The organism is Marinimicrobium sp. (genome assembly GCF_002695945.1).
Taxonomy (GTDB): Bacteria; Pseudomonadota; Gammaproteobacteria; order Pseudomonadales; family Cellvibrionaceae; genus Marinimicrobium; species Marinimicrobium koreense.
Genome location: NZ_NZQP01000022.1, coordinates 1 through 115,343, shown reverse-complemented (window position 1 = coordinate 115,343; position 115,343 = coordinate 1). Strand labels below are relative to the sequence as shown.

General features: G+C 56.4%; 94 protein-coding genes, 1 tRNA gene, 1 other RNA gene and 2 pseudogenes (1 of these 98 running past the window's edge). 57 read left to right on the top strand and 41 right to left on the bottom strand.

From position 1 onward, the window contains the following. From CMG77_RS05795 to CMG77_RS05775, 6 genes and pseudogenes are all read left to right on the top strand, one after another. A protein-coding gene (locus CMG77_RS05795; RefSeq protein WP_286903750.1) for a GGDEF domain-containing protein crosses the window boundary here: on the top strand, window positions 1–203 show its 3' portion. 1,375 nt of this gene lie to the left of the window's left edge; only the last 203 of its 1,578 coding nucleotides appear in the window; its start codon lies off the left edge, out of view; the stop codon is at window positions 201–203. A 63-nt stretch (window positions 204–266) separates the two neighbouring features. Further along, a complete protein-coding gene (locus CMG77_RS05790) occupies window positions 267–914 on the top strand; it encodes a methylamine utilization protein (protein WP_286804197.1) in 648 nt (215 codons plus the stop codon). 17 nt (window positions 915–931) lie between these two features. After that, window positions 932–3,253 carry a putative bifunctional diguanylate cyclase/phosphodiesterase gene (locus CMG77_RS05785; protein ID WP_286903749.1) on the top strand — a complete coding sequence of 774 codons (2,322 nt, stop codon included), beginning with the start codon at window positions 932–934 and terminating at the stop codon, window positions 3,251–3,253. After that, window positions 3,250–4,110: pseudogene (locus CMG77_RS05780) on the top strand (DUF3034 family protein). Before CMG77_RS05785 ends, CMG77_RS05780 begins: the two are co-directional and overlap by 4 nt. Next, window positions 4,110–4,526, top strand: a pseudogene (locus CMG77_RS15805) (group I truncated hemoglobin). The pseudogenes CMG77_RS05780 and CMG77_RS15805 overlap by 1 nt, the downstream one beginning before the upstream one ends. An 84-nt stretch (window positions 4,527–4,610) precedes the next feature. Beyond that, complete coding sequence (locus CMG77_RS05775; protein WP_286903748.1) at window positions 4,611–5,606, top strand: CobW family GTP-binding protein; 996 nt, start codon at window positions 4,611–4,613, stop codon at window positions 5,604–5,606. 147 nt (window positions 5,607–5,753) lie between these two features. Here CMG77_RS05775 and CMG77_RS05770 read toward each other — a convergent pair whose 3' ends face one another. After that, window positions 5,754–6,374 carry a DUF3299 domain-containing protein gene (locus tag CMG77_RS05770; protein WP_286804202.1) on the bottom strand — a complete coding sequence of 207 codons (621 nt, stop codon included), beginning with the start codon at window positions 6,372–6,374 and terminating at the stop codon, window positions 5,754–5,756. A 33-nt stretch (window positions 6,375–6,407) separates the two neighbouring features. On the opposite strand from CMG77_RS05770, the gene CMG77_RS05765 reads away from it, so the two are divergent. From CMG77_RS05765 to CMG77_RS05755, 3 genes are all read left to right on the top strand, one after another. Then, window positions 6,408–7,145: an ABC transporter ATP-binding protein gene (locus CMG77_RS05765; protein WP_286804203.1), complete on the top strand. Its 738-nt coding sequence runs from the start codon at window positions 6,408–6,410 to the stop codon at window positions 7,143–7,145. 1 nt (window position 7,146) lies between these two features. Further along, complete coding sequence (locus CMG77_RS05760) at window positions 7,147–8,520, top strand: ABC transporter permease (RefSeq protein ID WP_286875586.1); 1,374 nt, start codon at window positions 7,147–7,149, stop codon at window positions 8,518–8,520. Window positions 8,521–8,631: 111 nt separating this feature from the next. Continuing rightward, window positions 8,632–11,046: an acyl-CoA dehydrogenase gene (locus CMG77_RS05755; protein WP_286903747.1), complete on the top strand. Its 2,415-nt coding sequence runs from the start codon at window positions 8,632–8,634 to the stop codon at window positions 11,044–11,046. Window positions 11,047–11,374: 328 nt separating this feature from the next. Here CMG77_RS05755 and CMG77_RS05750 read toward each other — a convergent pair. From CMG77_RS05750 to tviB, 4 genes are all read right to left on the bottom strand, one after another. Continuing rightward, window positions 11,375–11,451: transfer RNA gene (locus CMG77_RS05750), tRNA-Arg, on the bottom strand. Window positions 11,452–11,583: 132 nt separating this feature from the next. Continuing rightward, window positions 11,584–12,495, bottom strand: coding sequence for an XrtA system polysaccharide deacetylase (locus CMG77_RS05745; RefSeq protein ID WP_286804207.1), 912 nt, complete (start codon window positions 12,493–12,495; stop codon window positions 11,584–11,586). 129 nt (window positions 12,496–12,624) lie between these two features. After that, a complete protein-coding gene (locus CMG77_RS05740) occupies window positions 12,625–13,632 on the bottom strand; it encodes an NAD-dependent epimerase (RefSeq protein ID WP_286804208.1) in 1,008 nt (335 codons plus the stop codon). 27 nt (window positions 13,633–13,659) lie between these two features. Further along, window positions 13,660–14,934: a Vi polysaccharide biosynthesis UDP-N-acetylglucosamine C-6 dehydrogenase TviB gene (tviB, locus tag CMG77_RS05735; RefSeq protein ID WP_286804209.1), complete on the bottom strand. Its 1,275-nt coding sequence runs from the start codon at window positions 14,932–14,934 to the stop codon at window positions 13,660–13,662. Window positions 14,935–15,174: 240 nt separating this feature from the next. Between tviB and CMG77_RS05730 the strand changes: the two genes are divergently transcribed. From CMG77_RS05730 to CMG77_RS05645, 18 genes are all read left to right on the top strand, one after another. Continuing rightward, a complete protein-coding gene (locus CMG77_RS05730; protein WP_286804210.1) occupies window positions 15,175–16,593 on the top strand; it encodes a TIGR03013 family XrtA/PEP-CTERM system glycosyltransferase in 1,419 nt (472 codons plus the stop codon). Between the two features lie 70 nt (window positions 16,594–16,663). Beyond that, the gene (locus CMG77_RS05725; RefSeq protein ID WP_286804239.1) at window positions 16,664–17,278 is read left to right on the top strand and encodes an XrtA/PEP-CTERM system exopolysaccharide export protein; all 615 of its coding nucleotides are present in this window, start codon (window positions 16,664–16,666) and stop codon (window positions 17,276–17,278) included. Between the two features lie 14 nt (window positions 17,279–17,292). Continuing rightward, entirely contained in the window at window positions 17,293–18,807 is a 1,515-nt protein-coding gene (locus CMG77_RS05720) for an XrtA system polysaccharide chain length determinant (RefSeq protein ID WP_286804211.1), read from the top strand. Window positions 18,808–18,820: 13 nt separating this feature from the next. Then, window positions 18,821–19,618 carry a tyrosine-protein kinase family protein gene (locus CMG77_RS05715; protein ID WP_286804212.1) on the top strand — a complete coding sequence of 266 codons (798 nt, stop codon included), beginning with the start codon at window positions 18,821–18,823 and terminating at the stop codon, window positions 19,616–19,618. Between the two features lie 126 nt (window positions 19,619–19,744). Next, complete coding sequence (locus CMG77_RS05710; RefSeq protein WP_286804213.1) at window positions 19,745–20,998, top strand: porin family protein; 1,254 nt, start codon at window positions 19,745–19,747, stop codon at window positions 20,996–20,998. A gap of 374 nt (window positions 20,999–21,372) precedes the next feature. Beyond that, window positions 21,373–22,047, top strand: a complete 675-nt coding sequence (locus tag CMG77_RS05705) for a fibronectin type III domain-containing protein (protein WP_286804214.1) — start codon at window positions 21,373–21,375, stop codon at window positions 22,045–22,047. A 145-nt stretch (window positions 22,048–22,192) separates the two neighbouring features. Then, entirely contained in the window at window positions 22,193–24,811 is a 2,619-nt protein-coding gene (locus CMG77_RS05700) for a tetratricopeptide repeat protein (RefSeq protein WP_286804215.1), read from the top strand. Between the two features lie 265 nt (window positions 24,812–25,076). Further along, a complete protein-coding gene (locus CMG77_RS05695; protein ID WP_286804216.1) occupies window positions 25,077–25,862 on the top strand; it encodes a PEP-CTERM sorting domain-containing protein in 786 nt (261 codons plus the stop codon). Window positions 25,863–26,005: 143 nt separating this feature from the next. Beyond that, entirely contained in the window at window positions 26,006–27,478 is a 1,473-nt protein-coding gene (gene xrt, locus CMG77_RS05690; RefSeq protein WP_286903746.1) for an exosortase, read from the top strand. Window positions 27,479–27,481: 3 nt separating this feature from the next. Next, window positions 27,482–28,621 carry a glycosyltransferase family 2 protein gene (locus tag CMG77_RS05685; protein ID WP_286804219.1) on the top strand — a complete coding sequence of 380 codons (1,140 nt, stop codon included), beginning with the start codon at window positions 27,482–27,484 and terminating at the stop codon, window positions 28,619–28,621. A 55-nt stretch (window positions 28,622–28,676) separates the two neighbouring features. Next, on the top strand, window positions 28,677–29,816 hold the full coding sequence (locus CMG77_RS05680; RefSeq protein WP_286804220.1) for a glycosyltransferase: 1,140 nt from the start codon (window positions 28,677–28,679) through the stop codon (window positions 29,814–29,816). Further along, window positions 29,800–31,149 carry a phenylacetate--CoA ligase family protein gene (locus CMG77_RS05675; RefSeq protein ID WP_286804221.1) on the top strand — a complete coding sequence of 450 codons (1,350 nt, stop codon included), beginning with the start codon at window positions 29,800–29,802 and terminating at the stop codon, window positions 31,147–31,149. The genes CMG77_RS05680 and CMG77_RS05675 overlap by 17 nt, the downstream gene beginning before the upstream one ends. 40 nt (window positions 31,150–31,189) lie before the next feature. Beyond that, window positions 31,190–32,176: a polysaccharide deacetylase family protein gene (locus CMG77_RS05670; RefSeq protein ID WP_286804222.1), complete on the top strand. Its 987-nt coding sequence runs from the start codon at window positions 31,190–31,192 to the stop codon at window positions 32,174–32,176. Continuing rightward, on the top strand, window positions 32,173–33,306 hold the full coding sequence (locus tag CMG77_RS05665; RefSeq protein ID WP_286903745.1) for a glycosyltransferase: 1,134 nt from the start codon (window positions 32,173–32,175) through the stop codon (window positions 33,304–33,306). The genes CMG77_RS05670 and CMG77_RS05665 overlap by 4 nt, the downstream gene beginning before the upstream one ends. 43 nt (window positions 33,307–33,349) lie before the next feature. Then, window positions 33,350–34,255: a glycosyltransferase gene (locus tag CMG77_RS05660; RefSeq protein WP_286804224.1), complete on the top strand. Its 906-nt coding sequence runs from the start codon at window positions 33,350–33,352 to the stop codon at window positions 34,253–34,255. Window positions 34,256–34,306: 51 nt separating this feature from the next. Further along, the gene (locus CMG77_RS05655; RefSeq protein WP_286804225.1) at window positions 34,307–35,206 is read left to right on the top strand and encodes a glycosyltransferase family 2 protein; all 900 of its coding nucleotides are present in this window, start codon (window positions 34,307–34,309) and stop codon (window positions 35,204–35,206) included. Between the two features lie 316 nt (window positions 35,207–35,522). Continuing rightward, window positions 35,523–36,587: a glycosyltransferase gene (locus CMG77_RS05650; RefSeq protein WP_286903744.1), complete on the top strand. Its 1,065-nt coding sequence runs from the start codon at window positions 35,523–35,525 to the stop codon at window positions 36,585–36,587. Window positions 36,588–36,730: 143 nt separating this feature from the next. After that, entirely contained in the window at window positions 36,731–37,465 is a 735-nt protein-coding gene (locus tag CMG77_RS05645; RefSeq protein WP_286804227.1) for an aspartyl/asparaginyl beta-hydroxylase domain-containing protein, read from the top strand. A gap of 84 nt (window positions 37,466–37,549) precedes the next feature. On the opposite strand, the gene CMG77_RS05640 is transcribed toward CMG77_RS05645, so the two are convergent. Then, complete coding sequence (locus CMG77_RS05640; RefSeq protein WP_286804228.1) at window positions 37,550–38,803, bottom strand: O-antigen ligase family protein; 1,254 nt, start codon at window positions 38,801–38,803, stop codon at window positions 37,550–37,552. Window positions 38,804–39,202: 399 nt separating this feature from the next. Here CMG77_RS05640 and CMG77_RS05635 point away from each other — a divergent pair, with 399 nt between their 5' ends. After that, the gene (locus CMG77_RS05635; RefSeq protein ID WP_286804229.1) at window positions 39,203–40,072 is read left to right on the top strand and encodes a hypothetical protein; all 870 of its coding nucleotides are present in this window, start codon (window positions 39,203–39,205) and stop codon (window positions 40,070–40,072) included. A 233-nt stretch (window positions 40,073–40,305) separates the two neighbouring features. Here CMG77_RS05635 and CMG77_RS15800 read toward each other — a convergent pair whose 3' ends face one another. From CMG77_RS15800 to prsK, 8 genes are all read right to left on the bottom strand, one after another. Then, the gene (locus CMG77_RS15800) at window positions 40,306–41,403 is read right to left on the bottom strand and encodes an acyltransferase family protein (RefSeq protein WP_353743458.1); all 1,098 of its coding nucleotides are present in this window, start codon (window positions 41,401–41,403) and stop codon (window positions 40,306–40,308) included. Window positions 41,404–41,595: 192 nt separating this feature from the next. Continuing rightward, on the bottom strand, window positions 41,596–42,453 hold the full coding sequence (locus CMG77_RS05630) for a hypothetical protein (RefSeq protein ID WP_286804230.1): 858 nt from the start codon (window positions 42,451–42,453) through the stop codon (window positions 41,596–41,598). A 32-nt stretch (window positions 42,454–42,485) separates the two neighbouring features. Beyond that, window positions 42,486–43,433, bottom strand: a complete 948-nt coding sequence (locus tag CMG77_RS05625) for a glycosyltransferase family 2 protein (RefSeq protein ID WP_286804231.1) — start codon at window positions 43,431–43,433, stop codon at window positions 42,486–42,488. Further along, complete coding sequence (locus CMG77_RS05620; RefSeq protein WP_286903766.1) at window positions 43,426–44,886, bottom strand: oligosaccharide flippase family protein; 1,461 nt, start codon at window positions 44,884–44,886, stop codon at window positions 43,426–43,428. The genes CMG77_RS05625 and CMG77_RS05620 overlap by 8 nt, the downstream gene beginning before the upstream one ends. Before the next feature lie 83 nt (window positions 44,887–44,969). Then, window positions 44,970–45,806: a GNAT family N-acetyltransferase gene (locus tag CMG77_RS05615; RefSeq protein ID WP_286804233.1), complete on the bottom strand. Its 837-nt coding sequence runs from the start codon at window positions 45,804–45,806 to the stop codon at window positions 44,970–44,972. Window positions 45,807–46,193: 387 nt separating this feature from the next. Further along, complete coding sequence (locus tag CMG77_RS15795) at window positions 46,194–47,234, bottom strand: acyltransferase family protein (RefSeq protein ID WP_353743457.1); 1,041 nt, start codon at window positions 47,232–47,234, stop codon at window positions 46,194–46,196. Between the two features lie 70 nt (window positions 47,235–47,304). After that, window positions 47,305–48,687, bottom strand: coding sequence for a PEP-CTERM-box response regulator transcription factor (gene prsR / locus CMG77_RS05610; RefSeq protein ID WP_286804234.1), 1,383 nt, complete (start codon window positions 48,685–48,687; stop codon window positions 47,305–47,307). An 81-nt stretch (window positions 48,688–48,768) separates the two neighbouring features. Beyond that, entirely contained in the window at window positions 48,769–50,814 is a 2,046-nt protein-coding gene (gene prsK / locus CMG77_RS05605) for an XrtA/PEP-CTERM system histidine kinase PrsK (RefSeq protein WP_286804235.1), read from the bottom strand. 312 nt (window positions 50,815–51,126) lie between these two features. Between prsK and CMG77_RS05600 the strand changes: the two genes are divergently transcribed. Then, window positions 51,127–52,392, top strand: a complete 1,266-nt coding sequence (locus CMG77_RS05600; protein WP_286903743.1) for an ammonium transporter AmtB — start codon at window positions 51,127–51,129, stop codon at window positions 52,390–52,392. Window positions 52,393–52,541: 149 nt separating this feature from the next. Then, window positions 52,542–52,880 (top strand): P-II family nitrogen regulator, encoded by a 339-nt coding sequence (locus CMG77_RS05595; RefSeq protein WP_024461944.1) that lies wholly within the window; start codon window positions 52,542–52,544, stop codon window positions 52,878–52,880. Between the two features lie 72 nt (window positions 52,881–52,952). Here the strand turns inward: CMG77_RS05595 and CMG77_RS05590 are convergent, their stop codons facing one another. Further along, complete coding sequence (locus CMG77_RS05590; protein ID WP_286804236.1) at window positions 52,953–53,288, bottom strand: hypothetical protein; 336 nt, start codon at window positions 53,286–53,288, stop codon at window positions 52,953–52,955. A 303-nt stretch (window positions 53,289–53,591) separates the two neighbouring features. Between CMG77_RS05590 and CMG77_RS05585 the strand changes: the two genes are divergently transcribed. After that, window positions 53,592–53,882, top strand: coding sequence for a hypothetical protein (locus CMG77_RS05585; RefSeq protein WP_123639369.1), 291 nt, complete (start codon window positions 53,592–53,594; stop codon window positions 53,880–53,882). A gap of 147 nt (window positions 53,883–54,029) precedes the next feature. On the opposite strand, the gene CMG77_RS05580 is transcribed toward CMG77_RS05585, so the two are convergent. The 10 genes from CMG77_RS05580 to CMG77_RS05535 form a co-directional block, all read right to left on the bottom strand. After that, window positions 54,030–54,323, bottom strand: a complete 294-nt coding sequence (locus CMG77_RS05580; RefSeq protein ID WP_286903742.1) for a hypothetical protein — start codon at window positions 54,321–54,323, stop codon at window positions 54,030–54,032. A 41-nt stretch (window positions 54,324–54,364) separates the two neighbouring features. Further along, window positions 54,365–55,903, bottom strand: a complete 1,539-nt coding sequence (locus tag CMG77_RS05575) for a methyl-accepting chemotaxis protein (protein WP_286903741.1) — start codon at window positions 55,901–55,903, stop codon at window positions 54,365–54,367. A gap of 247 nt (window positions 55,904–56,150) precedes the next feature. Beyond that, window positions 56,151–59,213 (bottom strand): S8 family serine peptidase, encoded by a 3,063-nt coding sequence (locus CMG77_RS05570; RefSeq protein ID WP_286806763.1) that lies wholly within the window; start codon window positions 59,211–59,213, stop codon window positions 56,151–56,153. Between the two features lie 369 nt (window positions 59,214–59,582). After that, complete coding sequence (locus tag CMG77_RS05565) at window positions 59,583–60,359, bottom strand: ThuA domain-containing protein (RefSeq protein WP_123639366.1); 777 nt, start codon at window positions 60,357–60,359, stop codon at window positions 59,583–59,585. A gap of 282 nt (window positions 60,360–60,641) precedes the next feature. Further along, window positions 60,642–61,859: a M61 metallopeptidase family protein gene (locus CMG77_RS05560; RefSeq protein ID WP_286903740.1), complete on the bottom strand. Its 1,218-nt coding sequence runs from the start codon at window positions 61,857–61,859 to the stop codon at window positions 60,642–60,644. A gap of 101 nt (window positions 61,860–61,960) precedes the next feature. Continuing rightward, on the bottom strand, window positions 61,961–63,430 hold the full coding sequence (gene ubiD, locus CMG77_RS05555; RefSeq protein WP_286804106.1) for a 4-hydroxy-3-polyprenylbenzoate decarboxylase: 1,470 nt from the start codon (window positions 63,428–63,430) through the stop codon (window positions 61,961–61,963). A gap of 159 nt (window positions 63,431–63,589) precedes the next feature. Next, window positions 63,590–64,849: a transcription termination factor Rho gene (gene rho, locus CMG77_RS05550; RefSeq protein ID WP_024461953.1), complete on the bottom strand. Its 1,260-nt coding sequence runs from the start codon at window positions 64,847–64,849 to the stop codon at window positions 63,590–63,592. A gap of 390 nt (window positions 64,850–65,239) precedes the next feature. Then, entirely contained in the window at window positions 65,240–65,569 is a 330-nt protein-coding gene (gene trxA / locus CMG77_RS05545; protein WP_286804987.1) for a thioredoxin TrxA, read from the bottom strand. Between the two features lie 226 nt (window positions 65,570–65,795). Then, window positions 65,796–67,487, bottom strand: a complete 1,692-nt coding sequence (locus CMG77_RS05540; protein WP_286804988.1) for a sensor histidine kinase — start codon at window positions 67,485–67,487, stop codon at window positions 65,796–65,798. 11 nt (window positions 67,488–67,498) lie between these two features. Next, the gene (locus CMG77_RS05535; RefSeq protein ID WP_286804990.1) at window positions 67,499–68,281 is read right to left on the bottom strand and encodes a response regulator transcription factor; all 783 of its coding nucleotides are present in this window, start codon (window positions 68,279–68,281) and stop codon (window positions 67,499–67,501) included. A 186-nt stretch (window positions 68,282–68,467) separates the two neighbouring features. Between CMG77_RS05535 and CMG77_RS05530 the strand changes: the two genes are divergently transcribed. After that, a complete protein-coding gene (locus CMG77_RS05530) occupies window positions 68,468–69,940 on the top strand; it encodes a hypothetical protein (protein WP_286804991.1) in 1,473 nt (490 codons plus the stop codon). A gap of 44 nt (window positions 69,941–69,984) precedes the next feature. After that, window positions 69,985–70,668: a vWA domain-containing protein gene (locus CMG77_RS05525; RefSeq protein ID WP_286804993.1), complete on the top strand. Its 684-nt coding sequence runs from the start codon at window positions 69,985–69,987 to the stop codon at window positions 70,666–70,668. Window positions 70,669–70,818: 150 nt separating this feature from the next. On the opposite strand, the gene CMG77_RS05520 is transcribed toward CMG77_RS05525, so the two are convergent. Further along, window positions 70,819–72,444, bottom strand: coding sequence for a methyl-accepting chemotaxis protein (locus tag CMG77_RS05520; RefSeq protein WP_286804995.1), 1,626 nt, complete (start codon window positions 72,442–72,444; stop codon window positions 70,819–70,821). Between the two features lie 582 nt (window positions 72,445–73,026). Continuing rightward, window positions 73,027–73,704 (bottom strand): ribose-5-phosphate isomerase RpiA, encoded by a 678-nt coding sequence (rpiA, locus tag CMG77_RS05515; protein WP_286804996.1) that lies wholly within the window; start codon window positions 73,702–73,704, stop codon window positions 73,027–73,029. Between rpiA and ilvA the strand changes: the two genes are divergently transcribed. After that, window positions 73,703–75,331: a threonine ammonia-lyase, biosynthetic gene (gene ilvA / locus CMG77_RS05510; protein ID WP_339619392.1), complete on the top strand. Its 1,629-nt coding sequence runs from the start codon at window positions 73,703–73,705 to the stop codon at window positions 75,329–75,331. The genes rpiA and ilvA overlap by 2 nt on opposite strands. Window positions 75,332–75,761: 430 nt before the next feature. Beyond that, window positions 75,762–75,902: a hypothetical protein gene (locus CMG77_RS05505; protein ID WP_170162958.1), complete on the top strand. Its 141-nt coding sequence runs from the start codon at window positions 75,762–75,764 to the stop codon at window positions 75,900–75,902. Between the two features lie 27 nt (window positions 75,903–75,929). Here CMG77_RS05505 and CMG77_RS05500 read toward each other — a convergent pair whose 3' ends face one another. The 4 genes from CMG77_RS05500 to CMG77_RS05485 form a co-directional block, all read right to left on the bottom strand. After that, a complete protein-coding gene (locus tag CMG77_RS05500; RefSeq protein ID WP_286804998.1) occupies window positions 75,930–76,544 on the bottom strand; it encodes a 5-formyltetrahydrofolate cyclo-ligase in 615 nt (204 codons plus the stop codon). A gap of 69 nt (window positions 76,545–76,613) precedes the next feature. Next, window positions 76,614–76,791, bottom strand: a non-coding RNA gene (gene ssrS, locus CMG77_RS05495) — 6S RNA. 66 nt (window positions 76,792–76,857) lie between these two features. Beyond that, the gene (locus CMG77_RS05490; RefSeq protein WP_286903739.1) at window positions 76,858–77,163 is read right to left on the bottom strand and encodes a cell division protein ZapA; all 306 of its coding nucleotides are present in this window, start codon (window positions 77,161–77,163) and stop codon (window positions 76,858–76,860) included. Next, the gene (locus CMG77_RS05485) at window positions 77,160–77,369 is read right to left on the bottom strand and encodes a TIGR02449 family protein (RefSeq protein ID WP_024461964.1); all 210 of its coding nucleotides are present in this window, start codon (window positions 77,367–77,369) and stop codon (window positions 77,160–77,162) included. The genes CMG77_RS05490 and CMG77_RS05485 overlap by 4 nt, the downstream gene beginning before the upstream one ends. A gap of 278 nt (window positions 77,370–77,647) precedes the next feature. Here CMG77_RS05485 and CMG77_RS05480 point away from each other — a divergent pair, with 278 nt between their 5' ends. From CMG77_RS05480 to CMG77_RS05440, 9 genes are all read left to right on the top strand, one after another. Beyond that, window positions 77,648–78,274, top strand: a complete 627-nt coding sequence (locus CMG77_RS05480; RefSeq protein ID WP_123639359.1) for a UPF0149 family protein — start codon at window positions 77,648–77,650, stop codon at window positions 78,272–78,274. A 52-nt stretch (window positions 78,275–78,326) separates the two neighbouring features. Further along, window positions 78,327–79,655: a Xaa-Pro aminopeptidase gene (pepP, locus tag CMG77_RS05475; RefSeq protein ID WP_286903738.1), complete on the top strand. Its 1,329-nt coding sequence runs from the start codon at window positions 78,327–78,329 to the stop codon at window positions 79,653–79,655. Window positions 79,656–79,687: 32 nt separating this feature from the next. Further along, window positions 79,688–80,971, top strand: coding sequence for a 2-octaprenyl-6-methoxyphenyl hydroxylase (gene ubiH / locus CMG77_RS05470; RefSeq protein WP_286903737.1), 1,284 nt, complete (start codon window positions 79,688–79,690; stop codon window positions 80,969–80,971). After that, the gene (locus CMG77_RS05465) at window positions 80,968–82,209 is read left to right on the top strand and encodes a UbiH/UbiF/VisC/COQ6 family ubiquinone biosynthesis hydroxylase (protein WP_286903736.1); all 1,242 of its coding nucleotides are present in this window, start codon (window positions 80,968–80,970) and stop codon (window positions 82,207–82,209) included. The genes ubiH and CMG77_RS05465 overlap by 4 nt, the downstream gene beginning before the upstream one ends. 6 nt (window positions 82,210–82,215) lie before the next feature. Then, window positions 82,216–82,968, top strand: a complete 753-nt coding sequence (locus tag CMG77_RS05460; RefSeq protein ID WP_123639356.1) for an AAC(3) family N-acetyltransferase — start codon at window positions 82,216–82,218, stop codon at window positions 82,966–82,968. Window positions 82,969–82,976: 8 nt separating this feature from the next. Next, complete coding sequence (locus tag CMG77_RS05455) at window positions 82,977–83,306, top strand: hypothetical protein (RefSeq protein ID WP_123639355.1); 330 nt, start codon at window positions 82,977–82,979, stop codon at window positions 83,304–83,306. Window positions 83,307–83,637: 331 nt separating this feature from the next. Next, window positions 83,638–83,850 (top strand): cold-shock protein, encoded by a 213-nt coding sequence (locus CMG77_RS05450; RefSeq protein WP_024461971.1) that lies wholly within the window; start codon window positions 83,638–83,640, stop codon window positions 83,848–83,850. Window positions 83,851–84,049: 199 nt separating this feature from the next. After that, a complete protein-coding gene (locus CMG77_RS05445) occupies window positions 84,050–84,367 on the top strand; it encodes a DUF3301 domain-containing protein (protein WP_286903735.1) in 318 nt (105 codons plus the stop codon). Window positions 84,368–84,374: 7 nt separating this feature from the next. Continuing rightward, on the top strand, window positions 84,375–84,941 hold the full coding sequence (locus tag CMG77_RS05440; RefSeq protein WP_502691759.1) for an NUDIX domain-containing protein: 567 nt from the start codon (window positions 84,375–84,377) through the stop codon (window positions 84,939–84,941). Between the two features lie 119 nt (window positions 84,942–85,060). On the opposite strand, the gene CMG77_RS05435 is transcribed toward CMG77_RS05440, so the two are convergent. The 6 genes from CMG77_RS05435 to CMG77_RS05410 all read right to left on the bottom strand — a co-directional run bounded on the left by CMG77_RS05435 (window position 85,061) and on the right by CMG77_RS05410 (window position 94,964). Then, a complete protein-coding gene (locus CMG77_RS05435) occupies window positions 85,061–86,482 on the bottom strand; it encodes a sugar porter family MFS transporter (RefSeq protein ID WP_286903733.1) in 1,422 nt (473 codons plus the stop codon). Window positions 86,483–86,662: 180 nt separating this feature from the next. Next, on the bottom strand, window positions 86,663–88,306 hold the full coding sequence (locus tag CMG77_RS05430; RefSeq protein ID WP_286903732.1) for a family 43 glycosylhydrolase: 1,644 nt from the start codon (window positions 88,304–88,306) through the stop codon (window positions 86,663–86,665). 294 nt (window positions 88,307–88,600) lie between these two features. Further along, entirely contained in the window at window positions 88,601–89,932 is a 1,332-nt protein-coding gene (gene xylA, locus CMG77_RS05425; protein WP_123639351.1) for a xylose isomerase, read from the bottom strand. A gap of 72 nt (window positions 89,933–90,004) precedes the next feature. Beyond that, entirely contained in the window at window positions 90,005–91,504 is a 1,500-nt protein-coding gene (locus CMG77_RS05420) for a xylulokinase (RefSeq protein ID WP_286876034.1), read from the bottom strand. Between the two features lie 102 nt (window positions 91,505–91,606). Then, complete coding sequence (locus CMG77_RS05415) at window positions 91,607–92,665, bottom strand: LacI family DNA-binding transcriptional regulator (RefSeq protein WP_286805744.1); 1,059 nt, start codon at window positions 92,663–92,665, stop codon at window positions 91,607–91,609. Between the two features lie 334 nt (window positions 92,666–92,999). Continuing rightward, window positions 93,000–94,964, bottom strand: a complete 1,965-nt coding sequence (locus CMG77_RS05410; protein ID WP_286805746.1) for a hypothetical protein — start codon at window positions 94,962–94,964, stop codon at window positions 93,000–93,002. Window positions 94,965–95,283: 319 nt separating this feature from the next. Here CMG77_RS05410 and CMG77_RS05405 point away from each other — a divergent pair, with 319 nt between their 5' ends. Further along, window positions 95,284–95,613: a hypothetical protein gene (locus tag CMG77_RS05405; RefSeq protein WP_286805748.1), complete on the top strand. Its 330-nt coding sequence runs from the start codon at window positions 95,284–95,286 to the stop codon at window positions 95,611–95,613. A 74-nt stretch (window positions 95,614–95,687) separates the two neighbouring features. Beyond that, entirely contained in the window at window positions 95,688–97,268 is a 1,581-nt protein-coding gene (gshA, locus tag CMG77_RS05400) for a glutamate--cysteine ligase (RefSeq protein ID WP_286805777.1), read from the top strand. On the opposite strand, the gene CMG77_RS05395 is transcribed toward gshA, so the two are convergent. Further along, window positions 97,265–97,708 (bottom strand): flagellar basal body-associated FliL family protein, encoded by a 444-nt coding sequence (locus CMG77_RS05395; protein WP_286805749.1) that lies wholly within the window; start codon window positions 97,706–97,708, stop codon window positions 97,265–97,267. The genes gshA and CMG77_RS05395 overlap by 4 nt on opposite strands. Window positions 97,709–97,840: 132 nt before the next feature. Here CMG77_RS05395 and CMG77_RS05390 point away from each other — a divergent pair, with 132 nt between their 5' ends. Genes CMG77_RS05390 through CMG77_RS15790 form a run of 3 tightly spaced genes read left to right on the top strand, consistent with a single transcriptional unit; the run spans window position 97,841 to window position 99,871 of the window. Further along, a complete protein-coding gene (locus CMG77_RS05390) occupies window positions 97,841–98,329 on the top strand; it encodes a disulfide bond formation protein B (protein WP_286903731.1) in 489 nt (162 codons plus the stop codon). A gap of 37 nt (window positions 98,330–98,366) precedes the next feature. Continuing rightward, window positions 98,367–98,834, top strand: coding sequence for a sigma D regulator (gene rsd / locus CMG77_RS05385; RefSeq protein ID WP_123639344.1), 468 nt, complete (start codon window positions 98,367–98,369; stop codon window positions 98,832–98,834). A 32-nt stretch (window positions 98,835–98,866) separates the two neighbouring features. Beyond that, window positions 98,867–99,871: a WD40 repeat domain-containing protein gene (locus CMG77_RS15790; RefSeq protein WP_353743456.1), complete on the top strand. Its 1,005-nt coding sequence runs from the start codon at window positions 98,867–98,869 to the stop codon at window positions 99,869–99,871. Window positions 99,872–99,949: 78 nt separating this feature from the next. Here CMG77_RS15790 and bamJ read toward each other — a convergent pair whose 3' ends face one another. Beyond that, a complete protein-coding gene (gene bamJ, locus CMG77_RS05380) occupies window positions 99,950–100,639 on the bottom strand; it encodes a BamJ family beta-barrel-assembly machinery protein (RefSeq protein WP_502691763.1) in 690 nt (229 codons plus the stop codon). Window positions 100,640–102,201: 1,562 nt separating this feature from the next. Continuing rightward, entirely contained in the window at window positions 102,202–102,693 is a 492-nt protein-coding gene (locus tag CMG77_RS05375; protein ID WP_286903729.1) for a TIGR02444 family protein, read from the bottom strand. Window positions 102,694–102,757: 64 nt separating this feature from the next. On the opposite strand from CMG77_RS05375, the gene CMG77_RS05370 reads away from it, so the two are divergent. Together CMG77_RS05370 and CMG77_RS05365 are read left to right on the top strand one after the other, a co-directional pair. After that, window positions 102,758–104,641 carry an ATP-binding cassette domain-containing protein gene (locus CMG77_RS05370; RefSeq protein WP_286903728.1) on the top strand — a complete coding sequence of 628 codons (1,884 nt, stop codon included), beginning with the start codon at window positions 102,758–102,760 and terminating at the stop codon, window positions 104,639–104,641. A gap of 9 nt (window positions 104,642–104,650) precedes the next feature. Further along, window positions 104,651–106,156 (top strand): Ppx/GppA phosphatase family protein, encoded by a 1,506-nt coding sequence (locus CMG77_RS05365; protein ID WP_286805761.1) that lies wholly within the window; start codon window positions 104,651–104,653, stop codon window positions 106,154–106,156. 42 nt (window positions 106,157–106,198) lie between these two features. Here CMG77_RS05365 and ppk1 read toward each other — a convergent pair whose 3' ends face one another. Continuing rightward, window positions 106,199–108,289 (bottom strand): polyphosphate kinase 1, encoded by a 2,091-nt coding sequence (ppk1, locus tag CMG77_RS05360; protein WP_286805763.1) that lies wholly within the window; start codon window positions 108,287–108,289, stop codon window positions 106,199–106,201. Window positions 108,290–108,542: 253 nt separating this feature from the next. Between ppk1 and CMG77_RS05355 the strand changes: the two genes are divergently transcribed. The 6 genes from CMG77_RS05355 (at window position 108,543) to CMG77_RS05330 (ending at window position 114,995) form a co-directional block, all read left to right on the top strand. Beyond that, window positions 108,543–109,943, top strand: coding sequence for a sulfatase family protein (locus CMG77_RS05355; protein WP_286805766.1), 1,401 nt, complete (start codon window positions 108,543–108,545; stop codon window positions 109,941–109,943). Window positions 109,944–110,069: 126 nt separating this feature from the next. Further along, window positions 110,070–110,627 (top strand): RNA polymerase sigma factor, encoded by a 558-nt coding sequence (locus CMG77_RS05350; RefSeq protein ID WP_123639336.1) that lies wholly within the window; start codon window positions 110,070–110,072, stop codon window positions 110,625–110,627. Then, window positions 110,627–111,703: a FecR domain-containing protein gene (locus CMG77_RS05345; protein ID WP_123639335.1), complete on the top strand. Its 1,077-nt coding sequence runs from the start codon at window positions 110,627–110,629 to the stop codon at window positions 111,701–111,703. The genes CMG77_RS05350 and CMG77_RS05345 overlap by 1 nt, the downstream gene beginning before the upstream one ends. A 62-nt stretch (window positions 111,704–111,765) precedes the next feature. Next, on the top strand, window positions 111,766–112,734 hold the full coding sequence (locus tag CMG77_RS05340; protein WP_286805770.1) for a sugar phosphate isomerase/epimerase family protein: 969 nt from the start codon (window positions 111,766–111,768) through the stop codon (window positions 112,732–112,734). A gap of 12 nt (window positions 112,735–112,746) precedes the next feature. After that, window positions 112,747–114,432 (top strand): GMC oxidoreductase, encoded by a 1,686-nt coding sequence (locus tag CMG77_RS05335; RefSeq protein ID WP_286805772.1) that lies wholly within the window; start codon window positions 112,747–112,749, stop codon window positions 114,430–114,432. Then, the gene (locus tag CMG77_RS05330) at window positions 114,432–114,995 is read left to right on the top strand and encodes a gluconate 2-dehydrogenase subunit 3 family protein (protein ID WP_286805775.1); all 564 of its coding nucleotides are present in this window, start codon (window positions 114,432–114,434) and stop codon (window positions 114,993–114,995) included. Before CMG77_RS05335 ends, CMG77_RS05330 begins: the two co-directional genes overlap by 1 nt. Window positions 114,996–115,343 lie beyond the last annotated feature (348 nt).

Sequence of the window (115,343 nt, the reverse complement as noted above, 5' to 3'; positions counted from 1 at the left end):
ACGCCCTGCAGGTGTTGGATGATGTGCGCGGGGCACTGGCGGATACGGCGTTCAACTATCGCAAAGAGCCCTTGCAGATCACCATCTCCCTGGGTATCTCCGAGTTCAGGGAGGGCGATACCGCCGACCAGGTGTTCGGTCGGGCCGATCAGGCGCTCTACGCGGCCAAGGCCGCGGGTCGCAATCAGTGTCAGATAGGCTAGAATGACGGATTCTGTGCCAGCCGGTTTCCGGTTGGTTATCGGCTTTTGGCCAATGAGGATGTTATGACCCTAATTGCACGGGTAGTGGTGGCGCTTGTGGCCTGGTTACCGGCGGCCGTCATCGCCTCGTCGCTCACCATCACAGTGACCGATGACGGGGGACAGCCACTGGCGGATGCGGTGGTCACCCTCTACGCCGATGACGACCGCTCGAGTACTGAGACGGCCCCCGAGGCGGTCATGGATCAGCGTGATCGCCAGTTCGTCCCCCAGGTACTGGCGGTGCGCACCGGTACCCTGGTGCGCTTTCCCAACAGTGACAACATTCGTCATCATGTGTACTCCTTTTCCCCGGCCAAGCGCTTTGAGCTCAGGCTGTACCACGGCACCACCGCTGAGCCGGTACAGTTTGATCAGCCGGGCAAGGTGGCGCTGGGCTGCAATATTCACGACGCCATGCTCGGCTACATCTATGTGGTGGACAGCGATCGGTTTGGGGTCACGGGCCCCGATGGGAAATGGACTTTCGACGCGCTGCCGGAGGGCGACCTGGAGGTGCAGATTCAACACCCGCGCCTTGCCGAGCCGTTGACCAGGACTCTCACGATCACTGGAGCGTCCCGGAGCGAGACGATTGCGCTGGATGGGTTACAACCCGACCCCCGTCAGCAAGCGCCACAAACCGATCTCGAGCGGTTGTTTGACCGTTAAGGCCAGGGGCTGATCTGATGCGCACTAGCTACCTCGCCAAAGTCCTGTTACTGCTGCTCGGTCTGGTCCTACTGGTCGAGCTGTCCTCCTATACCGCCACCCGACTGGTGGTACGCGACACCGTGACCGACAATGCCCGCCGCGAGTTGCAGCGTGGTGGCGAAGTGTTCGCCGAGTTGATCCAGGCCCGGGCGGAACAGTTGTCCCTGTCGGCGGAGGTGCTCACCGACGACTTCGGCTTCAAGGAGGCAGTGGCGGTGGCCGATGCCCCCACCCTGGTGTCCGCCCTGGAGAACCACGCCGCCCGGATCAATGCCGATATCGCTCTGGTAGCCGATCAGCAGGGCGACCTGGTGGCCAGCACCCAGCCTTTATCCGAGGCCAGTTGGAGCTATCTGCGGCGGTACACCCAGGTACAGGAAGCTCGGACCCAACAGCGCTCACTGATGATTGATGGCCGCCCTTACCAGTTTGTCATCTCCGATGTACGCGCCCCCTTACCCCTGGGTGTGGCGGGCCTGGGCTTTGAAATCGACAACCGGCTGACGGAAACCCTCAAGCGCCTGACCGGTCTGGAAATCTCCTTTGTCAGCCTGGAGGAGGACGGGGCCCGCTATCTGAGCGGCACACTGCCTGGCTCGCAGCGACAGGCATTGCTGGGCTGGTTGAGTGAAAGCTCACCGGCGACCGAAACGGTCATTGCCACCGAGCAACACATGACCCTCATGCTGCCAGTGGCGGAGCAACCCACGCCCTTGGCGGCGGTGCTGCAGGTACCACTGGAACAGGTCATGGCGCCCTTTGCCCGGCTCAACGGCCAACTGCTGTGGATCGCCCTGGGCTTCTCCATCATTGCCGCGCTGCTGGCGGTATTGCTTGCGCGCAGCGTCACCCAGCCGGTGAGCGCGCTGGCCAACGTGGCCCGCCGTATCGCGGGGGGTTACTACGACACGCCGGTGCCGGTGCGCTCCCGGGATGAGCTCGGGGAGCTGGCCCAGGGATTCACCCGGATGCAGAGCGCCATCGCCGAACGCGAGCAACAGATTCTGTATCAGGCCCGGCACGATCAGCTCACCGGCCTGATCAATCGCAGTCAGCTGTTTCCGGAGCTGGAGTCCGCGATAGAAAAAGCCACCTGGTCCGAACAGCGCTTTACCCTGATGGTGCTGGATATTGACAACTTCACCCGGGTGAACGATGCCCTGAGCCCGGAAATGGGCGACCGGGTATTGGCCGAAGTGGGGCGGCGCCTGCTCGATCAGGCCGGCCCGGACGATCGGGTCGCACGCCTGGGCAGCGATGAATTCGCCCTGATGTTCTGGCAGGTCGGCGAGGACGAGGTGCAGACTCGGGCGGAGGCGTTGCTGGAAGGCTTTGCCGACAATATCCAGTTGGACGACCTGCATCTGGGAGTCGACATCAACCTCGGGGTGGTGCTCTATCCGGACGATGGTGACCAGCCTGAGACGCTCCTGCGCCGAGCCAACCTGGCCCTCAATCAGGGCCGCCTGGAACAACAGCGCATTACCCGATATGAAACGGGCTGGGACGAATCCCATCTGCGCCGGTTGGCGCTGTTTGGTGAATTCCGCCAGGCGTTGGAAGACTCGCAGTTGGACGTCTATTACCAACCCAAACTCTGGCTGGACGACAGCGGCACTCTGGGCGCCGAGGCCCTAGTGCGTTGGCGGCACCCGGAGATGGGCATGATCAACCCGGAGGAGTTTGTTGCGGTGGCCGAAAGCACCGGACAGATTGGCCTGCTCACCCGCTGGGTACTGCGCCGGGCCATCACCCAGGCCGCCAACTGGTCGGTGCCGGCGCACCTGTCGGTCAACCTCTCGGCACTGGATCTGCTCGATGATGACCTGCCCGACATTGTCGGCGGCCTGCTGAGCGAGACCGAATTGTCTCCCGAGCGCTTGTGTCTGGAAATTACCGAGAGTGCCATCATGCGCGAGGCCGACAAGAGCCTGCACAACCTGGAGCGGTTGCGGGCCCAGGGCATCAGCCTGTCGATTGATGACTTCGGCACCGGCTATTCCTCCCTATCGCAGTTGAAAAAGCTGCCGGTCTCGGAGCTGAAAATCGACAAATCCTTTATTCTCAACCTGGACCAGAGTGAGGATGACCAGTTGATTGTCCGCTCCACCATCGACCTTGGTCACACCCTGGGCCTGACCGTCACCGCCGAAGGGGTGGAGAACCAGGCGATCGAGAAGCTACTGGTAGCTTTGGGCTGCGACCGGGTTCAGGGTTTTTATTACAGCAAACCGCTGCCTCACCGGGACTTCCTCGACTGGTTGTCCGGTGCCGAGCGTCTGGAGGTCAACGCGTGAGAGTTCGCTACTGTGTACTGCTACTGATCGCCCTGTGCGGAACCGCCGGCGCGGACAGCCAGCGTAGCCAGCTGTTGGCCACCGGTGGCGCCACCACCCTGGAAGGAGCCGCCGGCGGCGGGATTGTACCCATGGCGGTGCTCTCCGGNTANGGCACNCGGGAAGAGCAGGGCGGNACNNTAACNGCCAGTNACGTCAGNACCGGCGANTANTCGNTNTCGGTNNTNGGGGCGAGCTGGAGCTGGCGNAANCGGNTNGAGNTNTCNCTNGCCGAGCANCGNCTGAGCCACCAGCCNCTGTCNGANCGNNTGGGGGTNGNGCCCTCNAGNATNCGCCAGCGNGTNNTNGGNGCCAANGTNCGNCTNNNNGGNGACCTGATTTANACNNNNTGGCCCCANGTNAGNCTCGGNGTNCAACACAANNANAACCNGGACTTTTTTGTNCCCTCNGCNGCNGGNGCCCNNGATGANTCNGGCACCGATGTNTACCTGAGCGCGACCAAACTGTTGCTCGGCGGNCTGGCCGGTCGCAACCTGCTGCTCAATGCCACCGCCCGGCACAGCAAGGCNAACCAACTGGGGTTGGTGGGCTTTGGCGGCGACCGCAANAACGACGCCGAGTGGCTGGCCGAAGCCTCCGCCGGGGTNTTNNTNAACCGCCATTGGNTGNTNGGCGCCGAGTANCGGCAAAAGCCCGACAACCTNTCNTTNATCCGNGAAGACGACTGGCAGACCGCCTTTGTCGGCTGGTTTCCCAACAANCAGNTCNCGGTNGTGGGNGCCTACGTCGATCTNGGTGANGTGGCCAGCTTTCCCGACCAGACNGGCTGGTATCTGTCCGTNCAGGGGAGTTTCTGATGCGANTGTCTTTATTAGCGCTGGTGNTTTTCCTNAGCGCCTGCACCTCAACCGGCGGNGACCGNACNCTCTACCAGGCCCTCGGTGGCGCTGAAGGCGTGGATGCCATTGTNTANGACCTGATCGTGCGCATCGCCGACGANGAGCGGGTGGTGGACCGTTTTCACAACGTGGATATCAATCGCTTCAAGACNGGNNTGGAAACCTANATCTGCAGCGTCNCCGANGGCCCCTGNGACTACACCGGCGANTCCATGCGGGTGGTNCACGCCGGCCANCAGTACACCGANACCGANTTCAATACCATCGTCGAGNTGNTGATCGAGGCNATGGAAGCGCAGGGNGTGGCGACGCCGACCCAGAACCGCCTGNTGGCCCGCCTGGCCCAGGACTACGAAGACGTGGTCTATCACTGACGGCGGCCGAACCGGCGATTGCGCTCCGGCCAGNAAGTGTTATAACGTAACATTTTCACGAATGAGCAGGAGCGCGATCACGCCATGACCACCGCCGTGCCCACCAATATCATCACCGGCTTTCTGGGGGTGGGTAAAACCACCGCTATTCAGCACCTGTTGCGCCACAAACCGACCGGGGAAACCTGGGCGGTGNTGGTCAATGAGTTTGGNGAAGTNGGNATTGANGGTGCCCTGCTNCGCGACGGCGGCGCNNGNGTGCGGGANGTGCCCGGCGGTTGCATCTGCTGCGTGGCGGGACTGCCCATGACCGTGGCGCTCAATCAACTGTTAGGGCGGGAGCGCCCGGACCGGCTGTTGATAGAACCCACTGGTCTGGGACATCCGGCGCAGATCATGTCGACACTGACCGGCCCCTTTTACCAGCAGGTACTGGACGTACGGGCGACGGTGACGCTGGTGGACCCGCGTAAGCTGGCCGACAGCCGCTACACCGACAACGAACACTTTCAGGATCAGATCGCCATCGCCGATGTACTGATCGCCAACAAACAGGATCTGTGCGCGCAGTCCGATTGGACGCGATGGGAGGCACTGGCGGCTGGGGCGTCACCGCCCAAGGCCTTGGTCGAGCGGGTGGGTCAGGGCGCCATTGATCCCGCCTGGTTGGACTGCCCGCGTTCGGGGCGGCCGTTACACCACCCGCACCTTCACCAGAACAACCCTCTGAAGGCGCCCACCGCGCCAGTGGAAACCCTGGCCTTTTTACCGGACGGCGAAGTCATGGCCCGGCGAGTCAATCAGGGCCAAGGGCACTTCAGCGTAGGCTGGGTGTTCACCCCGGACTGGGAATTCGACTATGACCGCCTGTTCAGTTGGCTCAATGGCTTGAGCGTTGCGCGGGTCAAAGCGGTGATGATTACCGGGGACGGTATATTCAGTTTCAACGGTCAGGACGACGTGGTCAGCGTCAGCGAACTGGACGAAACCCCGGACAGCCGCATTGAGTTGATTGATGATAANCCGATNGATGCGGATGACGTTGAGCGTATTCTCTTAGAATTGGTTGTGGCTGCTTAAGCTTGGGCAACGGCGGGTGCGCTTCGCTTACCGCGCCCTACGCGACCTGTCATGGGTTGCGTAGGGCGGATAAGGGCGAAGCCCGCATCCGCCGTAACCCAAGCCGCCCGCACCCGCCGTAACCCAAACGCTCAACGCGCACACCAACTACTCGGTGTACTCCACAATCTCCGCCGCGTCCATCGAATACACCGACAGCGCCATATCATTCTCGGTGCGCTCAAGCTTCAGGGTCCCGGACACCCAAAAAGGCGTGTACAGTGCATCGAGCTGGAAACCCTCCGGGTAGCTCACGAAAATGATCTGATTGGGCGGTGGGGGCGGCACATGAATGCAGGCGCCGTAATACGGCACCAGAAAGAACTCGCGGATGTTCATCTCGTCGTCGAACTCCAGCGGCACGATAAACCCAGGCAGGCGGATCTCGGTGTTGTCGAATTCCGGGCGGGTGTTGGTGGACACCAGAGCGTCTTCCCAGGTGCGGCCACCCTCACTGGCGGTGTCGCCCATGGCCTGGGCGATGGCATTTTCGACCTCGCCGGCCAGATCCCGATCCTGTGGGCGAAGCGACTGGTTGGCGGGGTCTTCCGCCAGCTCCTCATCGCTCAGGTCGCCGTGATCGACGGTGGGCATGGTTTCGAGCAGGCGCAGATCCTCCTCCGGCATCAAGTCGGTCCACTCGATGGTTTTCGGGGAATCCGCGAACGAATTGAGAGTCCATAGGACACCGAATATCAATGCCGCGCTCAGGTACCGGGGACGACGCATCTTCTAACAACTCCAACAACAGCTTTCAGGATTATGGACACTGACCACAAAAACACCCCAATGACTCCGGCCATCGCCCTGCGTGATGTGCAATTTGCCTGGCCCGGACAAAACACGCCCGTACTGGATATTCCGGACTTCAGTCTGGCGCCCGGTGAGCGCCTGTTTCTGTACGGTCCCTCGGGCGCGGGAAAAACCAGCCTGCTCAACCTGCTGGCGGGCATTGTCCTGCCACAGCGGGGCGAGGTAACCCTGCTCGGGCAGTCGATGGCCGCCCTCAGCGGTCGCCAGCGGGACCGGTTCCGGGCCCGACACATCGGGGTGGTGTTTCAACAGTTTAACCTGATTCCCTACCTGACCGTGTTGGCCAATGTGTGTCTGGCCGCGCATTTCGCCCGCCGCACACCGGAGGACGGCACCCCGGCGACCCCATCGGACGTCCGTAATCACGCCCGGGAACTGCTTTGTGCCCTGGGTTTACCCCCGGAAATCGCGGAACAGCCGGCCAGCACCCTGAGTGTCGGACAACAGCAGCGGGTGGCGGTGGCTCGGGCCCTGATTACCCGTCCGGAGATTCTGCTTGCCGACGAACCCAGCTCGGCTCTGGACAGTGACCACCGGGACGCCTTTATGGAGGTGATGCTCCGCCAGGTGGCCGACACCGGCAGCACCCTGATATTTGTCAGCCACGATCGCTCCCTGGCGACCGCGTTCGACCACCAGCAGGATCTGCGCGAGCTGTCCCGGGTATCCATCGGGGAGGAGCTTTGAGATGTTGACTCAGATTGCCCGCGCCAGTCTCTGGAACCGTCGTACCACCGTGGCATTGACGCTATTGGCCCTGAGTATCGGTGTCGCGCTGCTTCTGGGGATCGATCATTTGCGCCATCAGGCCAAGGACAGCTTCCGGCAGACCCTCTCCGGTACCGATCTGATTGTGGGGCCACGAGGAGGCCAGACCAACCTGCTGCTCTATTCGGTGTTTCAAATGGGGCAACCCGGCACCAGCTTGAGCCCGGACGCGTTTGAGCGCCTGGCGCACCACCCGATGGTGGACTGGGCGGTGCCGATCGCTCTGGGCGACGCGGTCCAGGGCTTCCCGGTGTTTGCGACTCACTGGTCCTACTTTGAGCGTTACCGCTATGGCCAGGACCAGCCTCTGGTGTTTGCCGAGGGCCGGCCTTTTGCCGCCCACAGCGATGATCAAGTGGTCCTGGGCGCCGCGGCCGCCCGCGAGCTGGGTTACTGGCTAGGGGATTCGCTGGTGGTGGCCCACGGCAGTGCCGGGGTGAGCTTCACCCACCACGATGATCATCCCATGACCGTAGTGGGCATTCTTGAACCCACCGGTACGCCCGCAGATCGGCGGGTGCATATGACGCTGTTGGCCATGGAGAGCCTGCATGGGGGTGAAGTTCACGACGCCCACCATAATCACGCTGACCATGGCGCTGAAAGCCATGAAGAGCCGCATGATGACGGTCATTCTGGTCAGAATCACCACGACCACGACCACGACCACGACCACGACCACGACCACGGTGATCATGAGCATCACAGCGCCGGCCATGGTGGGGCGCTTGAGCCGGCGCCGGGCAATATCAATGCGGTGCTTCTGGGCCTGAAAAGCCGGCCCATGGTCTTCGCCCTTCAGCGGGAACTGAACACCACCCGGAATGAACCCATGACCGCGATCCTCCCCGGCGTGGCGCTGACGGAGCTCTGGCAACTGCTGGCGGTGGCGGAGAACCTGCTGTATCTGATCAGCTTCCTGGTGTTGCTGGCGACGCTGGCGGGGATGATGACCATGCTGCTGGCGTCCATGGGGGAGCGACGAAGGGAGCTGGCGATACTGCGCACGGTCGGTGCCAGCGGCCTGACGCTGGTGCTGCTGATCGAGCTGGAGGTTGCTCTGATCACTCTGCTCAGTCTGGTGCTTGGAACCCTGTTGTTGATGGCGGGATTGGCGATCGCCCAGCCCTGGCTGGCCAGTGAGTTCGGCTTGTTTATCGCGATTAATCCGATGAGCGCACAGACCGCGTATCTAATGCTGGGCATACTGGGGCTGGCCCTGGTGATGGGGCTGGTGCCGGCGCTGGCCGCTTATCGGCGCGCCCTGGCGGCGGGGTTGAACCCCCGCCAGTAAGCCCGCCCGGCCAGGTACAAAATTGTCCCCAAGGGGATCGCAAATTACGCTATTGTTAGGACTGTGTGGGCCGGAGTTCGAGCCCGACGTTGGAGAATAAGGGAGAAGGTTATGGTTTTGCTGTCCATTGTAGTGCTGTTGGTGGTTATCGGTGTGGTCATCTACCGGCGCATTCCGCTGCCGTTGGGCTCCGCTGCGGTGGCCCTGACCTGGTATCTGTTGGGGTATCTGACTCCGGCCTTCTGGTCTCTGTGGCTGGTGGTACCACTGGCGGCGGTTCTCCTGATTCTCAACGTTCCGGCTCTGCGCCGCCCCGTGTTGTCCAAGCCGGTGTTCCAGGTGCTGGGCAAAGCCATGCCGAGCATGAGCACCACCGAGCGTGAAGCGCTGGAGGCGGGCACCACCTGGTGGGAAAAAGACCTGTTCAGCGGCCGGCCCGACTGGCACGAATTCGCGCAGATCGGTTTGCCCCAACTGACCCAGGAAGAGCAAAGCTTCCTCGATAATGAAGTGGAAGAGCTCTGCGCCATGCTCGATGAGTTCGACATCCACCATCATCGGAAGGATCTGCCCGAAGAGGCCTGGCAGTTCCTGAAAGACAAGGGCTTCCTGGGCCTGATCATCCCCAAGGAGTTTGGTGGTAGAGACTTTGGGCCCTACGCCCAGAGCCGGATCATGAGCAAGATCGCCAGCCGCTCCGGCACCACCGCCGTGACCGCCATGGTGCCCAACTCTCTGGGCCCCGGTGAGCTGTTGATGAAATACGGCACCGACGAACAGAAACAGCGCTGGCTCCCCGGGCTGGCCAACGGGACCGAAATCCCCTGCTTTGGCCTGACCGGGCCGGAAGCGGGCTCCGATGCCGGCTCCATTCCTGATGTGGGGATCGTCTGCAAAGGCGAGTTTGAAGGCCAGGAAGTGCTGGGTCTCAAGCTGACTTTCAGCAAGCGCTGGATCACCCTTGCGCCGGTGGCCACCGTGGTGGGCCTGGCGTTCAAACTGCACGACCCAGACGGCCTGCTGGGTGACTCCAGCAAATCCGACTACGGCATTACCTGTGCCCTGTTACCCGCCAACCATCCGGGTGTGGAAATCGGCAAACGCCACCATCCCGGCTCGCCCTTTATGAACGGCCCGATCAAGGGTCAGGACGTGTTCATTCCCGTGGACTGGATCATTGGTGGTGCGCCCATGGCCGGCAAGGGTTGGCGGATGCTGATTGAGTGTCTCGGTGCCGGGCGCGGCATCTCGCTGCCGGCGCTGGCCACCGCCAGCGGGGAAATGCTCTATCGCACGGTGGGGGCCTACGCCCGCATCCGTCGCCAGTTCAATACCGAAGTGGGCAAGTTTGAAGGGGTGCAGGAAGCGACGGCGGACATTGCCAGTTGCGCCTACACCATGGAAGCCTTCCGCCAGATGGTCACCAAAGGGCTGGAAACCGGTTCGCCCTCGGTGATGACCGCCATGGCCAAGTACCATGCCACCGAAATGATGCGCCGGGTGGTCAATCACAGCATGGACGTCGTGGGTGGTCGCGCCATCCAGCACGGCCCGCGCAACTTCCTGGCGTTGCCCTATCAGAGTGTGCCGGTGGCCATCACCGTGGAGGGGGCAAACATTCTGACCCGCTCGCTGATGATCTTCGGCCAGGGCGCCATGCGCTGTCACCCTTACCTGTTCGATGAGCTTCAGGCCATTCAGGCTCCGGATCAGGAGCAGGGGCTGAAAGATTTCGACAAGCTTTTTATCCGGCACATGGGGCACCTGTTCAGCAACCTGTTGCGGGTCAAACTGTTTGGCATTACCCGCGCCCGATTCAGCGGGGTGCCGGAAAACGCCAACGAGTTCAGTCGCCGCTGGTACCAGCGCATCAATCTGTTGAGTGCCGGCCTCGCGGTCACCTCGGATATGGCTCTGGGCATTCTCGGTGGCGACCTGAAGCGCCGCGAGCTGCTGTCTGCCCGACTGGGTGATGTGCACAGCCAGCTGTTTATCGCCTGTGCCATTCTGAAGTTCCACTCCGCCCATGCCCGCACTGATGAGGAAGATGCGCACGCGGAGTACGCACTGCGTCACGCCCTCTACACCGCTCAGGAAGCGCTGTACGATTTCTATCGCAACTTCCCGAAGCGCACCATGGCCTGCGCCCTCAAGTGGATGGTATTCCCCCTCGGCCGGGTGCTCACCAAGCCCGACGACAACGCCATCCGCACGCTCGGCGGCTTGATCCTGGAAGACAACCCGGTGCGCAAAGCCTTCCGCCCGTTTGTGTACGAAAACGATAAGGCCGACGACCCCATTGGCCGGGTGGAAACCACCTACCAGATGTTGCTCTCACTGGAGCCCACCTGGAGCACCTTTGTTCGCGCCCAGGCGAAAGGGGAGCTGACCGGGGAAACTCTGGATGAGCGCCTGGAGGACGCCGCCACGAAAGGCCTGATCCGCAACGAGGATATCGCCCGGCTCAAAGAGTACGATGCAAAACGCTACGATTGCCTGCTCACCGACGCGTTCGATAAGCTTTAGGAACTCGAAGCAGGTTTCGTGGATTACATGCGGCGGATGCGCTTCGCTCCGATGCATCGGACCGATCCGCCCTACGGGGAGGCTCGCAAGGTTTGCGTAGGGCGGATAAGGGCGAAGCCCGCATCCGCCGTAAATGACGTTCCCCAAAACAAAAAAGCCCGAGCGCTAGCTCGGGCTTCTCTAATATGGCGCACCTGGCAGGGTGAGGCCGGGCGTTTGCAAAGCACTGCTTTGCGCCCGAGCCGAACGGCACCGGGTTATGCCCGGTGACCGGCAATCCGCCAGTGCCTAAAAAAAAGCCCGAGCGCTAGCTCGGGCCTCTTAAATATGGCGCACCTGGCAGGATTTGAACCTGCGACCAACGGCTTCGGAAACCGCTACTCTATCCAACTGAGCTACAGGTGCGTACTTTCAGCTTAGGGCGTGGTCTGCGTAGGGCGGATAAGCGCTAGCGCATCCGCCGTTGCCCTCTTTCGGCACGGCCCAACACCCGAAGAGGGGCGGATTTTACATAAGCCGGCGGCGTTCGTCTATCCATCAGGCCGTGGTTGGCGCTTTTTCGCCTTCCAGATCCCGTAAATCCAGCGTCTTGGCCAGCTTCACCGTTCCCAGACTCTCACTCATGGTCCCGAACGGAAAGTCCGTCAGCATCCGCTCCAGTCGCGGCAGGCAGCGATGCAGGTTGGTGTAGTGACGAAACCGCGAGAACCAGCGGGCGTTGGGGATCCGGGGTTGCTCCGGGTCGATCTCCCAGGGGTGGAGGTAAAAGATCTGCGGCTTTTGGCCGCCGTTGCTGGCCTTGCGGAACAGCCAGCGGGATAGGGCATAGGGATATTGGCGGAAATAACCCCCACCGGCCGCGGGTACCGCCTGACCCAGCACTTTGGCGGTGGTCAGCGGAAACTCGGTCAATTCGGCACCGCTGGAGGTAATAATGCGGTAGGGCTCCTCCGGACTGCCTGGGATACCGTAGTTATCATGCCGGGTCGGAAAAATACTGGAATCCCAGGTGAAGCCCAGCTCTGCCAGGATATCCAGCGCCCAGAGCGATTGACGGGTGATGGAATAGCTCGCCGCCCGATAGCCGGTCACCGGCTGACCGGACAGGTCCTCCAGAATACGCTTGGAGCGGGTAGTTTCCTCCCGGAACAGTTCGGGAGTCTGGGTGTAAATCAGCCTATGACTGTAGCCGTGGGAGGCGATTTCATGGCCCTGGGCGTGAATCCGCTTGACCAGCTCCGGGTGCCGTTCGGCCACCCAGCCGAGAATGAAAAAGGTGATCTTGATACCTGCCTCGTCGAACAGCTGGAGGAGCCGATCGGTATTGGCTTCAACCCGCGACGGCCAGTGCTCCCAGTCCTCGGGTTTGACCACATCAAAGAAGGCCGCGACCTGGTAGTAGTCTTCGACGTCGACGGTCATGGCGTGGGTGACGGTTGATCGTTCCATGTAGCACCTTATCAACAAAGCGGAAAACGTGGGTTACGGCGGATGCGCTTCGCTTATCCGCCCTACGCCTACCTCCATAGGTCGTGTAGGGCGGATAAGGCCAACGGCCGCATCCGCCGTCACCAAACACTAAACCCGGTAATAATCCCGATACCAGCGAACAAAATTCTCAATACCCACCTCCACCGGCGTGCTGGGCTTGTAATCCACATCCTCAATCAGCGCGTCCACATCGGCGTAGGTATCCGGCACATCCCCGAGCTGCAGCGGCAACAGGTTCTTCTCCGCCTTCTTGCCCAGGCAGTCCTCCAGCACCTCAATATACCGCAGCAGCTCCACCGGGCTGTTACTGCCGATATTGTACAGGCGGTAGGGCGCCTTGGACGTGGCGGGGTCCGGCTGATCACCGCTCCAGTCCGGGTTGGCTGGCGCCACATGGTCCAGGGTGCGGATTACGCCCTCGACGATATCGTCAATGTAGGTGAAATCCCGACGGTGGTGGCCGTAATTGAACACGTCGATCGGCTCGCCGGCCAGAATCTTGCGGGTGAAAATGAACAGCGCCATATCCGGGCGTCCCCACGGGCCGTACACGGTGAAGAAGCGCAGCCCGGTGGTGGGAATGCCGAACAGGTGGCTGTAGGTATGGGCCATCAGCTCGTTGGACTTTTTGCTGGCGGCGTAAAGGCTCACCGGGTGGTCCACGTTGTTGTGCACCGAGAAGGGCATCGCCGTATTGGCGCCGTAGACCGAGCTGCTGGAGGCATACACCAGGTGCTCGGTGCCGAAGTGGCGACAGGCCTCCAGGATATTGATGAACCCGGTAATGTTACTGTCGATGTAGGCTTGGGGGTTCTCCAGAGAGTAACGAACTCCCGCCTGGGCCGCCAGATTGACCACCCGGTCGGGCTTGTGATCCTTGAACACCTGATCAATAGCGGTCTTGTCCTGCAGATCCGCCCGGATATCGGTAAAACCCTTATGGGGGGTAACCCGCGCCAGGCGGGCTTTCTTGATGTTCACATCGTAATAGTCATTGAGGTTATCCACCCCAATCACCTCGTCGCCGCGCTCCAGCAGCCGTAAGGCCAGATGGTTGCCAATAAAGCCGGCGGTGCCGGTAACCAGTACTTTCATAACGTAATCCCGTTGTTTTTGCCGGCGCTACAGGCGTCCGTCCACCTGCTCTTTGGGCAGAATATGCTTCACATCATAAAGCACATGCTGAGCTTTCCCCAGTTTCCGGATGGCGTCGTGGCCCATAGCGCGGAACTCCTGGTGCCCGACGCATAAAACGATGGCGTCGTAGTGCCCCTGACGGGGCTCGGAAACCAGTTTGAGGCCATATTCCAACTCCGCCTCCTCGGGATCCGCCCAGGGGTCGTAAATGTCAACGTTGGAGTGATATTCCTGGAACTCTTCAATGATATCCACCACCCGGGTGTTGCGAAGATCCGGGCAGTTCTCCTTGAAGGCCAGCCCCATGATCAGCACGTTGGCGTCCACCAGGTGCAGCTTCCGCTGGGTCATCATCTTGACCACCGAGGCGGCGATAAAGTGGCCCATCCCATCGTTGATGCGCCGCCCGGCCAAAATCACCTCTGGATTGTACCCGACCTGCTGCGCCTTGTGGGTCAGGTAGTAAGGGTCCACACTGATACAGTGCCCGCCGACCAGGCCTGGCCGAAACGGCAGAAAGTTCCATTTGGTTCCGGCTGCCTCCAGTACCTCGAGGGTGTCGATGCCCAGCCGGCTGAAAATCAGGGAGAGCTCGTTCACCAGGGCGATATTGATATCCCGCTGGGTGTTCTCAATGACCTTGGCGGCTTCAGCCACTTTGATGCTACTGGCTTTGTGGGTGCCCACGGTCACTACGCGCCGGTACAGCGTATCGATATAGTCCGCTGCCTCCGGCGTGGAACCGGAGGTCACTTTGACGATGTTGTGCACCCGGTGCTCTTTATCGCCGGGGTTGATTCGTTCCGGGCTGTAACCGGCAAAGAAGTCCCGGTTGAACGTCAGGCCGGAGCCTTGCTCGATGATGGGCACACACACTTCTTCGGTGCAGCCCGGGTAAACGGTGGACTCGAAAACCACCAGGCTGTTTTTGCCGATCACCCTCCCAAGCAGTTCGGAGGCTTTTTCCAGAGGGGTCAGGTCGGGTTGTTTGCTGTCGTTGATCGGGGTGGGGACGGTCACGATGTACACATCGCAACCTTTGATGTCGGCTGGATCAGAGGTAAAGCTCAAACGCTCGGACGCCTGCAGCTCGGCCGGACTGACTTCCCGGGTGTGATCCTGCCCGTTTTTAAGCTCGGCAATCCGCTTGGGGTTGATGTCGAACCCGCAGGTCTGAATCTGTTTTCCAAACTCGGCCGCCAAAGGCAGACCGACATAACCCAGGCCAATTATGCAAAGGGTGGGTTCACTGGCGAACATAGGGCAATTTCCTTGAGCTGACGGGTAGATCCTGCTGATTTTCATCGTACGTTTATCGCGATAATCTACCATATTAACAGGGGCAAAAGCGAAATAGTGAGGCCCCCTCCGGTGGTGTCGGAAATCTTGTCACCTATAAGGTCAAAAAGCCGACGCGAGCGGTCGAGAAACCCCTTGAAAACCCGCTATAATGCGGTGCCTTCAGAGCTGAAACTCACACCCCATAAAAGGACGCGGGTCTTGTCTTACATTCGGTTGAATAAGCACTATATTCATTTGCCCTACCTGTTTCTCGGCATCGTTGAGCTGGGCTTGCTGCTTGTTGCAGCGTGGGGCGCCGAGCGCTGGCATCTGTCGCTGTCTGAATCCGCCGAAGTGTTTTCCCGGGCACCGGACAATTGGTGGCCTCTTGTGCTTTTTGCCGTTGTACTCAGCTGCTGCACCCTGTCCATGGGGGTGTATACCGCCCTGGTGCGCGAGGGTTACTCGAGCATGGTGTTGCGTACCCTGGTGAGCTTCTTCCTGCTGGGGAGCCTTGCACTCTTTGTTCTCAACGTCATTTTCGCCGGCGCCTTGATCCCCCGAGGCTTGATCTTCTGGGGCGTCCTATTTGCGACGGCGCTGGTTTTGGTGGCCAGGGCGCTGTTTCTGAAGCTAGTCGATACCGCCAACCTGAAGCGGCGAGTGGTGATTTTCGGCGCGGGTGCCCGTGCCCAGAAGCTTTTGGAAAATCTGGAGCCGGAGCGGGATGTTATCGGCGTTCAGGTGGTGGGCTGCGTTCCCAGCGCTAATGAAGAGACCATGGTGGATGAGGCCCTGTTGCTGCCTTACCCGCAGGACTGGGTGCGTTTTGTGAAGGCGCAACAGATCTCGGAGATTGTCGTCTCCCCGGATGAGCGGCGTCAGCGGGACGGCGGCGTCTTTCCGCTCAATGAGCTGATCGACTGCAAACTGGCCGGCGTTCCCACCAGCGAGGGCCTGGGCTTTTGCGAGCGGGAGCTGGGGAAAATTGACATCAGCATTCTGCGGCCCAGCTGGATGCTCTTTTCCGACGGTTTCAAATACTCCAAGCGCCGAGCCGTTGCCAAGCGACTGTTCGATGTCGGGTTGGCCGGCCTGTTCGTCCTGATTCTGTGGCCCTTCATGCTGCTGACGGCCCTGGCGGTCATGCTGGAGAGCGGGCGCCCGGTGCTTTACTTTCAGGAGCGGGTAGGCCTAAATGGCAAAACCTTCCGCATTTACAAGTTTCGCAGCATGCGCCAGGACGCGGAAAAAGGCGGCAAGGCGGTCTGGGCCCAGAAGAACGATGCCCGCGTCACCCGGGTAGGGGCCTTTATCCGCAATGCCCGGCTGGATGAACTTCCCCAGTTATACAATGTACTAAAGGGAGAAATGAGCTTTGTGGGGCCCCGACCAGAGCGGCCCGAGTTCGTTGAGGAGCTCTCCGAGAAAATTCCCTTTTACGATACCCGGCACAAAGTGAAGCCGGGCCTGATGGGCTGGGCGCAGTTGAAATACCCCTACGGCGCCTCCGTAGAAGATGCCAAGAACAAGTTGCAATATGATTTGTATTACACCAAGAATCACAGCTTTCTGATGGATATGCTGATCATGATCCAAACGGTCGAAATCGTGTTGTTGGGCAAAGGCGTGCACTGAGTGCAGTCGCACTCCGGCTTCCTACTCGCTGCACCCGACGACAACCAGAGTTTTAAGGAGACAAAGCGTGATGAAAACCAATAGTTTCAGGATGGCGTTGTGGGCATTACTCGCGATATTCTTGAGCGCCTGCTCGACAAAATCAGTGACTCCGCCACCGCAAAGTGACGCGTTACTGACCGAGTATCGCATCGGGGTGGGCGACTCGCTGCGCATCAACGTATGGCGCAATGCCGAGCTGTCGAGCGATGTGCCGGTTCGTCCGGACGGTCGTATCTCAATGCCCTTGATCGGTGATGTCCCGGTAGCGGGAAGAACCACCGAAGAGCTCGCCTCAGCGTTGACCGAGTCACTGACCGATTATGTCAGAAACCCCCAGGTCACCGTTATTGTCACCAATCCGGCCAGTGCCGATTTCCAGCTTCGGGTTCGTATCACCGGTGCCGTTACAAATCCTCAGTCGTTGGCGTATCGGGAAGGCATGACGGTCTTGGATTTGGTGTTGATGGCGGGCGGCCCCAATGAATTTGCTTCTCCCAACAAAGCTAAATTGTATCGACGAGTGGACGGTGAGTTGAAGGTTTACCCCATTTATCTCAACGATTTGATAGAAAGGGGCAAAGTGGACACGAATTACACGCTGCAGCCGTCAGACATTGTGGCTGTACCTGAGCGGGCGTTCTAAGGTTAGAGATTTGTATGGATAAGACATTTATAGTTGACCTGCTCAAGTCTCTTAAGTTTGAAGCTATTCGCTTTAGGGTCTGGGTGGTCTTGACTTTCCTGGCTGTTAGCTTCCTGCCGTTGGTAGTCGGCTACTTGTGGCCGAATACCTACACCACTGAAGCTGTTCTCTACGCGGATGAAACCAATATTATTGAGCCGTTATTGAAAGGCCGCGCCTCGGTCACGGGTATTGACCGAGTCAAGCAGGCACAGGAAACTCTTTACACAAGGCGGGTAATGGAGCGGGCCGCCGTGGGGGCCGGCCTTGTTGACTCTAATGCCACCGATGAAAGCAAAGCGGCTGCTGTACGAGAGCTTCGCAACGGTCTTTCAGTCCGAACAGAGAGTGCCAATAATTTCAGGGTAAGTTACAGCGCTAAAGACCCGGAAAAAGCCTTCAGTGCACTGAACAGTGTCGTCAATGTGTTTATCCAGGACACCGCTCGACGCAAGCGTGAAGAAAGCGTGGGCGCCTTCAACTTTATCGATGCTCAAGTAGAATCTTACCGTCGGCAGTTGGAGTTGGCGGAGGAAAAATTAAAAAACTTTCGCGCTCAAAACACCGACGGCACCGAGGCCCAAGTCAGTGCACGTATCAATCAGTTGCGCAACGATATCGAATCGCTCAATCTGGAAATTCAGGAATCGGAGTCAAGAATTGCATCAATCAGAGAGCAGTTGAGTCAGGAAAATCAGTATCAGGTTGCCAAGGGCGAAGCTGATCGGCTGCGCGACCGGCGCCGGGAGATGCGTCGGCAATTGGACCAACTACTTCTCAGCTATCAGGACAGTTATCCAGATGTCATTACGCTGCGCCAACAGATACAGGATATCGACGAGGAAATTACTCGCCTGGAATTCTCCGGTGAGTCCTACGGAAGCGATGCAAATACCGAAAACCCGCTCTACGAAGAGCTGCGCAAACAGTTGTCCGTTGCTGAAGTGAACTTGACCGCTCAAAAAAGACGGATGCAGTCTCTCGAGCAGATCTTGGATCGAGAGTACGCCCGGGCGGAGCGAGTGGCCGAAAATCAGGCGCAACTATCTGACCTGACCCGGGACCTGGAGGTTACCCGAAACGTGTATAACGAAATGCTGGAGCGAAAAGAGTCGGCAAGGCTTTCCATGACGCTGGACATTGAAGGGCAGGGGGTTAACTATCGCATTCAGGATCCGGCCACCTTCCCGCTCGAACCCTCAGGCTTACGGTATATACACTTTGCGTTGGTCGGGCCGTTTCTCGGTTTCCTGGCTCCGCTTGGGTTACTGTTTATTTACGTGTTTCTGGATCCTCACTATCGCTCTGCACGCTCGACACAAAACGATCTACCAGAGGGTGTCGACCTAATCGGTATTATTCCTCACTACCATACCCCGCTGACAGAGCGACTGATGCGCAAGGATATGGTGCTACTCCTCGGCTTCAGTATTATCGCCATGGGCTGTTACATCGCACTGGGAATTACCTGGTACGAGGTCAAAAATTGACGGAGGTGGTGAAATGGTTGAAAAGAACAAGCCAGAGGTCAATCTTCGAACATTTATCGAGAGGCTCAACGTAGTGAAAGATGAGCGCAATGAAGACCCCTTAATCCGAAGCGCAGTCTCTGAGCACCGAAAGCGTGAGCAGATCAAAAGCATGGCTACCCCGGTGTTGTGGACGCAGGATGAGCTCTACGAGAGGAAAGTTATTTTTACCGGTATGCGGCAGCGCGAGCTGTTGAACGCTTTCCGTGAGGTTCGGATTCGGCTGTTGCAGAAAAGCAAAACCGATAACGTGGTGGCCATGGTGTCCTCGCTGAAGGAAGGGGGCGGGGGCAGTCTGGTCGCTTTTAACCTGGCCGCCACCTTTGCGCTGGATCGCCACAAAACCGCGTTATATGTGGACTGTAACCCCTACAACTCCACGGCGGAGCAGTATACGGTGGTGCCGGTTGAGGCCGGGCTGACCCAGTATCTGCACGACTACACCATCCCCCTGAAGCACATTATTTACCCCTCAGGGGTCGAGCGTTTGCGGGTCATTCCATCGGGTATCGGCAGTGAGTCGGCGGCGGAGTTTTTCAACTCCAAGCGCATGGAAGTGTTGATTTCGGAAATCAAAACCCGCTACCCGGACCGGTTCATTGTGCTGGATGCCCCCTCGGTTGAGTCCACCACCGAAGCGCGCATTCTCTCGCAATATTGTGACCATGCCATGCTGGTCGTACCGTTCGGGAAATGCACCCAGTCGGATGTGCTCTCGGGGATCGATGCGGTCGGGAAAGATAAGTTTTCAGGATTGATTTTCAACCACTAGCAGACAGTTACCCAGTTGTCGCCTGTGGTTAACTATGGGAAGTACAGTACCATGCGCACTTTTAGAGACATCCGCAGAACACGTCTTACCGCATTGTGGACCAGTTGTACGGTTTTATGTCTGGCATTGCCCCTGCTTCTGCCAATGCAGGCTGCCGCAGAGGGTGATTGGCGAGCAAATATTGGACTGCGAAGTGAGTATACAGACAACGCCAATAGATCCGAAACCGATAAGCTGTCCGAACGCCAGGACGACGTCGAGTTAGGGCTGGGAGGCAGTTACGCCAATCGCTGGGTGACCTTTGAGGCGGGTTACAACGCTAGCGAGCATCGGTTTAGCGAGGGCTCTCAGGAAGATCGGAGCCTGCTCCAGGGCGACAGCGAACTGGCCATTGGGCAACCAACGGATCCTCTTGATCTGGTGCTTTCCCACCGACGCCGGACGGTACTGAACGCCCCGGATGATATCGATCTGCTGAGCAATAACGACGAGAGAACCATCGTTTCCGCCATGCCCAGCGCTCGTTGGCGCCCCACCGGGGTGGATCTATTGATGGTACGAGCCCAGTTCTCTGACGTCGACTACCGGTTTCGCCCGGAGCGCAATTCTGAGCGACTAGGCGGCAGCCTGGTCTGGCAGCGCCAATTGTCTGAAATCAGCCAGCTCTTGGCAACGGCTCAGCACACGGAAATCGCCTTCGACGATGCACCTCAGGCCGATTACGAATACCGCGCCGCCAATCTCTCTTATCAGACGACTCTACGTCGACTTCAATATCAGGTGCAGGTCGGCTACAACGAAAGTAACCCAGAGGTGGGGGAATCCCTGTCCAGCCCCAGCTACCTGATCGATGTGCAGTTCGGTGAGGGTGCCAACCGTTGGATCCTGAATGCCAGCCAGTTTATTACCGATAACTCCACCGGCAGCGGCAACCAGGGGGAGCTGGGAGGCTTCACTCCAGGCGATTCCTCTGCCGGTGAGCTGGACCAACTGGAACGCACCCGGGCCGAACTGCGCTGGACCAACCAGGGGCTCTGTGTGCGGTGTACGACCACCGCCTCGGTTTACTGGCAGAGCGATGACTTCCGCGATGACACTCAGGATCGAGACGAACTGGGTCTACGGCTCTCGGTTGGCTACCAGATCAGCAGCCGCTCTTCGATGGACCTTTCTTTACAGCGGCGAGATCAGGAATTTGAAGCCGGGGCCACCGATCGTTCCGATTTCCAGGAAGACAGAGTCAGTGCTGGCTATGAATACAACTTCGCGAATGACGTTGCCCTGAATCTGTTCTTGGGCCACCACAAACGCAAATCCGATGACGGTAATCGTGAATATGACGAAAACACCGGTGGTTTGGGCCTGCGTTACACGTTTTGACCGATTTGATCAAAAAACATCCACACTGAGGTCGTGTGGCCCAAGGGCCCGCGACCGATAGGCTGCTGTTACCTGAATTTCCCCTTGCTCCGCCCCCCCCCCTGTAAACGCTCTATTTCTAACCTACGGTTTCAATCCCCTCAGGCGCTTTTTCATAACCAATGGAAAGCCCATATAACTTCTAATACTAGAAATGCCCCCTTGGCGTAAAAATATTCGTCACAAAATGTGAGTTACAGCGCATATAATATAAAAAAAGAGTTTCTTAGTAGTGATTCCGTATATCCCCGGTGGTAAAAAGAACCCATGGATGCACATTTGCAAGGAGTGGTACTCACTGAATTAACAGGCCCCGGGGGCCGGGAACCGAACCTATGTCTCGTTTGATTGCTAACGCTAAGTCATTGGCAGCCATACGCCACCTCTCAGTCGCTGGCTTCGTGGCCATTACTCTGGTGCTTGGCGCTTGTGGCGGTGGTGCCGGTTCAGGGGCCGACGACTCACGCTTGAGCAATAAAAGCCCCTACACCGAGAAGCCATCGGGGCAAAACAGCGTAGAAAGCCCGGATAGCGCGAGCAGCAGTGCTGACGAGGACGTCGGTGCTCCCCAGGATTCCACCAGTGAAACACCTGAGGCTGACCCCGACAGCAGCACCGATGATGCAGTCGCAGAGGGCGGTGACAGCGCCGAGCCAGTTGATGCCTCCGAGGAGCCAGCGGCAGAGGACAATTCAGATCCGGTAGATTCTATTGAGGAACCTGTATCTGCGGTCAGTGGCACGGTTCGCCTGGAATGGGACCGCCCCGAATTCCGCGAAAACGGTGAGTACCTCGAAGTAGACGACATCGGCGGCTACGAGCTGCGCTATCGCCGGCTCGGTGAGGAAGACTTCCAGACAGTAGTCGTCGAAAGCGGCTGGGAAGAAGACTACGAGTTCAGTGACCTGGAGGGCAGCTATCAGTTTTCCATCGCCGCCTTTGACAATAACGGGCTCTACAGTGAATTCGTGAACCTATCCCCGGTGGCCAGCTTGACTGAGTCGCTCTAGAAATATTTCAATGCAAGTCGGAGGGAAGAGTAGCTCTCTCCCTCCGGCGCCTGTCAAATTAATCGTCATGTTCCAACCCCAACCCCGGCGGCGTATACTTCAGTAGGATTCTCCCAATAAAGTCCACCATGCTGAAGGGACCGCCATGCAGACTCAGCTCCCCCGTATATTCCTGACACTTCTCATTGCCTCCTCCCTATTGGTTGGTTGCGGTCGGGAAAGCAGTCCAGAACAAGCTCAGGACTACCTTAACCGTGCCGAAGCTTATCGTGATCAGGGCCAGTATCGTGCCGCCATGATCGAAATCACCAACGCCATGAATAGCGCTCCGGGAGAGGTCGCCTACCCCATCGCGATGGCAGAAGTCTACATTACCCTGGGCGCTGCGCGCCGGGCCTCCACGCTTCTGGAAGATTATGTAGAGCAGCATCCTCAAGCAGTGGCGCTCCCACTCGCAGAAGCGTATTTAAAACAGGGGAAATTCCTCTCGGCCAAAGAGACCCTGGAGGGTTTTACGGCCCGGTCTGCAGAAGAGTCTAAAGAGCTCGCCCTTTATCGGGCGGATATCCAGCGCACCCAGGGCAACCTCGAGGTCAGTGAGCAGGCCTACCAAACCTTGTTCGAGGAGCATCCGGGAGATCTTGAAATTGCACTGCGTCTCGTAGAAAACCATATATTTCGAAGGCAAAGCGATGAGGCCCTCCAAATCCTTGAGCGGTTACGCGAGCAGCATCCAGAGGAGCCTGAAATCATGCACTTGAGCGCGATCGTCGCTCTTCAAACCAACGAGCTTGAGCGTGCCGAGCGACTCCTGACAGAGGCCCTGATCAACATGCCGGATGCGGATATTATGCTGCCCGACCGCGCGGCGGTTCTGCAGCTGCTGGCGGAAACCCTCATTGCAAGAGGCCGAATGGCGGAAGCTCTGGTCTACCAGAAAGTACTGGCAGAGGAGTCTCCCGAATCGGTTGCCGCTGAGCAGCGGTTACAGGAAGCCGTGGCTGCGGCAGAGGCCGGCGATTACCAAAGTGCTGAATCCATCCTGCAAGAACTACTGGAAGAAAACCCTGACAGCCAGTCAGCGGCTCTGATGCTGGGTATGGTTAACCTGAGGCGGGGGGATATCAGCGCGGCGGAACCCCTGCTCAGCCGCAGTGTGGATGTGGAAACAGCGAACACCGACGTAATTCGCGCCATGGTTATGGCTCAGGCGCAGACCGGAAACGCGGAGCGGGCTATTCAAACGCTTCAGCGCTCCCTACAAGCTCGGCCCGATGATACGGTTTTACTGTCTCTATACGGGCTGTTGGCATTAAACAACCCTGATCTGGAGCAGAAAGGCTACCTCAGTATTCAAAAAGCGCTCGCCCAGGATCCACATCGCGGTGGGCTGCGTCTGGCGCTGGCGCGCTATCACTTCCAACGAGACGAAGCCGAGCAGGGCATGGCACAACTACGGACGGCCTTCAACTATCAGCCGGCGGAGTGGAACGTCACTAACGTCTATATGAACCAACTCTTGGCCCGCGGAGAGCTTGACGAAGTGGCCCAAGCGGTCGCTACGCTTAAGGAGGCGGCGCCCAAGGCACCCGAGACCACCCTGTATGAAGCGCAACACCGCTTCCGTGAGGGCAATCAGCAAAGCGCCATTCGGCAGCTGGAAAGTTTACTGAAAGCCGAAACCGGCTACGTGCGCGGCCATGGCGTCCTGGCTCAGATGTACCATGAAAGTGGCCAATCGGACAAAGCGCTGGCGTCGGTTGAGCGTGTAGTAGGATTTGAGCCTCAGAACGAGCAAGCCTTGAGGGCGGGTGTCGAAATCATTCTCAATGGTAACCTGTCCCAGTCACCGCATGACTGGCTTGCGGGAGTGGCCGCTGATAATGCGACCACCACACCCAATGTGACGGCACTCAGGGCCATGCTCTACCGCGATGCGGGAGATTTGGAGCAGGCGGTCCAACTGATGAGCAACTATCAGGGAGAGGAAACTGATTACACCCGCCAAGTGACATCGGTGGTTTATCGTGATCGGGCGCGCGAGCTGGCTGACGTCGGTGAGTTTGACAGGGCGCGTGAGCTGTTGAGTCAGGCCCTAGAAGACTTCCCGACCAGCCGGACGCTCAGCCTGGACCTGGTAAGGATGGACCTGGCCCAGGACCGGTTGCAGCAGGCTAGAGTACTGTTGGATGATCTGCAGGAGCGCCACTCCGGCGATCCGGAGGTCGCCGTCATGAGTGCTCGGCTGACGCAGGCAACAAATGGCCCGGAGGCCGCTTTCCGGGAGCTGCGCGTAGCCTGGAACGAGCAGCCTGATAGTGAAATGGCGGGCCTCCTGATCTCCCTGGCGCGGGAGCATGCACCTGACGCAGTACCCGAAATTTTACAGCAGTGGGAGCGGGCGGCACCTGAGAGCCGTGGGCGGCTTCTCTTTATGGCGGAAGAGTATCAGCGCCAAGGAGACGAAGTGGCGGCAATCACGGCCTATGAGCGCCTCCTGGCAAACAACCCCAACGATGCCATCGCACTGAACAACCTGGCCTGGATGCTAAAAGACCGGGATGTTGAGCGGGCGCTGGCATTGGCAAAGCAAGCGGCTGAGCTGCAGCCCGACTCTGCCCCCATTCTAGATACCTATGGTTGGATACTGCATTTGAGTGGTGATCGCGCCGCCGCCTTGCGCCAACTGGAGCGCGCAGTTGAGCTCGCCCCCGGCGTTGCGGATATCCAGAATAATCTGGACGCGGTCCGGAGCGCCAACTGATCATCCAGAGGCGGCGCCGGTCGTCGCCTCACTCCCCAATCCAGCCAAACTCGGTACACTTCTGTTCGCTAACGCACGTAAAATCTCGTCGGAAAAGCTTACAAGAGAGCAGCGAAAGCAATAGCTAAACCTTCCTAACTATCTGAAATAAATAGAATAAATATTCATGGACCGTCTCTTGCATCCTCACAGGCAAGGCGAACACAAGTAACTGTGGCCTAAACGCAAGACTTAAGAATTATTGTTCCCTCAAAGGATGGACACTATGAAAACTTTTCTGAAAACTCTTTTGGCCGGTAGCGTCCTGGCAGCCGCAGGCGCTGCTAGCGCAGCCACAATCAATATTGGCGTGAGCTATGACCCTAATGCCGAAGCGAACTTTCTGGCGGAGCTGAGCGGGCCCATCGTTCAAGAAAATTTTGACGGTTGGGTCACCCAGGGTTCTGGTCCTGCCTCCATGGGTGGAAGCCAGACTCAGCAAGAGCAAGGCTCTTGGGTTGACTCTAGCAGCAGCTTTACCACCAATGTAGGTACTTTTACTCTGATTGAGAACGGTCATGTAAACTATGACTGGTTGGACGCGGGCGACGGCAATAATTTGAAGATTGAAAGCGCGCAAACCGGTGAGTCTGGCCGCGAAGAGTTGTCTAACTATCAAGGTGACTTCTGGCTCGACAGTAATGATGCCAAGAAAGTGACTTGGGATTTTAACTCCGGTGGTGTTGTGGGCAAGCAGTTTGACGCATTTGGGTTTTTTATTGCTGATGCTGCAGACGTGAGCGCTACGCTGACGCTGCATTTTGCAAATGGTAGTTCTTCTGATGCATACGCCATTCCGTACGAGCAGCCCAACGGTCAAGTTGGTTATTTAACCGTTAAGAGTAGCGAATCGATCGTTGGTGGAACGCTAACGTTCGATAACAGTGCCTATAACGATGGTTGGGGTATTGATGACATTACTGTTGGCACCTTACCAGAACCAGGTACCCTTCTGTTGATGGGTCTGGGTCTTATCGGCTTGGGCGCTGCACGTCGTCGCGCTGCCAAGTAATCGGATCTAGGAAAGAAAGATAAAAAGCCGGCCCTCGGGCCGGCTTTTTTATGTGTTTACGCGATTTCGAAAGGCCTCATCCGCTAGTCAAAAATGCGTCATTCAGGTACCATCCAAGAGAACTTCCAGCCGGGTTAAATCGCATGGACGTAGAGCACTCAGCGCATAGCATTTCCTCCAGTCTCTGGCGTTACTCACAATACCTCCCGCTATTCCTGCTTGTGTTGTGGGTCTTCTTTTATTGGCCAACCTTTGAGGGGCTTTATGCCCGCTGGATAAAATGGGACGAGGGCATGGCCCACGGTATCCCTGTAGTCATTCTGTTTGTTTACCTCCTTTATAAAAGCTTGCCCTGGACGCCGTTGGTGAATCGAAACACTACCTGGTGGGTGAGCCTGATTGGGTTGGGGCTAGGGTCGGCGGCCTGGTTTGTGTTTCATGCGGTCAACGTAACCATTCTTGAGCAGGTGATTCTTCTGCCTTTGCTGGTTTTATTGTTGGCGTCAGTGTTCGGGCTGAAACAGGTATTCAACCACCGGCTTTTGCTGCTGTTTCCCCTATTTGCCATACCAGTCTGGGACTATCTTAATGAACCACTACTGGCCATGAGCAGCTTTGTGGTGGGTGAAATGGTACGCATGGCAGGTATGCCCGCTCTCATAAAAGGCAACAGCATATTTATACCCTTTGGCCACATACTGATAGCCGACGGTTGCTCGGGAGTTCGCTATTTTGTCATAGCACTGACTATGGGCTACCTGATCGGATATCTGAACAGATACTCTGAGAAGCAGTTGTTTGCAGTACTTGCGGTCGCGGCGATTCTCGGGTTGGTAACCAACTGGATCCGTATTTTTATCCTGATTGTTATCGGATACGAAACGGAGATGCAAAGTCCTTTGATGGCTGATCATGAATACTTCGGCTGGGTATTGTTCGCGGTTATATGCCTGCCAGCCATCTATTTTGCGCCGGTGGTAAAACGTCAACGGCCACAAAATATCAGCGAGTTTACCAGCGCAAAAGGGTTGTGGGTTCGAACCCTGCTGCCCGTTGTGGCGATTGCTTTGGGGCCGATGGCCAGTATGGCCGTACAACTCGAGCCCGGTGCCAAACCCTGGCGTTCGCCCCTGGAAAACCTGGGCATCATCCAAATGCCGAAAGACATGCCCGCACCACTCCAGGTGCCCTCGGGAGGTTGGTCAGAGACAGCGCTACTTGCCGACGACGGTATCTATATTCAAGTCGACCAGTATCAGCGGGAGAGTACCGCTGAAAAGCTGGTACCGCCCATGGTCAGGCTATTCGATAGTGACAATTGGATCCAGGTGCAGCAACGGGAGGAGCGACTTTCTGGCCAAAAAGCGATATTGAGCATACTGCGTCACAAGTCCAGAAGCAGGCAGGTCGCCCAATTGCAGTGGTTTGACGTAGGGGGCTATATTACTACGTCTATCCCCCAGGCTAAGCTCTGGCAGATTCCCGCCGTTCTGCAGGGCCAAAACCACTTTCAGATTGTAACTTTACAAGCCAACTGTCTCGATCCAGACTGCGCAACGGCGTTAACCAAGCTAAGGCAGACCGCTGAAGGCTTGCAATTAAAGGATAGCGATTAAACGATGCAAGCTTTATTCTGGTTCAGTGCCATTCTGATAGGCTACATCTACCTGGGCTACCCGCTTTTGTTAAGGCTGTTACCCAAGCGGCCCTTGGCGTACGGTGATGAGCCGATGCCGGCTCCCCTGGTAACGGTGCTAATTCCTGCATTCAACGAAGCGGAGGTTATTGAGAGCACTATTCGCAATAAACTGGCGCAGGCCTATCCTGAGGACAGACTTGATATCATTGTTATCTCGGATGAGTCCGAAGATGGCACCGACGAGATAGTTACCCGGCTGGCCGAAGAAGACGCTAGAATCAGCCTGATTCGCCAAACCCCCCGGCAAGGTAAAACCGCAGGGCTAAACAAAGCGGTAGCTCAGGCTAAAGGGGATATAATTATCTTCTCTGATGCCAACAGCCACTACGAACAAAATGCCATAAGCGCACTGGTGAATTGCTTCAGTGATCCAGAGGTGGGCTACGTCACCGGCAAAATGGTTTACGTCAACGAAGAAGGCAATCTGGTTGGTGATGGCTGCAGCGCGTACATGCGGTATGAAAACAACCTTCGGGCACTGGAAACCCAGGTTTCTTCAGTGGTAGGTGTAGATGGCGGCATAGACGCCATCCGTAAAGAACTCTACCAGGAAATGAGTCCCGACCAGCTCCCGGACTTCGTCCAACCCTTGAAGGTCGTCAGCCAGGGTAAGCGCGTCGTCTACTGTGAAGATGCACTCCTGCAGGAGGAGTCCCTGACCGACTCTGGTTCAGAGTTTCGGATGCGCGTCCGGGTGTCGCTTCGGGCCTACTGGGCCATGTGGGACATGAAGCACCTGTTCAACCCTATGAACTACGGGCTGTTCTCGTTACAAATCATCTCCCATAAGCTGTTGCGTTACCTTGCGTTCATACCCCTGGTAAGCGCGCTGCTAGCCAGTCTGGTGCTTGCCGACTATCATTGGTTCTTCGCTTTGGCAGCTTTGGGTCAGTTGGTCTTTTACGTGGCCGCCGGCTATGCACAGGCTGACGGAAAAACGGATAGCCGTTTGCTGGGTTTGGTGCATTACTTCAGCCTGATTAATCTAGCTTCCATGATGGCATTTTTCAAGTTTGTCAAAGGCGAGAAAATTGTAATGTGGAAGCCGCGTGGTGGGTGATACGCATGTACATCCTTACGTCAGTCGAATATCTCAATTACCGAAAGGACCCTGAGTGAAAATCGTTTTTCTGGTGGACTCTCTCCACAGCATCGCCGCCGGTAGCGAGCGGCAAATTTACAAGCTGGTTGAGGGCTTGGTTGCCAGCGGCCATCAGGTGAAGCTCGTGCTCCTACGTCATACTGGGTTCACCAGAGGGAACTTCGACTTCCCTTGTCCTGTGGAGTGCTTAGAGGTAAGCAGTATAGTAAGTGTATCCGCCGCCAAGAAATTACTTGCGCTAAAAAGTAGGCTAAAGAGCGAATCCGTAGATCTGGTTCATGCCTACTTTCCGGACAGTTGCTTGCTGGGACCTTTGTATCTTAAAAGCGACAGATTAAAAGTCTTTACTTCACGACGAGATATGGGCTTGATTTATAAAGGCAAGCCGGCAGCGTTATACCGCCTGCTGCGCCACAGAACCGATGGCGTGATATCCAACTCTAAGGCAGTCGCGGAGCTCGTAAGAGAGAAAGAGCACCTCAGTACTAAAGCGAGCTTTGTCGCCTATAATGGCATTGAACCTTTTGACGTTGAAGTCGAAGGCACGGGAGAGGCCATTTACCAGTCAACTGACTCAATCAAACTGATATTGGTTGCAAATATCAAGCCCGTAAAGCGCAACTTGGACGCCGTAAAAGCCGTCAGACGTTTGCTGGAAAAGGGGCACAGTGTAGAGTTGGCCCTTGTGGGCAAGGCCCAGGATAAGCAATACGTGGAAGAGATCAAAGCCTACATTGCCGAGACAGAGCTGGAGTCCACTATACATTGGCTGGGGCAGGTGCAAGAGCCACGCCGATTATTAAAACAAGCTGATATTGGGCTGCTGGTATCAGAATCTGAAGGCCTTTCGAACACCCTTATGGAGTATATGCAGGTTGGTCTCCCCGTGGTGGCGACCAACGTGGGGGGAAACCCAGAGCTGGTCGAGGGTGGAGTAACCGGAGCACTGGTAGAGAAAGGTCAAGTAGATGAAATTGTGGCAGCAATCAGTCATCTAGCCTCAGACAAAAAACTTCAGAGGGCAATGGGAGAGGCCGGGATGCGTAAGATGACCGATGAGTTCTCGATTACTGCCATGGTCCGCCATCACGAGGCTTTCTACTCTTCTAATAAGCCCGAGAAAAAGGATAGCGCTAATGCAATCGCTGGATAAGGCCATAGGTAGCTTAGCTTACCGTCTTTGGGAAACCAAAGAGGGCGGGCGCCGTTTGAAAGAGCTAAACAGTCTGAAAGAAGCCCAGTACCTCACCGGAGAAAAGCTCAAGCAACTTCAGTCGGACAGGCTCACGGCGCTACTGCGTCACGCTCACAAGACCAGTCCCTGGTATCGGCCCCTTATCGAACAGTCAAAAATAGATCTGACAGAGAATGTCGAGCCGAACGAGCTACGGCATCTACCAATTACCACCAAGGCAGACATTCGCAACAACACCGACCGCTTTATTAGCGAAGAATACGATGTCAAAACACTTAACCGAGCGAAGACAGGCGGATCGACCGGTGTCTCTTTGAATCTGTATTTTGATGAACGCTGTCAACAATGGCGTAACGCCGCACAGATGTATGCAGACAACTTGGCCGGTTGGGAGCCGGGCACTCGGGTAGCCGCCGTCTGGGGGAACCCACCGGTGGCTAAAACATTGAAGCAAAAGCTACGCTCTTATTTACTGGAGCGAACCATCTACCTGGATACGATGGACCTCAATCCTCAGTCCATGGGAGCTTTTGTCAAGCAGTGGAAGTCATTTCAGCCCGAAGTCATCTTCGGCCATGCCCACTCAGTCTACATTTTCGCCAAGTTTCTGGTTGAAAATGAAATTGTCGACCTTCGTCCCAAAGGGGTGGTTGCCACCTCCATGATGTTGCTCGACCACGAAAGAGGCGTTATAGAACAAGCTTTCTCGGCCAAGGTCACCAATCGTTACGGATGCGAAGAAGTTGGCTTGATCGCTGTGGAGTGTGAAAAGCACAAGGGTATGCATATCAACTCCCCACACATCGTACTCGAATGCCTCGACGCCAATGACCAGCCGGTGCAGCCAGGGGAGGCCGGAAAGTTGGTCATAACCGACCTGAACAATTACGCCATGCCATTAATTCGTTACAGAGTCGAAGATGTAGGCGTACTGAGCGCCGATCAATGCGAGTGCGGAAGAACTCTGCCGCTTCTGGATCGCCTGGAAGGCCGTGTCGCCGACTTTCTGAAGAAGCCCGATGGAGGACAGGTTGCTGGAGTCTCCTTAGTGGAAAGAACTTTAACCAAGGTTCCGGGTGTTGAGCAAATGCAGCTGCTCCAGGAAGAGCTGAATGAAATAATTATTAGGCGAGTGAGGGGCAAAGATTTCTCAGAGCAAACAGACATACAACTGATCAATGAGTTCAGGGAAGTGTTTGACGGGTCGGTCAAGCTAAAGATTGAAGATGTGGATACAATACCTCAGGAAGTTTCGGGGAAGTACAGATTTTCAATATGTAAAGTTGATTGAGTTAAGACCCTGTATATGACTATCGCATTGGAATAAAGCCATGTCTTACAAAGACTGCATACATAGAATAATGAATTTCAGTGGATTAATATCTTTGGCTCATTTTGTTAATAGAAAAAAGCCAAAGATACTGATGTTTCATCGAATATCCGATGGACATAACAAGTTGGGAATTGACCAAGAACTATTTGAGGCGCAAATTGGTTATATTGCTAAAAACTTCGATGTTATTAGCATGAAGCAAATGGTTGATGAACTCCGCTCCGGTACGATACATAACAATGCAGTCGCGATAACCTTTGATGATGGTCATGCGGATTTTTACAAACTGGCATGGCCGATGTTGAAGCGCTATAAGTTAAGTGCAACGCTATACATAACTACAGGTTTTATCGATCAAACCTGCTGGCTCTGGCCTGACGCGCTGCGGTATATGGTTGAGAACACAAAAGAAGATAATTGCCGTATAGATGATGGATCCAACAAAAAGGTAGAACTAGCATTCCCGGATTCCGCTTGGAGCCGATTGGCTGACTACGCGCTTTCGTTAGGAGTAGAACAGCGGCAACGATTTCTTGAGAAGCTGTCTGAAAAGCTTAATGTCCCACTACCTGACTATCCGGTCGAACCCTACTTTGGGTGCAGTTGGTCTCAAATAAGAGAAATGGTAGCCGAGGGGCTGGACGTGGGAAGTCATAGTATAACTCACCCTATACTTAGCGCTCTGAGCAAAGCCGATCTCGAAAAAGAGCTTTATGGATCTGGCAAGAAAATTGAGAAAGAGTTAGGTTTTTTTCCGGAGGGCATCTGTTACCCAAATGGTGCTCCACAAGATATTAGTGAGCAAGTAATTGAAAGCGCAAAAATCCTAGGTTATCAGTACGGCCTCATGGCTTATCCATGTGGTGTTAACTCCGATAGACTCATGACGCTGGGTAGATACCCGGCTCCAACTAGTTTTAATCTCTTCCAGCGAATGATCAATGGCATTAGCAGAGTGGACATGCCAAAGGAGATGAATCGTTGAGAATCGTTCATGTCATCGATAGCGGCGGATTCTATGGCGCGGAGTCTATGCTGACACAGCTGACAAAAGAACAGATCGTTTTAGGTCATTCAGTGCTTGTGTTCAGTATCGGTACTATTGGCGAGGTGGAAAAGAAGATTGAGCACGCTCTACATTTGGCGGATGTAGACGTAAAGCGATGGAGAATGTCAGCAATTCCCACACCTACAAACGTAAAGGAAATGTTAGGATTTCTCAATAACCTTGGGTGCGATGTGGTGCATTCTCATGGGTATAAAGGAAATATTCTTCTAGGTGCGTTGCCGAAGCGATGTCGAAATTTCGCATTGATTTCTACGTTACACGGTTATACGAAACATCCTTTGATAAGCAAAATGACGTTGTATCAGTTCGTGGACAAACTGATGCTAGCAAGAATTGATGCGGTAGCTTTGGTTAGTGAAGCTATGACAGCCACGATCAGAATTATCGGAAACAGACACAACGTCCATGTGGTTCCTAACGGAATTGAAGATATCAATTTGGAAGAAAGTGTACCCAATGAGCCTCTAAGCCAAAATGCAGGAAACGATACCCTGACAATTGGTGCGCTTGGTCGGCTCTCCAAAGAGAAGAATTTTTCGCTGCTACTTCGTGCAATGCCAGATGTACTCAAGAGGTTCCCCAAGGCAAAGTTAGTGATTCATGGTGAAGGGCCACAGCGTAGTGAACTAAATGTGCTCATTAAAAAGTTAGGGTTGAGTTCCTGCGTCCGCATTCTTCCGTACACCAGCGATGTCCTAGGGTTTTTGGAGCGTATTGATGTTTATGTTAACTGTTCGACAACCGAAGGTATGCCTATCAGTTTGTTGGAGGCGATGCGCTCGAGAAAGCTAATAGTCGCAACCGATATCCCTGGGAATAGGGCTCTGCTAGGATCTGTAGATCAAATAGGGGGGCTGTGTGCCTTAGATAAGCAAAGCCTTTCAGGCTCTATCTGCAAAGTTTGGTCTGCGAGCGTCGATGTACACGCTGAACAAATGCGCTTATATCGCAGCGAGTTTCTCAAACAGTATACTTCGCGCGTAATGGCGAAGAGATATGACGAGCTATACAAAGGAGCGATGATAAATTTTGAGAATAGAAGCTAGAGCTATATGGATTACTTGGGAAAAACAGATAAGGAATCAAAGCATGGCCCAAGAGCTAGGCGTTCCGCTGTATGAATTTATTTCTGAGAGAACTCGAATGTTCCGATATGTAGAGCTTTCACTCCGAACTCTGGGAGCGTTACGCGAGAATAAGCCTGAAGTACTTTTCGTGCAGAATCCTTCTATCGTTCTATCGTTTATAGCTATCTTGGTTAGGCCCTTTTTCGGGTTCAAGGCGGTTGTCGATTGTCATAATTCAGGTTTGCACCCGCTGGAGAGGCGTTCGCGCGCGCTAAACCTAGTTGCCGATTGGATCGCTGGCTCCGCCGACCTGACGATTGTTACCAATGCTGCATTGGCATCTGAGGTTCATGACAAGGGCGGAAAAGCGTTTGTTATGCCTGATCCATTGCCCAATATTGAAAGTAAGGGCGAAATCTTGAATATTGAAAGTCCTTCTCTTCTATTCATTTGTACGTGGGCCTTAGATGAGCCCTACCGAGAAGTTATGGAAGCCGCCGAAGGTTTGGATGCAACGATTTATATTACGGGAAACTATAGAAAAGCCATCAAAGAAGATGAGGTGAAAAAGATTCCCAATAACGTCGTTCTTTTGGGGTTTGTAGACAGGGAAACATATGATTCATACTTGAATTCTGTGGACCTCGTTGTTGATCTAACTACCAGAGATAACTGCTTGGTCTGTGGTGCCTATGAAGCGGTTTCCGCTGAAAAGCCCATGGTAATTTCGGATACTAAAATAAACCGAGAGGTCTTCAACCAAGGTGCGATATATACTGAAAATGACTCAGTATCTGTTCGTCGATCGGTGCTGCACGCTATCTCGGACCTGGATCAGCTCGCTGAAGGTGTTGCGCAGTTAAAAAAGCAACGGCAGGAAAGCACATGTAATTTAGTCCGTGAATTAAAAATCGAGCTTAACGTTTAGTGATAGAGAATAAGTGTTCAGTAGTTAACGATACATTTCGAGTTGAAAATCATGACAGATAAAGCGAATCAAAATTTGGTTAGCGTGGTTATGGCTGCTTATAACGCCGAAGATTATGTCGGTGCGGCGATAGGGAGCGTACTGAAGCAGTCTTACGCCGATTTGGAACTGATAGTTGTTAATGATGGATCAACCGACAGAACTGCAGAAAAGATTGAAAAGTACTTAGTCGATAGTAGAGTTAGACTAATTACTCAGAACAATGCAGGGCAAACAATAGCCAAGAACCGTGGGATAGAAGAAGCGCAGGGAGCTTATATAGGTTTCTGCGACGCGGACGATCTTTGGCATGAAGAGAAACTTGAAAAGCAGCTGTCGAAAATTAAATCGGATGAGTCACTAGCAGTAGTCTATTCTGATACATTTCTAATTGATGAAAAAGGCAGTTCGGTAGCCTCTAGCGAAGAAGTACCTATTTATGAAGGTAATCTGCTAGAGAAATTACTTTATAGTAATTTTATTCCATTCGGCACAGTTTTGGTTAGAAGCTCTTGCCTGAGCGAGATAGGTGGATTCAACGAGAGATATAGAATGGGGATTGATTGGGATCTGTGGCTAAGAATTTCGACTAGATGGAAGATATCAGGTGTTCCAGAGAAATTATACTATTACCGACAGTGGCAAGGCCAGATGTCGAGGAACTATGACGGGAGGTATTTAGGTGCGCTCGAGATACTGAAAGAATTCCGGCAAAATCATCCAGGTTATGCTCCCAAAAATATATATGTCGGAGCTACATCTGATATATACGCAAATTATGCATATCATGTTTCACTTTATGAGGGCTACCCGTTGAAGCTTTTCGTGCTTATCGCAAAGTCTATTGCTTGGTCGCCTTTCCGGCTGGCAACTCACAAAAGAGTTGCCCGTGCATTACTAAAACGATTTTAATCAAATGAATAGCGATAGTAAATATTTCATAAAGCTCGCATTGTCGAAAAATCCAGTTTTTCGATTTATCATTGGTTTATGTTTGCTAGCCAACGCATATGTAAGTTATAAAATCGGACGGACTTACTCTTTTTGTCGATCACTTGGAAAGTTTGAGAAGCTTTACGAGAGTGCTATCTTAAACGGTTCATTGCCCCTTCTTTATAGATTCCTAGTCGATGTTAGAACAAGGTTTCTGGAAGTATCTCGTGATGATATATCTAACCCTATTCTTGATTCCTTTCTGAGAACAAACAGGGCGCGTAAGATAAGGCAAATGTACAGAAAATTTGGAATTGAAAATGCCGTTCGAATTCGCTATTTAAACGAAGATGACAACGACCGAGAAGGAAATCTCTTGATTCTCAGTACGCCGAAGACTGATGGTACTGGTGCTATCGTAAAAGGCGTGCTGTATCTACAATACAACAACTCTATCGAAGAGTTTGCCGCTCTGTTCGATTTAAGCGAGCTATATCGTGAATATGTTTTAGTAGTTGAGCCTAGTAGTTGGGGATATAGCGACTTGGGGCTGGAGCTTTTACTCTCAGGTCAGAGCAATATATACGTAATGGCTCAGGACAAGATTGATTTTGACCTAATAACGCTACTAGATTCGAGAATTGTTCCAATTCGCGCCGGCGCTGGCGATTGGATAGATTTGGAAATGCTAAGAAATCACTACGAGTCCGAGACAAAAAATTTCGATGTTTGCATGGTTGCTAGCTGGCGTAAACTCAAGAATCATAAAATATTGTTTAGAGAGCTTGCCAAATTAGGGAAGGGGCTTCGCATAGCGTTAGTGGGTTACTGCTGGGAGGGGCGAACAGCAGGATCTATTCGAAAGGAGCAATATAAATACTATCCTGATTCTTTAGTCTCTATATTCGAAGGCGTGCCCCATGAGTACGTGTTCAAAGTTCTCTCTCAATCCCGAGTGGCGTTGATGCTTTCAGAAAGAGAGGGCGCTAATCGAGGTATATACGAGGCTGTGGCATCTAATATACCGGTTGTGATCTTGTCTGACAATCGAGGGGTCAACAAACAGCTTGAGGAGATCGGCTGCATCTTTTCTGCTGACAGAAAGGACTTGAGGAGGTGTGTGGAAAAACTACTTAAAAGTCCACTTACCTATTCAGTTAAAGATCGGCTATTTTCCACCTCAGGAACCCAGAATACGTGGAAGAAAATTGGAGATTCGTTATCTGAGAATGAGAGTATTTCATGGTATGGTGAGCCCATTATCGTTTCTACGCCGAACTTAAAGTATCGAGACGAGCGCAATAAGAGATTAATGGATAGGCACTACAAAGTTCTGGAAGATCTTATTATTGTTAATTAAAAGGCTGTAGTAACTTTTTGATTTATCCATGGTAGTTTTTAGGAAGAAATCGTTTAGCAATAACGCTGGATTCAGGAGAAAATTTAGATAACATCAAGATGGGTGACATATCGAATATAAAGGAATAACAACGGGGTTTTACAATGAAGACTTGGATAGATCTAACCGACCGACTCCCCTTCCATATAGATGTCGAAAGAATGCGTCGGGAATATGATTTACTAAAAGATGAGAAATGGCTGGGTCATTACGATCCAACGCTATCTCGTGAATGGAAAGCCATTTTGTTAGTGTCGTTGCATGGTGAGTCCGTGGATGAAGAATCTCAGCGGGGCGCTGATGACTATACGAAAATGAAGCGTACAAAGATAGTCGAAAAACTTCCGTACTTTGAAGAGATACTAGACGCATTTAAATGCCGCCAAGGTAGAGTCAGGATATTAAAATTGTCGCCCGGAGCCGGGATAAATATGCACCGGGACATTAGGCACGAGGCGGCTAACATTGCAGTCGGTCGGGTTCGTCTACATATTCCTATTCATACCAACGATAGGGTCACGTTCTTTGTCGGTGGTGAGAAGATAAAAATGTTGCCTGGACGTCTGTATTATGTGAATTTTAGTAAATTACACTATGTGCGTAATGAGGGGGAAACAGACCGCTTGCACCTAGTTTTAGATTTAGAGGTAAATGACTGGTTACGTGACATCTTTCCGTCCATGTCGGTTTTAGAGCGAATAGAGTCAACTATGTATAAATACATTTTGCCAATACAGTGGGATTTGATAAAAGTTCACGGTAAACTTCGAGGCATAGCGTGGAACCTATACAAAGATTCGTTCATACGACAGTTAAGGCATAAATATTTTCCCAAGTAGGGAGGGAATTCTCCTTTAAAAAAGGTAGTGGTTATCGCTTTAATTGTGGTCGGTTAAGTATTAATTATTGACTCGATTCTTACTTTAGGCCTTGGGTAGCGTTTCGGTATAGCCTGTAACAGCAAGCTTTGCGAGAGCTATTGTAAAGCCAGCAGCGAACCACCAATAGACTTCATAAAGGTCCATCCCAAACATACCAAGAGCGAGTCTACACAACACGTAAAGGTTAACGATATAACAAACTTCTGCCAAGAAATGATTTTTCTTCCTGATGTGAATAGCTCTTGAGAGGCGATTAGTTTTAAATAGCATTGCAATAAATATTACAAATGCAAGAAGACCAAAGGGTCCTAAATTAGTAAGAATTTCTAGGTATAAATTGTGAGTGTCTTGAGTTCTCGAAAACTCAATCTCCCTTATATGCGGAAAGGCTTGAACACCTACTCCCAAAGGGTACTTCTTCGCTATCTCCCAAGCGTCTTCTAAAATTTCTATTCTTTTATTTACGGAGCTTCCTCTTTCTTCTTCGGATTGAAACATCGTGTTAAAGCGGTTTTTATAATCCTGAGGAATTATCATAAAAATAACAGGGATTAACACTGCTAAGGCCAATATATTCTTGAGCTTGAACAGCCCTAAGCGCATAACGACAGCCGTCGCTAAAATTAATGTAGCGACATAACCAGTTCTAGACCCGGTGTATAAAACTATGGCAAGTAAGCCTATTATACATCCAATGAAGACATACTTTAGAACCTTGGTTTGAAAGCGATATAAAAATAAGAAGAATGGAAGAGCACTCACAGCCAGTCCTGAAAGGCTGTTTGGATGGCGATATAGTAATGTAACGCCGTGAAGTCGAGGAATACCCTGGTTTTCCCAAATCATTCCGCCTGTGACGATCCCGTGGACGCCCTCTTGAATGATTTTCCCCATAGCTAAAAAAAAGCCTAGTAGTATAATTGCTACATCGTATTTATTCTTAACCAATGTTCCAATGAACAGAGTGAACATAGAGAATTTTAGTATTCGATCCACGAATACAGCGCTACTGGCCTCGGGATTATACGAAAAAATGGTATAGACTATGAAAAATATATAAAGAAAGTATATAGATCTAACAAAACCGTGATGGAAAAAATCTTGGCATTTTTTTTGGTTTGCCCAAGCTATAAGAGATAATGCCACTAACGCCGAACCTACGATAAACTCAATTCTTATAGTGCCTAAAATGTTAATTCTGTTTCCAATCTGCAAAAACCAAATGAATGTATAGAAACTGAGTATCCATACAGGAAATTGGGTGTGTTTTAGTAAATTAAGTGCAGATGCAATCATTTTAGGCTCTGATGCTAAAAAAACGAGTACAAGCCCTTCTGGCTGGGGCAAAAGCGCAGGCTATTTGTGACATCGTATACCCAGATACATTGATTGTGTTGATATTTCTTCCGTAAAAAGGGCTTTTAACTTTCGCTCTCAAGTTAGAGTAACAAATTTTATGTTAACCTGATCACAATCTTAGCAAATCGCCTTACGCTTAATTGAGACGGAGTTCACGCCCCTCGAGTCGACCAGTCGCGCTGGTGGCGCGGAAAACCTCATTTTTAGGGATTCTATAGTAGCCAAATAGAAAATTGAGAATTAATGTAATTATTGATTATATATGAATTGAAGCTAATGCTGTTAGAGTGACGACCTACGCATCAAAATGTTCAATCCTAAACGGTAATTTTTTATATGAATACTCGCACACCCCTCATATTACTATTGCTTATGCCATTCGTTGCTCACAGCGCTGAGCTGATGTATAGGCAGGGTTTCGAAACTCCGATAGAAGACAATCCAGAAATTCAGTGGGAGACCCATGGTTATGAGTTAACTCAGGCTATAGTGGATTATATGCCTCATGAAGGCGAGAAAAGTGTTAGAGGTAACTTCAATCCTGAAGTGATTGATCCTGTTACCAATATGAAAGGCGAGCCCTTTGTTCAACTAAAGCTTAACTTCAAAGATATTCCAGCCTTGGATGGTTGGTATGAGACTACGGACAAAATATACGTAAGTTGGTGGTTCAAACATGACGCCTGTTTTTGGAAGGGGCCAGATTTTGAGAACGATGACCCATTAAGAACTACCGGAAAATTCGCTTTCTTGCGTATGAATGAAGATCCTTCCTCTTCATACTATTTTACTATGAATGGAGGTAAAGACGGAGTTGGGGCTTTGTCGGCCAATAAATGGAATGATTTATGGCAAGAATGGTATGGTCGGCCATCGCTTTGGCTCCGGAATAATCAGTCATGGGGGTCTGACGGGCTGTGGCATAAAATAAGTTTCTTCATAGGAAAAAATGAAGAGGGCCACAAGTACCTTATGTGGTGGATTGACGATAAATTGATGCAATCGGATAGATTTGAAGCTGATGGTAAGCACAGAATTTTCGACGGTTTTACACTAGATAGCATACAGTTTTGGCATTCGTTCTGGAAGAATACTTCTGAATCAATTGAAGCGGAGGGGGCAGGGGTGTGTAATGGCTGGCAAATTGACGATATTCAAATTTGGGATGATATTCCTGCTAGACCTCTGCCACCACGAGCAAGCTAAAAATTTAAGCCTTTCAGCATTATTCGTGAATCAAGTGGATACCAACTACGTTGGCATCCACATTAAAGCTGTGAAAGAAATCTCGGAATAATAGATAAAGTAGCCCACCTCTCTTGTAAATTTTTTTAAAAGTTGTGTCGTTTATTGTCACCGATAGTGAATGTTATCGTCGAATCAATAGCGCCAATTGTAAATTTTATGTAATTATTACAAAACCTGCATCAATTGTAATCTTATTTAGATACATGTTTATTCAACCTAAATTTAGAGTCCCTAGAGTTAGATTTAAGTCTTGCAAGAATAGCTTTAGATGCCAAAGTCAAAGGGTAAGCAGCCAGCATAGATGCGGAGACTACGAACAGTATTTTTGCTAATGCTAGCATGGGTTGAGAATATACTCCCTTCCAGCCGAACGCGATCTCAGTGAAAATAATGAAGAACGAGTGACTTAAATATATACCATACGAGTGTTTTCCACAGTATTTTAATAGCAGGTCGACAGGTTTAAAGTTGTTGTAAAACCACTCAAACAAGGGCGCCAGCGATAGAACTACGAGGATCCCGAAAATCCCTAGCAAGAAATAAAAGGTGTCTGGAGCATAGGCGTGATCTCCCAGCACATAGCTGCGATTTGTTAGTGGGAACGTGATTATAGCAACTAACACAATGGCACAAGCTATTGCGAAAATGAGTAGTTTGTTCTGACGCCAATTAGCTGTTGAAATAAAGGCACCGAGAAAGAAGTATGCACCGTAGACTATTTCTTGAAATATATTGTGTCCCAGCCAGAAGAAATTCGAATGGATAGGATAAATTGTTTGCACAGAGCTTAGAATCAAACCAGGAAGTACACCAAGTAATAAGAGGTAGGTTGAAACCCGGGACGCTATGAATATGATTGGGCATACAAGCGTGCAGAACAAAAGAACACGTAGGTACCATATCTGTCCTAGGGGGAATGGCATCTCTTCGTGACTGGGGGCCAACACTAGTGCTCTCATTAAGTGATTGAAATTAAGATGTTGGAGGTCACTATGGTATGCAGCTGCTATTAATACGGAAACTAAGTATAGTACGTAAAATGGAATCAGAACGCTTAAGCTACGATTAACCAAAAAGGTTGAGGTTTTAGGCTCCTTGCAGTAGAGATGATAGAAAATATATCCGGAGCAAAAAAATAAAACGGACAAAAAGATACCGATATACGAAGTGTACGGTACAAATAGCCATCCTAGTCCTAGATGTCCTAGAACCACCCGTAAGATAGAGGCGCCTCTCAGGCGATCGATAAAAATACTGTCTTGCTTCGATATTGAAAAATTTTGTGTCATAAGTAATATCAAACTCCTTGATTTTATTGCACCGTTAAAAGATTGAGTTTTGATGGGCTATTAAATTATCCAAAGTAGGTCTTCACAAATAATATCTAATAAAGCTAGCTAATTAATTGTATTTCGAGCCTGAAAAAATATTCTCTGGACTAATGTCAGCACTAGTTACTTTTTGGGGCTAATCATTGCCCCTCAAGCGCTTTCCTTAATCTTGAATATAAGTGAACGATTCCTTTTTGATAAAAAACGATGTATGCCCACTATTTTATTGCTCAACTTGTGGAGTTTTCCTCGTTTGGAGGATAGTTTAGATAGTATTTTTCGAACCTCATGAAAGTCGCTTGCTTCTTCTGATACGATGGGGCTTAGATTATCCTTGAACAGCCAATGTGAGCAGTTCATCTCTGTTACATTCCATTCATGTTTTGCAGCACAGATACCAATTGTCTCACCCTCTCCCCAGCCATATCCCTTAAGCTGTAGTTTGCGGGCGATACGATCCCAGTCATATAGGAATTGTGATGTTCGCTTGCTAAATGTGAAAAACATACAAACCTCAGATAAAAATTGTGTGTTCCCTAAGTCTACTCCAAGCGATTTGGCCACCTGTTCTTGAAGTGTTAAGCGTCTTTCGCAACTATTGAAACGTTGGACACCCCTTTCCTCTTCGTACGTCTTCTCTTTTTCAAAACGAGGGAGAAAACTAATGACATTCCATGCTCTAATGGTGTCGAAACTTTTGCTTAAGCTCTGAATAGGCGGTGCCCGAAATAGTCTGCAGTCTGCGTCTAAGTAGCAGCATGATTGAAATCTTAGAAGAGCTTGTGCAATCACATAACGTTTGTCGTGATAACATCCGAATATTGAGTCTGATTTAAAAGGAATAGCCAAAATATTACTGTAACCAGAGAATGTTGTGTGGTCGTCTGTAAGAACAACGAGGGGAGTATTTGGGGCCTTGTTTTTTATGTCGTTTGCAAGGAAAAGCGCCGCAAGTCTATACTCGAGTCCTATTGCCAGGGTACAAAAGCAGAAGTCACTATTAGCCATAATCTCTATCTCACTAAATCCTATAAAGGGTATTAGAATAGCAATCGCCTTATAATTGCTCTGATTGAACTTAGGATATTCTTGAACGTTCTCAACTCTAGGTTATACGGAATGGCTTTTAATGCCATTTTAAAGGAAGCATATTCTTTTCTCGATTCACGTAAGGCGAATGAAAGTGATACGTAATCACTCCCAATCTGTCTCCTTGCTATTCGGTTTAGTGTAGGCATACCTTTGCAGTAGGTTGAAACAATTTTTAACGCCTCAATCTTGCTGTCTGCTCGTCTAATAAAACCTTGGTTGCTAATGCTGTTTGGTTGAATTCTATAGCTATGCAGTATTTCGTTCAGAAAAATGAAATTATGATGACGCGCGAAGTGAATCCAGAATAGTCGGTCATCAGAATTTCGAAGTCGTTCATTAAATCGATCTTCGGGCCCAAGTGCAGACCGACGAATCACGACGCTTGATGTTCCAATGAAGTTAGCCCTAATAAGGCTAGGGAAAATTTCGGCGTTTTCAATCAAAGAAACATTTGATCGACTGTTAATTAGGCTCCAAAAGCTATCATAGCCATCTTTCAGAAAGTTTCCTTTAAGAACTTCGCCCTTTTCGTCAATTGACCTAAAGTTCGTAAACAGCAGGTCGCCTGAGGGAACAGAATTAAGAGCCGATATGGAAAGTTCAATTTTCTCTCGGTGCATCAAGTCATCTGAATCAAACATAAATATATACTCGCCATTGCTGGCGGCAATACCGACATTTCTGGGTTTTGAAGGACCCCCGCTGTTAGATTGTTCGATTAGCTGTATTCTCGAATCATCTATCGATCTGACGACGTTGGATGTTCTGTCTGTAGAGCCGTCGTTCACTACAACTATCTCAAAGTCCTGAAAGCTTTGTGAGAGAATAGAGTTAATACTTTCTTCTATATAATTTTCGGCATTGTAAGCAGGTATTATAACGGTAGCTTTAGGCATCTTTAGGGATTCCGGATTTTCTGAAAAAGCGTATGTTATTTGATAGGGTTTGGCGGATCCATTGAAGCTCTTCGTTGTTAAATAGGGTTCCACCAACAATTAATTGAATAACTGCAATTATTGGGGCAAAAATTGTCAACAGTGCTAATGAGGGGGTGGCGGTTGAGAAATAGAATTGTTCAGAGACCCAAAGTAGCGAAAGTGTGAGTATGGTAAACATTGAAATTCTGATTGCCAAATGTAAAAGTGGTAGCTCCATTTGTCGAGCAGTAAGGAGGGGAATGATAATTATTCGACCAATTAGATAAGGAAAAGATATTGCAATAGCGGCACCTGCAATGGAGTAATTCGGAATTAGAAGCCAGCATAAAATCAAACTTAGCACCGTTTCTCCCAGGGAAACCCAAGCGCTTAAGTTATGTTTATTGATAGTCATCAGCAAGCTGTGTAAAGGAGAACTGAAGTAAACAGTAAATCTACCTAATGCTAGAATAATTAAACAAATATAGGCTTGTCGACTGTCAAAACTTTCGCCCATCCACAGGAGAATAAAGTCTTCTCCGAGAAGTATGAAACCTGACAAAAAAACAGAACCAAGAAGAATGTCAATTTTCAGGAACGCGACAACGGATCGCCTTAGTTGTTTTACTTCATCCTTAGCGTAATGCTCAGTGAATATAGGACCAGTTATTCCTGTGGCTTGAGAAAGAAAAGTTAATGCGTATTCGGTAAGTCGGACGGAAACATAGTAAATTGTAACAGCGGTGCTTGAATGAAAAAAAGCGATAAACCAAATGTCCATTTTTCCTTTGATCATGGTGTTTATATCAAACAAGAACACCCACTTGCTGAAGTTGAAAACTTCTTTAAATGTGGACATGTCAATTAGCGATTTGCTAAATCGTATCTCCTTAAAAAGGCTAGTCGTGAACCAAATAAAGATTGATGTACTGACCAGTCCTGTGGCTAATGTTATCAATGCCATGGCGACTAAGCCATATCCGTTCGACAAAAATAAGAAGATTAGTAGTGCGTCTATCACGCTCTTGCATAATCTTACTATAGCTAGAAAATCGTATCGCATATAAGCGCTGACGATGCCTGGGAACGCCTTTGAAGGGAATTCCAGTGCAAATGCTAAGCCTGTTAAAATTAGTATGGTTTGAGCTAACGAAAGATTCTCCGAGCCATCCATAAGAGATTCGGCGCCGTAGCGTGCAGCAGCCATGGAAGCAAATAATACAACTATACCGAGTGCGGAATATATAACTAAGGCCGTGTTGATGATGCGATTCGCGCCGTCGGGGTTATTTTGATGGATAAATTTGGTCACGTATCGTGTTACAGCTTGCGAGAATCCCAGGTCTAGAAGGTAATACGTTCCAACTACGCTTCCAATTACAATCCACAGCCCATATAAGTCCTCGCCCAAAGTCCTAATCAGGAAGGGCATCATTAGAAAGCCAATGATGATTGTTCCTATTGTCTGAAACACTCGGAAACTTGAGCTTCTCGCTATCAGCTTAAATTTTGAGGTCACGTTTTTCTACCTTTCTTTTTTGATAGGAAGGCCAACGAGTTTGAGGACTTGATGTAGTCCTGTGCGCTTCTAATCAATTTCCAGTACCCTCTGGTCGCTATAATGCTATTTAACGGAGTTGTATTAGTACTAATGCTGGCCTTATAATCTGTTTTTTTCCCGGAACCAGCGAGTAAGTCGTAGCGTAAGTTTTCTCTTAGGGATTCTTCAATAGCATACCCAAGATGGATTGAGCCTAACGATATTTTTCTGAGGTAATCTTGAGCATAGCCAGTCTGGAAATTGTAGCGCCTCTTGTCCCATATGACGTCAAATAATGTAGAGACTGGTTCTCCATTGACGTTTATAACCTCGAAAATCGTTTCTCCGCCTTGGCTATCGAGCCGTTCTGAAAAATTTTCTAGAAACTTCATCGAGTTGTATGAGTAGCACGGACGACCCCATCGTTGAATATGAAAGTGGTTCAATAGAGAAAAGAAAGTGTTGATATCCTTCAGTGCATACCTAAAACGTTCTATTCTCCCTTGTTCATGCAGTCTTGATCTTCTATTGAAAAATGATAACCTCGTACTAGTGCTTAGATATGTCAGGTACTTTTCGAAATCCAAGTTATCGATGGAATAGCTGTTTTCGGATTTCGAAGTATATCTCCCCCATTGCTGAGACTCGGAAAGTGTTGCGATTTCCCGCTCACTATCCGATAGCTTCTCGATGTCAGGAAGGTAGAGTTGGTCCCATGAGAGCTTATTAAGCTCGGCTGCTAAAGCGCCAACACCGCCCGCTATCTGTACTAGGTGTGATACATCATTATACTCTGATCGAGGGGTGCTCAAAGGTCCACATCCGATGCCGACAAGACAAAGTGTCCTTGAGGGTATAGTTCTTTTGAAATGATGCTTAGTCCTATACAGCATTTCCAAAGCGTGATTGCGTCCGCCTAGATCAATCAGATCCGTCGCTATGTACTTTCCCCAAGTGTCTAGCCAAGCCTGTGCCCAAGCATTAGTGCGGAATACCGAAGAGGGGGATTGGCATTCTATAGCTGTCATTATTTGTTAATAGTTACATTATCGGGAGATCTAAATGTTTTTCTGTCAAAATGTTTGCAATAACACCTTTCCAGGTCATGAATCCATAACGCACAGGACTGTAAGTCGGGGGCTTTTGATTTTTTCATGGGATGTCGCTTTCGATGATTGGGGGTTCATAAAGTTTATTTCTTACCCTGTAAGTACCTTTAGAGCATTTCTCTTCAAAGCCGGATTCTTTATTCGGTGAATAAGATGGTTTTCTACGAGCGATACATGAGCCCACGTAATAAGGCCCGATGAAACGAAAACCAACGGAAACTTTAAATAGAAAGGTAGGGAAACCGTCATCACGAAGATTATATGCCACAGGTAAAACCAGATACTGTTTCTAGAAATAAAGGAAACTAACTCTTTCATCTTGGTGCGATCTGCGATCCATGTGAAAATTGGAGCCAGCAGCCAGAGCATGGTAGAGACTCCCACTGCGTATGAAAGGTAGTAGGCTGTTGGGGGGTATTTGTCCGTCTGAGTTTGTATGAAGTCCCCAGTGTTTATATATAAATATCCTGCATGAATTGAGAAATAAATAAACAATAGTATTGCTATGCTGATGAGCGATAAAACAGATAATGCTTGTATTCGTACGCCAAGTGCGAAGATGACAGCGTAAGGAACCATATAAAAAATAATCTCATTTCTGAAGAAATCTAGAGCAGAGGTTCCTGTAGTCCCTGTCAGATATACAGCTAGTTCGTATAGTACGTATAGCGTTAATAAAGAAGTCAAGTAAGCGAAATTTGACTTAATTTTTGTATTAATAAAAATAATAGTCGGGGCGACTAGCGCAACCAATATAAAAACCCTAATGATCCATACGTAACCTATGCCTGACATCAGGAAATAGCTGGACGCTATTGTGCCCATGTCAGGGAGTGGTCTAGGGAAGTCTAGTAGAGCGCATGCTGAGAACAGAGCAGTCAAGAATATCCAAACAGGGAATATTAGACGTTTCACTCGCTTCCAGATATATTCGAGATAAGCTTCCCTCCGGTGAAAAGCAGCGTACGTTATCCCAGAGATTAAGACCATGAGCGGAACATCGAAGTTTCGCGCTTGAAAGAGGTACCAAGGAGGACCACAATGAGCTAGAACGATCATTGTCAGTCCGACAAATCGAAGAAGGTCAATGCAATCATTTCGCTGGGGTGCGCAGCCGCCTATTTTTTCCATGGTAGTTGTTGAGCCTATTTTCGGGCTACTGTCACACTGTATTGAGCTTCAAGTGATTTGACAGTTCTAGCTAATTTGTAGGTGATGTTGTAACCTGACTCCCCAACGGAATGTCATGCTTCTTGATCAAGTCATAAAACGTCGGTCGGGTAATGCCGAGCAGCTTGGCCGCCGCCGATATATTGTTGTCGGTCATGGCGACCGCTCGGAGGATGGCGTGGCGTTCTGCTTCCTGGCGCACCTGGCGCAGGTTCAGTGAAAGATCTTCGCCGTCGGTCACCAGGCCCAGGTCATCGCGGGTGATGTGTTTGCCGTCGGCCATGATCACGGAGCGCTTGATTTTGTTTTCCATTTCCCGGATGTTTCCGGGCCAGCCGTAACACTCAATCGACTGAATGGCGTCAGGGGTGAAGCCTTTGATTTTCTGGTCGTGCTCTTTGGCGAACTTGAGCATAAAGTGGCGTGCCAACAGGACTTTGTCGCCTTGTCTGGCTCTGAGCGGGGGAATCTCTACGGTCATTTCGCAGATGCGGTAGTAGAGGTCTTCCCGGAAGGTGCCCTCTTTCACCATTTCCTGCAGGTTTTTGTTGGTCGCGCAAATCACCCTTACATCCACCGGAATTTCTTCGCGTCCGCCGACGCGCTCGATCACGCGCTCCTGCAGGAAGCGTAATAGCTTGGACTGCAGGTTGAGGGGCATGTCGCCGATCTCGTCCAGAAACAGCGTGCCTTCGTGGGCGGTTTCCACTTTGCCCAGGCTCTGTTTGCCGGCGCCGGTGAAGGCGCCTTTTTCGTGGCCGAACAGTTCGCTCTCTATCAGGTTTTCCGGCACGGCGGCGCAGTTTATGGCGATAAAGCGATTATTGCGCCGGGGGCTCAGCTGATGAATGGAGCGGGCCATGATTTCCTTGCCGGTGCCGCTTTCACCCAGCAGGGTGCAGGTGACGTTGGTGGGGGAAACCTTTTCCAGCATGCGGCAGATTTTGAGCATCTGGGGGTCATTGGTGACCAGGCCTTCCAGTGGGGTCTGGTGAAGGCGGGCGAGGCGGCGGTTTTCCTCTTCCAGCTCAAAGATGTTGAAGGCGCGCTGGACGATCAGGTCCAGCGTCTGCGGGTCCACCGGCTTTTCGTAGTAGTCGTAGGCGCCCATCGCCACTGCGCGGATGGCGTTGTCGTGATCGGTTTTCCCGGTCATGACGATAATCTTGGTGGTGGGGGACATGCGCAGAATGTCCTGAATGCACTTGAAGCCTTCGTCCACACCGTCCTGGTCGGGAGGCAGGCCGAGGTCCTGAATGACCACGGGTGACTCGTGCAACCGGAGGGCGGCGATGGCATCCTGCCGGTTCTCGGCAAATACCGTTTCGTAATCCTCGAAATGCCAACGCAGCTGGCTCTGAAGACCTCGGTCGTCCTCGATAATCAGCAGGGTGTGCTTGTTGTTCTTACTCATAATGCCTTAGCCTTTTTGCGGAGGTGTGTTCACTCCGTGGGGCCGCTCCCGGCGGTGGGCACCGAACCGGCCATGTTCGTTTTACTCTTGCGTGACCGGTAAGGTGACAGTCACGGTGGTTCCCTCGCCGACGGCGCTGATCACATTCAGTGTGCCGCTCAATTCATTAATATACTCGCGGGACAGGTAGACGCCAATCCCCATACCCTTGCCGGACTTGGTGGTTTCGAACGGCTTGAACAGGCGGTTGTGAATGAAATCCCAGTCCATACCACTACCGGTATCCTCAATGGCTATCACCGCTTCGTAATCATCGCACCGGAGGGTGACGTGAACCCGGCCGTCGTCCGGTGTCGCTTCAAGGGCGTTTTTGATGAAGTGGGTAAAGGTCATGACCAAGCGCACTTCGTCCGCCTCAATGTACCTTATATCGTCGCTGATTTCAGCCGTCAGCATGGGTTTTTGTCGCCAACATTCGGCGACGGCTTTTTTTACAATGTCGTTAATCGACAGGCGGGTGACCAGGTCTTTACCGTCGGTACGCAGCTTTTTGAGTAGGTTGTTCATCCGATCGACGGAGTTGCTGATGGTATGAATGGCGTCGTCGATGAACTCGGGTTTGTCCTTGTGTTTTTCCGCGTTTCGTACCACCAGTGCCTGCTGGGCAATCAGGTTGTTCAGGTCGTGAATGATGAAAGCCACGAGCTTGTTATAGGTGTCAAACTGGCGTCCCTCGGCGAGCTGTTCGGCCTGCTGGTGCCGTTTGAGGTAACTGGCCAGCTGGCGTCCCATGGTTTTCAGCAGGTCCAGGTCTTCCCAGGTCAGGGAGGCGTCCGCCACAGGCTTGGTCAAGGCCATAAAACCGATGAGTTCGTCACCGACAATAAAGGGGAACAGCAGCCACAGATCGGGAATGTTGTGCACCCAGGGTGGCAGGTATTCGTTGTATTGACTCAGGGCAAGGTTGTCGCCACTTTCGGGAAAGAAAACCCACTCGGATTGTAAAAAAGTCTGACAGAAAGGGCTGTCCACCGGCTCTTCCTGAAGGTCAATGTAGCTGGGCAGGCCACTTTGGTAGACCGGTTCATAAAAGCCCTGCTTGCGAATCCAGATGGCGCCGCCCGGGGTTTTGGTCACCGAGGCCACCGCAAAGAAAGCCCGTTCATTGGCTTCGCTGGTTTCCGCCGGCTGAGCCAGATAGTTGATCAGGCGCAACCATTCACTGCGGTAATCGTATTTGTGCCGGAACAGGTGTTTGTTGATCAACACCGACAACCGGGACCGGATGGTGGTGGAGATGAATATGGTGCTGATCAGCAACACCGCACCGATTAACACCAGGCTGTAGATGACGGTACCCCAGTTGCCGCCATACAGGCGTACGTAGTAGCCGCCCAGGGCGAGGATGGTGATCAGTACACCCACGGCAATCAGGGAGGTGGTGTAGAAGGCGATAGGCCGTGAAAGCGTAAAGTTGGCGGGGCGGTCGTTGCGCTGGAGCAGCAGCAGGCCGCCGAGGGCCATAAACAGACAGGTGGCAATGGAAACGGCGGCCCGGGATTGCCACAGCAGCGGATCAATCTGCTGGAAAATCAGAGCGTGGGTGAACAGATAGATGTCGTACAGAAACAGCGCGGCCAGGTTCATGCACAACAGTTTGATCTGCCGGTCATTGCCGGCGGCATAGCGGAATAGCTGCTCGACACTCACCAGCCCGATCACCGCCAGGGACAGGGTCAGCCATGCCTCCAATGAAAAGATCATTTCCAGCTGGGTGACGGACGCGATCAGGGCGAACAGGGTCACCGGCCAGCCGATCAGAAACAGAATTTTGAGGCTTCGGGGCAGGGCGCTGTTAGAGGCGCTGGCTTTCAGGGTCAGGTAGACCGAGAGCGTCCAGATGTTGTAGTGCAGACACTCGAAGAAAAACGTCCAGTGGGTGGCCGGCCAGGGTTGATTGATGCCGGCGACGATGACCAGCAGGTTCAGGGTGTGTACTGCCGCCGCGGGGGCGAATATGGCTGTCTTCTGTTCTTTGAAGAACTGATAGATGTACGTCAACGTCAGCAGCGCGGCGACGACGGCAGCGCTCAGGTACGCCATAAAGGTAACGTTGTCGTATTCCATCAGAATCAGATTCCTGCCTTCTTTATTCCTTGAGCATATCACAGTGCCTGTCTGGCACAGCAGGTGCCATTCTAAAGCGGAAAGCGGTGCCAGTTCCAGTTTGGTGCAAAGTTGGTGCGCACCGGGGCGGTGCATGCGCCATGTTGGTGCGAAGTGGCTGGTTGGCGCGCGACTCCCAATCGTAATTATTCCCTAAGTCTTTGAATAATAAGTTTTTTATCTTGTTGGCCTGCTCTATGCACTGTCCGGGGTCAGGCCGGCAATATCAGCTGTTTTTTTCAACTCACAATCCATAAAGACGGGGAAAGTGCAATGGAAGAAAATATTTTTCATTTGCAGTATGCGATCGACACGTTTTACTTTCTAGTATGTGGGGCACTGGTCATGTGGATGGCCGCGGGCTTCTCGATGCTGGAGGCGGGTCTGGTCCGTGCTAAAAACACCACAGAGATTCTGACCAAAAACGTCTCTCTGTTCGCCATCTCATGCATCATGTATCTGGTGTGTGGTTACGCCATTATGTACGACGGGGGAATTTTCCTCTCCGGTATCCAGAACGTGGATGTCGCCTCTACCCTGGGTGAGTTCTCCGAACGTGGTGACTTCACCGGTGGTTCCATCTATTCCGGCGCTTCTGACTTCTTCTTCCAGGTCGTGTTCGTGGCTACCGCCATGTCCATCGTCTCGGGTGCAGTTGCTGAGCGCATGAAGCTGTGGGCCTTCCTGGCTTTCGCCGTTGTCATGACCGGTTTCATCTACCCGATGGAAGGTTCCTGGACCTGGAACGGTGCCGACGTCTTTGGCATGTATAACCTGGGCGACCTGGGTTTCTCTGACTTCGCCGGTTCCGGTATTGTCCACATGGCCGGTGCGGCTGCGGCTCTGGCCGGTGTAATCCTGCTGGGCGCCCGTAAAGGCAAGTACGGCCCCAACGGTGAAGTGCGCGCCATTCCCGGTGCCAACCTGCCGCTGGCTACCCTGGGTATGTTCATCCTGTGGATGGGCTGGTTCGGCTTCAACGGTGGTTCTGTGCTGAAACTGGGCGATATTGCCAACGCCAACTCCGTTGCCATGGTGTTCCTGAACACCAACGCCGCGGCAGCAGCTGGTCTGGTGGCTGCGTTGATCCTGGGCCGCATCCTGTTCGGCAAGGCTGACCTGACCATGGCGCTGAACGGTGCTCTGGCCGGTCTGGTAGCGATCACCGCTGAGCCTTCTACCCCGAGCGCTCTGGGCGCCAGCATCATCGGTGCCATCGGCGGTATCATTGTGGTCTTCTCCATCGTGGGCCTGGACAAGCTGAAGATCGACGATCCGGTCGGTGCCATCTCCGTACACGGTGTGGTCGGCCTGTGGGGTCTGCTGGCGGTACCTTTCACCAACAGCGACGTCAGCTTCCTGGGACAGATTATCGGTGCACTGACCATCTTCGTCTGGGTATTCGTGACCAGCCTGATCGTCTGGGGTGTTCTCAAGGCGGTGATTGGCCTGCGGGTTTCCGAGGACGAGGAATACGAAGGTGTGGACCTGTCCGAATGTGGTATGGAAGCCTATCCGGAATTTGTCAGCAACAAGTAAAGACCGGCCGGGGGTGCTCTGCACCTCCGGCGTTCAAGCCACTTGCTTTTGAGTGGCGGGAGATGACCCAAACCGCTGTAACGTGTATCTTAGAGGCATAGGGCATTTCAACACCGTCACTTTAAAGTCGTTTAAGTAAGGAACTCACAATGAAACTGATCACTGCTGTAGTAAAACCGTTCAAATTGGACGACGTGCGCACCGCACTGTCCGAAGTAGGCGTTCAGGGCATGACGGTCACCGAGGTCAAAGGTTTTGGCCGCCAGAAAGGTCACACCGAGCTGTATCGGGGTGCCGAGTATGTGGTGGACTTCCTGCCCAAGGTAAAGGTAGAGCTGGCTGTTGACGACTCTCTGGTCGAACAGGCGGTGGAAGCCATTACCAAGGCCGCCCAGACTGGCAAAATCGGCGACGGTAAGATCTTTATCACGCCGCTGGAGGAAATCATCCGTATCCGTACCGGCGAAACCGGCCCGGACGCGATCTGATCCCGATTGCTCCAGTACCACCCAAAACCGGCGCCTCAGGGCGCCGGTTTTGTTTTATGGGGAGCGAACCGCTCAGTCCCGGGTTCGCGCCAGGATGGCATCCACTTCGGGCCTCAGTTGAGCCACATACTGCCGGTGGCGCAGCACCATGAAGATGGGCAGAACCACCATCATGATGATCCCCCCGGTCACCGGCCGTCCCAGCCCTAGCGCCGGTCCCGCCACCAGCGCGATAAACAGCGATACCGCGCAGATCCACACCAGGCTGATGATGTTGCCCCGCCAGTGGGTCAGTTTTCTCTCGGGCGCATAGGCGCGCTCGTGGGCCTGCTGCAGAATCGCCGCCTGCTCTTTTTCGGGCAGCTCAGCCAATTGGGGGAAGTGTTTACTCAGTAACCGAACGTTCATAACTGCTTCCGTTAGTGGTCGAAGGTGCGCCAGGGGCGCGCTCCATAGGGTGGTCTGTGGGACTATACGCCGGTTTCAACGGTGTCGATGTGTCGGAACGATCTGAGGACACCCGCCGGTAATAACCAAAATTTTACCCCGGTTCCCTGCTAAGGTAAAAAAAGCCTAAAAACACCACCAAAAACTCATGACGTCGTCGTTTTCTTGCGCTATAAATTACGCGAAAACGGGTCAAAATCGGCCACTCGAAAACGGTCGTTATGGCCTGGGTTGACGTGCAACTGGCGTGGTGGAGGTGTCACTATGGCAAGTCAATATCCCCTTAACGACAACGATGTGGATGATGTGCTCGAGGATGAAGACAGTGCCGACGATGAGGCGCTGGATGAGTCTGAAGTTGAGCTGTCGTATTCCGCTAAATCGGAAGCCCATGAGGACTTCAGTGTGGCCGCCCGCCAGCGGCTGCGCGATGAGTTGGCTCGCCAGGTGGAGGCCTTTCTGGCCCGGGGTGGGCACATCAGTGAAATTCCCTCTAGCCTGAACAATGCGCGGCCGAAGAAGCCGGTGTCGGATTATGGTGATCGGATGATGTGATGGGGTGGGTTACGGCGGATGCGCGCTTCGCGCTTATCCGCCCTACGCGAACTGCGGAGGTATGCGTAGGGCGGATAAGCGAAGCGCATCCGCCGTAACCCGACTCGGCAGCATCCGCCGTCCCCACCTTACGCCGCTACCCCGAAATCAACTATTCCGCGACTTGAAGGTCCGGATTGCCTCGTTAAACTCCGCCGCAAAATCCTCCAGCGCTGAAATCTCCTTCCGCTTCTCACCGCCACTCATGCGGGCACAGCCCAGGTACTCTTCCATGGCAGCGACGTAAGCTTTCACTTCGTTGTTGGCCTTGACCATCTGAGCGGTCTCTGCCGTCATCGGGTCCGGAATGGCCGGCTTGGCGTCCGGGGCGCTACATGCCTGAGCCAGGCCAGGCAGACTGAGGGTGGCTACCACACTGTAAAGAAGTAGTTGTTTTTTCATGACGCTTGTTCTCTCTGGCTTATGGTTTTTGGTGCGCTGTCCTACAGCTTGAAGCGGTTCACCAGGCTGGTGAGTTTTTCCGCGGTTTCCGCCAGGCTGCTGGTGTTGGAATTGATCCGGCTGGAGCTCTCCGCCGTGCTCAATGCAACCTGGGAAATACTGTCGATGTTGCCTTCAATCTGCTGTGTGGCCGAGCTCTGCTCTTCCGAGGCCACGGCCACCTGGTTGGTGCGGTCGCGAATCACGCTGACCAGCTCGGTAATATCCACCAGAGAGTTGGTGGCTTCACCGGCTTTCTCCACCGAGGCTTCTGCCTGGCTGGTACCCTCGGCCATCATTTCCACGGCTTCTTTGGCACCCACCTGCAGGCGCTCGATCATCTCCTGAATTTCGGTGGTGGAGCTCTGGGTGCGGGAGGCGAGGGTGCGCACTTCATCGGCTACCACCGCAAAGCCGCGACCCTGCTCGCCGGCGCGGGCGGCTTCGATGGCGGCATTCAGAGCCAGCAGGTTGGTCTGTTCGGCCACTCCGCGGATTACATCGAGGACAGAGCCGATGCTGACGGTTTCTTTGTTCAGGCGGTCGATCACTTCGGCGGCCCGGCGGATTTCCGAGGCCAGGTTCTCGATCTGGCGGGTGGTGGCATTCACCACCTGCTTGCCGTTGGCGGCGGACTGATCGGCCTGGTGCGCCTTCTCGGCGGTTTCGCTGACGCTCTCGGTTACGTCCTGCACCACATTGGCCATCTGCTTGATGGCCACCACCACCTGCTCGATTTCGGCTTGCTGGTTCTTGATGGCGTTTTCGTTTTCGTTGGACAGCTGGGACACCATGTGGGCGTTTTCGCTGACTTCCTGGGCGGTGTCGGCCACACTGGCGATGATGCTGTGCAGACGCTCCACAAAGGTGTTGAAGCAGGTGGCCAACTCGGCAATTTCATCACTGCCGCTGACCGGCAGGCGCCGGGTCAGGTCGCCCTCGCCTTCGGAGATATCACGCAGCGCCCGTACCACCTGATTGACCGGCTTGGTGATGCTTGCCTGAACCAGGTAGGCAATCGACGCGGCAATGATGCTGATCACAATGATGAGGATGACGGCATCGCCCACGGCCTCGCCGACCAGGTTGTCCAGCTCGCTCATGTCCACGCGGGCGGCAATAGTGCCGATCCGGTTGTCGCCATCCATGATGGATTCGGTCATGACGATATCGCCATCCAGCTCCAGCATGCCCGCCTGACGTGGGCTGCGGGGAATATCGCTGGGTAGCTGGTCACCGTCGGCATTGCGCACAAACCAGGCGAACGGCTCGCCATTGCTGTAGATCACGGCGTTCAGAATACGCTCGCTTTCGGTGAGTGCTTCCAGCGATGCCTTGACGGTGGTGCTGTCTCCGAAGCTGATGGCACCGATATTGGACGTGCCCAAGACCTGGGTCAGGGTGCGAGTGTCTTCAATAATCGTCTCTTCCGTGGTGGCAAGCCCGGCTCGGACGGTAACCACAGTCGTCACGATAACCGCCAGAATACAGGTCAGGGTGACACTCAGAAGGATTTTCCATTTCAGCGATAGATTGTTCACGATACCCTCATTTTTACTATTAATGGCCGACGCGTTGTTCCCGCTGATCCGGAAAGTGCTCCGTGGCGTATTTTCTTACATTTTGCCACAGTGGTTCCGATCAGACACGGAATGTTCTAGAAAAAATTGTGATAAAAATCCTGAGGTTCGCTGATTCGGAGCATAGCGAACCCCGTATCAGGCCAGAATTTGGGCTAATGGACCTGATGGCGGGGCGTCCTGCTTTAGGGTTAACGGCCGGAAATGATTACTCTTGAGAGCTTCTTTGTCGGCGCTGCTCGGTTGGGGGCACTTGCCTGACGTGGGTTGCGGGTGGTTCGGGGTTGCCCGACAGAGATTGGGAGCTGGATTCAAGCAGGCCCCCCAGAATACCCAAGGTGAAATCCAGCCCGGTGCGGTCGGCGTCGGTCACCTCAATGATCTGTTCACGCTCCAGGCTGGGGTAGGCCCCACACTGCTCGCCCAGCTGGCAGATGATGCCGTCGGCGTCGATATCGGAGCCCGCGACCACAGAGTAGCGGCCCGGGAGTACTCCGGTGATTTCGAAGGTGGCTTCTTCGTTGGTGGTGTCCGTGGGGAGGGCCACCGCCTGGTAGGCCGTGCCTTCGGCGTCGTCCTGATCAATCAGCAACACGTAGGTTCGCGTGAGCTGGCCGGTGGTTGAAACCGTGCCGACCTCCATGAAGACTGCCAACGTAAGTGTGCTGTCGCTGTCCACGGTGAACAGCACCCGACCCCGATAAAAGCCCGGGCTGTCTTCCAGGGACGCGCGGTCGACGCTGACCCGGTAACGGCCCAGGCCATTGGGCTCAACCTCAAAAGGCTCGACCGCCAGCCAGGGTACCTCGGTGTCAACGGTGATCGAGCCCGGCTCTCCCTCTCCCTCTGAGATCAATTCGACCAGCGTTTCCGACGTGGTACCCAGGTTGACCCGGGATGGCTGCACGTTCACCCGCGCGGGCCATTCGAAATCGCCATTAGCGATACCGAATGCGGTGCCCACAGCGCGCTCAGCGTCAATCTGGCCATAGCCCAGCTCATCGCTGCGCGTGCCATCCCCCGAGGTTAGCTCCCCCTGTTCCAGCAGTTGAGTAAATTCCGAGGCGGTCAACCCGGGGTATACGGCTTTCATCAAGGCCGCGACCCCGGCCACATGGGGTGCCGCCATGGAGGTGCCCTGGTAGGACAGGCTGTAACCGGGCTGAATGGCGCCCGTACCATCTCGCTCTGCACTGGTGCTGAGAATACCGTCGGGAATCGCATCACCGTTGGCGTCTTCCTGCAGATAGCCTCCCGGCGCGACCAGATCGAGCGTTGCGCCGAAATTGGAATAGGGCGCACGCCGCCCAGCGGCGGTGGTCGCACCCACAGAAATGACCGTGGGGTAGCTCGCGGGAAACAGCGGCTCGGAGGTGTTTTCATTACCGGAGGAGGCGACGATCACTATGCCCAGGGTTTCACTGATCTCCCGGAAGGTGTCGGCTTCGATCTGGGAGTTACCGGGGCCGCCCAGGCTGAGATTGATGATATCCGCCGGGCGTTCGGGCAGGGTGCCGCTGTCGTTTTCCAGCCCGGCGGCATACAGCACGCTCTGTAAAATGTCGTAGCTGGTGCCTCCGCCAACCCCCAGAGCGCGAAGGGGCATAATCTGCGCTCCCCAGGCAATCCCGGCACCGCCCCGGCCGTTGTCGCTGGCTGCCGCCACCGTACCGGCCACGTGTGTGCCGTGCCAACTGTCCGGGTTCAGGCCATCGCCATCGCCCGGATCGTTGGGGTCCGGATCAATACCTGGTTGGTTGTCGTTGGCGACCTCGTCGTCCCGGATAAAGTCATAGCCGTCGAGCAATTGCCCCTGCAGATCGGGGTGTTCGAGCAGCACGCCGCTATCCACCACCGCGACAATGGGTGGATCACCGCTGACCGGGGTCCCCGTGGTCAGATCCCAGGCGCGGGGCAGATTGATGGCGTCGTAATGCCACTGCAGGTTGTAGCGCGGGTCATTGGGAACGCGCTGGGCGTGGCGCAGGTAATTGGGTTCCGCCCGGGCGACGGCCGGATCCAGACGCCGGGCCTTGATGGACCGCAGGGTGGTGAGCTTCTGGTAGGCGGTGGGGTTGCGGAGGCTGAGGCTTGCCAGCGCGCTGCCCGGACGATAGGCGGCGCGTGCGCTAAACGGCGCGCTGTGTTCCAGTTGTACGCGCACCCGGTTAGCCGTGTTCAGGCGCTTCTGCCCGGTCTCGGCGGGTATCACCAGCATCTGTCCCGGCACAAAGTCGCCGCTTTGGGTCTGGCTCAGGTCGGTCTGTGGCGCGGTGCCCTCGGGGAGCAGGCGCAGTATGTACTTGGAGGTGCCCTGGGCCGCCGCGACTTTAATCAGGTAATCCCCGGTTTCGCCTATGGTCAGCTCCTCAAACTCTCCGGTACCGATAGAACTGCCGATCAGTTCCTCTGTGGCGGATGAAAACAGGTAAAGATCCAGATCGCCCTGATAGCGGGGCTCGTCACCCTCCACCGGGGCGTAATCCACCACCTGCAATTGGATCAGTTGACCTTCCTGCAGGCTGACCCGATAGTAATCCGCCGGGTTGGCGGTGTCGGCGAAGTGCGCTGGGAAGCGCGGATCAATGTCAGCCGGTTCGGCGGTGGCAAAGCCGGCCAGGGTGGTGCGGTTATTGATGAACTGGGGGGTGTCGAAGCTTGAATTGTCAGGAACTGGCAGTGGTTTTTGGGCGTCGTTTAACGTTTGATCAAACTGGTTCAGTGCGGTGGCGTTTAAGGTCCCGCTCACGGTATACACGTCTGGTTCGAAGCGGACATTGATAGTGCAGTCAGCCTGTACGTTGGCAACGGTATACTGGTCCTCTTCGAGACTGCCACCACAGCCGGAAATGCTGGCCAGCCGGTAATCCTCGGCAGGAAGCACGGCAAACTCGGTGACATCCTCAATGGTGACCATGGCTGACTCTGGAGACAGCGTGCCCAAACCGCTTATCTGGGTGCTGATCTGATAATCGCTGAGTTCAAAGCGGGCGCTGACGGTACAGTCACCTTGAACCGCATCGGTGGTGAAAATATCCCGGGTGCGCTCGCCGCCACAGCCGGTAATGCTCTGCAGCTCATAGCCCGGCTCCGGGGTGATGGTGAAGCTGGTGGTCTGGCCCTCCTCCACCTGGCGCTGGCTGGGCGTGATCTGCCCACCCGTATTGTTTTCCGCGCGCACTTCGTAAACCGTGGGCCCCGGATTGCCGCTGCAGGCGACCAGTGCCATTGTCAGGGCGAATGGCCAAGAGGCTCTGGTGATGACAGACATAGCGAATACCCAGCCGGTGGATCAGTCTTTAAAGGCTAGTATACGTCCGGGATGTGCGACAGGTTGTGCGGTGGGTGGCAAAATGGTGTGAAATGCGCCAGCGGAGCCACATAGGCAGGCGAAGGGTGCGGGCTTCGGCTCCGAGACGTCGGGCGGACCCGCCTTACGCTGTGGTAGGTTTGGGCCTGGTTACGGCGGATGCGGGCTTCGCCCTTATCCGCCCTACGCATACCTCCGCAGTTCGTGTAGGGCGGATCGGTCCGACGTCTCGGAGCCGAAGGCGCATCCGCCGTTAGCCCGTAGGTCGGATTAGCGCGCAGCGCGTAATCCGACAAACCGCCCCCGAGGCGAGGGCGAAGTACCTAAGATCTACTTCTTGAGACCTTTACCCGTGGCCGCCCACATCAGGCCGCCATAGATATGCTCCAGAAACAACCGGTCTCCATAGGTGGCGGGAATATGCCCCAGCGCGGTGTAGAAGGCGCGGCCGCCGTCATACTCGTGGTACCAGGCCATGGGCCGGAAATCCATGTCCTGGCTCTCTTTCTCGCCCCACTTGGCATAGGGATCATAGCTATCGCCATCCACGGACAGGATGTAGTTCAGCGTATCAATGCGCTCGGTGCCGAACTCATAGAACTCATCGGTCCACCAGAACTTGTCGGGCATGCGCTCCAGACCCGGGAACTTGCGGTCCAGCACTTCCAGTTCAGCGGTCTGGTTGCGGGGGTGAATGTGGAAGGTGCGGCCCACCATCTTGGTGTACCAGTCCCAGTCGTATTCGGTGTCCGAGGCGCTGTGGATACCCACGAAGCCTTTGCCGGACTGGATGAAGCGCTCCATGGCTCCCTGCTGTTCTTCGTTCAGGATATTGCCGGTGGTGAGCAAAAACAGGACGACGTCGTATTGTTCCAGGTTCTCGTCGTTGATCAGCTTGGCATCTTCGTGCCAGTCAACGGCGAACTCGTGCTTTTCGGCCATTTTGCGAATGGCGGCCACGCCTTCATTCACGGATTTGTGATGAAACCCGTCGGTCTTGGTGAACATCAGGACTTTGAATTGCGGGATGGACTGGGCCTGGACGCTGGTAAAGGTAAACAGCAGACCGAGTACGCAGGCGGCGGTAAACAGATACTTCTTGAGCATTGCCGTGGATCTCCGGGTGTTGGGTTATAGTTAGTGTGACGCTATTGTGCCTTGGGTTGATGAGTATTGGAAGGTTTGGGTTATGGCGGATGTGGCTGGGCGTGGTTACGGCGGATGCGCCTTCGGCTTATCCGCCCTACGCGAGCTGCCGTGGTATGCGTAGGGCGGATAAGCCGAAGGCGCATCCGCCGTAACCCACCGTCACAATAACCTCCGCAGGCACGCGTGGGGCGGATCGGTCCGACGTCTCGGAGGGCAAAGCCCGCATCCGCCGTAACCCAACTATTCCGCCTGCCGAAGCAGCGGCGTATCCAGCACCTTTGAGGGTTTACCCATCACCTCGTTCACCACCTCCAAAAACATCCCGGTGGTCACCGTGCGCTTCTCTATCAACACCCGCGTGACATCATCCAGGTTGCGCTCGCCGTCTGTCACACTCTGAATTTCCCGGTCCAGCTCATCGAGCAGCACCACCGCCCGGGCGCTGGTGGCGCCGGCCGAACGTTTCTTACGCAGGGTTTTCACTTCGCTACCCCAGTCGGCCAAACCTTCCATAATTCGCGTGCGTCGGGCTTCGGTCAGCGACCCGGCCCGATACAGCAGTTCCACCGCATAAAATTCCGCCAGCCCCTCGACCAACCAATCGCTTCTATCACGGCTGTCTATCCGGGTGACCACATGGATCAGCTCGTGAATGACCGTGCTGGTTCCGTTTTCGCTGACCATGGGCCGGTCGCCGTGGAGAAACAGGGCATTGGGGCCAGATAGGGCGCCGCGCCACATGGGGTCGCCGTGGCCGATGACCGCGAATTTGGGGGGCGCGGTTTGAAATGCCTGTTCGACCTCGGGCCAGACGTTGGTGATCAGGGTCACCACATCCATCCGCCGCAGGCTGCTGCCCTTTGGCGCACTGACCACCAACTCGGTCTCACCCAGCTTCTCCCGGCGGGTGCCCAGTTGTCCGGCAATCATCCAGCCAGTGGGCCGGTCGAAGCGCCGCTCGGGGTTGTCGATCCGAAACCGGCGTGCCCCCTCTTTATCCCAGCCGGTGGTGACGCTGGTCCAATGCTTCGGTAACGAAAATTCCAGCCAGGCCTCGGCGTAAACCTTACCTGCTGTCCGCACGCGGGCCGCCGGAATGATGTCGTCGCCCCGAAAGATGGCCCAGTTCTCGGTCATCAGAGAGTCGTACTCGCCCGGGTCGCGCTCGTGGGACACTTCTACGTGCAGGGTTAAACGGGCGTTGCGCTTGGGCGGCGTCCAGAGTGCGCGATCGTCTTCGATTTTCAGCTCGCCGTTGGCTTCCAGATTGGAATAGCGGCCGGAGCTGAGATCAAAATCCAGTAATTTCAGCAGGCCCCGGTGGTCGCTTTCAATCACCACCTCGGCGCGGTCGTGTTCGGGGTTCAGGGTGACGTGGTAATTGAGGGGGTAGGTCGGGTTCTCTGCGTGGGTGGCGAGAGACATCAAAAACGTTAAAATAACAAACAGTAATCGCATAGCGTCCGCCGGTGATTGGAAGCAAGTGACCCGTAGGTCGGATTAGCACGGCAGTTCGCGTAGGGCGGATAAGCGAAGCGCATCCGCCGTTGCCGTCCCAACTACGAATCTATCCCCAACGTATCCCACAACGCATTCACGCGCTGCTTGACCTCGGGGTCCTGCACAATAGGACTGCCCCATTCGCGATCAGTTTCACCGGGCCACTTGTTGGTGGCATCCAGCCCCATCTTCGAACCCAATCCGGACACCGGCGAGGCGAAGTCCAGGTAATCAATGGGGGTGTTATCCACCAGCACGGTATCCCGGCTCGGGTCCATGCGGGTGGTGATTGCCCAGATGACATCCTTCCAGTCCCGCGCATTGACATCATCATCCACCACAATCACAAACTTGGTGTACATGAACTGACGCAGGAACGACCAGACGCCCATCATCACCCGCTTGGCGTGACCGGGGTACTGTTTCTTCATGGTCACCACCGCCATGCGGTAGGAGCAACCCTCTGGCGGCAGATAGAAGTCCACAATTTCCGGGAACTGCTTGCGCAGAATCGGCACGAACACCTCGTTCAGTGCCACGCCGAGAATGGCCGGTTCATCCGGCGGGCGGCCGGTGTAGGTACTGTGATAAATCGGATCTTTGCGGTGGGTGATGCGCTCCACGGTAAAGACCGGGAACCGATCCACCTCGTTGTAGTAACCGGTATGATCCCCAAACGGCCCCTCATCGGCCATATCGTCCGGGGCGAGATAGCCTTCCAGAATGAATTCGGCGGAGGCGGGCACCTGAAGGTCGTTGGTCTGGCTTTTCACCACTTCGGTTTTGTCGCCCCGCAACAATCCGGCGAACCCGTACTCGGACAAAGTGTCTGGTACTGGTGTGACCGCGCCAAGAATGGTGGCCGGGTCCGCGCCCAGCGCGATGGAGACCGGGAAGGGCTCACCCGGGTGGGCTTTCTGCCAGTCCCGAAAATCCAGAGCGCCGCCGCGGTGGGCGAGCCAGCGCATGATCAACCGGTTCTTGCCGATCTTCTGCATCCGGTAGATGCCCAGGTTCTGTCGCTCTTTTTCCGGGCCCCGGGTAATCACCAGCGGCCAGGTGACCAGCGGGCCGGCATCGCCCGGCCAGCAGGTCTGAACGGGGAGCCTGTCCAGATCCACCGCGTCGCCTTCCAGTACCACTTCCTGACAGGGCGCCTTGCGCACGACCTTCGGGCCCATGTTGAGGACCTGTTTGAAAATCGGCAGTTTCTCCCAGGCGTCTTTGAAGCCTTTGGGGGGCTCGGGCTCTTTCAGAAAGGCGAGCAGCTTGCCCACTTCCTGCAGGGCTTCCACGGATTCTTCACCCATGCCCAGCGCCACCCGCTCAGGAGTGCCGAACAGGTTGCCCAGCAACGGAATATCGTAGCCCTTGGGGTTTTCAAACAGCAGGGCGGGGCCACCGGCACGCAGGGTGCGGTCGCAGATTTCCGTGATTTCCAGGTAGGGATCGACTTCGGCGGTGATGCGTTTGAGTTCGCCGCGTTGTTCGAGCAGGTGGATGAAGTCTCGGAGGTCGCGGTATTTCATAGGCGAGGGGCGTCGAGGGAGATTATGTTAGGGGCGTTTTGGTAACGGCGGATGCGCGTCGTGGTGTGGTTACGGCGGATGCGGCCGTTGGCCTCCGATGCGTCGGACCGATCCGCCCTACGCCTGCCACGGCAGGCCGCATCCGCCGTTGCCCAACGTTTACTTCCGCTTCATGGACAGGAAGAACTCATCATTGGTCTTGAAGTCCTTCAGCTTGTCCACCAGGAACTCGGTCGCGGCCACGTCTTCCATGTCGTGCAGCAGGCGGCGCAGAATCCAGGCGCGCTGCATTTCATCTTCCTTCATCAACAGGTCTTCGCGGCGGGTGCCGGAGCGACGTACGTTGATTGCCGGGTAAATACGCTTCTCGGCGATTTTCCGATCAAGGTGCAGTTCCAGGTTGCCGGTGCCTTTGAATTCCTCGTAAATCACTTCGTCCATCTTCGAGCCGGTGTCGACCAGCGCGGTGGCGATGATGGTCAGGCTGCCGCCCTCTTCAATATTCCGGGCCGCACCGAAGAAACGCTTGGGGCGCTCCAGGGCGTGGGCGTCCACACCACCGGTCAGCACTTTACCGGAGGAGGGGATCACGGTGTTGTAAGCGCGGGCGAGACGGGTGATGGAGTCGAGCAGAATGATCACGTCTTTCTTGTGTTCCACCAGGCGCTTGGCCCGCTCGATCACCATGTCGGCGACCTGCACGTGACGGGCCGGCGGCTCGTCAAAGGTGGAGGCGACCACTTCGCCGCGCACCGAGCGCTGCATTTCGGTCACTTCTTCCGGACGCTCGTCAATCAGCAGAACGATCAGGTGGCACTCGGGGTTGTTGCGGGTAATTGCCTGGGCAATGTTCTGCATCATCAGGGTCTTACCGGCTTTGGGCGGTGCCACGATCAGGCCGCGCTGGCCTTTGCCGATGGGAGAAATCAGATCGATGATGCGCGGGGTCAGATCTTCGGTGGAACCGTTACCGGCTTCCAGGCGCAGACGCTCATCGGGGAACAGGGGGGTGAGGTTTTCAAACAGGATTTTGTGCTTGGAGCTTTCGGGCTTGTCAAAGTTGATCTCGTTGACCTTGAGGAGGGCGAAGTAGCGCTCGCCTTCCTTCGGGGGTCGGATCTTGCCCGCAATGGTGTCGCCGGTGCGTAGGTTGAAGCGGCGAATCTGGCTGGGGGAGACATAGATGTCATCCGGGCCGGCCAGGTAAGAGCTGTCGGCCGAGCGCAAAAAGCCAAAGCCATCCTGCAGAATTTCCAGGACGCCGTCGCCGTAGATGTCTTCACCGCTTTTGGCGTGGCGCTTTAGGATATTGAAGATGATGTCCTGCTTGCGCGAACGGGCCATGCTTTCCAGCCCCATTTCCCGCGCGATGTCGATCAGTTCTTCGATGGGTTTGGTTTTCAGGTCGGTTAAATTCATACAGTGTGACTTTGGTGTGAAGGTTAATGGATTTGTTGTTGCACGAAAATTGTGATTCTGAGCGTGCGGGACTGGCGGTGCCGGGGTGCTGTTATCTCTGCTTACAGGCTGACTGCAGGCCAGGGTGGCTGAGCCACAGAGCGCCGAAACAGGGAGAACAAGCGGGAATTTATTGGAAATCAACTGGCGTTTCAGTCAACTCCCCGGAGCTGCCCATCGATTTGGCTGGTCCATCGATCTGGATGGTGGTTCAGAGCTGAATCAAGGCCGGGCAAACATCGAATGAAGGGAGTATAGCGATAAACGCCGGGTAGTGCAAAGGCGCCGGTCACTGGTCGCCGTGCGCCCGGCAGCCACCCGCCAGGCGGGGGCTACCGACGGGGTTCGGGCTTACAGAGCGCCTTCGATAAACTCGACCAGCTGCTGCTTGGACAGTGCGCCCACCTTGGTAGAGTCCGGCTCGCCGTTCTTGAAGATGATCAGCGTCGGAATACCACGGATGTTGAACTTGCCCGGGACTTCTTTGTTAGCGTCCACATCCATCTTGGTGATCTTGATCTTGTCACCATGGGTGCCGGCCAGCTCGTCCAGGATCGGGGCGATCATTTTGCAGGGACCGCACCAGGCCGCCCAGAAATCCACCAGAACAGGCTTGTCGGCCTTCAGGACTTCGGCGTCGAAGCTCTCGTCAGTGACGTGCACAATAGCGTCGCTACTCATAAAGCTGTGTCTCCAAATCGGTATCGTGAGTGAAGCGGTGTCGACCGCGCCAAGCGGGTCGTGGCCGCTTTATACGTGTGCCAGCATAATAAGGATTGCACCGCGGCCAGGCAAGGGGCAAAAAGCAATGGCGCTTATAAATGCCAACAATATAAAAACCTATGCTGGTAGTAACGTTTAATTATATATGGGGGTGATTGGCGGAATTTCAATGTCCCTGGCGGGCTCAGTCCCGGTACTCCTCGAGGGCCTCGAAGGGGCGGTTCAGGTCCTCAACCCGGGGGGCCAGAGCGTCCAGGTCCTCATCGTCCCCCTCGACCCTTGAGGCCGCGGTGGGCAGGAGCACCCGGAAGCACACCCCGGCGACATCCAGCGGCGTAAAGGTGAGCTTGCCGCCTTTGCGCCGGGGCTGTACCTCCAGGGCCCAGCGGGGAGTAGCCGGGTTTTGAGGGTCCAGTCGGGTCTCCCTGCCCCCGGAGGGGTCCAGCTCGAGGGCGAGGGTATCCTGACTGCCCGTCGGGGTCAGCTCCACGCGGGTGATGGCCTGGTCGAAATCCCACTCCAGCATTGCCGCTTCCGGCGCGGAGGAGCCGCTTAGGGTCTGGGCCCGCCGACACTGGGGTTGACCGTCCTCGTTCAGGGTGACTTCAATCACTTCGGTGGTCAGTTGGCCGTCGGCCAGGGCGATGCGCAGAGAATAGTAGGCGGGCCGGTTTTCGACGTTCTCGACCTTTACCCGACCTTCATAGCCTTTGACGATCTCCTGGACAAAGAACAATCCGAGCCCCTTGCCGTGGTGTTCCCGGGCGCGGCGGGTGGAGTAGCCGAGCTGGAAAATCTGCTCCATGGCGTCGGGCTCGATGTGGGGGCCCCGGTTGTACACCGCGAGCTCGACCCGGGCGCCCTGCTGGCCGAGGGTGAGCGCGACGCGGTTGTACTTGGATTTGGCCTTTTTGCGGGCAAAGAACTGGGCGTTCTTCAGCAGGTTTTCCAGCATCAGGACAAAGTGGTTTTCGTTGCCGAGCAGGCTGTCGGTCGGGTCCAGATAGGCCCGAAACTGGGGGTCGTCGTCCAGTACCAACCGCTCGGTTGAGCCCTCATCCAGGGCTTCGAGCCGGCTTGGTGATTCCTGCAGCAGGGGCGCGAGCGCCTTCAGTGTGGCCCGCCTCGGCCGGTAATCCGGGCGATGGGGTACGGCTTCGGAGGCATCGTCGTTCAGCAGGCGCTGGTAGTAGTGCTCCTCACACTCGCACAGCTGGTTGCCAATGTGCAGGGCAATGTTGTCCGTGGTGGACAGGTCCAGCAGGTCCCACAGATAGCGCATCGCCTCGAAGGCGTCGCGGTCTCGGCCATGAGTCTCCTCGTCCGGATATTGATCCTGTTCCAGGTGGCTCTGTAAGGCGGTCTGCACCTTGTCAAAGCAGATGACTCCGTTGTGACGCACTTCGGCGGCGATGCTTTTGAAGTGCAGAAACTTTTCGTCGTACTCGATATATTCCAGCAGCTTCTCGCTGATAAACAGTTTCAGTTTGTCCGCGTGACCGGCATAGGTGTGGGCTTTGAGTTGCAGTTGCTTCTTGCTCTGCCAGACCTGGTTCAGCTCGGTGCGCAAGCGCTCGATATCCCGGTCAAAGGCCCGCAGGCGCCGGCTGTGGTGGAACACGTCGCGCAGGATCAGCAGGGCGAAGACCAGCAGCGCCGCCAGTTTGACCTCCAACTCCTGAAGCAGTGGGTGCAGACGGTAGCCCTCGGGCATCAGCCCCAGCTCGCGCAACAGCTGGGGCTCGCCCGCCGCCAGCAGGTAGGCGCCCAGCGCCAACCCGGCCAGGCTGCTCAGCCAGGGAAAGGCCAGCCGGCGCGGGCGTACCGACGGCGGGTGGGACGCGGTGTTGAGGTCAGTATTCTCGGGGTCGGCCACGGTGTGGCTCCTTACTCTGATTGGACCGGCTTCCAGCAATAGGCACCCAGGTCCCCAAAGGTGACGATCCCTTCGCCTCGCTGACACAGGGCCATGAAGTCCCGCTCTGGCTCGGCCTGCTGAACGGCGTGGCGCAGGGTTTTGATGTGCTGGCGGTAGTTGGCGTAGGAAAATCGTTCCGGGTCGGCCTCCAATGCCTCGGCCATCTGCAGGGTGGATACCGGCCGGGGGGACGCCTCCACCAGGTAGCGCAGAATTTTCCGGGGCGTCGGGCCCAGCGGACGGCGGGGGTTGTTGGGGTTCATCAGCTTGTGGCCGTGCCAGAAGACTTCCCAGGTGAGCTTATCCAGGGTCAGAGGCCCGCTGGTGAGCTGTTCGGTTTTGGGGGCTTCACGCTGACGCAGAGCCGCCTTGATCCGCCAGCACAAGACCGCTTCGATATTGCGTTGATGCTTGGCGATGAAGTCCTGTATGCCCCCCTGCTCGAACGCACTCTGCTCAATATCCGTGCCGCTGTACTCGGACAGGTACACCTGGGGCACGTCGGGCCACTTGCGTTGCAGTGCCCGGGACACCGAGGCGCCGGCGCTGTCCCGGCCGTTCATCTGGGCGTCCAGCAGGGCAATATCCGGTGCCTGGCCGGCGCCGCTCTGCTTGATGTGCTGACAGGCCGCTTCGGCAAACCGGAAGACGCGCACACGGGTGGGCCGGCCATCGAAATCGGTGGCCTCGAGCACCGGCTGGAACTTCTCGATCCAGTGGGACTGATCTTCAACCCAGAGTATGTCTGCCATGGCCAAAGTGTAGCATTGGCTGCCAGAAAGGCTGTGATGGCGGTCACTGTTGGGCAAAGCCGCCCGCTTCTGAGGCGGCATAAACCGCCTTGCCTGGCCAACTCACCGATTTTTCACCGACGTTCGCGATACTTCGACTCAAGCCAATCCGCTGGTTGGCACATTCATTGATTCGGAGGATTCATCATGTTCAATCAACTACTGACCCTCTGGTCGGATTCGCCGGCGCTCTCGCTGGCGATCTGGCTGGTGATTCTGGTGGTGGTGCTCTATCTGGGGCGCCGCCACGCCCATCAACTGTTTCGCGCCAGTGGCCGGGCCGTGCATGGGGCCATGCGCCTGTGGAGCCGGTCCATCGGTCAATTGGAGCATCGCCTGGTGGCGCGCAACCGGGACGTGCTACTGGCCATGGGGCGCCGCTCGGCGGAAGCCGCCATTGAGCGGGACTTCAACCGGGTGCACACCATCATGGAGCGGGATCTGAGCCGCTACCCCAATCTGCACCGCAAGATTGCCGACGCCATCGAGAAGATCGAGGCCGACTATCAGGAGGCCAGCGATGCGCCGCCGCTACCACCGGCCTGGTCGGAGGTGATCGAAACTGTCTCCGGCCTGCCCGGCAGCAGTGACCCGGCGGTACACAAGGTGTTGGAAAATATCCGTGAGGTGATTGAAGACGCCCATAAAGAGACCTTGAAGCTGTACCAGAAAAGCAGTCGGGAGCGGCACCGGATTCTGGCCGGGATGCAGCCCCAGTGGCGCTCCCTGGATCAGAACCTGAGCCAGGTGAAGCAGACCATTGATGGGCTGGATGAACGCAGCAAGACCATTGATGAGCAGATGCAGGAATACGCGGCGATTCGTGCCGGGGAAGACAAAGCGGTGAATTCCCTGACCGCGTCCTCCATGACCCAGTTTCTGATTGCCGGACTGGTACTGGCCGTTGCCCTGATGGGCGGGCTGATCAACTTCCACCTGATTGCCATGCCCATGTCGGAGATGGTCGGCAGCAATAGTTATGTGGGGTCCATGCGCATTTCGGACGTTGCCGCGCTGGTGATCATTCTGCTGGAAGTGGCCATGGGGGTGTTCCTGCTGGAGTCCCTGCGGATCACCCATCTGTTCCCGATCATCGGCAGCATGGATGACCGGATGCGCCGGCGGATGATGATTGTCAGCCTGACGCTGCTGACCATCTTGGCCAGCATTGAAGCCTCCCTGGCCTATATGCGCGACCTCCTGGCTCTGGACCGCGAGGCGCTCAACCAGACCCTGACCGGAGCCGCCGTGGTGGAGGCCCAGTTCCGCTGGATTCCCTCCATCGGTCAGATGGTGCTCGGTTTCATTCTGCCGTTCGTGCTGGCGTTTGTGGCGATTCCGCTGGAGTCGTTCATTCACTCCCTGCGCACCGTGGTGGGGGTGATGGTGGTGGCACTGCTGCGGGGGCTGCGTCTGATCGTCCGCCTGGTGGGCGGCATGGCCAATCATCTGAGCAAGATGCTGGTGCACCTGTACGACATGCTCATTGTGGTCCCTCTGGCCATCGAGCAGTGGGTGAACCGCCCGCGTTCCAGTGAGCGCAAAGCCGACCGGGAGGACCCGCCCTGGGATGACAGTGAGGACTTGGAAGCGACCAAAGTGGTGGGGGTGAAGCCATGAAGCGAACTGTGGAAACAGCCATGAAGCGTACGACGAAGATAACCATGAACCGTTATTACGGTTGGCTCCGGCGCGGCGCTGTCCTCGCCGCGCTGATCGGTGCGCTGAGCGTGATCAGCGCCTGCAGCGACACCCAGCGGCCGGACAACCGCGCCGTGTATCTGCTGCTGGATACCTCCGGGACCTACACCGAGGAGCTGGACAAAGCCCAGTCATTGATTGCCTATCTGCTGGGCAGCCTGGACAGCGGTGACTCCATAGCGGTGGCCCTGATTGACGGCGGCAGCTTTACCGAGAAAAACATCGTTGCCAAAGTCACCTTTGACGATCGTCCGAGCGTGGCCAACGGTCAGAAGCGGGCCTTCAAGGAAACCCTGGATGAGGTGTTGGGGGGTATCGAGCGAGGTGCCGCCAATACCGACATCACCGGCGGGGTGATTCAGGGCCACGACTATCTGACCGAAACCGGCGCCGGGCAGCGCTACCTGTTCGTATTCTCCGATCTGGAGGAAGATCTTCAGGAAGGGCAGATTCGGGACTTCCCCATCGACATGTCCGGGGTGGAAGTGGTTGCCCTGAATGTCACCAAACTGCGCCGGGACAATATCGACCCCCGGGACTACGCCAAGCGCCTGGAGCACTGGCAGGGCCGGGTGGAATCCGGCGGCGGCCAGTGGCGGGTGATCAATGATCTTGAGCGTTTGGGCGAAATGATTCAGTGGCGTTAGTAGAGGCATTGGTGGATGAGTCCGAGTAGGTCGGATTAGGCCAAAGGCCGTAATCCGACACAATACAGACGCCCTTGTCGGATTACGGCCTCCGGCCTAATCCGACCTACGTGGGGTACGGTTGTCCCGCCCCGGCTTTGGATATACCGTCTAAACCCGGAAATGCGCGATCTGTGTTGATAAATGCCGCGACAACTCATTGAGATCCCGCGCGGTTTTGGTGGACCCCTGAGCACTCTGGTGCGCCCCCTGGACCAGCTCCACCACCCGCTCGATGTTCTTGTTGATCTCCTCGGCGGCGTAGCTCTGCTCCTCGGCCGCCGTGGCGATCTGGGCATTCATCTCACTGATGCTGGCCACGGCCCGGGTAATTTCGGCAATCGCCTCACCGGCCTCACCGGCACTGGCCACGGTATTCTGGGCCTGTTCCTGGCTGGCCGCCATGGCGGACATGGCGTTGGCGGCGCCGGCTTGCACCGCATCGATGATTTCCGCGATCTCCCGGGTGGAGTCCTGGGTCCGACGGGCGAGAGTGCGCACCTCATCGGCCACCACCGCAAAGCCGCGCCCCTGCTCACCGGCCCGAGCCGCCTCAATGGCGGCATTGAGGGCCAAGAGGTTGGTCTGCTCGGCGACGTTCTGAATCACTTCGAGCACACTGCCAATCCGGTTGGTTTCACCCTCGAGCTGACGCATGGCCTCGGCCACGGAATTCACATCGTTGGACAGATGATTGATCGAATCCAGCGTGGACTCCATCACCGAGCGCCCACGTCGCGCTCCCTCATCGGCCTGATTGGCCGCCTCGGCGGCCCCGGAGGCGTTGTTGGCCACCTCCTGCACCGTGGATGACATCTCGTTGACCGCCGTGGCCACCTGATCGGTGGACTGTTCGGTATCACCGGTCAGCCGGGTGATTTCATCGGCGTTCAGGTTGATGTGCTCGGAGGCGCGGTTGAGTTTGAGCGCCGAGTCTTTTACCGAACCGATGACACCGCCCATCTCCGATTGTAACCGGGTCAGGTTGTCGCTCAGTTGTCCCAGTTCATCGGCCCGCTGAATACGCACCTTGCCGGTGAAATCCCCCTGGGCCATTTCCTGAATATGGTCCATGAGAACTTTGAGTGGGCGCAGGAAGGCGGCCCGCAGCGTCCACCACAGCAACACCACCACCAGCAGGGCGACGCTCGCAATGGCCACTTGCGACCAGAAGCTGACCTGGGCGCTGCCCTGTTCGACCTCGCGGGTGAGGGTGGAGACGGTGGTGCTGATGTGCTCTGCAGCGTCGTTCAGCAGCCGACTGGGCTCCCGGTCGATGCCGGAGACGGCGTTATCGCCCACTGTCGGGTCGTAGTTGTTGGCGCTGAAGGCTTCAAAGCCGGCGCGGTATTCGCGGAACAGTGTCTGGTGGGCGTCGAGAAAGTCGGCCACTTCCTGGCGCACGGGGCTCGGTTCCATTTGGCTGAGCAGTGCCTGCCCTTCGTCCTGGATGATGTTGTGCTGTTCTTCGAACTGGTTCCAGTACCGTGCGCGTCGGCTGTCGTCGTAGCCACGCAGGAGGACGTTTTTCCATTCCTGAACCTGGACTTTGAAGTCGAAGTTCATCTGGTTGATGGCTCGTTCCTGGGCGATGTTGACGGTAATCAGTTCGTTGTAGCGGTCCAGCCGCTGGTTCAACTGACTGATGGCGATCACCGCCGTCACCAGCAAGCCCCCCAACCCGAGCCCCACCACGGCCATCAGCCGAGTCTGCATGCTGCGCTTGATCCAGTTCATTTTAGAACTCCTTTAAAACTTGTAAGCCGGGGCTGGTCGAGTATGTCGCAGTCGGAAAGCCCGGAGCACTTGGGGTGAACCCTTCCAAGACACGCCGTAAACCCATCCCTGGGGGCTCGACGCGCGGAGTCCCTCCGCTTACGGTCTTGGAAGGGTTCACCCCAAGCGCTCCTCAATGCCAGTATCAATCGCCGTGAACTCGAAGCACTTAAACCCAAATATAGAAGGTTTATCGGCTGAAGGGCGTAATCCTTGATTGGCCGATAATAAAGTAGTCTGAGTAGGTCGGATTCGGCCGAAGGCCGCAATCCGACGTCGAGTGCCAAGCGTCGGGTTAAGCGCTGCGCGCTCCGATACGTCGGACCGACCCGACCTACGCGAGTTTGATGTGAAGCGCGAAAGAGGGTGGTGAGCGTTTAGGTTTGTCGATGGCACTGAGGTCCGGGGTGGGGTGTATCTATCCCGGACCGTAAGCGGAGGGACTCCGCGCGTCGAGCCCCCAGGGATGGGTTTACGGCGTGTCCGGGATAGATACACCCCACCCCGGACCGGACTCGCTTCGAAGCTAAGAGGCTATCGCAGTTAATACTTGGGCTTGATGGTCTTCACACCCTCAGCGGTGCCAAGCAACAACACATCGGCGCCGCGTCGGGCGAACAGGCCGTTGGTGACTACCCCGGCGATCTGGTTGATCTCCGCCTCCAGCTTCTTCGGCTCCATAATCTCCAGATGATGCACATCCAAAATCACATTCCCGTTATCCGTCACCACACCCGTGCGATACACCGGATCACCGCCCAGCTTCACCAACTCGCGCGCCACATAAGAGCGCGCCATCGGAATCACCTCCACCGGTAGCGGGAAAGCGCCCAATACATCCACCCACTTGCTCTCATCAGCGATACAGACAAACTCCCGGGATACCGCCGTGACGATCTTCTCCCGGGTCAGCGCCGCGCCACCGCCCTTGATCAGCTCCAACTGGGCGTTGCTCTCATCGGCGCCATCAACGTACACCAGCAGCTCGCTGACCTCATTCAGGTCATACACCGTGATGCCCAGCTTCTGCAGACGCTCCGCCGAGGCATCCGAGCTGGCCACGGCGCCCGCGAAATCGTCTTTGAGCTTACCGAGAGCGTCGATAAAGCAATTGGCGGTGGAGCCGGTGCCCACGCCGATGATGCTGTCGCGCTGAAGTTTCGAGGCGATGTAGTCGACGGCGGCCTGGCCGACTGCCTTCTTGAGTTCGTCCTGGGTCATGGTCACCTCGCTGTTGTGGATGCGCGCATTATACGCGATGGATGCCAGCGGTTCGCAAATTGTTTACCATGGGGGTTTGCCGTCTCACACAGCTTTGGTGCAATACACTCCTATGCCCGATTCCTACATCAAACGTATCCTCAATGCCCGCATCTACGACCTCGCCGTCGAGACGCCACTCGATCCGGCGCCGCTGTTGTCCCAGCGCACCGGCAATCAGGTGTTGCTCAAGCGCGAGGACCTGCAGCCGGTGTTCTCCTTCAAAATCCGGGGCGCCTACAACAAGTTGCTGCAACTGAGCCCAGAGCAGAAGGCGAAGGGCGTGATTGCGGCCTCGGCGGGCAACCACGCCCAGGGGCTGGCGATGGGTGCACATCATCTGGGCATCAAGGCCACCATTGTGATGCCGCGTACCACGCCGCCGATCAAGGTGGACGCTGTGCGCGCCCGTGGGGGCAAGGTGGTCCTGCATGGGGACAGCTACGATGAAGCTTCGGCCCACGCCAAAAAACTGGTGGAAGAAAAGGGCATGACCTATATCCACCCGTTCGACGACCCGGACGTGATTGCCGGGCAGGGCACGGTGGCGATGGAGATTCTGCGCCAGTACCCGGGCCATATCGATGCGATCTTTGTCGCCGTCGGTGGGGGTGGTCTCTGCGCCGGTGTGGCGGCCTACGTGAAATACGTGCGCCCGGATGTGAAAGTCATTGCGGTGGAGTCCGATGAATCCGCCTCGCTCAAGGCCGCGATGGAGAAAAAGCGGCGGGTGACTCTGCCCCAGGTGGGCATCTTTGCCGATGGGGTGGCGGTGGCCCAGATCGGCAAGGAAACCTTCCGGGTGATCCGCAAGACCATTGACGGGGTGATCACCGTCAATACCGATGAAATCTGTGCCGGTATCAAGGACATTTTTGAAGACACCCGCTCCATCGCCGAGCCCGCCGGCGCCATCAGCGTGGCGGGCATGAAAAAGTATGTGGCGGAGAACGGCATTACCGGTCAGACCTTCGTTGCCATCGATTGCGGGGCGAACATCAACTTCGACCGGTTGCGCTACATTTCCGAGCGCACGGAAATCGGTGAGCAGCGAGAGGCCATTCTGGCGGTCACCATTCCGGAGCGCCCGGGTGCCTATAAAGAGTTCTGTAAGGCACTGGGTAAGCGCAATATCACCGAGTTCAATTACCGCTACGCGGATAGCCAGGAGGCGAAAATCTTTGTCGGCATCCAGGTGGGCAGCGGCGGCCACGACCGCGCCGAGCTGGTGTCCGAATTGCGCGAGCAGGGCTATGACCTGGTGGATATGACCGACAACGAAGTGGCCAAGATGCATATCCGCCACATGGTCGGCGGGCACGCGCCGAACGTGGGGGATGAAATGGTATTCCGCTTCGAGTTCCCGGAGCGTCCGGGAGCGCTGCTCGCCTTCCTCAATCGGGTGGCCGGGCACTGGAATATTTCCATGTTCCACTATCGCAACCACGGCGCCGCCTATGGGCGGGTGTTGATCGGTATGCAGGTGCCCAAGAAAGAGCGGGCACAGGTGCGCAAATTCCTGGATGAAATCAATTATCCCTATTGGGATGAAACCGACAACGAGGCCTATCAGTTCTTTCTGAGCTGAGGTGCATTGAGAATTGGTTGAGTCGGTGGATGACGGGCTTCGCCCTTATGCCACCCTACGTTCACATCGTAGCCCGTAGATCGGGTTAGCGCCTCGCGCGTAATCCGACATTCCGTGCCCAACCACGCTCACGCGGTTATTGTCGGATTACGCGCTGCGCGCTAATCCGACCTACTTCACGGTAGGGTGGTATAAGGGCGAAGCCCGTCATCCACCAAAAAAACCGCAAAACCCGCCCTAAAAATGTGATTTTCAACACATTTGCCTCAAAAAACGTCCATTTTTCCGACGTTTTTCTTGATCTGTCACGATTTTCGACTAACCTTAGACTTCGTTGCGATAAAACGGTACGCCAACAGGGAAATTTAGTTCTGGACGGATGTCGATAAACTGAATACCTGAACGGTTAAAAAAGAAGGTTCCGAATAAAATGAAAACCGATATCGTTACTCTGGTCATTTTTGTGTTCTGCCTGGGCGTGCTGATCAGTGCGCTGGATCTGGGCAGTTGGTTTGGTGATGACGACAGCAGCGCTGCCTCGGTGGTCCTGCAGCAGGCCGATAATTCCTAGCGCCCGTCGCTCAGCAACACCCACCTCTTATCGAACAACACCCCGATCGGTTACCACCGCTGTCAGGGGAATATCCCATGGTTCAATCGGCAGCGCGGGTACTTCCTGACAGGCGTGCGCCAGGCCAAACAGGTCCGGGCCGTACCCGGGGATGTGACCGTCACCGGCCTTGAACGCGAAGGTCCGATCGTAGAAACCGCCGCCCATGCCCAGTCGCCCTCCGTTCGCATCGAAGCCCACCAGGGGTAGCAATACCAGATTCAGAAAGGGTGCCGCCAGGCGCGGTTCCCGGTAGGGATTCGGCTCCGGAATACCATAGCGGTTGGGGTAGAGTGGGGTGTCGCGCTGCCAGAGCACAAACCAGAGTCGCCTTGGTTGAATGGGGTGTAAGACGGGCAGGTAGCACTGCTTACCCAACTGCCAGGCTCGCTCCACAATGGGGGTGGGATCAATCTCGCCGTCATTGGGCCAGTACACAGCGATCCGCCGACTGCGAATGAATTCCGCGGTGCGACTTATCTGACGCGCCACTGCGTGGGCGGCGTCCCGGTGTTCCTGGGCCGTCAGGCCATTGCGGCGGGCGCGCAATCGTTGGCGCAGTTGTTTCTTGTCCGGTGCNGGAAATTCGGAAATCGTGCTCAAGGGCGAGACGTCCGCGGTTGAATCGTCCTAAAGGAATCACCGGACCCAAACCGGANCGGCGAGAGAAAGGAGAACCCCAAGGTGCCGCTGTCAATTGGGCCTTGAACCCTAAGGCTCAAGGTGGCGATGTTCGCGGTCCATCAGGCTTCCCGTTCGCGCGGTAATGCTCAACAGGACCTACAGAACAACGCCTGTACTGCGGTTATCGGCTCAAGGACGTGTTGACTGGCGAACACCCCAGGGCGTGCNNTCAGTATAACCCGGAAGTCGGGGGGCAACGCAACCGGATTCGGCACCGGCAAAAGGTGGGGGCTCAGTGCTGCTCGAACTGCTCCAGGCTGCGATCGATTTTGTCGTTCAGGCGCTGCAGTTCGTTCTGGTCCAGATCCAGCGAGGGCTGTTGCGGTTGGCGTTTGGCCTGCAACAATTCGTGGCTCAGGTTCAGGGCCGCCATCACGGCGATCCGTTCCAGCCCGATTACCGATCCGCTGCGCTTGATGGCNCGCATGCGCTCATCGAGCAGTTCAGCAGACTCCTGCAGTGCCGCGCGNTCCTCTCGNGGGCAGGCCACCTGATAGTCTTTATCCAGAATTTTTACGAAAACCGTTTCGGTGCTCACGAGTCAGCCTCCAGGCTCTTCAGGCGCGTAATCATGGCCTCTACNCGGCCGCGGGCCAGCTCGTTTTTCTCGATCAAACGCACCCGCTCCCGCTGCCAGTCATTGGCTTTGGCCCGCAGTTCGTCGTTCTCCTGCTGCAGGCGTTCACAGACCTGGATCAGACGATCCATCTTTGCTTCCAGGGCTTCTAGCAGTTCATCGGACATGATTTCGGGGACCGGGTTCATTATTCGCGTGCAGCTACTATATTGCGCCCTTCGCAGAGGGTCAATCTTCGCCCCGTTGGGTCACGGCGGATGCGGGTCATACCGCTGCGCTCGGCCCCTACGCATACCTCCGCGGTTCGTGTAGGGCGGATAAGCCGAAGGCGCATCCGCCGCAACCGNACTCGACGACANCCGCCGTAACCACTNCGCTGTTAACGCCTGCCCGCCGTCAAATCGGGATTCGTGTTAGCATATCCGGTCAACGACACGAGGTGCCCATGACGACCGAACCCGAAATAACCCCCCTGAGTTATGAACAATTGAGCGAGCTGTTACAGCCGCTGGGTATTCTGATCAACCCGGCGGAATTGCAGGGGCTGTTGTGCGGGAAGTTCTGTGGTGGGGCCAAACCGGATGAAACCGAATGGTTGCTTGAGGCGGTGGAAGAGCTGGACTTTACCCAGGCGCCGGACGAGTCGGTCCGCAATGCGCTGACCCAAGTGTACCGGGATACNCGGGCGCAACTGACCGGCAACGGCTTTGCGCTGCAACCGCTGCTGCCCAAAGACGAGCGGGAAATCACCCTGCGGGTGCAGTGCCTCGGGCAGTGGTGTCACGGTTTTCTGGTGGGCTTTGGCAGCGCTGGGCACGCCGGCGACACTAACCTTTCGGACGAAGCCCGCGAGGCNCTGGAAGATCTGGCGGCCATTGCCCAGGTGGAGCTGGACGATGAAGAGTCCGCCCGTGAAGCCGAGAACGATTACGTCGAAGTGGTGGAATATGTGCGCATGGCCGCGCTTTCGCTGTTTATGGAGTTTGGCGCGCGGGCGCTGGTGGATGCCAATGTGCCCGGTGCCGAGGCGACCCAGACCCCATCGGCGGATGAACCCCCGACCCTGCATTGATGTCGTTACCCCTTTTTCGCGTTACCTANCGGCTGAGCCCTAAGGTCGATCCATGAAAATCACACGTCAGGAGTTCGCCCGTCGGCGCAAGGCGCTGATGGAGGTGATGGAACCCAACAGCATTGCCATAGTGCCCTCGGCGCCGGAACGTCAGCGCAGTCGCGATACCGAGTACCCTTACCGCCAGGACAGCGACCTGCACTACCTGAGCGGTTTTCCCGANCCCGGCGCGGTGTTGGCNCTGATTCCCGGGCGGGANCACGGCGANTTCGTCCTGTTCTGCCGCGACCGGGACCCGGACCGGGAAATCTGGGACGGCTACCGCGCCGGACCCGAAGGTGCCTGCCGGGATTACGGCGCCGACGATGCGTTCCCCATTGATGACATCGACGATATTCTGCCGGGNCTGCTCGAAGGCCGGGAGCGGGTTTACTACGCCATGGGCAAAGATCGGGAGTTTGATCGCCAGGTCATGGACTGGGTGAACAGTATCCGTGCNAAGGTCCGCTCCGGTGCCACCCCACCCGGGGAGTTTCTCGATCTGAATCACTTTCTGCACGACCTGCGCCTGATCAAAAGTGCCGCCGAGCTGCGCCTGATGCGCCACGCCGGGGAGATTTCCGCCCGGGCGCACAGTCGCGCCATGCGCTACTGCCAGCCGGGGGTGATGGAGTATCAGCTCGAGGCGGAGATTCTGCACGAGTTTGCCATGGCCGGGGCGCGCTTCCCGGCTTACAGCAGTATTGTGGGCGGCGGTAAAAACGGCTGCATCTTGCACTATATTGAAAATAGCGCCGCACTGAAAAACGGTGACCTGGTCTTGATTGATGCCGGCTGTGAGTANGAAACCTATGCCGCGGATATCACCCGGACCTTCCCGGTCAACGGCACCTTCAGTGCGGAGCAGCGNGCTNTGTANGAATGGGTCCTCAAGGCGCAGCGNGCGGCGATTGCCGAGATCCGCCCNGGCAACCACTGGAACCGTCCCCACGAGGTGTCGGTCCAGGTGCTGACCGAAGGTCTTGTNGAGCTGGGGCTCTTGCAGGGTGAAGTGGATGAACTGATCGCCAACGAGGCCTATCGCGAATTCTATATGCATNGGGTCGGNCATTGGCTCGGGNTGGATGTGCACGATGTGGGCGACTACAAAATCGATGGCCAGTGGCGNCTGTTGGAGCCGGGTATGGTCATGACCGTGGAGCCCGGACTCTATGTGGCGCCGGACAATGAGCGGGTCGCCCGGAAGTGGCGCGGCATCGGGATTCGGATNGAAGACGATGTGGTGGTGACCAAAGAGGGATGCGAGGTTCTGACCGACGGTGTGCCCAAGGAGCCGGATGACATCGAGGCACTGATGGCNGATGCATCGCGATCGCGGTAATGACCGCCACTGTTCCTGTGTGAGGCCTGTCCATGAATGAATCGCTTGCCCTGCCGGACTACGACATCGCCATTGTGGGCGGTGGCATGGTGGGGTCTGTGTTGGCCGGACTGCTGTCCGCCAGCGGTGCCGGCTGGCGGACAGTGTTGATCGACGCCCGCTCTCCCGANGGGTTGGTGAGTGATCACTACGNNCCTCACTATGACAATCGCTCCACCGCCATTTCCGCTGGCAGCGCCGATATTCTGCAGCGTCTGGGGCTATGGTCTCGGCTGAAAGCCCACGCGACGGCCATCACGGAGGTGCATGTGTCCGATCAGGGGCACCTTGGCGGGGCCCTGATTGNCGCCCGTGAGCAGGCCCGGGATGCCCTGGGTTACGTTCTGGAAAATGCCTGGCTGGCACCGACCCTGCGAGCGGCGGCCGATGGCGCGCNGGAGGTCNGGGTGCTGGCCCCGGCGCAGGTGACCGGCCTGTTGCCGGGGCGGCACCTGAGCACCCTCACCCTGAAGGGTGAGGGTGCCCCGGGAACGCTCACCGCGCGGCTGGTGGTGCTCGCGGACGGAGGCGCTTCCGATCTGCACCGTCGGTTGGGCATAGAGCAGGTCCGCCGCGACTATCAGCAGCATGCGGTGATTGCCAATGTCTCGTTCGAGCGACCTCACAGGGGTCGCGCCTACGAGCGCTTTACCCCCCGAGGGCCCTTGGCGCTGTTGCCGCTGGATGAAAGCCCGCAGGCCCGTCGGGCCGCGCTGGTCTGGACCCTGCCCCCGGGCGAGGCCGAGGCACTGCGCCGCGCCCCGGAGCCGGAATTTCTTGACGCCCTGCAGCGGGCCTTCGGCTGGCGTCTCGGGCGCCTGACCCGGGTCGGCGAGCGACAGTCCTGGCCGCTGGCGCTGGTTCAGGCCCAGGAGCAGGTGCGCTCGCGGTTGGTGTTACTGGGCAACAGTGCCCACTATCTGCACCCGGTGGCGGGGCAGGGGTTCAACCTGTCCCTGCGCGATGCGGCGGCCCTGGCGGCGGTCTTGCGGCGGGCGCGTCTGGAGGGAGGTGATCCCGGGGCGCTGCCCGTGCTGAATCGTTATGTGGCGCAGCGCGCCCAGGATCAGCGTCTGACCATACAGCTGAGCGATAAACTGGTGCGGGTGTTTTCCAACCGCCGTCTCGGTCTGATGGCGTTGCGTCATCTCGGGTTTGTCGGGTTGGACTTTCTGCCCGGGGTAAAAGACTGGTTTGCCGCCCAGACCATGGGCACGGCCGGGCCGCGTGCGCCCTGGGAACCTCCCGTTCAACGGCTGTCGGAGATGGGGCCATGAGTGAAACCACGTACGATGTCATTGTCGTCGGTGCGGGGCAGGTCGGGGCCACNCTGGCACTGAAACTGGCGCCCCTGCTGGCGGCCCGTGGCCTGCGCCTGGCGCTGGTGGAAGCCAGCGACGCCGAGCCGGCCGTGTATCGGGGGGAGCAGTTCGATCCCCGGGTGGTGGCGCTGACGCCGGCGTCCCGNCGAATCTATGAGCAGTTGGGCCTATGGCGGCACATAGAGGCCGAACGGGCCTGCCCCTACCGGGATATGTTGGTGTGGGATGGTGAGGCCAGCGGGCGCATCGGTTTTCACGCGGATGAGCTCAACTGCGACCANCTGGGCCACATTGTGGAAAATAGCGTTCTGGTGCGCCACCTGCGTCAGGCCTTGACCTANCAGTCCACGGTCGAGTGGTTCCGGCCGTCGGCGGTGGNGACCCTTAAGCAGCGCGATGACGGGGCTGCATCGGTCGGCCTCGATACCGGGCACACGCTGGTTGCGCCTTTGGTGATTGCCGCCGATGGAGCTCACTCCCGGGTGCGGGAGCTGGCGGGTTTCAATATCCGGGAGTGGCCCTATGAACAGAGGGCCATTGTCACCACCGTGCGGACCGAGCGGCCCCACGGCCAGACGGCCCGCCAGCGCTTTATGCGCACCGGGCCCCTGGCGTTCCTGCCCCTGCGCTGCCACTGGGGTGAGGCGGATGCCGGTGAACACCCCTGGGATGAGCACTACAGCTCCATCGTCTGGTCCGCCGACTCGGCTCTGGCCGACGAGTTGCTGGCCCTGGACGACGCGGCATTCTGCGACCGCCTCGGACGGGACTTCGAGTACACTCTGGGGGCGGTCACCGGTACGGATCGCCGCCACGGTATTCCGCTCTACCAGCGCCACGCCCGGGATTACATCCGCCCGGGCATCGCCCTGGTCGGCGATGCGGCGCACAGTATTCACCCCCTGGCCGGTCAGGGGGTGAATCTGGGGCTGAAGGATGTGCAGGCCCTGTATCAGGAAATTGAACGGGCGTTGACTCGCGGCCTGCCGCTGTCGGAGCCCTCGATACTGCGCCGTTATCAACGCCAACGCCTGGGGGACAACCTGGGCATGATGGCGACCATGGAAGGTTTCAAACGACTCTTCGGCAGTCGCTCTCCCGCCTGGATCGCCCTGCGCAATAGTGGGCTCCGGCGGGTGGACAATCTGCCACTGATCAAAAACACGCTTGCTCAAAAAGCCATGGGAGTATGAGCTGCTATGAATATCAACCCCCATCTGGAACTGTCCAACCTTCTCAAAGACCTGGGTGTGAAGCCCGGGGATACCCTGATGGTGCACGCATCGCTGCGTTCACTGGGGGAGGCCATGCCCGCCGATATCGTATCGGCCGGGTTGCGCCGGGCCCTGGGGCCTGAGGGCACCTTGGCAATGCCCACGCTCAGTTATGAAACGGTCAACGCCGAAAATCCGCTGTTCGATACCGAGGAAACCCCCTCCTGTGTCGGCAGCCTGAGTGAGGCGTTCCGGCGCCAGCAGGGTGTGGTGCGCAGCCTTCACCCGACGCACTCGGCGGCGGCGATCGGTCCCAATACCTCGGACCTGCTCGTGGGCCACGAAAAGGACCACACTCCCTGCGGTGAGCATTCGCCTTTCGCCATCTTGCCGAAGCTCGGCGGCCGGATACTCTTTCTCGGGTGCGATTTCACCGTCAACACCATGATGCACGCGGTGGAAGAACAGGTGATGCCGCCGTACCTGTTGGAAGAGGAGCCTGTGGACTTCATTCTCACCGACGCCCGAGGCCGGCAGATCACCAATGCCGTTCGCTGTCACAGCTTCAAAGGCTATGTGCAACGCTACGATCGCCTGGAGTCGTTGCTGCCCGAAGGCGCCATAAAGCGCGGCCAACTGCTCGCGGCCGATTGCATGTTGGTGGATGCCCAGGCGGCCTGGGATGCGGCACTGGCCGCCATCAAAAAAGATCCTCTGTACTTCGTGGACAAGGAATAACGCCGACTATGCCGCTACTCACCCCCGAGCGTAAGCGCCGACTGGACCTGTCGCTCAATGCTCTGTTGATCCTGTGCCTGCTGGTTGCCGGTGCGGTGTTTCTGGGCTACTCAGAGGGCTATGGTATGTTACTGGCCCCGGTGGGCTGGGTGGTGGCGCTGGGTGTTTTCCGGCGCTGGCGCTGGGCCTACTTCGCCAGTGCCGTCTGGGCGCTGGCCTGTTACCAGTTGGCCAAGGAAGGACTGGAGTTTGAAGTACTGAAGCGCGTGGTGATGATATTCAGCATGCCTCTGGTGGTGCTCTCCATCTACCTGCACGAAGTACTCGCCCGTCGGTAGCGCACCCATGTGGTGCCACACACCTTTTTCGGCACCCCATGGGTGCCGTGCACTGTCGCTTCGGAACCCGCTCAAAGTTTCATCAAATTATGCTTGAACTGCCTGGAGCGAAGTGCTTTAATTTTTTTGCTAGAGATTGTGAACGGCCAAAGGCTAGGCTCCCGCGAGGCACCCTCCAGTAACTTTGTTCGACCCTTCCCTTAGCACAACCCCTGGGGTTGTTTCACCCCGGCTTTTGCGTTGCTCGCCCAGGCGTTGACCAAGGTCGGTTTATGTCAGGCAGGTTCGTCGATGTTTTCGGATCTGCATTTGTTTGCTAGACGAGGAAAGTATGTCAGATCAACTGGTATCAGGTGTTGTTAAGTGGTTCAACGACGACAAAGGTTATGGTTTCATCGAGCGTGAAGGTGGTGCAGACGTGTTTGTTCACTTTCGTGCCATTAATGGTTCAGGTCGTCGCACGTTGAAAGAAGGCCAGAGCGTCACTTTCGAAGTGACCCAGGGCCAGAAGGGACCGCAGGCGGAAAACGTCACACCGCTGTAATCTGACCGAACGCAATCACCTGCGCGGCCGCCGGTTCCGGCGGCCCGCATTGGGCCAGAGTGCTCTTCGCTCTGGCTTGCCCCCNCTGCTTTTCGCTCGCGTTAAGCCACACGTTTCTTNTGCTGAAAATTTTTCTCTCGGGGTGGTTCCGCGAGTCACCAGACGGTATCCTTCGGGTTTGTCCGGGAATCATGAATTCATGCTCGATTTGAAAGCGTTGATCTGGCTGACCGTTCTGGGCCTGTTCATTTATTACAGCTGGCGCGCCTTNCAGGCGAAAGACCGGGCGTTCATCGCGGCCCGTCGTCACTGTGAACAGATGCAGGTGCAGATGTTGGATCAGAGTGTTTATCTGCGTAAGCTCTGGATCAAAAAAGACGCCNGGGGTCGCCCCGGTTTATGGNGNGCGTTCTATTTCGAGTTNACCGTCACCGGNGGTGACCGCTACTTTGGCCGGGTGTTGATGCTCGGTCGACACATCCAGCGCGTTGAGCTTGACCCCCACCGTTTGCATTGACCCCTGAATGNCTCCCCCAAATGATAAAGGTGATTGTGTGACNGATAGGATCGGCGGCTGGCAGCGCAAGTCGACGCGCTGCGTGTATGAAAACCCCTGGATTAAAGTGTCCCACGAGGAGGTGATCACTCCGGCTGGTACGGATGGCATNTATGGCGTGGTGCATTTCAAAAATACCGCGGTCGGNGTGGTCCCGATTGATGAAGNNGGCAACACCTGGCTGGTGCGTCAGACCCGTTACACCATGGGTGAATATACNTGGGAAATCCCGGAGGGCGGTTGNCCCCGCGATGAAGACCCATTGAGTGCCGCCAAGCGTGAGTTGCAGGAAGAGGTGGGGCTCTCGGCCCAACACTGGGAGATGTTGCAGGAGCTGCAGTTGTCCAATTCGGTCACCGACGAAACCGCGATCATTTACGTGGCNCGGGATTTGCAGACCGTCGAGCAGAGTCTGGATGATAGCGAAGATATTGAAGTGAAAAAGTTACCGCTGACCGAGGCCATCGCGATGGTGGATTGCGGTGAAATTACCGATGCGATTTCGGTGGCCGCATTGTTGCGGTTGGCGCGGTGAGCTTAACGTTGGGTTACGGCGGATGCGGCCTTTGGCCTTATCCGCCCTACNCNTAGCACNGCNGTGCTNTGNGTAGGGCGGATAAGGCNAAAGGCCGCATCCGCCGTAACCCAAGGTAATTACCCCTCCATCTCCTCCAATTCCTTCCCTTTGGTCTCATGCACCATCATCANCACNAACACCACAGAGAGCGCGGCGAAGAAGGTGTAGATACCGTAAGCGGCGGATANACCAATGCCCGCNAGAAGAATCGGNAAGGTCCAGGTGACCAGGAAATTGGCCAACCACTGGGCCAGACCGGCAACGGCCAGACCAGAGCCGCGAATCTGGTTCGGGAACATCTCCCCGAGCATGATCCACATCACCGGGCCCCAGGACAGGTTGAACAGGAACACATAAGCGTTCGCCGCAATCAGGGCCAGCAGGCCGGCATTGTCGGACANGTTCAGGTTGCCGGTTTCCACGTTCACCGGTGCNCCGGCAAAGGCGTAGGCGACCAGGCCCAGAGTGATGGCCATACCGGCCGAGCCGAACCACAACAGCGGCTTGCGNCCAATTTTGTCGACAAAGAAAAAGGTGANCAGACAGGCCGCGATGCTGATGCTGCCGGAGATGACGTTGATGGCCAGGGCGTCGTTTTCGGAGAAGCCCGCTGCCTGCCAGAGTACTGCACCGTAGTAGAACACCACATTGATGCCCACGAACTGCTGCAGTACCGCCAGGCCGATGCCGATCCAGACGATGGTGCGCAGCTTGCCGGTCTGTTTGTTGATCAGGTCGGACAGCCGCGGNCGGTGATGGTCNTTGGCNAGGGAGGTNNTGATNTCNTCGACTTTGGTNTCGGCNGTGCNGCGCCCNTANAGNCGGGCCANTACGCCNCCGGCTTNCTCCATNTTNCCNGANGCCACCAGATAGCGGGGACTNTCCGGAATNGCNAGAAGNGCNAAGAAAAANATNNANGCCGGNATCANNTCCATCCANAACATCCAGCGCCAGGTTTCAAANCCCANCCAGAACTCCCGGGTGGAGCCGCCGGCGAANTTGGCCAACAGGTAGTTGCTGAAGAACGCCATGGTCAGGCCGGTGATGATGGCGATCTGCTGNACTGAGGTGAGCATACCGCGGTAGCGCGCTGGAGCCACCTCACTGATATAGGCCGGTGCCATGACGCTGGCGGCACCTACGGCGAGACCGCCCAGAATGCGATAGATGACAAATTCAACAGTGCCACCAGCAACGCCGGAGCCCCANGCGGACACGATGAAAAAGACCGAGGCGACGATCAGCAGGGAGCGACGTCCGTATTTGTCCGCNAGGTTACCGGCAAAGAAGGCGCCGACGGCGCAGCCGAGCAACATGGACGACACGCTCAACCCGGTACCGGCACTGTCGGAGTTGAACGCGGTTTGCAGGCCTTCGACCGTGCCGTTGATGACGCCGCTGTCAAAGCCGAACAGAAAGCCGCCGATAGTGGCGACGCAGCTGATCAACACAATAAACAGCGTACTTCCCTGTTCAGGGTGAGTTGCATTTGTAGTCATGGAGTGAATACCTATGGTTTTTTTGGGTTCCAAAAATTGCCAGACCGTGGTTGTTATCGTTGAACTGGTTGTTGCCCCATGTTGACCTGAAACTGACCGTAGGCGTGGCGCCCGGCGGCCAGTCCCTGTGCAACCCGGCCATTATTGTCNGTCTTTAAGGCCGGGTGCGTGTGTAGCTTATCAGGGCAGAGCGCGATACACCATGTTACTGAAGCGCACTTTACCTTCACCGGCCGCGTAAAGGGCCGGGCGCAGACTCATAAAGCCATAAGCCACATTGTGGTGGTAGCCGGAGACTTCCATCTGGGTCGGATACTTGATCCAGGTTTCCCCACCATCGGTACTGGTGTGGATGGTGAGAATGTGCCGGTCATTGGTGATCCGCATCCGCAGTTGGGTGTCCATGCCGTCGGGCTTGGGGGCGGTGCGCTGGTCCATGCCGTAGCGGTGCAGGACGAAATGCGCCTTGNTGACCCCAACGCCGGCGTAGAGCTTATCGTTGTAGAACACCATGGCGCCGGCCTGAGCNCCCTCGTCAAAGTCGATATCGACTTCAAACTGATAGGAGTGATCGCCGGCAATGAAGGTCAGAGGCGAGCTGTTGCTGGGTGAGTCGCCCTTGGCCTCCAGCTCCAGAACGCCAGCGTCGTGATCGTAGTGCACCCGTTCGTTTTCGGTAATATCCCCTCGGAAAAAACTGTACTGGATGCCGAACTTGTTGGTGCTGAAATCATCGGAAAGGGGGATNCCGTGCNTGAGCGCGGTGCCACCTTCGGGCTTGGGAATGGGCTGACTCATGTCGTAGCCTTTGGTGACCAGCCAGCCATCGTCGGTCCACTCCACCGGCTCCATCAGGGTCTGACGGCCCAGNGTGTAATANCCGTTTTCATAACCGTGGTACATCATGTACCAGTCACCGTCGGTCGGGCCTTCCACCAGGGTGGCATGACCGCGGGACCACCATTTCTCCGCGGCGCTCTCGGTGCGCACAATCGGATTGTGGGGCGAGTCTTCCCANGGGCCGTGGATGGATTTGGAGCGGGCGTGAATCACCATNTGNCCCGTAGGCGGNCCGGCGGTNCCGCCGACGGCGGTGATCATATGGTAATAGCCNCCGTGCTGCATGATCTTGGGCCCTTCCTGGCAGTCGCATTCCACGTCCCAGTGCTCGGGATAATCCCAGGCGTCATAGACGTGCTCCATGTCGCCGGTAATGCGCAGGCCATCGTCAGATAGTGGCACACGATAACCGGCGGACAGGAACAGGTAGCGCTTGCCGTCTTCACCCACGGCGTGACCGGGGTCAATCAGGTCGTTATCCAGCGCGATCGGATCGGACCAGGGGCCTTCGATATTGTCCGCATAGACCACATAGATATTGTTGTTGCCCGGAAACTTTGCCGGAATGTACAGGTAGTAGCGTCCGTCGTGCTTGGTCAGCTCCGGCGCCCAGATGCTGCCGACATACTCGGTCAGGGCCGGGCCAACCGGCTCCCAGTTCACCAGGTCTTTGGAGTGCCAGATCGTCAGGGCCGGGTAGGCCTCAAACGAGGAAAACGTCATGTAGTAGTCGTCGCCGTCTTTGAGAATACTCGGGTCGGGGCGATCGCCGGACATGATGGGGTTGAGATAAGTACCGTCACCGAGATCCGCCTGGCGTTGACCCTCGTAGGTGGTCTCCCACTGCTGGCAGTGTTTGACGTAAGGGTTGCCCAGGTAGGGACTACAGTCTTCGGTGTGGGTTTGGGATTGATCGGGGTTGTTGGNCGATGTGCAGGCGCCCAATAGCAGCGCTGCCCCGGCAAGGGATAGCCATGTTTTCATTGTTTTTCTCTCTCACATTAATTTTTCAATATTAGTNTTTTAAGTATTTACTGTAGCTATTGGTGTTTGAGCACTTAGAGTGTGGCCTTAACCCACGGTTGGGAAACTGCTCAGGTTTCGTGGTGGCAGAAAGACCGGCGGCGTGACAGGTTCTGAAACTCTCACTTCAGGGATGAAGTGAGAGAGCTACAGGGATGTATTCATCGCGTTTTCAGAACCTGTCACGCCGCCGGTCCACTCTCAGCCCTTCAAAACAATCTTCTGGAGAACGAAGCGGTTTTCAGGACAATCTGCTTAGCGTACGAAACGGTTGATGATGTTTTCGTAAAGCTCCTGCTGGCCGCTGGTCTGCTTGGGCTCGCCCAGGGCGTTACCAATTTCGGCCAGTTGCTCCAGAGACAGTTTGCCCTGTTCGAAATCGGCACCTTTACCGTTGTCGAAAGAGGCGTAACGCTCGGCGCGCATTTTCTCCAGCGGCGACTTCTGGATCAGGTCGTCGGCGATCAACAGTGAGCGGGCGAACACGTCCATACCACCGATGTGACCGAAGAAGGTGTCGTTCAGGTCGGTGGAGTTACGACGACGCTTGGCATCGAAGTTTACACCGCCGCCCTGGAAACCGCCGTGGCGCAGCAGAACCAGCATCATCTCAACGGTTTCGTTGATGTTGTACGGGAACTGGTCGGTGTCCCAGCTGTTCTGGTAGTCACCGCGGTTGGCATCGATGGAACCGAGCATGCCGGCGTTGGCCGCTGCCTGCATTTCGTGGTCCATGGTGTGCTGGGCCAGGGTGGCGTGGTTGGTTTCGATGTTCAGTTTGAAGTCTTTGTCCAGGCCGTGATGACGCAGGAAGCCGATGACGGTTTCGCTGTCGAAATCGTACTGGTGCTTGGTCGGCTCCATCGGCTTGGGCTCGATCAGGAAGTTACCCTTGAAGCCGTTCTTGCGGCCGTAGTCACGGGCCATGGTCAGGAAGCGGGCCAGGTGCTCCTGCTCGCGCTTCATGTCGGTGTTAAGCAGGCTCATGTAACCTTCGCGGCCGCCCCAGAACACGTAGTTCTCACCGTCCAGTGCAATGGTCGCGTCCATCGCGTCTTTCAACTGGGCGCCGGCGAAAGCGACCACGTCAAAGTCCGGGTTGGTGGAAGCACCGTTCATGAAACGCGGGTTGCTGAACAGGTTGGAGGTACCCCACAGCAGTTTTACGCCGGATTCTTTCTGCTTGGCTTTCGCCAGCTCAACCCAGTTCTGCAGACGCTTCTGGGTTTCCGCGCGGGAATCACCCTCTTCAATCACGTCCACATCGTGGAAGCAGTAGTAGGGCACACCCAGCTTGGTGAAGAATTCAAACGCCGCGTCCAGCTTCATGCGGGTGCGGGTTTCGTGATCCTTGCCTTCGCTCCAGGGGAAGTGGAAGGGGCCGGGGCCGAAGGGGTCGTGGCCTGCGCCGCAGAAGGTGTGCCAGTAGCACACGGCAAAGCGGAAGTGCTCTTTCATGGTCTTGCCGGCCACTACGCGGTTCTCGTCGTAATACTGGAACGCGAAGGGGTTGTCGGACTCAGGGCCTTCGTAGGCAATTTTGCCAACGCCGGGGAAATACTCTTTATCGCCTAGGGTGATGCTCATGGTAATGACCTTTTGTGCTTTGTGTGAAAAGAGGTGGGCGGCGGTGGAGCCACCGCCCGGTTTCGGGTGTCCTTATCGGGCCTCGGCAAGGCGGCGCTCGACCGCCTCACGCCAATGGCCATAGAGTTCCTGATAACGGGATTGCAGCGCTGCCTCCGGCTCGAGAATCGCCTTGCGGGTCAGGGTGCGGAACACATCCTCACGGGAGGTGTAGTAGTCGCAACCCCAGGCCGCGGCCCGGGCGACGCCCTCGGCGCTGTCGGTCTGATACAGCTCCAGCGGAGCGCCGGTCAGGTTCACAAAGGCGCTGCTGAAAATCGGACTCAAAAACATGTTGCTGTGCCCGGCGCGCACCACGCGGGTTTCCGCGCCCAGGCCCTTGATCAGATCAAAACCCAGGTTCATGGCATAGGCCACGCCTTCCTGGGTGGCGCGGGCGATGTGGTTGACGCTGTGACGGTTCAGGTCCAGGCCATCCATCTGGGCGGACAGCAGCTTGTTGCGCATGATCCGCTCGGCGCCGTTCCCGAAAGGATAGACGTTCAGGCCTTCACTGCCAGGTTCCACAGATTCGCCCAGCTCGTTCAGTTTCGGGTAGGAGACTTCACCGCCGGCGCTCAGCACGCCGCGCAGCCAGCTGTTCATCCGACCGGCGCCGTTGATGCAGGCCAGCAGGCCCTTGTGCACTTCGGCCTCGCCTTTGTTGACGTGGCGGAAGGTGTTGATGCGCTGATCGGGGTCGGCAATGTTCTTGTCGGTGACCGCATAGACCACGCCGGAGGTGCCGGCAGTGGTGGCCACATCGCCCGGCTCCAGCACGTTCAGACTCATGGCGTTGGCCACCTGGTCGCCGGCGCGGAAGGCGATTTTGGTGCCGGGGTTGATGCCGAGTTCGCGGGCGGCCTGTTCGTTCACTTCGCCCTGCACGCCCAGGTTCGGGACCTGTTTGGCCAACAGGCTTGGATCGATATGCCAGTGCTTGAGCAGTTTTTCGGAGGCTTTGTTTTCGGCAAAGTCCCAGAACACGCCTTCGGACAGGCCGGAGGCAGTGGTGGTGCACTCGCCGCTCAGTTTGTAGGCGATGTAGTCGCCGGGCAGCAGAATCTTGTCGATTTTGGCGTAGGTATCCGGCTCGTTTTCCTGCACCCAGCGCAGCTTGGCGGCGGTGAAGTTGCCCGGGGAGTTGAGCAGGTGCTCCATGCACCAGTCTTTACCCAGTTCCTCAAAGGCTTTCTCGCCGGTGGCGACCGCGCGGCTGTCACACCAGATGATCGAGGGGCGCAATACCTCGCCCTGCGCATCCACCGCCACCAGGCCATGCATCTGATAGGAGATGCCGATGGCGCCGATCTTGTCTTTCGCTTCGGGGTGCTCGGCCCACATCTGGGCGCAGCCCTGACGCACGGCGTCCCACCAGGCTTCCGGGGACTGTTCCGCCCAGCCGGACTGCGGGGCGCTGATGGTCATTTCCTGGGGCGGGTAGGTGGCGCCCACCACCCGTTCGCCGGTTTCGCCATTGATGACGGCCAGTTTGACCGAGGAGCTGCCGATGTCTAATCCTAAAAAGTACATAGTTCTACTCTTTCTGTCTGTTGGGTGCTGTCTGTTGGGTTTGAGCCGCTTGCTGCCCATCTTATAGTTTAGGTGACTAACAGTAAATCCGCGTTGATCGATTCAGACCGTCTGCTCGGAGGGCTGACCACGCTTACTTCCGGGGTCATCCGCGCGGGGTGGTGCGGTCGAGTCCCGGACAATCAATCGGTGCTCCACAATTTCCGGTGCCTCGCCAATATCGTGGCCCTCAATGGCGCTGATCAGCCGGCGCATGGTGCGCTCGCCGATCTCTTCCGTGGGCTGCACCACGGTGGTCAGGGGCGGATCCATGATGGCCGCGTAGCGGGTGTCATCGAAGCCCACCACCGAAATGTCTTCGGGGACGCGCAGCCCCCGGCGTTTGATTTCATAGATTGCTGCCATCGCCATTTCGTCGTTGGCGCAGAAAATGGCGGTGGGCGCCTCCGGCAGGCTGAGCAACTTGCGGGTGGCCCGCCGAGCACCGTCGATGGTCTGATCGCCGTTGACCACCCACTCCCGGTGTTCGCCCTGGGGGCTGGCTTTCATGGCATCGAAGTAGCCCCGCTCCCGGTCACGGGTCAGCAGTGAACCGCGCGAACCGGCGATAAAGCCGATGCGCTGGTGACCGAGCTGGAGCAGATACTGGGTGGCCTCGCTCGCGGCGCGACGGTTGTCGACCCGTACGCTGGGGATATGGGCCATTTCGTCGGTGACGTTTTCGCAGCCGAGCACGATCGGGGTGCGCCGTGCCTGGGTGGAGTACTGGCTGGTGCCGGAAATGGGCGAGGGGCTGGCGAGCACGATGATGCCATCGGCCTCCTTGGACATGACCATCTTGCAGTAGTCGTCCAGCTCGGGCTGGCTGCTGGCGGTTTCCCGGATCAGGATCGAATAGCCGGTTTCCCGGGCGACGCCATTGATGCCGCGCATCACGCCTTCCCAGAAGGGCAGGCCCACGGATTGAAGCACCACCAGAATCAGCCCGGTTTTGCCTCGACGAAAGTTGCGGGCCAGGGCATTGGGGGTGTAGCCGGTTTCCTCAATAGCCGACTGAACCGCCGCCAGGGTCTTGGGTTTGACCTGGTCGGGGCTGTTCAGGCACCGGGATACCGTGGAGATGGATACCCCGGCCAATTTGGCCACTTGCTTGATCGACACGGTTTCGCTCCGTTAGCGCTGTGTGCTCCGACGCTCCGGCCGGAATGAGAGTATTCATAAAAAGGTTTATGAAAACGTTGCCATTCCGGCTTATGGTCGTTAAGACACTGAATAAGGCAGATTATGGACCCGTTTTTAGGTGATTGGCAAGTGGCTGAGTCAAAAAATAGAAACGTTTTCATTTTGGGCAAGAGTGTGGGGTATTGTCCTAATGGCCGTCGGTTCGAGGGGAGGTGGATTAATGGCGGGGGCAGAGAAGAGACCAGTACCTCCGCACGGAGGTACTGGTCTCTTCAGGTTGGAAGCTTCATGCTCCTGAGAAAAGCGTGTCAGCCTACTGGTTCATGGTCAGCTGCCATGACCAGTTCATGGCGCACTCAACCGTAATGTCCTCAGGCACGTACGTGGTTTGCCGCACCTCTATCCAAGTTCCGCTGATATTGCTGGCGTCGGGGTCGTAATAACCGACAAAGTCACTGCTGTCGCTGCTGACGAAGTTTTCCTGTGGTATATGTTCTGACACAGGCTCAAAAAAGCTCAGTTGGCCCTCCGCCGTCAATGTGCCGGTGATGGAGTCAGTGTCATCGCCTGTGCCTGACGTTAAGACGAATGACCCATTGGCCGCGTCCAGTTCCAGTTGAATCTGCTCTTCCAGGGTATCGCCCACCGTCTCATCGGCGCAGTACACGTCGTACCCCGGACCGCTGACGGGATCGTCGATGGTGGGGCCGGTGATCGAAACCAGGGTTTCGGTCAGTGTGTAGGACCCACCGGTTGCCGCGGGCGTGTCGTCGTCGCCACCGCCGTCGGTACCAGAGCCACCACCAGAGCCTACTGATACGCCAGTCGGACCTATTCTTTCAAAAAGAATAGGTTGCTCTTCGCCGCCATTGTTTTCTGTTTCCAGGCTTTCAATCAGCACCAGCTGGTTGGTCTCGGCATTGAAGTTGATGGTAGTAATCGTATCGCCGCCACCATCCAAGCAATCCCGTACTCCAGGAGCCGTGCCGGGGCAGGGGTGTGAAAGGCCCCATTCGCCATTGGTGTCTGTCGCCTGGGTGAACGTGGCGGCGCCGGTGTCGCTGTCGATGGTGTATTGGCCGCGCTCTATACCTGTCTGTCCTGCATCATCCATTGGCGACTCCTGAAGCATGGCGTACAGGCCGCTTTCAAACAGGTGGATGAGAACGAATTCCGTCTCGGTATCAATGCTCCAGGTGCCCACCCGGCCGTCGGTGTCGCTGTAGAGGCGGGTAAACTCAATGACTTCGGCACCGTCGCCTTCGCTGTCGCAACCTTCTCCGACGCCGGTGTCGGCGCCCAATAACAGCTTGTCGTCGCCGGGGTTGTCGCCAGTTACCAGGTCAAAGGTGAACAGGCTGTCTTCCTCTGAGGCGCAGGTGCTGCCGGACAGGCCAATCTCACCGTTGTAGTCGCGCACGTTCGACAGGGTGATCTGGCCATTGTTGATGTTCCAGTCGAGTTCACCCACTTCGAAACCATCCATTTCGGGCCAGTCCTCGTCATTGAAGATGGCGAAGCGACCGTCGGCTAATAGGGTCAGCACGATGACAAACTGTTCTTCAGGATCCGCCGCTGACGTGTCCACGTAATACCAGCTCCCCACGGCCTGGTCCCGGACATTGTCGATTGAGGCCTGTAGGTGAGCCCGAGCGTCTTCGGCGGTAACCAGGGTGGCATTGTCGCTGCCGGAGTTGGTGACCAGGTCGGCCACCTGATCATCGAAATCCTCAGCCGAGAAATCCACCGCCGTGGCGAAGTCGGCGGCCTGGCTGGCGATATCGATGCCGTTGCTGGCATCCCCATCAAAATCGAGGGTCTGCAGCAGGCGGGCAATATTGGTCGCTACCACATCAGTGGGGTCATCGGTGCCGGCAATGGTCAGAGGCGTAATGACGCCGCGTGCGGTGGTTGGGGGGAAGCTCAGATCACCAATGGAGAAGGTCACGGTATCGCCCGGCTCAAAGGTGAACCGGCCTTGGGCGTCGGTGGTGCCGGTGACGCCGCTGGGAGCGTTGGTGAACGTCACTCCCGCAACAGCACTGTCGACAAAGGTGCCGGTACGGCTGCCGGCGGTGGGCTCGTCGTCCCCGCCGTCATCATCGGTGCCGTCGTCACCATCGCTATCGTCGTTGGTGTCACCACCATCGTCGTCATTGGTATCGCCGCCGCCGTCGTCGTTGGTGGGTGGGGTGTCACCGCCGCTGCTGCCGCCGCCGCAAGCGGCCAGCGTTATCAGGGCGAAGCTCAACAGTAAGGTTCGAATGAATACAAGCATGATCTGGCTCCAATATGATTATGAGAGGTCGGTACCGAATCCTGGTCCGGACGGGTCCCTGTCGCTGCCGATGGAGCGGAACAGCGGCTCCGGCGCGAAGCTGTCGCTAAACTCCTCCCGGCAGTCTAGTACAGGTGGGGTAGAGGGGCATCACCCATTTGAGGTATGACGGACCGGAGGTGGCGGCAGCCAGACCGACGGTTTGGCAAAAACCCCTTGCACTCGGGGCCCTAACACTGAACAATTCCCGTTTCGGCGGAGGTCAGATTCCGCACGCCCCTCCGTCCTGTGACGTTGAGTGACGACTGCAAGGTGATCAATGACAGAGCTGTACATTTTGCGCAATCAGCATGGGTATTTTCTGGGTAAACAGAAGGATTGGCTGGACGGTCGGGACCGCGGTGCCCTGTACAAGACACCCCACAAGGACGAGGCCATCAATCTGAAGGTGGAAGTGAGCGCCAAGGATTTCGAACAGCGGATTCATATTCTGCCCTGTCAGCCCGATGAGCGTGGTCTTCCGGTGCTGGCGGTGGATGACATGCCCCCGCCGCGGGCCCGAGTGAAGCCGGTCCGGGCGGACAGTGCCGAGCCGGCGCCGGAAGCGTCACCTGAGCCCTCCGAGTCCGCCCAAGAGGCGCAAGACTAACGCGTTTTCAATACCGGCCGGTTCGTGCTGTAAAGGAGCCAACCTTGTCCCAATCCGAGCGTTTCCGCCATCTTCTGACGCACTTCGCGTCAACCGCCAATCAGACGCTGGGCGGCATTCGCCGGGGCGTGGAAAAAGAGAGTCTGCGGGTGACGCCCGAGGGTGAACTGTCCCAGGCGGTGCACCCCAAAGGGCTGGGGTCGGCGCTGACACACCCGCATATCACCACCGATTACAGCGAAGCGCTGCTTGAGTTCATTACCGAGCCGTTCACCCGGGTCGATGCATTGCTCAAGCAGCTGGATGATGTTCACCGTTACACCTATAGCGTGCTGGACCGGGAGTTGCTCTGGCCGGCCAGCATGCCCTGTGCGCTCAAGGGCGAGGAAGGGGTGCCGGTGGCGCTCTATGGCAGCTCCAACAGCGGCAAGATGAAAACCGTGTACCGCCTGGGGCTGGCCCACCGCTACGGGCGGGTCATGCAGACCATTGCCGGAGTCCATTACAACTTCTCGCTGCCGGACGATTTCTGGCGCACCCTGCAGGGCGAAGAGGGAGATACCGGCTCCCTGCAGGATTTCAAAACCCGGCGCTACTTCGACCTGATTCGCAACTTCCGGCGCTATTCCTGGCTGTTGATCTATCTGTTCGGCGCCGCCCCTGCGGTCTGTCGTTCATTTGTGCGCAATCGGCCGCACAAACTGGTGCCGTTTGAGGGCGATGAGCATACCCTGCACGCCCCTTACGCTACCTCGTTGCGCATGGGGGATCTGGGTTACCAAAGCGATGCCCAGCAACAGATGATTGTCTGCTACAACGATCTACCCTCGTACCTTCAGACGCTGTGCAAAGCCATCACCCAGCCTCACCCGGCCTATCAGGCCGTTGGCGTGAAGGGGACAGACGGCGAGTACCAACAGCTCAACACCAGTCTGCTGCAGATCGAGAACGAGTTTTACAGCAGCGTGCGTCCCAAGCGCACCACACGGCGTGGCGAGACGGCGCTACAGGCGCTTCGACTGCGCGGCGTAGAGTACGTTGAGGTGCGCTGCGTTGATCTGAACCCCTATGAGCCCTTGGGTATCAGTGCCGAGCAGATCCATTTTCTGGATGCCTTCCTGCTGCACTGTCTGTTGTCGCCGAGCCCGAAAGCGGACGATCAGGAGTATCGCAACATCCAGGAAAACCAGACGCGGATTGTCTACCGTGGCCGTGAGCCCGGCCTGAACTTGTGCCGCGGGGCCGGTGAAGTATCGATGTTCGAGTGGGCCGGTGCACTGTTGCGGGAGATGGATGACTGCGCGGGTCTGCTGGATCAGAGTGCCGGTGACGGGCACTTCCGGGCGGCGGTGGCGCAGCAGCGTCGCAAACTGGACAACCCGGCCCTCACGCCCTCGGCTCGGGTTCTGGAAGACATGCGCCGGGACAAGCTGACCTTCTTCCGCCACTCCATGGGGTTGGCCGAGCGGCACCGGGAGGCGTTTCTGCAGCGTCCGCTGGCGTCTGAGCAACAAGCCGCCTACGTGCGAATGGCGGAACAGTCCCTGAGCGACCAGGAAGCCGTCGAGGCGGAGGATCAGCTCAGCTTTGAAGACTACTTGGCGAACTATTACCGCCAGTATCAGGACTGCGGTTGCAGCGCCTCCGAGACTTAGCGCTGAACCACAAAGTTCCGGAACAGCAGGTCGCGGACCACGTTTTCCCGACCTTCCTCCTGCGCGAGCAGCGCGTTGGTTTCCGCCAGCGCGGTCTGGCGAAGTTGCTCGCGCCCGCTCTGGGTATTGATCTCTTCCTCCCCCTGGCGACTGAACAGCATGACCAGGTGGTGGCGTATCAGTGGCATGTGATGGCGGATCACACTGGCGTCCCGGGATTTATCGAGACGTAGCGAGACTTCGGCCCGTAAATACTTGAGCCGCCCCGGTCCGCCGTAGTTGACCACCAGTGGCTCACTTAGCGGTACATAAAGCTGGCCGTCTTCCAGCTCATCCTCCTGGGCGCTGGCTGACCAGCTCAACAGCAGACCGACGCTGAGCGCCAAGGACAGAAAAAAGCCTGTCGACGGTCGGTTAGACGCATATTTGAAGATCGACATCGGAAACCTACCGGTGATTCATTCGGGAATCTGTGCGCTAAATGGTGGCGCGCTCAGGGCGTTATTGCGTACCATTGTAGCCTAAAGGCGGCGCAGTGATAGCGCCTTGTGATGGCCCCAAGAGACCTGATTATGCCATTGACCATTCGTATGACCAACCTGCTCATCCTGCTCGCGGTGATGGCCATGATGGCCGTTGCACTGTATATGGAGCACGCCATGGGGTTGGAGCCCTGTCCCCTGTGTGTCAGTCAGCGAATTTTCGTCATTCTGGTGGGCGTCTGGGCGCTTCTGGCATTTTTACACCATCCGGGGCGCATCGGCCGGGGTATTTATGCGGGGTTGGGGGTGCTCTCGGCGGTCGCCGGTGGTGCCGTATCCAGCCGCCAGCTGTGGCTGCAGAGCCTGCCCGCCAGCGAAGTGCCCGCCTGTGGTCCGGGGGTGGATTATATTCTGGATACCTTCCCGCTGCTGGATGCGCTGCGGGTCATGCTCACCGGTGACGGCAATTGCGCCGAGGTGGCCTGGTCACTGTTCGGGATCAGCATTCCCGGTTGGACGCTCATTGGATTTATACTACTGGGGCTTGCACATCTGTGGCAGGCCCTGCGTCGGCGCTGAATCGGGCGTCGATGTTTCTCTCGGTTAAGGACGGGTTATGTTAGACAACTGTAAAGATGCAAAAGAGCGCTGGGGCGGCGTGAGTACAATCATTGATCGCTGGCTGGAAGAGCGGCGCAAAATGCTGGTTCAGTTTTGCGACCTCAGCGCCATGAAGGCCGGTGAGGCCGACGAAGAGTTGCGAGGTCATAAACTGCGCCACCTGTGCGAAATCATGGTGGATTACGTGTCGGCCGGGCACTTTGAAGTGTACGACCAACTGATCAAGGAAGGGCGTGAGTTCGACGATGAAGACGCGCTGAAAGAGGCCAGCCAATTGTTCAAGGTGGTGGACCTGACCACCCAGGAAGTGCTGGACTTCAACGACAAGTATCTGGAAACCGATGACCTGGAAGCGTTGGATCGGGATCTGTCGACACTGGGCGAAACCCTGGAAACCCGGTTTACCGCTGAAGATCGCATGATTGCCGTGTTACATACCGCACACAAAGATCTGGTGGCCTGATCCCCGATCACTGAAACGAGCGAGACCCGCCTATGCGTAACGCTGCGTCCGTGGTTCGTCACTTCTCCCGCCTGGGCCTGTGCTCGCTCCTCGGGCTGACGCTCGCCGGGTGTGATCGGCCGGCAGAGCCGGTGGCCAGCCTGGAAGTGGCCTCCCGCAGTGTTCAATCGGGCGCCCTGTCCCGCAACGGNGCCTGGGCGGTGGTCGGNTCCGGCTATCAGGGCGGCAGCCTCTGGGCCCTCGACACGGATGAGCGTCGCTATGACTGGAATCACAANGCCGACAGNCTCACCCTGATCACNTCNGCAAGCTTCTCGCCAGAGGGNNACTNCGCCCTCACGANCGATGAGCGNACNCTGGTNCTCTGGAATCGTCAGAGTGGCCNGGCCGAACANTACTGGAGCAGCCCGTCGGAGATTCTGGNNAGCNANCTNGGNCCNGAGGGNGANCNCGCGCTGTTGGGGTTGGCCGATCANCGCGCTTCGNTGTACAACGTCCGNCGNGGNGGAATCATCCGCAACCTGCANCACAGTGACCGGGTATNGGCGGTGGCCCTGAGTGGCGATGGCACCCGCGCCCTGACNGGCTCCGATGAAGGAACNTCTACCCTGTGGAATCTTGAGACCGGCGACCCGATCGTCTCCCAGCAACATGATNCCCCCATACAGTGCGTGGCGATGAGTCCGGACGGCAGGAAANTGCTCTCGGCGGCCCGCTATGAACGCCCCAGGTTGTGGAGTGCGGAAGGCGATNTGATCTGGGAATTGCCGCTGCCCGAGGAGCGTGTCAAGCGCGGCACCCAGGTGACCGTGGCGCGCTTCAGTGACGANGGCGATTGGCTNTTGACCGGNCAGCCNTCNGGTCGNGTCGATCTGTGGGATTTGCANCGCCGGGCGGTGGTGTACAGTTGGCAGTTGCCCAAGAGGAAAGCCTTTCATCCGACCGCCGTGGCGGTGATGGATCTCGCCTTTACCGACAACCCGGACGTTTATCGAGCGCTCAGTTCCGATGGCTTTGTGCACGATCTGACGTACTGATCGATACCNGTTTCTACCGGGCATTAAAAAAGCCGCCCTTTTGAGGCGGCTTTTTTAAGACGGGGACTGAATCGGTGGTTATTCAGCGCCTTCGCTATCAGCGTCGGCCTGGTCGTCAATTTCGAGCAGCTCAACTTCAAAGATCAATGCGGCATTGGGCGGAATGGGACCATTGCCGCCGGGGCCGTAGGCCAGATCGGAGGGGATGTACAGCTCGTACTTGGAACCTTCCGACATCAGCTGCAGCGCTTCGGTCCAGCCGGCAATCACACTGTTCAGTGCGAAGGTGGCCGGCTGGTCGCGCTCGTAGGAGCTGTCAAACTCGGTACCATCGAGCAGGCGACCGCGGTAGTGAACGGTCACGGTGTCGTCGGCTCCGGGCTTGGCGCCGTCACCCTCTTCGAGCACTTTATACTGCAGGCCGCTATCGGTCTGACTCACGCCCTCAGCGTTGGCNTTTTCCGCGAAGAAAGCTTCGGCTTCCTGCTTGTTGGTTTCCGCGGCCGCTTCCTGCTCGGCTTCGCGNCGGGCCATTTCNTGCTCCTGGAAGGTCTGCATCACTTCGCGCATNTCTTCCTCGCTCAGGCGCGGCTCTACGCCGTCACGCTTGTCGCGCAGGGCCTGGGCAAAAGCATCGGGCTCAATGGTCACGCCGCCCTGAGCCAGGTTTTCGGCCAAATTGGTGCCGAAAACGTAGTTGACCTTTTCTTCCAGNGTTTCCAGTTTGGCGGGTTCGTTCTCGGGTTCGGCCTGATTGCAGCCAACCATCAGAGCGGTTGCACCGAGCAGGCCCGCGATCAATCGTACATTGCGTTTCATGCGTTGCACCTTCTTTTATAGTGGTTTGTCAGTCTGCCCGCTTAGCCAGCGGTNTCAAAGAGCGCTCCATGGTAACCCAAACCGGGGGGNAATGGGCGCCTTTTTGCGGCGCTAACTGGCCACAATGAGAACCCGTTGGTCCACATTTTCGCCGGTAGGTTCCATCGAGTGCACTAAATGGCGAAAATTTTTGCCAATCTGGCCCAATTCGGCGTGCTGCCATACACATTTTTGCNCGACGATACTACAATACCAGCACAGGTTTACGCGGTTAATCGCTCACTTTCCAACTGCACAGGAATTTCACTATGGCTGCCAAGAAAAAAGCTACCGTCAGCGTGTCCGATCTGGAAAAGCAGGTCGAAAAAGTCCAGTCGCAGCTGGACCAGGCGCGCGCCAAAAAACTCACCCAGGCTGAGAAGGCCGCCNCCCAGGCCAAAAAGGCTCTGGATACGGCCAAGCGCAAGCTGAAAACGCTGCGCAGCAAAAAGGCCGCCGCCGGCAAGGTCAAGGCGAAAACCGTCGCCGCTCAGCAGCGGTTGCGCAAGGCGTCCGATGCGGTAGTCGCCCAGCAGAAAGTGGTTGATACCGCACAAGCCACTCTGGATGTAGCGAAGCAGACACTGGCTTCGGCCAAGGCGGAAAAGAAACAGGCGGATCAGTTGGCGCGTGAAGTTCGCAAAGCGACCCGCGCGGTTGAGAAAAAAATGAACAAGAAGGCGGCGAGCAAGCGCGGTACGCGCAAGAAAACCGCCAGCGCCAGTGCAAAGAAAACCACCGCCAAAAAAGCCACCGCCAAGAAGGCAAGCACCAAAAAAGCCGCCGCCAAAAAGACTGCGGCGAAAGTGACCACCAAGAAGGCGAGCACCAAGAAGAAGGCTGCGGCNAAAAAGGCACCGGCGAAAAAAGCGCCGGCCAAGAAAGCGGCCAGTAAGAAAGCCAGCACAAAAAAAGTGAGCACCAAAAAAGCCGCGAGCAAGGCATCCACGACCCAGTCGGCGACCCCNAAAAANGCNGCGGCCAAGAANGCTCCCGCCAAGAAAGCAGCGGCGAAGAAACCGGCCGCCAAGAAGGCACCCGCGGCCCAGAAGTCCCCTGCGAAGAAGGCGCCTGCGAAAAAGGCANCGTCCAAACCAGAGCCCCAGAAGCCGGCCNCACCGGAAAGCACCNNTCCCGCAGCGGGCGCGACCAGNGAGAGCAACGCCGGGGTGAACCGCANCCCGGAGNCNCCACCGGTACAGCCGGCCCAGGAGCATCCNCATGAGCCGGTTCCCGGTCACCAGAGCACGGANCTGATNGAGCCNACCGNCAAGCCCAAGGCCGAGCCNGTNCCGGATCGNCCCGCATCGGGCAGCCTGTTTGGNCGCGACTTTTTCGACAGTGATGACAANTTCTAGGGNCTGAGTCTATCCGGGCCGCAGGCCCGGGNAAGNCCAACGAAACANGACTCTGGAAAAACGCACAACGGGAGGCTNAGGCCTCCCGTTGTGCGTTTGGGGCNTGTGTTGGGCTCAGGNGCGGATNAGNACCTCAAGCATCTCCCGNANTTTGTCGTCNGGAAGATGNAGTGCTCGAGCATAGACGGTCAGGTTGGCGCCCGGNGTCACCGNCGCTTTGCGCTGNCTGCCGAGCCAGGTGCGGGCGAGTTTNTCCAGTCGGGNCTGAACGGCCTGTTCGGCCTGCAGTTCGGCGGCCTTGATCGCCTGACGGCTGGCTTCGATGGTCCGGTCTGACGTGCCGTAATGGCGCTTGATATGCTGGCGCATGCGNCGTAAGGGCTCGACGATCTCCGTACGCCAGGGGGCGATGTAGGCCTGGGCAAGGCGCAGCCGGGTGTCGTTGATGNNGANGCCTTCCTGTTCCAGCCAGCGCAGCCAGAGTAGAATATTCACATCNCCGCCCCANCCNTCCTGNANGCTCAGNCACAANGNCTCCACNCCCGGCTGCTGGTANAGCTGGAGCGAAAANTCCCANAAANGGGTNTNGAGNCGGGCGAGGTTCATTGCCAATNTCCTGTTGGGCNACTCAACGGCCAGCCGGCCATNNAGAACGTGTAGAATACGCGCCATGATCCAATTACAGCAAGTTTCCCTGCAGCGCGGNCGGCAGTTTCTGCTCGATCACGCNGACCTCACCCTTTTCCCCGGNCAGAAGGCGGGCCTNATTGGCCCCAANGGNAGCGGCAAGTCCAGCTTCTTTCANTTGCTNCTGGGCNGCCTGCAGACCGACAGCGGCCAATGGGATATTCCGCGCCAGTGGCGCGTCGCGCATATGGCCCAGGAAGTGGAAACCCTGGACCGGCGGGCGGAAGATTATGTCCTCGACGGCGATACCGAACTGCGGCGTCTGGAGTCGGCCATCGAGTCCGCCCATGACGATGGTGAGCGACTGGCCCGGTTGTACGCCGAAATGGAAAACATTCAGGCCTACTCGGCACCCGCCCGGGCTCAGCAGTTGCTTTCCGGCCTCGGGTTCGCTCCCGGGGATGGTGATCGCCCAGTGTCTGACTTTTCCGGCGGTTGGCGCATTCGCCTGAACCTGGCTCAGGCATTGATGTGTCCCTCGGATCTGCTGCTGTTGGACGAGCCCACCAACCACCTGGACCTGGACGCGACCCTGTGGCTGGAGCAGTGGTTGCAGCGCTATCCGGGCACATTGATCATCATCTCGCACGACCGGGACTTTCTGGACAATGTGGTCGACCGCATTGTGGCCCTGGAAAACGCCAAACTGAACTTGTACGTGGGTAACTATTCCGCCTATGAGCACCAGCGGGCGGAGAAGCTCGCTCAGCAGGACGCGGCCTTCAAAAAGCAGCAGGAGCAGATTGCGCATATGGAAGCCTATGTGCGCCGTTTTCGCGCCCAGGCCAATAAAGCCCGGCAGGCCCAGAGCCGCCTGAAGGCGATTGAGCGGATGGAGAAAATCGCTCCGGCCCATGTCGACTCGCCGTTCAGTTTCCGGTTCTCGCCTGCGGGGAAAATGTCCAGCCCGCTGATCAACCTCAGTGAGGCTGATATCGGCTACGGCGACAAACGCATCCTGAGTCAGGTGAATCTCGGGATTTTGCCCGAGACCCGTATTGGCCTGTTGGGCCCCAACGGCGCCGGTAAGTCCAGTCTGATAAAAACCCTTTCCGGTGAACTGCCCTTGTTGAGTGGCGAGTGTCACACCGGTGACAACTTCCAGCTCGGCTACTTCGCTCAGCACCAGCTTGATGCGCTGGACCTGGAGGCCTCCGCCGCACAACACATTCTGCGAATGACCCCCACGGCCCGCGAGCAGGAAGTGCGGGACTTCCTCGGGGGGTTCGATTTTCACGGCGACCGGGCCTTTGAGCCCATTACCCATTTCTCCGGTGGCGAAAAAGCGCGTCTGGCGCTGGCGATCATTGTCTGGCAGAAGCCCAACGTATTGTTGCTGGACGAACCGACCAACCACCTGGATCTGGAGATGCGCCAAGCGCTGACCTTGGCGTTGCAGGATTTTGAAGGAGCCGTGTTGGTGGTGTCACACGATCGTCATCTGCTGCGCAGCACCGTGGATGAGTTTCTGTTGGTGGCCGACGGCCAGGTGAGTGCTTTTGATGGCGATCTGGACGACTACTATCGCTGGTTATTGCAACGACGCCAGGAGGATAATGCTGTCGAGCGCGCCGCCGCGCCACCGCCCCAGCAAGACAAAAAAGCGCAACGTCAGGAGGCCGCGGCCCGCCGCGCTCAGTTGAAGCCGCTGACGGACAAGCTCAAAAAAGTGGAACGCCAGATGGATAAGCTGAACCAGTCGCTGTCCGGCATCGAAACCGAGCTGGCCGATCCGGCGATCTACGATGCCGAGAACAAGCAGCGTCTGCAGGAACTGCTAAAATCTCAGGGAGAGACCCAGGCACAACTCGACGAGTGCGAGGAACAATGGCTCGCGCTCAGTGAAGAACTGGAACAATACGCATAGGGTAACTGGATGTTCAATCTGTCCCGCCTGTTTGGTGCCCGCGCCAGCCACATTGCCGCCATCGATCTGGGGTCCAACAGCTTTCATATGATTGTCGCTCGTTGGGAAAACGATCAGCTCACCCTGCTCGATAAACTGCGTGACCCTGTACGCCTGGGGTGGGGACTGACCGAAGACGGTCGCCTGGACGATGAGGCTCGTGACCGGGCCATGGCCTGCCTGGACCGGTTCGGTGAACGATTGCGGGATTACCCCTCCCGCAGCGTGCGGATCGTCGGCACAAAAACCCTTCGCAGCATCGAGGACTCCCGCGCCTTTCTGAGCGATGCCCAGAGTCGACTCGGGCATCCGGTGGAAATCATTTCGGGTGAAGAGGAGGCCCGCCTGGTGTATCTGGGCGTCGCACACTGCATCGCCCCCGGAGAGGGACGCCGGATGGTGGTGGATATCGGCGGCGGCAGCACCGAGGTGATTCTGGGGCAGGGCATGCTGCCGGAACTCAAGGAAAGCCTGAGCATGGGGTGCGTGGCCCTCACCAAGCGTTTTTTCTACGACGGCAAGGTCACCGATAAACTGATCAAAAAAGCGCGCCTGGCCTGCCAGCAGGAAATTTCACCGGTGCTGGACAGTTTTCTCGATCAGGGCTGGCAAGAGGTACTGGGCGCGTCCGGCACCATCAAAGCGGCGGCCAAAGTCTGCGAACAGAATGGCTGGACTGATGGCACCATCACTGTTGACGGTCTGAAGAAAATCATCAAGGCCTATCAGGATCACGGAAAGCTGGATCTGAACTTGAAAGGGCTTTCAAGTGACCGGGAACCGGTATTTCTCGGCGGGGTGATTGTGTTGACCTCGATTTTCGAAAGCCTGGGCATTGAAAAAATGCTCGCCGCCGATTGGGCTCTGCGCGAGGGATTGTTGTACGACCTCAAGGGCCGACTGGAAAACCGGGATATCCGTCAGGAAAGTGTCGACGCCCTGGCCAAGCGCTTCCACGTCAATCTTCCGAAAGCGGAGCAGGTGGAACAGACCGCCCGGGTTCTCCTTGATCAGGTGGCCGATACCTGGGGGATGGACAATGTCGAGGCAGGCAAGTTACTGGGTTGGGCCGCCCGCCTGTACCCGGTAGGCCTGGATATTTCCCACACCGATTACCACAAACACAGCGCCTACATTATCGATAATGTGGACCTGGCGGGTTGCTCCAAGGCCGAGCAGGCGCAACTGGCGGCCCTCGCGCTTGCGCACCGCAAGCGCTTCCCGGCGAAGAAGTTCCCGATGGATGATGCCGAGTTGGTGCAGCTGGCCATCGTGCTGCGGCTGGCGGTGATTTTCAATCGGGCCCAGAAGAAAACCGATAATCCACCGATTCAGTTCGGTGTGCACAAACAGACCTTGACGTTGAGCGTTCCGGGACAGTGGGTGGAGAGTAATCCCCTGACCCTGGCGGACCTGGAAACCGAGGCGGGGTATTTAAAAGATATTGGTTACCAACTGGATATTGTTGCGGTGTGACGGTTGGGTAACGGCGGATGCACCCGCCATCCACCAAAATCCCTAAACCGACGTCAACTGCCGCGCCGCCCACCGGTCCAACAGAATCGCCTGAGAATCCACTGCCTCTTCTCCGCCCTTGGGCTGCAAGTTCTGGTAGCTACCGTTGGACTGTAAAATCCAGGCGTGGGTATTGTCCTGCAGGTACAATTCCAGATCCTCAATAATCCGGTCGCGAATTTTCTTGTGCTTGATCGGAAAACAGGTCTCCACCCGGTGAAACATATTGCGGATCATCCAGTCGGCGCTGGAGCAATAAAGCTCCGGATTGCCGTCATTTTCAAAGTAGAACACCCGGCTGTGCTCAAGCAGACGCCCGACAATGGAGCGCACCTGAATATTATCTGACAACCCTTCGACGCCGGGACGCAACTGACAGATGCCGCGCACAATCAAATCGATTTTGACACCCGCCCGGGCGGCCGCATAGAGCTCGTTGGTGAGTTCTTCTTCATACAGCGAGTTCATCTTGGCAATGATACGCGCCGGCTTGCCCTTTTCCGCATTCTCTTTTTCCGTGCGAATCCGTCGCACCATCCCCTTGTGGAGGGTAAAGGGCGCGTACAGCAGGCAATCCATCTTGGACGCCTTGCCCAGACTGCTTAGTTGCAGAAACACCCGATAGACGTCTTCGCCGATCTCCCGGTCACTGGTCATCAGACCGTAGTCGGTGTACAGCATGGTGGTTTTCGGGTGGTAGTTGCCCGTACCCAGGTGTACGTAGTAACGCAATTTGTTCTCTTCCCGACGGGCCACCAGCAGCATCTTGGCGTGTGTTTTAAACCCCACCACCCCGTAAATCACGTGAATACCATAGCGCTGCAGGCGCTCGGCCAGGGCGACATTCTGCTCCTCATCAAAGCGCGCCCGCAGCTCGACAATGGCGGTCACTTCTTTGCCCGCTTTGGCGGCGGCTACCAGTGCGTCCACCACCGGCGAGTTGGAACCGGTTCGGTACAACGTCTGCTTGATGGCTAAAACGTTCGGATCGGTGGCCGCTTCGCGCAGAAAATCCACCACGGCATGGAAGGAGTCGAACGGGTGATGAAGCAGGATGTCCTGCTTTTTCAGCGCCGAGAAATAGCTGTTGGCCCGCTTGGGCAATCGGGGCATGTTCTGCACAAAGGGGGTGAAGTAATAGGCGCTGTCCTTGATCAGGTCAAACAGGTCTGACAATCGGTTCAGGTTGACCGGGCCGTTGATGCGATAGACATCCCGTGGCTTGATTTCGCAGCGCTGCATCAGAAAATCTTCGAGCTCTTTGGGGCAGGTATCCGCCACTTCCAGGCGTACTTCATCACCGTACTGGCGATACACCAGCTCACCCTGCACCGCTCGCAGCAGGTCCTCGCTTTCTTCTTCATCGAGGAAAATATCGGAGTTGCGGGTCAGCCGGAACTGATAGCTGTCGATCACCGTCATGCCGATAAAAATTTCCGACATGAAGTAGTGAATGATCGAGGAGACGAAAACGAAGGTTCGTCCCTCGCCACTGAATTCTTCCGGCAGTTCGATCATATGGTTGAGAGATCGGGGCACCTGCACAATGGCTCGACCGGAGCTGCGACCAAAGGCATCTTTACCGTCGAGCTTGACAATAAAATTCAGGCTTTTATTGAGAATGCGCGGAAAAGGGTGCGCCGGGTCCAGACCGATGGGGCTGAGCAGCGGCAGAATATCGGTTTCGAAGTAGTCGTGCAGATAGTCAATCTGTGCCTCGTTCCACTCCTCACGACGCAGAATCCGGATGTGATTGTCCCGCAGCAGGGGGAAAAGTTGATCATTGACGATCCGGTACTGCTCATCCACCAGGGCATGCGCTCGCTCGGATACCTCGGTCAGGGTCTGCTCCTGACTCAGGCCATCGGGCCCGGCGGGGCTGGAGGCATTAAGCTCCAGCATCTCAACCAGCCCACCGACCCGGACCTCGAAAAATTCGTCGAGGTTGGTGGCGAAAATACAGACAAACCGGAGTCGTTCCAGCAATGGCAGCGAATGATCGTAGGCCTGATAGAGGACTCTTTTGTGGAACTCAAGCAGACTGAGTTCGCGATTGAAAAACGCGTTGGACACGGTGTAACCCTGTTGCGCCATAAAACGAAGGCCCTACCTTATTGCAGAAATATGACAATCATAAGTCAGGCGCCAGGGCATCTCCCTTTGGGCCGCGCTCATGTCGCCCTCAGTATAGCACCCGTCGGGTCCGGATTTTCCTGGGTTGCAATCGATTGCGGAGCGTGACGGAGCAGGCTATGCTTGCCACAGAGCCTGGCACTATCAGACCCGGAATTGCCAATAATAACCACTGCGCCCAATGTGGCTGCGGCCCAACGCGAGGACTTTCCCCATGACATGGCCCATGACTCGTCGCGCCTTCACCCGCAATGCCCTCACGGCCCTTGGTCTGACACTGCCCCTGGGGAGTGCCCAGGGAGCTGAACGCCCGCCCAATATCCTGGTGCTGGTGGCCGACGACGCCGGAGCCCGGCACTTTGGCTGCTATGGCAACCCGGAGATCAAGACCCCGCACATCGACCGTCTGGCGCGGGGAGGGTTGACCGCCGATAACGCGATACTGACCACGCCCCAGTGCAGCCCGTCCCGGATCAGTATTCTCACCGGGCGCTACCCGCACGAAACCGGAGCCGAAGACCTGCACATGCCCCTGCCGGAGGGCGACCCGATTGTTCCGGGACTGCTGCAACAGGCTGGCTACTTCACCGGGCATATGCAGAAAACCCACTACGGCCCACACGCGGACGCCCAGTTCCAGTGGTATGACCCGGGGTTGGATCAGCTCGACGGGTTCATTGATGCGGCGCAGGGTAAGCCGTTCTTCATGTGGGTCGGATTTGACGACCCGCACCGTCCCTATCAGGACAATACCATTCCCGAACCCCACGACCCGGCGCGTCTGCCTCTGGCTCCCTGGTTGGCCGATACCCCCGAAACCCGCCTGGACCTGGCGCGTTACTACGACGAAATCGCCCGTATGGACGGGGTAATCGGGCGGATGATGGCCACGCTCGCGGCGCGCAACCTGGCCGAGGAGACGCTGGTGGTGTTCCTGAGCGACAATGGCGCCCCCTTCCCCCGGGAAAAAGGCGCCCTGACCGACGCTGGCGTCAAAACCCCATTGATCTTCCACTGGCCGGGCAAAGTGCCCGCAGGCAAGCGGACGGCGGATGTGATCAGCGTCATGGACCTGGCGCCGACCTGGCTGCAGCTGGCGGGGCTGGATCCGTTGGAGAACATGGGCGGCAGCTCCCTGGTGCCCCATATCCTGGGGCTGGAGCCCTTTACCCGGGATGCGGCCTTCAGCGAGCGCAATTGGCACGACACCGACGAGCATCTGCGCAGTGTCCGTACTCGGCGGTACAAGCTGATCCACAACGCCTATATTCACCTCCCGTTCGGCTCCCCGGCGGACGTTTCGGAAAGCCCCTCCTGGCGGGCCCTGTTCGAGCTCAAGCAGAAGGGGCAGCTCAGCCCGGAACAGGCGCTACTGTTCCGGTCACCCCGCCCGGAGATCGAGTTCTACGACCTGGAGCAGGATCCCTGGGAGCTGAACAACCTGGCCGGTGACCCTGCCTATCGGGACCGACTGCGGGAGCACGTCAGGCTGCTCGAAGCTTGGCGCGAGACTACCGGCGACTTCCCTCCCTCCCGGCGCCAGCGCCGGGGCCATACCGACCGGATTCGCGGGGTGTTTTTCTCCGATACCATACCGCCGATGACGGATCCCTAGCCGATTTGGTGATAATCTGGAGGCGCCAGATGGCGGATTTTGCTTTCACGGTCGTCCTACAGACAACGAGCCCCGGCGTCGGCTGTGCGGGGATTGCGTGATACGACCATAGACGCGAAAATAAGTATGACAAATAAAGAGAGCTTGGAGAACGTATACCTTTCGATCAGAAAAGGGCTGATAAGGGCTGTTTCCCGGCTGGTGCCTCCCAAGGAGATAGAGGACATCGTCCAGGAAACCTATGTCCGAATTTGCGCGGTCAAGCAGACCGAGCAGATCCGGCACCCTCGCTCGTTTCTGTACCGGACGGCCCGCAACCTGGCGCTTGATCATCTCAAGCGGGCCGAGACGCGGGTGGGCGTCAGTATGGAAGATGACAGCGTAAACCTGGATTGGGCTACCGATGATGTTGACCAGGTATACAGCCAGGTATCGGCCAAACAGGAGTTTGAACAGTTTTGTGAGGCGGTTCGACATCTGCCCCTGCAGTGTCGACGAGCCTTTGTGTTGAAAAAGGTGTACGGATACTCCCAGAAAGAGATTGCCCAGAACCTGAATATCAGCGAGAACACCGTTGAGAAGCATATTGCCACGGGCATGAGCCGGTGCAGGAAATACATGAAACAGGCTTCGGCCAATGTGAACAGGAATCCGGGCTCGTTCAAGAGCCAGGAGATAAAGTGATGAGTAATATTTATCAATTTCAGACAGAAGAGCAGATGTATGAGGATGCGAGCCTGTGGGTAGCGCGTCTTGATCGCGGTCTGTCTGAAGAAGAGACTGCCGCCTTGCGCCGCTGGCTCGACGTCAATCCCGGTCATCGTGACTGCCTGCTGGAAATGGCGGAGCTCTGGGACCGCATGGACAGCCTGTCGGTCCTGTCGGAGCTGTTTGATCCCCCGGTGGCTCAGCAGCAGCGCTCGCGGGCGGTGGGACGCACGGTATGGGCGGTCGCCGCATCCATTCTGGCAGTGGTGTTTGCCGTCAATTTGCTGTTGCCCATGTCACCCTGGAGTGGGGCGAACTCCGAGGGACCGGCACTGAGCAATCTCGAGACCTCAGACACCCTTTACGAAACCGGGGTTGGCGCTCACTCAACGGTCAACCTGCCGGACGGCACCAGAATGTTACTCAATACCAATACGCAGGTTTCGGTGACCTACAGTGATCAGGAGCGCCTGCTGGTGCTCAACCGGGGGGAGCTGCATGTTGAAGTCGCTCACGACAAACAGCGCCCCCTGCGCGTGCGGGCAGGCAGCAATGTCGTGGAAGCGGTGGGCACGGCGTTCAATGTCTATCTCAAAGAAGACGAAAGTGTTGATGTGATTGTCACCGAGGGGCGGGTTCGGGTTAAACCGCTGCCGCACAGCGATGACGTATCAGAGCTGGCTGATCAGGTCCGCGACCTGGTTCGCGGTCAGAAGCTGACCGTACGGGACAGCCAGGCGCTGGCTGTTGAAGAGGTCGACTCGACGTTGATCAATGACCGCCTCTCCTGGCGCGATGGCAATCTGGTGTTTCGTGGAGAAACTCTTCGGGAAGCGCTCAACGAACTCAGCCGCTATACCCCGGCGACGTTCAAGGTGGTTGATTCACGCATCCGGGACGTTCGCATAGCCGGATTGTACAAGGCGGGCGACGTTGACGGATTGCTGTTGGCACTGAAAGAGAATTTCAATATTGACCATCGGCGGACCGGTAGTGGCGTCATTGAGCTGTCTTTAAGGGACACTCCGGAGTCAGTCAAATCGGAAGGCTGACAATGTTGGGCGGTCTAAAAGTGAACCCATAACTCTAACCCCCGTGAACTGGAGAACAACCTATGTCATCAAGGCAGCAGGTAATGAATCGTATTGTCCTGGCGTTGGTCGGTGCGGCGCTGGCGGTCTCGGCCTCGATAGCGAACGCCGATGAAGAACGTCATGCTGGCACTTCTGTTCAGCTGTGGTCGGTCAAAGATCAGGTCTCAGAGGATATCAGAGGCACCCTGGAAGATCTGGCGGATATGGGGTTCGATGGCATTGAGTTGGCCGGAAATCTGGGGGAATTCACGGGCGAGCCAGAGGCTTTCAAAGCGTACCTGAATTCTCTTGGCCTGGAAGTCAGCGGCGCGCACGTGGGCGTTGATCAGTTCAACGACGCCAATTTTGCGGACACCATAGAACTGTACCGCACACTCGGCGTGGATCGACTGATTGTACCCATGGATGCCCGCGCCTGGGACCCGGAGCGAATAGACGATCTGATCGCTGACCTGAACCGGATCGCCGAGCAGTTGAAACCCTACGGTATGAAAACCGGTTATCACAATCACCATCGGGAGTTTGATCCCTATAAGGACACCACTTTCTGGGACTACCTGGCGGACAACACCGCCGATGATGTGCTGCTGCAGTTGGACGTAGGGTGGACCTACTTTGCAGGTAAGGACCCCGCCGAGGTGATCGACCGCTACCGGAGCAGAATTGAAACGGTGCATTTCAAAGCGCAAATGACCCGCTATGCGGATATACGCGATCAGGCTCAGGCAGCGACCGGGGCGGATAATCCGTTTGGTGAGTTCGGTGTCATTTTTCAGCACAACCAGAAAGCGGCGGATAGCAGTGACACCCATCAACCCTTGATTGGTCAGGACTCATTGGACTGGCAGGCGATTATTGAAGCGTTGGAAGGCGAGGGCGATCCGGTCTGGTATGTCGTCGAGCAGGAAATCTACCCCAATGACATGCCACCGATGAAAGCCGTCGAGATTTCGATGGACGGCTTGCAAGACGAACTGAACAATAACTAGAGAGGACGAGTTATGTCTGATAACCACTATGATGCAATTGTGGTCGGTTCCGGCATCAGCGGCGGCTGGGCCGCCAAAGAGCTGACCGAAAAAGGCCTGAAGGTGCTCCTGCTGGAGCGCGGTCGCAATATCGAACACGTCAAGGACTACAAGAACGCCACCAAGGAAGTCTGGGATTATCCCCATCGCGACAAGCCCACCCAGGAAATGAAAGAGAAGTTTCCGGTTCTCAAACGTGACTATCCCCTCAATGAATCCACATACGGCATGTGGGCGGATGAGCGGAAGAACCCCTACATCGAAGAAAAACGCTTCGATTGGTATCGGGGTTATCACGTGGGTGGCCGTTCCCTGCTGTGGGGCCGCCAGAGCTATCGCTTTAACCGGATGGACTTTGAAGCCAACGCCAAAGAAGGTATCGCCGTTGATTGGCCGATCCGCTATGACGATATTGCGCCCTGGTACGACTATGTCGAAAAATTCGCGGGCATTGCCGGTACTCGCGAAGGTCTGGATGTTCTTCCCGATGGACAGTTTCTACCGCCGGTCGAGCTGAACTGTGTCGAGAAAGATATTGCCAAGCGAATCAGAAAGAGTTTTGACGGGCAGCGTCACTTGATTCACAGTCGCACCGCGAACATCACCAAGCCCATGCCCGAGCAGGGCCGGGTCAACTGCCAGTACCGCAACAAGTGCTGGCTGGGCTGTCCCTTCGGTGCCTACTTCAGCACCCAGTCTTCCACCCTGCCGGCGGCCATGAAAACCGGAAACCTGACCCTGCGGCCCTTCTCGTTGGTGAAAGAAATCATCTACGACAAGGACAAGAAGCGGGCCAAGGGTGTGGAGGTGATCGACACCGAAAACAATCAGACCTACGAGTACACCGCCGATGTGGTGTTCCTGAATGCCTCGACCTTCAATTCCACCTGGATTCTGATGAACTCCGCCCGGGATGTCTGGGACGGCGGTCTGGGCAGCAGCTCCGGTGAGCTGGGTCACAACGTCATGGACCACCATTTCCGTTGCGGCGCCAGTGGCGATGTCGAGGGCTATCTGGATAAATACTATTACGGTCGCCGACCGGCCGGTTTTTATATTCCGCGCTTCCGCAACGTGGGTGGCGATCAGCGTGACTATGTGCGCGGTTTTGGCTATCAGGGCTCAGCGAGCCGCGAACGTTGGGATCGGGAAGTGGCCGAATTTGATGTGGGCGCCGATCTGAAACAGGCGCTGAGTGAGCCGGGCGGCTGGACCATTGGTATGACCGCCTTCGGTGAAATGTTGCCTTACCACGAAAACCGGATTGCGCTGGATCACTCGGTCACGGACGCCTGGGGCTTGCCGGTCTTGTCCATGAACGTTGAGATCGGGGACAACGAGAAACAGATGCGTAAGGACATGATTCAGGACGCGGTGGATATGCTTGAGGCCGCCGGGGTTAAAAATGTCCATGGTAGCGATTGGGGTTACGCTCCGGGCATGGGGATCCATGAAATGGGCACCGCCCGCATGGGCCGGGACCCGAAAACCTCGGTGCTGAATGCCCACAACCAGGTGTGGGACGCGCCCAACGTTTACGTCACCGACGGCGCCTGCATGACCTCCGCCTCCTGCGTAAACCCGTCCTTGACCTATATGGCACTGACCGCCCGTGCTGTGGACCACGCGGTTAATGAACTGAAGAAGGGGAATCTGTGATGAACCGACGTGAACTCCTCAAACTGATCACCGCCGCCACCGGCACCGCCATGATTGGCGCGACCGGCACGCTCGCCGGTTGTGCAAATGAGGCTTCAAAAGCGGCTCCCCTGACGTTCACCGAACAGGACGTGTTCCTGCTCGATGAGGTGGCGGAAACCATCCTGCCACGCACCGACACCCCGGGGGCCAAAGACGCCGAAGTGGGCCAGTTCATGACCGTGTTTGTCCGTGACTGCTACACCGAGGCCGAGCAGGCGATCTTCCACAGCGGCATGGATCAGCTCAATGCCGCGGCCAACGAGCAATACGGCAGCGACTTTTTGAATCTGAGCGGCGAGCAGCGCACCGAGTTCATTCGCGCGCTGGATGCCGAAGCCAAAGCGGTGGCCGCAGCCGGCACCACACCGCCGCACTACTTCACCATGATGAAGCAGCTGACCCTGTTTGGTTTCTTTACCTCCCAGGTGGGGGCCACCCAGGTGCTGCGCTACATCGCCATCCCGGGCCGTTACGATGGTTGTATGCCGTACGAGGAAGGTGACCGGGCCTGGGCGACCTGATTCAGGGTCAGGTAACGGCGGGTGCGCAGTCTAATCGCTGCGCTCAGCCCCTACGCATGATTATGGAGGTGTCGTGGATTTGGTTATGGCGTGCTGCCGTGGTATGCGTAGGGCGGATAAGGCCGAAGGCCGCATCCGCCGTAACCACTCTTCCCGCTTACCCAAAGCCGTAGATACCATCTGTCCCCACGTACCTCAATGGGTTGTAGTTAACCAGCCCATTGAGGATCGTAGCCTTGCTGGTGCTTCAGCACGCCATAAGCCATCTGAACCAGTTTTCTCATGGCCGCGCCCAGAGCACTCATTTTTGCTTTGCCTCGGGACACCAGGCGCTCATAGTGCGCCTTG

Coding starts and splice junctions, on each gene's coding strand:
- CMG77_RS05790 (WP_286804197.1), top strand. CDS start 267: ATGACCCTAATTGCACGGGTAGTGGTGGCGCTTGTGGCCTGGTTACCG.
- CMG77_RS05785 (WP_286903749.1), top strand. CDS start 932: ATGCGCACTAGCTACCTCGCCAAAGTCCTGTTACTGCTGCTCGGTCTG.
- CMG77_RS05770 (WP_286804202.1), bottom strand. CDS start 6,374: ATGCGTCGTCCCCGGTACCTGAGCGCGGCATTGATATTCGGTGTCCTA.
- CMG77_RS05765 (WP_286804203.1), top strand. CDS start 6,408: ATGGACACTGACCACAAAAACACCCCAATGACTCCGGCCATCGCCCTG.
- CMG77_RS05760 (WP_286875586.1), top strand. CDS start 7,147: ATGTTGACTCAGATTGCCCGCGCCAGTCTCTGGAACCGTCGTACCACC.
- CMG77_RS05755 (WP_286903747.1), top strand. CDS start 8,632: ATGGTTTTGCTGTCCATTGTAGTGCTGTTGGTGGTTATCGGTGTGGTC.
- CMG77_RS05745 (WP_286804207.1), bottom strand. CDS start 12,495: ATGGAACGATCAACCGTCACCCACGCCATGACCGTCGACGTCGAAGAC.
- CMG77_RS05740 (WP_286804208.1), bottom strand. CDS start 13,632: ATGAAAGTACTGGTTACCGGCACCGCCGGCTTTATTGGCAACCATCTG.
- tviB (WP_286804209.1), bottom strand. CDS start 14,934: ATGTTCGCCAGTGAACCCACCCTTTGCATAATTGGCCTGGGTTATGTC.
- CMG77_RS05725 (WP_286804239.1), top strand. CDS start 16,664: ATGAAAACCAATAGTTTCAGGATGGCGTTGTGGGCATTACTCGCGATA.
- CMG77_RS05720 (WP_286804211.1), top strand. CDS start 17,293: ATGGATAAGACATTTATAGTTGACCTGCTCAAGTCTCTTAAGTTTGAA.
- CMG77_RS05715 (WP_286804212.1), top strand. CDS start 18,821: ATGGTTGAAAAGAACAAGCCAGAGGTCAATCTTCGAACATTTATCGAG.
- CMG77_RS05705 (WP_286804214.1), top strand. CDS start 21,373: ATGTCTCGTTTGATTGCTAACGCTAAGTCATTGGCAGCCATACGCCAC.
- CMG77_RS05700 (WP_286804215.1), top strand. CDS start 22,193: ATGCAGACTCAGCTCCCCCGTATATTCCTGACACTTCTCATTGCCTCC.
- CMG77_RS05695 (WP_286804216.1), top strand. CDS start 25,077: ATGAAAACTTTTCTGAAAACTCTTTTGGCCGGTAGCGTCCTGGCAGCC.
- xrt (WP_286903746.1), top strand. CDS start 26,006: ATGGACGTAGAGCACTCAGCGCATAGCATTTCCTCCAGTCTCTGGCGT.
- CMG77_RS05685 (WP_286804219.1), top strand. CDS start 27,482: ATGCAAGCTTTATTCTGGTTCAGTGCCATTCTGATAGGCTACATCTAC.
- CMG77_RS05675 (WP_286804221.1), top strand. CDS start 29,800: ATGCAATCGCTGGATAAGGCCATAGGTAGCTTAGCTTACCGTCTTTGG.
- CMG77_RS05670 (WP_286804222.1), top strand. CDS start 31,190: ATGTCTTACAAAGACTGCATACATAGAATAATGAATTTCAGTGGATTA.
- CMG77_RS05660 (WP_286804224.1), top strand. CDS start 33,350: ATGGCCCAAGAGCTAGGCGTTCCGCTGTATGAATTTATTTCTGAGAGA.
- CMG77_RS05655 (WP_286804225.1), top strand. CDS start 34,307: ATGACAGATAAAGCGAATCAAAATTTGGTTAGCGTGGTTATGGCTGCT.
- CMG77_RS05650 (WP_286903744.1), top strand. CDS start 35,523: ATGTACAGAAAATTTGGAATTGAAAATGCCGTTCGAATTCGCTATTTA.
- CMG77_RS05645 (WP_286804227.1), top strand. CDS start 36,731: ATGAAGACTTGGATAGATCTAACCGACCGACTCCCCTTCCATATAGAT.
- CMG77_RS05640 (WP_286804228.1), bottom strand. CDS start 38,803: ATGATTGCATCTGCACTTAATTTACTAAAACACACCCAATTTCCTGTA.
- CMG77_RS05635 (WP_286804229.1), top strand. CDS start 39,203: ATGAATACTCGCACACCCCTCATATTACTATTGCTTATGCCATTCGTT.
- CMG77_RS15800 (WP_353743458.1), bottom strand. CDS start 41,403: ATGACACAAAATTTTTCAATATCGAAGCAAGACAGTATTTTTATCGAT.
- CMG77_RS05630 (WP_286804230.1), bottom strand. CDS start 42,453: ATGGCTAATAGTGACTTCTGCTTTTGTACCCTGGCAATAGGACTCGAG.
- CMG77_RS05625 (WP_286804231.1), bottom strand. CDS start 43,433: ATGCCTAAAGCTACCGTTATAATACCTGCTTACAATGCCGAAAATTAT.
- CMG77_RS05620 (WP_286903766.1), bottom strand. CDS start 44,886: ATGCCCTTCCTGATTAGGACTTTGGGCGAGGACTTATATGGGCTGTGG.
- CMG77_RS15795 (WP_353743457.1), bottom strand. CDS start 47,234: ATGGAAAAAATAGGCGGCTGCGCACCCCAGCGAAATGATTGCATTGAC.
- prsR (WP_286804234.1), bottom strand. CDS start 48,687: ATGAGTAAGAACAACAAGCACACCCTGCTGATTATCGAGGACGACCGA.
- prsK (WP_286804235.1), bottom strand. CDS start 50,814: ATGGAATACGACAACGTTACCTTTATGGCGTACCTGAGCGCTGCCGTC.
- CMG77_RS05600 (WP_286903743.1), top strand. CDS start 51,127: ATGGAAGAAAATATTTTTCATTTGCAGTATGCGATCGACACGTTTTAC.
- CMG77_RS05595 (WP_024461944.1), top strand. CDS start 52,542: ATGAAACTGATCACTGCTGTAGTAAAACCGTTCAAATTGGACGACGTG.
- CMG77_RS05590 (WP_286804236.1), bottom strand. CDS start 53,288: ATGAACGTTCGGTTACTGAGTAAACACTTCCCCCAATTGGCTGAGCTG.
- CMG77_RS05585 (WP_123639369.1), top strand. CDS start 53,592: ATGGCAAGTCAATATCCCCTTAACGACAACGATGTGGATGATGTGCTC.
- CMG77_RS05580 (WP_286903742.1), bottom strand. CDS start 54,323: ATGAAAAAACAACTACTTCTTTACAGTGTGGTAGCCACCCTCAGTCTG.
- CMG77_RS05570 (WP_286806763.1), bottom strand. CDS start 59,213: ATGTCTGTCATCACCAGAGCCTCTTGGCCATTCGCCCTGACAATGGCA.
- CMG77_RS05565 (WP_123639366.1), bottom strand. CDS start 60,359: ATGCTCAAGAAGTATCTGTTTACCGCCGCCTGCGTACTCGGTCTGCTG.
- CMG77_RS05560 (WP_286903740.1), bottom strand. CDS start 61,859: ATGCGATTACTGTTTGTTATTTTAACGTTTTTGATGTCTCTCGCCACC.
- ubiD (WP_286804106.1), bottom strand. CDS start 63,430: ATGAAATACCGCGACCTCCGAGACTTCATCCACCTGCTCGAACAACGC.
- rho (WP_024461953.1), bottom strand. CDS start 64,849: ATGAATTTAACCGACCTGAAAACCAAACCCATCGAAGAACTGATCGAC.
- trxA (WP_286804987.1), bottom strand. CDS start 65,569: ATGAGTAGCGACGCTATTGTGCACGTCACTGACGAGAGCTTCGACGCC.
- CMG77_RS05535 (WP_286804990.1), bottom strand. CDS start 68,281: ATGGCAGACATACTCTGGGTTGAAGATCAGTCCCACTGGATCGAGAAG.
- CMG77_RS05530 (WP_286804991.1), top strand. CDS start 68,468: ATGTTCAATCAACTACTGACCCTCTGGTCGGATTCGCCGGCGCTCTCG.
- CMG77_RS05525 (WP_286804993.1), top strand. CDS start 69,985: ATGAACCGTTATTACGGTTGGCTCCGGCGCGGCGCTGTCCTCGCCGCG.
- CMG77_RS05520 (WP_286804995.1), bottom strand. CDS start 72,444: ATGAACTGGATCAAGCGCAGCATGCAGACTCGGCTGATGGCCGTGGTG.
- ilvA (WP_339619392.1), top strand. CDS start 73,703: ATGGTCACCTCGCTGTTGTGGATGCGCGCATTATACGCGATGGATGCC.
- rpiA (WP_286804996.1), bottom strand. CDS start 73,704: ATGACCCAGGACGAACTCAAGAAGGCAGTCGGCCAGGCCGCCGTCGAC.
- CMG77_RS05505 (WP_170162958.1), top strand. CDS start 75,762: ATGAAAACCGATATCGTTACTCTGGTCATTTTTGTGTTCTGCCTGGGC.
- CMG77_RS05460 (WP_123639356.1), top strand. CDS start 82,216: ATGAATATCAACCCCCATCTGGAACTGTCCAACCTTCTCAAAGACCTG.
- CMG77_RS05455 (WP_123639355.1), top strand. CDS start 82,977: ATGCCGCTACTCACCCCCGAGCGTAAGCGCCGACTGGACCTGTCGCTC.
- CMG77_RS05450 (WP_024461971.1), top strand. CDS start 83,638: ATGTCAGATCAACTGGTATCAGGTGTTGTTAAGTGGTTCAACGACGAC.
- xylA (WP_123639351.1), bottom strand. CDS start 89,932: ATGAGCATCACCCTAGGCGATAAAGAGTATTTCCCCGGCGTTGGCAAA.
- CMG77_RS05420 (WP_286876034.1), bottom strand. CDS start 91,504: ATGTACTTTTTAGGATTAGACATCGGCAGCTCCTCGGTCAAACTGGCC.
- CMG77_RS05410 (WP_286805746.1), bottom strand. CDS start 94,964: ATGCTTGTATTCATTCGAACCTTACTGTTGAGCTTCGCCCTGATAACG.
- CMG77_RS05405 (WP_286805748.1), top strand. CDS start 95,284: ATGACAGAGCTGTACATTTTGCGCAATCAGCATGGGTATTTTCTGGGT.
- CMG77_RS05395 (WP_286805749.1), bottom strand. CDS start 97,708: ATGTCGATCTTCAAATATGCGTCTAACCGACCGTCGACAGGCTTTTTT.
- CMG77_RS05390 (WP_286903731.1), top strand. CDS start 97,841: ATGCCATTGACCATTCGTATGACCAACCTGCTCATCCTGCTCGCGGTG.
- rsd (WP_123639344.1), top strand. CDS start 98,367: ATGTTAGACAACTGTAAAGATGCAAAAGAGCGCTGGGGCGGCGTGAGT.
- CMG77_RS05365 (WP_286805761.1), top strand. CDS start 104,651: ATGTTCAATCTGTCCCGCCTGTTTGGTGCCCGCGCCAGCCACATTGCC.
- ppk1 (WP_286805763.1), bottom strand. CDS start 108,289: ATGGCGCAACAGGGTTACACCGTGTCCAACGCGTTTTTCAATCGCGAA.
- CMG77_RS05355 (WP_286805766.1), top strand. CDS start 108,543: ATGACATGGCCCATGACTCGTCGCGCCTTCACCCGCAATGCCCTCACG.
- CMG77_RS05350 (WP_123639336.1), top strand. CDS start 110,070: ATGACAAATAAAGAGAGCTTGGAGAACGTATACCTTTCGATCAGAAAA.
- CMG77_RS05345 (WP_123639335.1), top strand. CDS start 110,627: ATGAGTAATATTTATCAATTTCAGACAGAAGAGCAGATGTATGAGGAT.
- CMG77_RS05340 (WP_286805770.1), top strand. CDS start 111,766: ATGTCATCAAGGCAGCAGGTAATGAATCGTATTGTCCTGGCGTTGGTC.
- CMG77_RS05335 (WP_286805772.1), top strand. CDS start 112,747: ATGTCTGATAACCACTATGATGCAATTGTGGTCGGTTCCGGCATCAGC.
- CMG77_RS05330 (WP_286805775.1), top strand. CDS start 114,432: ATGAACCGACGTGAACTCCTCAAACTGATCACCGCCGCCACCGGCACC.